This is a genomic window from Pseudomonas sp. BP11-1-1 (genome assembly GCF_052112105.1).
Classification (GTDB): Bacteria; Pseudomonadota; Gammaproteobacteria; order Pseudomonadales; family Pseudomonadaceae; genus Aquipseudomonas; species Aquipseudomonas alvandae.
In genome coordinates this window covers 345721-433651 of the sequence record NZ_JAUTYU010000005.1, presented here as the reverse complement: position 1 = coordinate 433651, position 87931 = coordinate 345721, and the positions used below count along the sequence as shown (strand labels likewise).

At 60.9% G+C, this 87931-nt stretch carries 73 protein-coding genes and 1 pseudogene (1 of these 74 cut by a window edge); 41 read left to right on the top strand and 33 right to left on the bottom strand.

The features are described from left to right. The 8 genes and pseudogenes from Q7C33_RS14270 to tssB all read right to left on the bottom strand — a co-directional run. Positions 1 to 1169: type VI secretion system Vgr family protein (locus Q7C33_RS14270; RefSeq protein ID WP_407683594.1), on the bottom strand; the 1169-nt coding region annotated here is incomplete at its 3' end. Further along, a complete protein-coding gene (tssH, locus tag Q7C33_RS14265; RefSeq protein ID WP_407683593.1) occupies positions 1166 to 3829 on the bottom strand; it encodes a type VI secretion system ATPase TssH in 2664 nt (887 codons plus the stop codon). The genes Q7C33_RS14270 and tssH, both read right to left, overlap by 4 nt. A gap of 145 nt (positions 3830 to 3974) precedes the next feature. Beyond that, complete coding sequence (locus Q7C33_RS14260) at positions 3975 to 4466, bottom strand: Hcp family type VI secretion system effector (RefSeq protein WP_030138671.1); 492 nt, start codon at positions 4464 to 4466, stop codon at positions 3975 to 3977. A 171-nt stretch (positions 4467 to 4637) separates the two neighbouring features. Next, positions 4638 to 4913: pseudogene (locus Q7C33_RS14255) on the bottom strand (OmpA family protein); the annotation flags it as partial. A 1298-nt stretch (positions 4914 to 6211) separates the two neighbouring features. Further along, positions 6212 to 6880: a type VI secretion system protein TssL, short form gene (gene tssL / locus Q7C33_RS14250; protein ID WP_198796939.1), complete on the bottom strand. Its 669-nt coding sequence runs from the start codon at positions 6878 to 6880 to the stop codon at positions 6212 to 6214. Further along, positions 6877 to 8229, bottom strand: a complete 1353-nt coding sequence (gene tssK, locus Q7C33_RS14245) for a type VI secretion system baseplate subunit TssK (RefSeq protein ID WP_407683592.1) — start codon at positions 8227 to 8229, stop codon at positions 6877 to 6879. The genes tssL and tssK overlap by 4 nt, the downstream gene beginning before the upstream one ends. A 23-nt stretch (positions 8230 to 8252) precedes the next feature. After that, positions 8253 to 9788, bottom strand: a complete 1536-nt coding sequence (tssC, locus tag Q7C33_RS14240) for a type VI secretion system contractile sheath large subunit (protein WP_030138667.1) — start codon at positions 9786 to 9788, stop codon at positions 8253 to 8255. A gap of 35 nt (positions 9789 to 9823) precedes the next feature. Next, on the bottom strand, positions 9824 to 10327 hold the full coding sequence (gene tssB / locus Q7C33_RS14235; protein WP_407683591.1) for a type VI secretion system contractile sheath small subunit: 504 nt from the start codon (positions 10325 to 10327) through the stop codon (positions 9824 to 9826). A 546-nt stretch (positions 10328 to 10873) separates the two neighbouring features. Between tssB and Q7C33_RS14230 the strand changes: the two genes are divergently transcribed. The 7 genes from Q7C33_RS14230 (at position 10874) to Q7C33_RS14200 (ending at position 22373) form a co-directional block, all read left to right on the top strand. Next, positions 10874 to 11635, top strand: coding sequence for a substrate-binding periplasmic protein (locus tag Q7C33_RS14230; protein ID WP_407683590.1), 762 nt, complete (start codon positions 10874 to 10876; stop codon positions 11633 to 11635). A 189-nt stretch (positions 11636 to 11824) separates the two neighbouring features. Beyond that, entirely contained in the window at positions 11825 to 13078 is a 1254-nt protein-coding gene (gene mexE, locus Q7C33_RS14225; RefSeq protein ID WP_407683589.1) for a multidrug efflux RND transporter periplasmic adaptor subunit MexE, read from the top strand. Positions 13079 to 13093: 15 nt separating this feature from the next. Then, positions 13094 to 16273: an efflux RND transporter permease subunit gene (locus Q7C33_RS14220; protein ID WP_030138663.1), complete on the top strand. Its 3180-nt coding sequence runs from the start codon at positions 13094 to 13096 to the stop codon at positions 16271 to 16273. Continuing rightward, the gene (locus Q7C33_RS14215) at positions 16270 to 17694 is read left to right on the top strand and encodes an efflux transporter outer membrane subunit (protein ID WP_030138662.1); all 1425 of its coding nucleotides are present in this window, start codon (positions 16270 to 16272) and stop codon (positions 17692 to 17694) included. Before Q7C33_RS14220 ends, Q7C33_RS14215 begins: the two co-directional genes overlap by 4 nt. 300 nt (positions 17695 to 17994) lie before the next feature. After that, entirely contained in the window at positions 17995 to 19050 is a 1056-nt protein-coding gene (locus Q7C33_RS14210) for a tetratricopeptide repeat protein (protein WP_030138661.1), read from the top strand. A 153-nt stretch (positions 19051 to 19203) separates the two neighbouring features. Then, the gene (locus Q7C33_RS14205; protein WP_030138660.1) at positions 19204 to 20706 is read left to right on the top strand and encodes an ATPase domain-containing protein; all 1503 of its coding nucleotides are present in this window, start codon (positions 19204 to 19206) and stop codon (positions 20704 to 20706) included. After that, on the top strand, positions 20703 to 22373 hold the full coding sequence (locus Q7C33_RS14200; RefSeq protein WP_258650823.1) for a response regulator: 1671 nt from the start codon (positions 20703 to 20705) through the stop codon (positions 22371 to 22373). Before Q7C33_RS14205 ends, Q7C33_RS14200 begins: the two co-directional genes overlap by 4 nt. Before the next feature lie 441 nt (positions 22374 to 22814). On the opposite strand, the gene Q7C33_RS14195 is transcribed toward Q7C33_RS14200, so the two are convergent. The 5 genes from Q7C33_RS14195 to Q7C33_RS14175 are packed head-to-tail and all read right to left on the bottom strand — an operon-like array spanning position 22815 to position 29340. Further along, positions 22815 to 23192 (bottom strand): response regulator, encoded by a 378-nt coding sequence (locus tag Q7C33_RS14195; RefSeq protein WP_030142671.1) that lies wholly within the window; start codon positions 23190 to 23192, stop codon positions 22815 to 22817. Continuing rightward, on the bottom strand, positions 23185 to 24450 hold the full coding sequence (locus Q7C33_RS14190) for a hybrid sensor histidine kinase/response regulator (protein WP_407683588.1): 1266 nt from the start codon (positions 24448 to 24450) through the stop codon (positions 23185 to 23187). Before Q7C33_RS14190 ends, Q7C33_RS14195 begins: the two co-directional genes overlap by 8 nt. Before the next feature lie 5 nt (positions 24451 to 24455). Then, positions 24456 to 25043: a chemotaxis protein CheB gene (locus Q7C33_RS14185; protein WP_407683587.1), complete on the bottom strand. Its 588-nt coding sequence runs from the start codon at positions 25041 to 25043 to the stop codon at positions 24456 to 24458. Further along, entirely contained in the window at positions 25040 to 25855 is an 816-nt protein-coding gene (locus Q7C33_RS14180; RefSeq protein ID WP_030142674.1) for a CheR family methyltransferase, read from the bottom strand. Before Q7C33_RS14180 ends, Q7C33_RS14185 begins: the two co-directional genes overlap by 4 nt. Further along, positions 25855 to 29340, bottom strand: a complete 3486-nt coding sequence (locus Q7C33_RS14175; RefSeq protein WP_407683586.1) for a response regulator — start codon at positions 29338 to 29340, stop codon at positions 25855 to 25857. The genes Q7C33_RS14180 and Q7C33_RS14175 overlap by 1 nt, the downstream gene beginning before the upstream one ends. Positions 29341 to 29599: 259 nt before the next feature. Here Q7C33_RS14175 and Q7C33_RS14170 point away from each other — a divergent pair, with 259 nt between their 5' ends. From Q7C33_RS14170 to Q7C33_RS14125, 10 genes are all read left to right on the top strand, one after another. Continuing rightward, positions 29600 to 29971 carry a response regulator gene (locus Q7C33_RS14170; protein ID WP_030142676.1) on the top strand — a complete coding sequence of 124 codons (372 nt, stop codon included), beginning with the start codon at positions 29600 to 29602 and terminating at the stop codon, positions 29969 to 29971. Positions 29972 to 30046: 75 nt separating this feature from the next. Then, positions 30047 to 31336 (top strand): glycosyltransferase family 4 protein, encoded by a 1290-nt coding sequence (locus Q7C33_RS14165; RefSeq protein ID WP_407683585.1) that lies wholly within the window; start codon positions 30047 to 30049, stop codon positions 31334 to 31336. Positions 31337 to 31419: 83 nt separating this feature from the next. Then, positions 31420 to 32325, top strand: coding sequence for an AraC family transcriptional regulator (locus Q7C33_RS14160; protein ID WP_030142678.1), 906 nt, complete (start codon positions 31420 to 31422; stop codon positions 32323 to 32325). Positions 32326 to 32657: 332 nt separating this feature from the next. Continuing rightward, positions 32658 to 33968: an ABC transporter substrate-binding protein gene (locus tag Q7C33_RS14155; RefSeq protein WP_030142679.1), complete on the top strand. Its 1311-nt coding sequence runs from the start codon at positions 32658 to 32660 to the stop codon at positions 33966 to 33968. Positions 33969 to 34113: 145 nt separating this feature from the next. Next, positions 34114 to 35046 (top strand): carbohydrate ABC transporter permease, encoded by a 933-nt coding sequence (locus Q7C33_RS14150; RefSeq protein WP_030142680.1) that lies wholly within the window; start codon positions 34114 to 34116, stop codon positions 35044 to 35046. Positions 35047 to 35056: 10 nt separating this feature from the next. After that, positions 35057 to 35887 (top strand): carbohydrate ABC transporter permease, encoded by an 831-nt coding sequence (locus Q7C33_RS14145; RefSeq protein WP_030142681.1) that lies wholly within the window; start codon positions 35057 to 35059, stop codon positions 35885 to 35887. A 39-nt stretch (positions 35888 to 35926) separates the two neighbouring features. Beyond that, positions 35927 to 37030 carry an ABC transporter ATP-binding protein gene (locus tag Q7C33_RS14140; RefSeq protein ID WP_198796947.1) on the top strand — a complete coding sequence of 368 codons (1104 nt, stop codon included), beginning with the start codon at positions 35927 to 35929 and terminating at the stop codon, positions 37028 to 37030. A gap of 18 nt (positions 37031 to 37048) precedes the next feature. Continuing rightward, positions 37049 to 38530: a mannitol dehydrogenase family protein gene (locus tag Q7C33_RS14135; RefSeq protein ID WP_217861881.1), complete on the top strand. Its 1482-nt coding sequence runs from the start codon at positions 37049 to 37051 to the stop codon at positions 38528 to 38530. A gap of 99 nt (positions 38531 to 38629) precedes the next feature. Further along, entirely contained in the window at positions 38630 to 40117 is a 1488-nt protein-coding gene (xylB, locus tag Q7C33_RS14130) for a xylulokinase (protein WP_198796949.1), read from the top strand. A 12-nt stretch (positions 40118 to 40129) separates the two neighbouring features. Then, positions 40130 to 41068 carry a carbohydrate kinase family protein gene (locus tag Q7C33_RS14125; protein WP_217861879.1) on the top strand — a complete coding sequence of 313 codons (939 nt, stop codon included), beginning with the start codon at positions 40130 to 40132 and terminating at the stop codon, positions 41066 to 41068. A gap of 67 nt (positions 41069 to 41135) precedes the next feature. Here Q7C33_RS14125 and Q7C33_RS14120 read toward each other — a convergent pair whose 3' ends face one another. The 4 genes from Q7C33_RS14120 to Q7C33_RS14105 form a co-directional block, all read right to left on the bottom strand. Continuing rightward, positions 41136 to 41414 (bottom strand): DUF1652 domain-containing protein, encoded by a 279-nt coding sequence (locus Q7C33_RS14120; protein ID WP_030142686.1) that lies wholly within the window; start codon positions 41412 to 41414, stop codon positions 41136 to 41138. Positions 41415 to 41795: 381 nt separating this feature from the next. Beyond that, positions 41796 to 42803 (bottom strand): threonine ammonia-lyase, biosynthetic, encoded by a 1008-nt coding sequence (gene ilvA / locus Q7C33_RS14115; RefSeq protein ID WP_407683584.1) that lies wholly within the window; start codon positions 42801 to 42803, stop codon positions 41796 to 41798. Between the two features lie 301 nt (positions 42804 to 43104). Then, positions 43105 to 44253, bottom strand: a complete 1149-nt coding sequence (locus Q7C33_RS14110) for a PQQ-dependent sugar dehydrogenase (protein WP_407683583.1) — start codon at positions 44251 to 44253, stop codon at positions 43105 to 43107. A 41-nt stretch (positions 44254 to 44294) separates the two neighbouring features. Beyond that, entirely contained in the window at positions 44295 to 44636 is a 342-nt protein-coding gene (locus tag Q7C33_RS14105; RefSeq protein WP_030142689.1) for a hypothetical protein, read from the bottom strand. Between the two features lie 223 nt (positions 44637 to 44859). Between Q7C33_RS14105 and ku the strand changes: the two genes are divergently transcribed. Both ku and ligD read left to right on the top strand, forming a co-directional pair. Further along, entirely contained in the window at positions 44860 to 45750 is an 891-nt protein-coding gene (ku, locus tag Q7C33_RS14100) for a non-homologous end joining protein Ku (RefSeq protein WP_198796951.1), read from the top strand. Between the two features lie 33 nt (positions 45751 to 45783). Beyond that, the gene (gene ligD / locus Q7C33_RS14095; RefSeq protein WP_407683582.1) at positions 45784 to 47766 is read left to right on the top strand and encodes a DNA ligase D; all 1983 of its coding nucleotides are present in this window, start codon (positions 45784 to 45786) and stop codon (positions 47764 to 47766) included. Positions 47767 to 47771: 5 nt separating this feature from the next. Here the strand turns inward: ligD and lpxO are convergent, their stop codons facing one another. Next, positions 47772 to 48671, bottom strand: a complete 900-nt coding sequence (gene lpxO, locus Q7C33_RS14090) for a lipid A hydroxylase LpxO (protein ID WP_198796952.1) — start codon at positions 48669 to 48671, stop codon at positions 47772 to 47774. A gap of 403 nt (positions 48672 to 49074) precedes the next feature. Between lpxO and Q7C33_RS14085 the strand changes: the two genes are divergently transcribed. Beyond that, positions 49075 to 50661, top strand: a complete 1587-nt coding sequence (locus tag Q7C33_RS14085; RefSeq protein WP_030142693.1) for an ABC-F family ATPase — start codon at positions 49075 to 49077, stop codon at positions 50659 to 50661. 199 nt (positions 50662 to 50860) lie between these two features. Then, positions 50861 to 52054 (top strand): MFS transporter, encoded by a 1194-nt coding sequence (locus tag Q7C33_RS14080; protein WP_030142694.1) that lies wholly within the window; start codon positions 50861 to 50863, stop codon positions 52052 to 52054. Here Q7C33_RS14080 and Q7C33_RS14075 read toward each other — a convergent pair. Together Q7C33_RS14075 and Q7C33_RS14070 are read right to left on the bottom strand one after the other, a co-directional pair. Continuing rightward, positions 52048 to 53085 carry an alpha/beta hydrolase family protein gene (locus Q7C33_RS14075; protein ID WP_030142695.1) on the bottom strand — a complete coding sequence of 346 codons (1038 nt, stop codon included), beginning with the start codon at positions 53083 to 53085 and terminating at the stop codon, positions 52048 to 52050. The genes Q7C33_RS14080 and Q7C33_RS14075 overlap by 7 nt on opposite strands. 182 nt (positions 53086 to 53267) lie before the next feature. Further along, positions 53268 to 53876, bottom strand: coding sequence for an FMN-dependent NADH-azoreductase (locus Q7C33_RS14070; protein ID WP_407683581.1), 609 nt, complete (start codon positions 53874 to 53876; stop codon positions 53268 to 53270). A 130-nt stretch (positions 53877 to 54006) separates the two neighbouring features. Between Q7C33_RS14070 and Q7C33_RS14065 the strand changes: the two genes are divergently transcribed. Next, positions 54007 to 54915 (top strand): LysR substrate-binding domain-containing protein, encoded by a 909-nt coding sequence (locus tag Q7C33_RS14065; RefSeq protein WP_407683580.1) that lies wholly within the window; start codon positions 54007 to 54009, stop codon positions 54913 to 54915. Further along, positions 54912 to 55262: an MmcQ/YjbR family DNA-binding protein gene (locus Q7C33_RS14060; protein WP_407683579.1), complete on the top strand. Its 351-nt coding sequence runs from the start codon at positions 54912 to 54914 to the stop codon at positions 55260 to 55262. The genes Q7C33_RS14065 and Q7C33_RS14060 overlap by 4 nt, the downstream gene beginning before the upstream one ends. A gap of 133 nt (positions 55263 to 55395) precedes the next feature. On the opposite strand, the gene Q7C33_RS14055 is transcribed toward Q7C33_RS14060, so the two are convergent. Together Q7C33_RS14055 and Q7C33_RS14050 are read right to left on the bottom strand one after the other, a co-directional pair. Then, entirely contained in the window at positions 55396 to 55818 is a 423-nt protein-coding gene (locus tag Q7C33_RS14055) for a DUF1294 domain-containing protein (RefSeq protein ID WP_407683578.1), read from the bottom strand. Next, the gene (locus Q7C33_RS14050; protein WP_407683577.1) at positions 55815 to 56645 is read right to left on the bottom strand and encodes an undecaprenyl-diphosphate phosphatase; all 831 of its coding nucleotides are present in this window, start codon (positions 56643 to 56645) and stop codon (positions 55815 to 55817) included. Before Q7C33_RS14050 ends, Q7C33_RS14055 begins: the two co-directional genes overlap by 4 nt. Positions 56646 to 56915: 270 nt before the next feature. Here Q7C33_RS14050 and Q7C33_RS14045 point away from each other — a divergent pair, with 270 nt between their 5' ends. The 9 genes from Q7C33_RS14045 (at position 56916) to Q7C33_RS14005 (ending at position 65316) form a co-directional block, all read left to right on the top strand. Then, positions 56916 to 58550: a methyl-accepting chemotaxis protein gene (locus Q7C33_RS14045; RefSeq protein WP_030142701.1), complete on the top strand. Its 1635-nt coding sequence runs from the start codon at positions 56916 to 56918 to the stop codon at positions 58548 to 58550. A gap of 259 nt (positions 58551 to 58809) precedes the next feature. Next, the gene (pnuC, locus tag Q7C33_RS14040) at positions 58810 to 59373 is read left to right on the top strand and encodes a nicotinamide riboside transporter PnuC (RefSeq protein WP_198796955.1); all 564 of its coding nucleotides are present in this window, start codon (positions 58810 to 58812) and stop codon (positions 59371 to 59373) included. Further along, entirely contained in the window at positions 59370 to 59894 is a 525-nt protein-coding gene (locus Q7C33_RS14035) for an AAA family ATPase (protein ID WP_198796999.1), read from the top strand. Before pnuC ends, Q7C33_RS14035 begins: the two co-directional genes overlap by 4 nt. Before the next feature lie 310 nt (positions 59895 to 60204). Beyond that, positions 60205 to 60651 carry a hypothetical protein gene (locus Q7C33_RS14030; RefSeq protein ID WP_030142704.1) on the top strand — a complete coding sequence of 149 codons (447 nt, stop codon included), beginning with the start codon at positions 60205 to 60207 and terminating at the stop codon, positions 60649 to 60651. Position 60652: 1 nt separating this feature from the next. Beyond that, positions 60653 to 61231: a hypothetical protein gene (locus Q7C33_RS14025; RefSeq protein WP_030142705.1), complete on the top strand. Its 579-nt coding sequence runs from the start codon at positions 60653 to 60655 to the stop codon at positions 61229 to 61231. A gap of 73 nt (positions 61232 to 61304) precedes the next feature. Continuing rightward, entirely contained in the window at positions 61305 to 62267 is a 963-nt protein-coding gene (locus Q7C33_RS14020) for a heme utilization protein (protein ID WP_198796957.1), read from the top strand. Positions 62268 to 62502: 235 nt separating this feature from the next. Continuing rightward, on the top strand, positions 62503 to 63183 hold the full coding sequence (locus tag Q7C33_RS14015; protein WP_407683576.1) for a C39 family peptidase: 681 nt from the start codon (positions 62503 to 62505) through the stop codon (positions 63181 to 63183). 56 nt (positions 63184 to 63239) lie between these two features. Beyond that, complete coding sequence (locus tag Q7C33_RS14010) at positions 63240 to 63986, top strand: hypothetical protein (protein WP_198796959.1); 747 nt, start codon at positions 63240 to 63242, stop codon at positions 63984 to 63986. Positions 63987 to 64032: 46 nt separating this feature from the next. After that, a complete protein-coding gene (locus Q7C33_RS14005) occupies positions 64033 to 65316 on the top strand; it encodes a hypothetical protein (RefSeq protein ID WP_407683575.1) in 1284 nt (427 codons plus the stop codon). Between the two features lie 120 nt (positions 65317 to 65436). On the opposite strand, the gene Q7C33_RS14000 is transcribed toward Q7C33_RS14005, so the two are convergent. Beyond that, the gene (locus tag Q7C33_RS14000) at positions 65437 to 66762 is read right to left on the bottom strand and encodes a sigma-54 dependent transcriptional regulator (protein WP_030142710.1); all 1326 of its coding nucleotides are present in this window, start codon (positions 66760 to 66762) and stop codon (positions 65437 to 65439) included. Positions 66763 to 67104: 342 nt separating this feature from the next. On the opposite strand from Q7C33_RS14000, the gene Q7C33_RS13995 reads away from it, so the two are divergent. From Q7C33_RS13995 to nhaB, 3 genes are all read left to right on the top strand, one after another. Further along, entirely contained in the window at positions 67105 to 67371 is a 267-nt protein-coding gene (locus tag Q7C33_RS13995) for a hypothetical protein (RefSeq protein ID WP_030142711.1), read from the top strand. Between the two features lie 188 nt (positions 67372 to 67559). Then, entirely contained in the window at positions 67560 to 68849 is a 1290-nt protein-coding gene (locus tag Q7C33_RS13990; protein WP_407683574.1) for a hypothetical protein, read from the top strand. 95 nt (positions 68850 to 68944) lie between these two features. Further along, positions 68945 to 70447 (top strand): sodium/proton antiporter NhaB, encoded by a 1503-nt coding sequence (nhaB, locus tag Q7C33_RS13985; protein WP_030142713.1) that lies wholly within the window; start codon positions 68945 to 68947, stop codon positions 70445 to 70447. Positions 70448 to 70620: 173 nt separating this feature from the next. On the opposite strand, the gene Q7C33_RS13980 is transcribed toward nhaB, so the two are convergent. Genes Q7C33_RS13980 through gnd form a run of 3 tightly spaced genes read right to left on the bottom strand, consistent with a single transcriptional unit; the run spans position 70621 to position 73960 of the window. Next, a complete protein-coding gene (locus tag Q7C33_RS13980; RefSeq protein ID WP_407683573.1) occupies positions 70621 to 71442 on the bottom strand; it encodes an HAD family hydrolase in 822 nt (273 codons plus the stop codon). Beyond that, positions 71439 to 72959 (bottom strand): glucose-6-phosphate dehydrogenase, encoded by a 1521-nt coding sequence (zwf, locus tag Q7C33_RS13975; RefSeq protein ID WP_030142715.1) that lies wholly within the window; start codon positions 72957 to 72959, stop codon positions 71439 to 71441. Before zwf ends, Q7C33_RS13980 begins: the two co-directional genes overlap by 4 nt. Continuing rightward, positions 72956 to 73960: a phosphogluconate dehydrogenase (NAD(+)-dependent, decarboxylating) gene (gene gnd / locus Q7C33_RS13970; protein WP_261978333.1), complete on the bottom strand. Its 1005-nt coding sequence runs from the start codon at positions 73958 to 73960 to the stop codon at positions 72956 to 72958. Before gnd ends, zwf begins: the two co-directional genes overlap by 4 nt. A gap of 250 nt (positions 73961 to 74210) precedes the next feature. On the opposite strand from gnd, the gene Q7C33_RS13965 reads away from it, so the two are divergent. Together Q7C33_RS13965 and Q7C33_RS13960 are read left to right on the top strand one after the other, a co-directional pair. Then, on the top strand, positions 74211 to 74384 hold the full coding sequence (locus Q7C33_RS13965) for a DUF6026 family protein (protein ID WP_187293371.1): 174 nt from the start codon (positions 74211 to 74213) through the stop codon (positions 74382 to 74384). A 211-nt stretch (positions 74385 to 74595) separates the two neighbouring features. Further along, positions 74596 to 76335, top strand: coding sequence for a phosphoethanolamine transferase CptA (locus Q7C33_RS13960; protein WP_407683572.1), 1740 nt, complete (start codon positions 74596 to 74598; stop codon positions 76333 to 76335). Between the two features lie 23 nt (positions 76336 to 76358). Here Q7C33_RS13960 and Q7C33_RS13955 read toward each other — a convergent pair whose 3' ends face one another. The 4 genes from Q7C33_RS13955 to Q7C33_RS13940 form a co-directional block, all read right to left on the bottom strand. Beyond that, positions 76359 to 76853 (bottom strand): GNAT family N-acetyltransferase, encoded by a 495-nt coding sequence (locus Q7C33_RS13955; RefSeq protein ID WP_407683571.1) that lies wholly within the window; start codon positions 76851 to 76853, stop codon positions 76359 to 76361. Positions 76854 to 76909: 56 nt separating this feature from the next. Then, complete coding sequence (gene zapE, locus Q7C33_RS13950; RefSeq protein WP_407683570.1) at positions 76910 to 78031, bottom strand: cell division protein ZapE; 1122 nt, start codon at positions 78029 to 78031, stop codon at positions 76910 to 76912. A gap of 200 nt (positions 78032 to 78231) precedes the next feature. Then, positions 78232 to 78573, bottom strand: coding sequence for a nuclear transport factor 2 family protein (locus Q7C33_RS13945; RefSeq protein WP_030142720.1), 342 nt, complete (start codon positions 78571 to 78573; stop codon positions 78232 to 78234). A 51-nt stretch (positions 78574 to 78624) separates the two neighbouring features. Next, a complete protein-coding gene (locus tag Q7C33_RS13940) occupies positions 78625 to 79341 on the bottom strand; it encodes a helix-turn-helix transcriptional regulator (protein WP_030142721.1) in 717 nt (238 codons plus the stop codon). A gap of 142 nt (positions 79342 to 79483) precedes the next feature. On the opposite strand from Q7C33_RS13940, the gene Q7C33_RS13935 reads away from it, so the two are divergent. Then, positions 79484 to 79954, top strand: coding sequence for an LEA type 2 family protein (locus tag Q7C33_RS13935; RefSeq protein ID WP_030142722.1), 471 nt, complete (start codon positions 79484 to 79486; stop codon positions 79952 to 79954). Here Q7C33_RS13935 and Q7C33_RS13930 read toward each other — a convergent pair whose 3' ends face one another. Further along, on the bottom strand, positions 79955 to 80878 hold the full coding sequence (locus Q7C33_RS13930) for a carbon-nitrogen hydrolase family protein (protein WP_030142723.1): 924 nt from the start codon (positions 80876 to 80878) through the stop codon (positions 79955 to 79957). It lies immediately after the preceding gene. 84 nt (positions 80879 to 80962) lie between these two features. Between Q7C33_RS13930 and Q7C33_RS13925 the strand changes: the two genes are divergently transcribed. Beyond that, complete coding sequence (locus Q7C33_RS13925; protein WP_258650816.1) at positions 80963 to 81871, top strand: LysR substrate-binding domain-containing protein; 909 nt, start codon at positions 80963 to 80965, stop codon at positions 81869 to 81871. A gap of 4 nt (positions 81872 to 81875) precedes the next feature. Here the strand turns inward: Q7C33_RS13925 and Q7C33_RS13920 are convergent, their stop codons facing one another. Then, entirely contained in the window at positions 81876 to 82130 is a 255-nt protein-coding gene (locus tag Q7C33_RS13920) for a hypothetical protein (RefSeq protein WP_030142725.1), read from the bottom strand. Between the two features lie 162 nt (positions 82131 to 82292). Here Q7C33_RS13920 and Q7C33_RS13915 point away from each other — a divergent pair, with 162 nt between their 5' ends. Continuing rightward, on the top strand, positions 82293 to 82610 hold the full coding sequence (locus Q7C33_RS13915) for a DUF883 family protein (RefSeq protein WP_030142726.1): 318 nt from the start codon (positions 82293 to 82295) through the stop codon (positions 82608 to 82610). Between the two features lie 55 nt (positions 82611 to 82665). On the opposite strand, the gene Q7C33_RS13910 is transcribed toward Q7C33_RS13915, so the two are convergent. Continuing rightward, positions 82666 to 83697, bottom strand: a complete 1032-nt coding sequence (locus Q7C33_RS13910; RefSeq protein ID WP_407683569.1) for an Ldh family oxidoreductase — start codon at positions 83695 to 83697, stop codon at positions 82666 to 82668. A gap of 243 nt (positions 83698 to 83940) precedes the next feature. Between Q7C33_RS13910 and Q7C33_RS13905 the strand changes: the two genes are divergently transcribed. Further along, a protein-coding gene (locus Q7C33_RS13905) for a dermonecrotic toxin domain-containing protein (RefSeq protein ID WP_407683568.1) crosses the window boundary here: on the top strand, positions 83941 to 87931 show its 5' portion. The gene runs 812 nt beyond the window's last position; the window shows 3991 of its 4803 coding nt (coding positions 1–3991); its start codon is at positions 83941 to 83943; its stop codon lies beyond the right edge, outside the window.

Sequence of the window (87931 nt, the reverse complement as noted above, 5' to 3'; positions counted from 1 at the left end):
ATGCGCGGCTTGGGCAGCAGCGCGGGGCGAAAGCACACGGTTTCCGAGTAGGGAATGGCTTGGAAGTGGGCGACGAAGCTGCGGTCGCGGGCCGCTTCGGTGCGCAGGCTGACGATCACCGCGCCGGTCCCGAAGGCCTTCGGCGCGCCGCCGCTGATGTCGAGGCGCTGCGCCGGGGCCAGGATGGCGCTGCTGGTGGTGCCGCTGAGGCGGGTCTGGTCGTTGAGGTAGAGCTCGTGGCGCAGGCGGGCGTAGAAGAAGCCGCTTTCGCTTTGCAGGTCCTCGTCCAGGGCGTAGCGCTCGCCCAGCACCGTGTAGGGTTCGCCGTAGTGATAGGCCTCGCCGTAGGTGCCCTTGGCGCCTCGGGTGTGGTCGACTTCGCCGTCCAGGAAGGCGTGGGCCTCGCGGTGATGGTAGGCGCGAAAGTTGATGCTTTGCTCGACCATCCGGTGGGCGGTCTGCAGGTTCCAGACGGCATCCTGGCCATCGGCGGACAAGCCCGACGGCGGGCGACACGGCAACGTGACGCCGCGCTGGTAGTGCCGCTGGTCGTCGTGAAATTCCACCACGTCGATGTTCAGGCGATCGTCGCTGGTGACGCGGTACCAGATGCCGACCTCGGCCAGCAGGCGATCGACGAAGGCCAGGTCGCTCTCGTCGTATTGCATGACCTGTTCGCGCCGGGGGTACTGGCGCACCAGGTTGAAATAGAACTCCTCGCCACGAAAATCGTGGCGCGTGCGCAGGATGTGCTCGACGATCTCGGGCACCGACTGCTGCTGGTAGATGCGAAACTGTTTGCCGCGCCCAAGCCGCGCGAAACGCGGTTGCAAGGTGATTTCATAGCGGGCTTCGTCGTTGGAGCCGGACAGGCGCTTGAAGCCTGAGATCACCCCATGAAAGGCGCGCAGCGGCTTGATCACCGGCGGCGTGAAACCCTTGGGCGTCGGCGGTGGCGGCACGGCGTACAGGTTGAAATAACCCCACCGGTTGAGCACGTCGGTGGCCGCCAGGTCGCGCTCGGTGCAGGTGAATTCGATGCGGTAGAGGTAGGGACGACTCAGGTGTTCCTCGCCAACGAACGCCAGGACGTCGAGGTGAGTGTCGACGCCGGAGATGCGCAGGGTGTGGCGGCTGTGGTCGAAGAAGGTCGGCATGGGCATGTTCATTCCGCGGGCTCCTTGACGACAGTCTCGGCGGCGTCCGCGCCATCGACGAAGCGCAGGGTAATTCCCTCCTCCTGGCAATAACCCAGGTGCACCCCGCGTGTGCGCAACTGCGCGGCCCGACGTTGCAGTAATTGTTGGCTCAGCACCGGCAGGATCTGTTCGTTGAGCAGGCTGTCGATGTTGCGCGCCCCGGTGTCGGGCAGCAGGCAAGCCGCAACCAAGGCCTCGTTCAGGGCGTCATCGATGTCACAGTCCAAGCCGTAGTGTCGCTGCAAACGCTTGGCCACCTGATCGAGCTTGATGGCGACGATGCACTGCAGGGCGTCGACGTGCAGCGGGCGATAGATGAGCGTCTGGAAGCGTGCCAGCAGGGCCGGCTGGAAGTGTTCGCGCAGGATCGGCCGCATGAGCTCATGCAGCGTGCTGTCCGGTGCGTCGGGTTGCCCCTGCAGACAGGCTTGCAGTGCGTCGCTGCCCAGGTTGGAGGTCATGAGGATGACGGTGTTGCGAAAGTCGATCTCGCGCCCTTCCCCGTCACGCATGAAACCGCGATCGAACACCTGGTAGAACAGGTTGAGCACGTCGTGGTGGGCTTTTTCCACCTCGTCGAGCAGCACGACGCTGTAAGGCCGTTGGCGCACGGCTTCGGTCAGCACACCACCCTGCCCATACCCCACGTAACCGGGCGGCGAGCCTTTGAGCTGGCTGACGGTGTGGGCTTCCTGATATTCGGAAAGGTTGAGCGTGATGAGCGCTTTTTCCCCGCCGAACAGGCTGTCGGCCAGGGCCAGGGCGGTTTCGGTCTTGCCGACGCCGCTGGTGCCCACCAACAGGAAGACGCCCAGGGGCCCCTTGTCATCGGTGAGCCCTGTCTTCGCCGCCCGCAGGCGCTGGGCCAGCGCATTGAGTGCCGGGGCTTGGCCGATGACACGCTCGGCCAATTGTTGTTCCAGCTCCAGCAGGTTGGTTTGTTCATCCTTGAGCAGGCTGCCCAGGGGCACACCGGTCCAATCAGCGATGACTTCAGCCACGCTGCGGGCATCGACGTCGAGGAACAACAAGGGTTGCTTGCCCTGGATTGCAGCCAGTTGCCGCTGCAAGCGCGCGCACTCAGCCCGTTGCATGGGCTCGGCCTCGCGAGCGTCGAGCAACTGTTGGGACAACTTAAGCACTTGGCTGTATTGGCGCTCCAGCTCGACCCGAGCGTGTTCCAACTCGGCGTGTTGCGCAGCGATTTGCATCAGCCGTTCGGTGTCGACGCTACCGCCCAGGCCTTGGTCCGCGTCCAGGGCCTGGCGCTCCAGTTCGAGGGCGACTTGTCGCGCCTTGATCCGGACCAGCGCCTGGGGTTCGCAATCGACACTCATGCGCACCCGTGCGCTGGCAGTGTCCAGCAGGTCGACGGCTTTGTCCGGCAACTGGCGCCCCGTGAGGTAGCGCCGCGACAGGCTGACGGCAGCCTGCACCGCCGCATCCTGGATGTGCACACCGTGGTGGCTGGCATACCGGGCCTTGAGCCCGCGCAACATCAGGCAGGCATTGGCGTCATCCGGCTCGTCGACCTTGACCTGCTGGAAGCGTCGCTCCAATGCCGCATCCCGTTCGAAGTATTGTTTGTATTCACTCCAGGTGGTGGCGGCGATGGTGCGTAACTCGCCACGGGCCAAGGCGGGCTTGAGCAGGTTTGCCGCATCCGCGCCCCCCGCCTGGTTGCCGGCGCCGATCAGCGTATGGGCCTCATCGATAAACAGCAGGATCGGGGTTTCAGAGTGCTGCACCGCATTGATCACGCTCTTGAGGCGCTGTTCGAATTCACCTTTGACCCCGGCGCCGGCCTGCAACAAGCCCAAGTCCAGCGCCCGCACGCTGACCGACTTGAGGCTGTCAGGCACGTCGCCTTGGGCGATGCGCAGCGCCAGCCCTTCGACCAGCGCGGTTTTGCCCACGCCCGGCTCGCCGACCAGGATCGGATTGTTCTTGCGTCGGCGACTCAAGATGTCGATGACCTGGCGTATTTCATCGTCGCGACCGAACACCGGATCGATCTGCCCTTCCCCGGCCCGGGCAGTGAGGTCCTGGGTGAATCTGTCCAACAGCGCCCGCCGTGCATCGGGCATCGCGGTTGCGCCGGCGGCAGACTCGCTCAGCATCCCCTCCGTCCCGCCGACGACGAGCGCTTGCGCATCGGGACGCTCTTCGGAGATGTGATCCAGCAACCCGGACAACCGCTGCAACTGCGGCTCGCCAAGGCTGAGCAAGGGCCAGGCCGCTTCGCAGGCCAGCAGGCCGGGCGCGTCCATCAACGCCCCCAGCAGATGGGCGGAACGCAGCCGCTCGTTGTCATCATCCAGCGAGGCGCGCAGCCAGGCATTCTTGATCAACTGTTGCAACGGCTCCGACAGCTGCGGCTTGGCCTGGACGCTGCGCGGCAGGTTATCGAGGTGGCTGAGCAAGCCACACCAAAGCGCCTCCAGGTCCAATTCATGACGGCGCGCGATGACGGTCAGGTCGCCCTCGCCCTGCCCCAGCAGCTTGAGCAGCCAATGCTCGATGGTGATGTGCGCATGGGCCCGGCTCTGGCACAGCGACGCCGCGTCGCTCAGGGCTTGGGCGCAATAGGGATTCAGACGGCGAAGCAGACGCGTGGGGCTCTGTACCATGGGTGGCATCCTTGTGCGGGTTTCGGTTGTGATCGGGCAAGCGATGGGCGAAAAACGGATGTGCTTGGCTGAGCGCCCGCGAACGGACGCTCAACCCAGCACACCGGAAATCGACAGGCGCAGGCGGCCTGTCGATGCCCGCGCGTCAGGCGCTTTGGCGCTCGCTCCAGGAATCGGAGTGGATGATGTTGCCGTCCTTGTAGGTCCAGGTGACCTTCTCGTAGCGCAACTCAATCTGTTCCAGGTGGTTGTGTTTCTCCTTGGTCGGGTCCTTGACGTCGTGCATTTTTGGCGCGACCTTCACCACCTTGACGTTCTCCAGCTTGGTGATGAAATACTCGACTTCCTGCCCGGCATCATCGATGCGGTACCACTTGAACTCGGCGCTCTTGAGGGTCTGGCCGGTGGTCACGGCCTTGTAGAGGTAGGGACTGGAAGCGTCGATTTCCTTGGAAAACAGGAACGGCGTGTGAACCCGCGCGCCCGTCAGCTTGCCGGTGCTGTTGTCGGTCGGGATGTACAGGCTGTGGTCCTGGGCGATGACTTCAATGCTGCCCTCGCGCTTTTGCACATCCACCGAACCCTTGATCTCTGCGCCGCCGTCATCTTGCAGCCAGAGGTAAACGGGAATTGCCATGTGAAGCTCCTTTTCATAGATCGTCGCGGGATGCGACGGGGGGTGACTGTCCGGCCCTGTCGTGGGGAATACGCAAGCGCCCACCTCAGGTACCAGACGGATATCGACGCGACGGTTGGCTGCGCGCCCCGCCTCGGTATCATTGCCGGCAATCGGTTGGCTGGCGCCGAACCCCTGCACGGCAAAACAGCTGTCGGGAATACCGCCCACCTGCAGCATCCATTCATGCACGGCGGCAGCACGTTCGCGGGACAACCGCAGGTTCTGCGCGGCATCGCCCGTGGCATCGGTGTGCCCAGCGATGACGATCAACCAGCCGGGCTGGGCCTTGATCCCGACCAGCGCATTGACCAGCACCTTGGTGGAGTCAGGCTTGAGCCGCGCGCTGCCCGGACTGAACAGCGACAAACTGTCCAGTCTCACCGGCTGGGAAGCTGGCAAAGTCATGGACCCGGACGACACCCGGCGATGGGAAAGAACCGCCAGCAACGGCTCACGCAGAGGGGCACCGCGATACAGCCCCAGGCCCAACGACAGGGGCTCGCCATGTCGGTGATAAGTGTCCAGGCGATGCGCGGCTTCACCGAGGATGGCCTCGGCTTCCTGTCGCCGGGGGGAGGTTCGTTGCAGTTGCGACTCGACCGCCAGGAGCGGCGCATAACGACGCAGGTCATCAGTCACTTGACGCACCAGCAAGGTGTTCTGCCATGCCGAATTGACCAGGGCGACCGCGCCAGCGATTCCGAACATCCACATCGCAAGGATGCTGGCGTGCTGTCGAGACGTACGCTGGGCACGCATTGGAATCAGGCTCAGCACAGGATCCGGAAACGGCAACACCGCCTTCGTGATGGCTCGCCTGGGGTCGACCAGCGCCACCTTGTCGCGTAGCCGCTGCGCCCAGAGATTCCCTTCCACACCCCCAGTCGATGCGGGTACCGGCCTGATGACCCAGCACACCGCCGAGCCTCGATCAGCCCCGACGGCACGTGCATTGAAGTGCGGCAGCACACTCTCGTGCAGCCATTGCACTGCGTTGTTCAACTGCACGCCGACCTGCATCCGCATCGCCCGCAAGGCTGAGTCGGTGGGCTGCCGGAGCCAATCGGCCAGGTCGACGCTGGCTCCGGCATCAAGAACGCGAAGACTCGGCTGGCCACCCGTCCAACAGAACCACGGAGCCTCGCCCCGCGGTGCATGGAAATAGCTCACCATCGTCAGCGGCATTGACGCCCCCTGACCCGCCAGCGTGACTTGATGACGAAACGTCCGTATCCGCCCCGCCAGTTCAGCTTCATCGCTGTGTGCCGCGGGGTTGATGATGAACATGACGCTGAGCTGAGCGCCCCATCCCGGACGCAACGCCAGGATGCTCTCGGTCACATTGGGGAGCTGATCGAGCGCTGGTACACGTACATAGCAACCTTGATGGGTCACCCGTACGACCAACTCCAGTTCGGGGATACTGCCGAACAAACCGTCCAGGCCATCGCCGCAGACCAGCACCACAGGCCGACGAAACGAGGCTGGGGGCACGGACACGTTGGCGGCGAGTTTCACCGATTCACGCAAACGCGCGACACGCCGGTTGGCCACGACCCAACCCACCGCCGTGACACTCACCATGCCCAGCATGACGACCACGCGTATCCATGTGGCAAGCGGGAGCATGAGCAGCAATGCCAGGACAAGGATCCCGGCCCATAGCCAAAGGACTCGTTGCAACTGGATTGTCATAAGGCGCCTCACGCCTGGCCGGGCATGAGGGAAGCAACCACGCCGGTCAGCCAGCGGTCCATCGTCCACCAGACGCCGGCGAGCAGTAGCGCCACCGCCATGCCGTGCATCCAGGGGGATCGGTACCGGGCCAGGCGACCGCCCTTTCGGGTCACCAGGTTTGCGCTGATTTTCAGCGAGGTGACCCGTGCTTCGAGGGCCTCCAATACTTGCTCGCGCCCAGGGTCGGCAAGGTCCGCGTAACGACCTTTGAAACCCAGCATCAGGACTCGATGAAACACCGTCAGCACCCGCGGATCCGGTGACAATTCGCACAACACCAGACGAATCTCCTCGTAGAGGGACTCACCGGCCTGATGCCGGTTGAACAACTTGGCCTGCAGCGGTTCACAGGTCCATTCAGTCCGTACCTCGCCCTTGGTACAGAGGAGCACCGCCTCATCCAGCAGTGCGCATTGGGCGTGGTTGATGTGCTCGATGTCGCGCGGGTCCATGGCGATCTGTTCAAGCTGCTCCCGGACCTGCTCGACCTGGTCCAGGCAGAGTTGTTGCAGGGCCTTGGTGTCTGGCACCGACAGGCCCTGGCGTAGCTGGACCACCAGCAGATAGCTGTCCTGGAGCAAGGCGTCGATATCCGTCGTCAGTGCGCCTGGTTTTTTCGAGAAATTCAGAGTCATGTGCGTAGCACCGCAAACAGTTCAAGTTGGACTTGCGACAAGGTGCTGGGCACGTAGCAAGCGAAAGTCCCCGAAGTCAGCATGGCTTGCCCCTTGGGATGGCCAAGGTCGAGGGCGAAGTATTGGTTTTCCAGGCGCAGCGGGATGGCCGCCGGCACATGGTTGAGGGGTTTCAGCGGGACGCCATCGAGCGCCGCGTTGATCAGTTCGTCGACATCCGCTGGCGCGCCGATTTTGCATAGGCGAGGAAACTGATCCTGAAGCTGTGCCGCAGGTAACTGGCAGCGCACCGACAGGTAGAAGTCAGCCCCGTCGGGCTCACGAAGCCGAGCATCGTTGAGCGTCACTTGCCAGCGATTGGCGCTGTGCTCCAGCGCCAGGGCGATGACGCGCGACGGCAGGCTCGCTTCCAACAACGTAGCGATACAGCGCATCAGCGGCGGGAACACCGTTTCCAGGTGTTCATGGCGATAGGCTGGAATCTTGTCGATGTCGTGTTCCAGCGAAAACGTCAGCAGGCTGCCGGCCAGCTTGGCCAGTTCCAGGTAGACCTGCTCGGGGTGGCGTTGCGGATATGCCTTGAGATCGGCCAGTATCGGCTGGTAGGTGTTCAAGGCATTGAGCAACCAGAACAACGACACATCGGCGACGGCGAAATCGGCCATGCGCTGGTTGCTTTCCCGACGCATGCCCATGAGGCGCTGTCGCTTGGCGGACAACTGCGTCAACAGATTGTCCAGCTGGACCAGGAGCCCCGGATGCGCGGCAAAACTGAGCAGCGGCGGCACATAGGTCGGATCAAGACTCCACCTGCCCTGCCCTTCACGCACCAGGCGCGCGATGGGACAGGTCAGGTAGTCGCCGTTGTCGTCCGTATCCAGGCGCAGCGTCAGCGCATGTTCCAGCACGGCGATCGACTGGACTTCGTCTGCATACAGATCCTGGACCGGTCGCCAGTCCTGGCGATAGCGGGTTGGCCGGTCAGCCCGGCCCTCCTGCATCAGGCAGTTGTTGCCGTTGGCCTGTTCCAAGGGCAAGGCCAGCAGCACGAGCGCCTGCCCGGCGTCGTCGCTCATTAACCGCGACAACTCCAGCCCCGGCGGCAGGCGATCCACCCGTTCACTGTCGAGCAGGCTGCCGTCGGGCATGCGCACGCTCAGGCGGGTAGCCTTGAGCTTGCCCAGGCGCAATGCATCGGTGTCGAACTCAACAGCCTTCACGCCCCAAGGGTGGGCCAAGGCCAGGCTGGCGAGCTGCTCGTTGACCCACGCTTCCCAGCGCGCTTGTTGCTGAAACTGTTGCGCAGACAATAGGGTGCCGGACGTCCACAAGGGACGATCGATTTTCATGGCGTCGTTTCCTCGGGATTAAGTCAGGCTTTCGCCTTGGGCATTTGCGAAACCAGCGACAGGTTGACGTCCATGCCCTCCACCTGAAAGTGCGGCACGGCGTACAACTTGACCCGGAAGAAACCGGGGTTGTCCTCGATGTCTTCCACCGTCACCTTGGCATCACGCAGGGGGTGCGAGGCCTGCAGGGCATCGCCGGGATCGGTCATTTCGGTCACCAGCCCGCCGATCCATTTATTGAGTTCCAACTCCAGCAAGCGACGGTCCTTGGTGGTCCCGATGTTTTCGCGCTGGATCAATTTCAGGTAATGGGCAATGCGCGAGAGCAAGAAGATATAAGGCAGGCGCGCATTGATGCGGCTGTTGGCGGTGGCATCCGGCGTGTCGTACAACGCAGGCTTCTGGGCTGAACTGGCGGAGAAGAAACAGGCGTAGTCGCGGTTCTTGTAATACGACAGGGGAATGAAGCCGAGATTGGCGAATTCGAACTCGCGGGTTTCCGGGATCATCACCTCCGAAGGAATCTTGACCTGGTTGCCGGTACCCAGGTCATACAAGTGGATCGGCAGGTCCGTGACCGCGCCCCCCGACTGAGGCCCACGAATCTGCACGCACCAACCATTGGCGATAAAGCTCTTGACCATGTTGGCGGCAAACGCGAAGGACGCGTTGGTCCACAAATACTTGTCGTGATCAGGGCCCTTGACGCTTTCGACGTAGTTGAAGCTGCGCACGGGAATCGTATCCGGCCCATAGGGCAGGCGCCCCAGGACCCGCGGCATGGTCAGGCCGACGTAACGCGCATCGTCACTGTCACGGAAGGCCTTCCACTTGATGTACTCGGCTCGATCGAAGTAATTGCCGATGTCCTTGATGGCGGCCACCTCCTCCATGGATTGCTTGCCAAAGAATGCCGGCCCCACCGAACCGATAAAGGGCATGTGCGCCGCCGCGGCCACTTTCGAAATATTGCGCAGCAAGGCAATGTCCTGCGGGCTGCGATCGAATTCGTAATTGGAAATGGCGGCCGCGATTGGCTCCCCGCCTGGCGTGTCGTATTCGCGGGTGTAGGTGTGCAGGTACAAACCGCTCTGGGCGATTTCGGGGGCGTCTTCAAAATCCCGCACCAGGTCAGTCTTGCTGATATCCAGCAATTCGATGCGCACGTTCTGGCGAAAATCCGTCTGGTCGATCAAGGACTTGACGCCGCGCCAGGTTGATTCGACGCGTTGGAAGTCCGGGTGATGCATGACCGCATCGAGTTGACGACTGATCTGCGTGTCCAGCGAAGCGATATGCTCGTCGAGGAGCACTTTGTCCAATCGCTCCACTTTTTGCGGTGATTCCTTGAGCAACTTCAGGAACACACTGACAGCGGCAGTGACCCGTTCATCAACCGATGCCTCGGACAACGCCTCGGCGTGCTGGAAAGTTTCGATACTTCCCAGCTCAGCGACAGGGTTCAAATTTATCTTGCTGAACAGCGCCGCATAAACGCCCTTATCTTCAGCCAACACTGTAGCGCCGCGCGATTGCACGTTAGAACTTTCAGTAGACATATATAGTTACTCTTATGGCCTGCCGGCGAAATGAATTAGCGGACTTCTTTTGGCGCCAATGCCGCCAGTTCAGTTCGGAGTTCATCACTGAGGGCATCATCCTGGAGGATGCGCTCCAATTCGTGACGGAAGGTCATGTTGTCCAGCAAGTTCGACTTCAGGTCGCGCAACAGGTTGCGCATGGCCAACAGCGCCCGTAACTGCGGAATCTGGCGGGCCACCTGCTCCGGCTCAAAATCCTTCATCCGTTGAAAACTCAGTTCAACGGACATATCCGCCCCTTCATCCGTCAGCGTGTTGCGCGCAGCGAATGCCAGGCGGGGGGAGAATTCCTCAAGGACGTTGTCGACGTTGTGTTTATCGATATTGACCTTGCCCCTTTCCGATAACGGGCGCTGCTCCTTGCCGTTACTGTAGTCCCCCATCACCATCAGCTTCAGCGGCAATTCAACTTTTTTCTGTGCGCCCCCGGTGTGTAGATCGAGTTTGATATTGACCCTGCTTTTGGGCACTTCATTTTGAAAACTGTACGATGCCATACTTGCTCCTTTGAAATGTTGGCAGGCAATGATTGAACATCTTCGTTGCTCTTCACCCTGCATCCCGCATCCTGCATTCACGCTTTTCGCTGTCTTAATGTAGCGACGAAATACAACGCCGGATAGCTTAAATCCACCCCTTTGAACAAAAAGGAATAGGCTCACAAAAAGGCGGACGGGGCCCTACAGAAAAAACTTACAAAAAACGCGAAATGAACGCGAAATGAACGCGCAATACTCCAACAAACAACTTATGTAGGAAAAGAATTACAGACGCGAGATTAGGAACAACGCGACTTTAAACATTCTTCGAGGTCTCCATTTTGAAAGACCGATCACAAAGGCCCAGGCTTTTGTCGCCCAAATGATCTATACCTTTCATAGACACGCAGTCAGGCCGACGTAACAGATGACGTGTCCGGACGAAACGAACGCGGCGAACCACTTTTGGGTGTGCTGCATCACATAACATAGGCCTGAAGCACCTGTTTACGGCGCCGCCCCGTAGAATGGGCACATTATTTTTCAATGCCTGAAGTCCCCATCATGACCCCAAGCAAGCGCGTTTCGAATCTGCCCATCAAAGCGCTATGCGGGCTTTGTCTATTGATGCCGCTGTTGGTCATGACTCATGCGGGCGGTGAGCCGTTGGAGCTGGAGCTGCATATCCCCGATGCGCCTCCGCTGACATTCGTCGACGACCCCAGGGGCCACGGGATTGCTGGCGATGTTGCCGTGGCGGCCATGGCCAAGGCCGGCTACGCGGTCAAAATCCATGTATTGCCTTGGGCCCGGGCGCAAAAGCACGTCAGCGAGGAACATGACTACCTGATCACCCCTCTCTCGCGCATTCCCACGCGTGAGGATCGTTTTACCTGGATCGCTTCGATCATGCCCATGGAGCGCGCCTTCTTCAGCCTTGACCGGCGAGTGAACAGCTTCGCCCAAGCGAGAGAAACCTACCGTAAGATCGGGGTCGGCCTCGGCAGCGCTCAAGAGGATATCCTGCGTGCCGAGGGCTTCAGCGATGAGCAAATCTACCCCCTGGCCATTGGCGACAACCCCGCCCAACTGCTGCTGATGGGGCGTATCGATGCCTGGTTCAACGGTGTTCCCGAGAGCCGCTATATCTGGCCGAAAGTGTCCAAGCGCAAATTGCTGATGAGTTCGGTTGGCAGCAGCGCCGAGCTTTACCTCGCCTGTTCACGGCAGTGCTCGCCCAAAATCGTCGAAGACTTGCGGGGGGCCGTGGAGGCCCTTCGCAAAGAAGGCGAAATCAAGCGAATCCATGACATTTACTTGCAGTGACAAATGACAAGGCCAACCTGACGAGACATCAGCCAAATTGATAGCCTACTAACGAAAGCCCCGGACTAGAGGGCTCATCGATGGCTTATATCATTCCGAATGATAGTTACCTTTGTTTCATTCGATTCGTTCCTCTGCGCCTCGACACGCATCATCCGCCCATCTCAATACACTTGGCGGATGCTATCCATGGAACATTCACTTTCTAAATTGCGCTTTCCCCTCGCACTGTTAGCGGTGCTGGTGATCAGCGCTTGCGGCAAGCCCCCCGAAACGGCAGCTTCCATGCCGGCGGCCAAAGTCAGTGTGGCCAAGGTACTGGAGCAGCCCGTCAACGAATGGGATGAGTTCACCGGGCGCCTCGAAGCACCGGAAACCGTCGAGATTCGCCCACGTGTCTCGGGGCAGATCGATGAAGTCGCCTTCACCGAAGGCGCGCTGGTCAAGAAAGGCGACCTGCTGTTCCAGATCGATCCTCGCCCCTTCCAGGCTGAAGTGCGTCGTCTCGAAGCCCAACTGGCCCAGGCCCGCGCCACCGCGACTCGCAGCGAGAACGAAGCCCAGCGTGGCGAACGCCTGCGCTTGAGCAATGCGATTTCCGCTGAATTGGCGGATTCGCGCACCACCGCCGCCCAGGAAGCCCGCGCTGCCGTGGCGGGCATCCAGGCGCAGTTGGACCTGGCCAAGCTGAACCTGAGCTTTACCCGGGTCACCTCGCCCATCAACGGTCGTGTCAGCCGGGCGGAAATCACCGCTGGCAACCTGGTGACCGCCGATGTCACGCCGCTGACCAGCGTGGTGTCCACCGACAAGGTCTACGCCTATTTCGACGCCGACGAACGCGTGTTCCTCAAGTACACCCAACTCGCCCGCCAGGGCCAGCGCGGCCAGGCCACGCCGGTCTACATGGGCCTGTCCAACGAAGAGGGCAACCCGCACCTGGGCCAGATGAACTTCGTCGACAACCAGGTCAACCCGCAAACCGGCACCATCCGTGGTCGCGCGGTGTTCGACAACAAGGACGGCGCCTACACCCCTGGCCTCTACGCTCGGTTGAAACTGGTGGGCAGCGGCACCTACTCCGCCGTGCTGATCAACGACGAAGCCGTGGGCACCGACTTGGGCAAGAAATTCGTCCTGGTGATGGACGCCGAGAACAAGCCTGCCTACCGCGCCGTCGAGCTGGGTCCGAAGATCGAAGGCCTGCGCATCGTTCGCAACGGCTTGAACAAGGACGACACCATCATCGTCAAGGGGCTGCAACGGGCCCGTCCGGGTTCGCCGGTCACGCCTGAAACCGTGCCGATGGCCAGCGAGCAAACCCTCGCCGCCCTGGCACAACAACGTAAAGCGCTCGAAGCCAGCAACCTGCCACAAGTCGCGCCGTCCAAGGCAGCGTCCAGCTCGGCAGGCAAACTGGCCTCTGCGTCCCCACGCGGTTAAGGGACTGAATCCAAGATGAAATTTTCCCAGTTCTTCATTTCGCGGCCGATCTTCGCAGCGGTGCTCTCGCTGTTGATCCTGATCGCCGGCGCCATTTCGCTGTTCCAGTTGCCGATCAGCGAATACCCGGAAGTCGTGCCGCCGACCGTGGTCGTGCGCGCCAACTTCCCGGGCGCCAACCCCAAGGTCATCGGCGAAACCGTTGCCGCGCCCCTGGAACAAGCCATCACCGGCGTCGAGAACATGCTGTACATGTCCTCGCAGTCGACTGCTGACGGCAAGATCACCCTGACCATCACCTTTGCCCTGGGCACCGACCTGGACAACGCCCAGGTGCAAGTGCAGAACCGCGTCACCCGCACCGAGCCCAAGTTGCCGGAGGAAGTGACCCGCATCGGTATCACGGTGGACAAGGCATCGCCCGACCTGACCATGGTCGTGCACTTGACCTCGCCGGACAAACGCTACGACATGCTCTACCTGTCCAACTACGCCTTGCTCAATATCAAGGATGAGCTGGCGCGCCTGGGTGGCGTGGGTGATGTGCAGCTGTTCGGCATGGGCGATTACTCCCTGCGGGTCTGGCTTGATCCGAACAAGACCGCTTCGCGCAACCTGACCGCCACCGACGTGGTCACGGCGATCCGCGAGCAGAACCGCCAGGTTGCCGCCGGTGCCCTGGGTGCGCCGCCAGCCCCTAACGCCACGGCGTTCCAGCTGTCGGTCAACACCCAGGGTCGCCTGGTAAACGAAGAAGAGTTCGAGAACATCATCATTCGTTCCGGCGCCAACGGTGAGATCACCCGCCTGAAGGACATCGCACGGGTAGAGCTGGGCTCCAGCCAATACGCCCTGCGCTCGCTGCTCGATAATCAGCCGGCAGTGGCAATCCCGATCTTCCAGCGTCCAGGCTCCAACGCCATCCAGATTTCCAACGATGTGCGCGCGAAAATGGACGAGCTGAAGAAAGGCTTCCCGGCCGGCATGGACTACAGCATCGTCTATGACCCGACGATCTTCGTTCGTGGCTCCATCGAAGCGGTGGTCCACACCCTGTTCGAAGCGCTGATCCTCGTGGTGCTGGTGGTCATCCTGTTCCTGCAGACCTGGCGCGCCTCGATCATCCCGCTGGTCGCCGTACCGGTGTCGCTGATCGGTACATTCGCGGTCATGCACTTGTTCGGCTTCTCGTTGAACGCCTTGTCGCTGTTCGGCCTGGTACTGGCGATCGGTATCGTGGTGGACGACGCCATCGTGGTGGTGGAGAACGTCGAGCGAAATATCGAATTGGGACTCACCCCCGTGGAGGCGACCAAGCGCGCCATGGGCGAAGTGACCGGCCCGATCATCGCCACCGCCCTGGTGCTGTGCGCGGTCTTCGTTCCGGCGGCGTTCATCAGTGGCCTGACGGGTCAGTTCTATAAACAATTCGCCCTGACCATTGCCATCTCCACGGTGATCTCGGCAGTCAACTCCCTGACCCTGTCGCCGGCCCTGGCCGCGGTGTTGCTCAAAGGCCATGACGCGCCCAAGGACCGTTTCTCCAAGTTCCTGGACAAGATTTTTGGTGGCTGGCTGTTCCGTCCGTTCAACCGTTTCTTCGAACGGGCCAGCCATGGCTACGTGGGCACGGTCGCTCGAGTGATCCGCAGCAGCGGCATCGCCCTGGTGCTCTACGCTGGCCTGATGGTGCTGACCTTCTTCGGTTTCTCCACCACGCCGACCGGCTTCGTGCCCGGCCAGGACAAGCAATACCTGGTGGCCTTCGCCCAACTGCCGGACGCCGCGAGCCTGGACCGCACCGAAGACGTGATCAAGCGCATGTCGGACCTGGCCCTCAAGCAACCGGGTGTTGAAAGCGCGGTGGCCTTCCCCGGCCTGTCGATCAACGGTTTCACCAACAGCCCGAACGCCGGCATCGTGTTCGTCACCCTGAAGCCCTTTGACGAGCGCAAGGACCCGAGCATGTCGGCCGGCGCCATCGCCGGTGCGTTGAACGGCAAATATTCGGAAATCCAGGAAGCCTACATGGCGATCTTCCCGCCGCCGCCGGTACAAGGGCTGGGCACGATCGGTGGTTTCCGCCTGCAAATCGAAGACCGGGGCAACCTGGGCTACGACGAGCTGTACAAAGAAACCATGAACATCATCACCAAGAGCCGCAGCGTGCCGGAACTGGCCGGTTTGTTCACCAGCTACACCGTGAACGTGCCGCAGGTCGATGCCGCCATCGACCGTGAAAAAGCCAAGACCCACGGCGTGGCCGTCAGCGACATCTTCGACACCCTGCAGATCTACCTGGGTTCGCTGTATGCCAACGACTTCAACCGCTTTGGCCGCACCTATCAGGTCAACGTCCAGGCCGAGCAACAGTTCCGCCTCGAATCGGACCAGATCGGCCAGCTCAAGGTGCGCAACAACCGTGGCGAGATGATCCCGCTGGCGACCTTCATCAAGGTCAGCGACACCTCGGGCCCGGACCGCGTGATGCACTACAACGGCTTCATCACCGCTGAAATCAACGGTGCCGCCGCCCCGGGCTACAGCTCCGGCCAGGCCGAGAAAGCCATCGAGAAACTGCTCAAGGACGAACTGCCCAACGGCATGACCTATGAGTGGACCGACCTGACCTACCAGCAGATTCTCTCGGGCAACACCGCGCTGTTCGTGTTCCCACTTTGCGTATTGCTGGCGTTCCTGGTGCTCGCGGCGCAATACGAAAGCTGGAGCCTGCCATTGGCGGTGATCCTGATCGTGCCGATGACCCTGTTGTCGGCGATCACCGGGGTGATTCTGTCCGGTGGCGACAACAACATCTTTACCCAGATCGGCTTGATCGTACTGGTGGGACTTGCCTGCAAGAACGCGATCCTCATCGTCGAGTTCGCCAAGGACAAGCAGCTTGAAGGCCTGAACCCGCTGGCAGCCGTATTGGAAGCTTGCCGCCTGCGTCTGCGGCCGATCCTGATGACGTCGTTCGCCTTCATCATGGGCGTGGTGCCCTTGGTGTTCTCCAGCGGCGCCGGTGCCGAAATGCGCCATGCCATGGGTGTTGCGGTGTTCTCCGGGATGCTTGGCGTAACCTTCTTCGGCCTGCTGCTCACCCCAGTGTTCTACGTCTTGATCCGTAACTTCGTCGAGCGCAGCGAGGCCCGCAAGGCGGCCCGTGCCTTGAAACTGGAGGCGCAACAATGAGTGTGAAAGCGTTCCTGCCGAGCTTGCTGGTGTTGGCGTTAAGCGCCTGTGCCGTGGGCCCGGACTACAAGGCGCCACAAACGGAGGCGGCGAACGTCACCACCGCTACCGACGGCGCCGCCGGCCAGAAGAACTTCGACCGCGCCCGCTTCGAAGGCGTCTGGTGGCAGCAATTCGACGACCCGACCCTCAATGCGCTGGTGACCCGTTCGCTGGAAGGCAACCGCGAGTTGCGCGTGGCCTTCGCCCGTCTGCGGGCCGCCCGGGCGATTCGCGACGACGCCAGCAACGATGTCATGCCGACCATTACCAGCCGCGCCAGCAGCAACATCGGCAAAGGCCAGAACCCGATGGGACAGACGGACGACCGGGTCAACTCCGAGCGTTACGACCTGGGCCTGGACATGGCCTGGGAACTGGACTTGTTCGGACGCATCCGGCGCAACCTGGAAGCGACCGATGCCGACCAGCAAGCCGCCGAGGCCGATCTCTACCAACTGCAGGTGACCATGATCGCCGAGCTGGTGGACGCCTACGGCCAACTGCGCGGCGCGCAACTGCGGGAGAAAATCGCCCTGGCGAACCTGCAGAACCAGCAGGAGTCGCGCAAGATCACCGAAAGCCTGCGCGAAGCCGGCGTCGGCGATCAGCTCGACGTGGTGCGCGCCGATGCCCGCCTGGCCGCGGTGGAAGCCAGCGTGCCGCAATTGCAGGCCGAACAGGCCCGTCAACGCAACCGCATCGCGACCTTGCTGGGCGAGCGCCCGGACAAGTTGACGGTGGATTTGAGCCCTAGACAGCTGCCGGCCATTGCCAAGGCTCTGCCCATTGGCGATCCGGGACAATTGTTGCAACGCCGTCCCGACATTCTCAGTGCCGAGCGTCAACTGGCTGCGGCCACGGCGCGCATCGGCGTGGCCAAGGCCGACCTGTTCCCGCGGGTCAGCCTGAGCGGTTTCCTCGGTTTTACCGCCGGACGCGGCTCGCAGATCGGCTCATCCGCGGCCAACGCCTGGGCACTGGGCCCGAGCATTACCTGGGCCGCTTTTGACCTGGGCAGCGTGCGCGCTCGCTTGCGTGGTGCCAACGCCGAAGCGGATGGCGCCCTGGCGAACTATGAACAGCAAGTGTTGCTGGCCCTGGAAGAATCGGAAAACGCCTTCAGCGACTACGGCAAACGTCAGCAACGCTTGATCTCGCTGATCCGCCAGAGCGAATCGAGCCGCGCCGCCGCAGACCTGGCCGAGATTCGCTACCGCGAAGGCACCGAGGACTTCCTCGTGCTGCTCGACGCCCAACGTGAACGCCTGGCCGCCGAAGACAGCCAGGCCCAGGCCGAGGTGGACCTGTATCGCGGCATCGTCGCGATCTACAAGGCCCTGGGCGGTGGCTGGCAACCGGAAACCGTCGCCAGCAACTGATAACCCCCTTCCCAACCGAGCTCCTTTGGTTGGCCGCAACCAACCAATTGTTTGCCCCGCGTCTCATTCGGACGCGGGGCTTTTTTTGTTTATCGCCCAAGGCCCGCTGTGGAAACGCCCTTTGTGGGAGCGAGCTTGCTCGCGATAGCAGTGTGTCAGTCAATATCTACCTCACTGATCCGACGCCATCGCGAGCAAGCTCGCTCCCACAGGTTCATGACTGCTGTTACAAGGTTTGACTCAAGCCGCCGCCTGACCGAAGCTTGCGACATTTCGCGCTTCTGGTTATGGATTACCTGCATGCCTTCGTCTCGCCGCTATGTGCTTTTCAGTCTTGCCGTTGTATTGGCGATCGGTCTCGTCGCGATATGGCTGCGCAGCACCACACCGCAGATCCCCGAGGCCATCAAGCGCGGCTACAGCGAAGCCCTGGAACACGCCCGCAATGGCCAGCCTGGTGCCGCGCGAATGTTGTATCAGCAATTGGGACGGCCGGACTTGTCGCCCAAGCGCCGTGTCCGGCTGCACGCGGAACTGTCCAACTACCCAAGCCCCCAGGCGTTGAAACTGGCCCAGGCGGATCTGCAAAGCGAATCGCCGGACGTGCGCCGCGCGGCCATCGGCAGCATCGTCGGACTGGTGCCAAACGCCCAGCGCAGCCTGTTGCTAGGCCCGCTCCTGGATGACAACGAGCCGGACGTCCGATTCGCCGCCGTGAACGCATTGCTGGGCCTGTCGCCCGACGAACTGGGCCTGTATTTCGGAGCGATGCAGATCGCCGTCGATACTTGGAAGCAGGTATTGAACGACGATCCACCCTCCCCCGAATCCCTCTATCAGCTCGCCCGGCTGTATGCGCACAACGCCGAGCTGAAAAAAGCCCAGCAGGCGCTGGAACAGGTGCTGAAGTTACAACCGGGCAACCTGCCGGCGCTGGTCATGCAGGTCGACGTGCTGGACAAACAAGGCCAGGGGGAAGCTGCACGTCGATTGCTCGCCCGGGAGTTGCAAACCCAACCCGCATCGGCTTACCTGCAACATGCGCTGGGGATGTGGCTGCTGCAGCACGGCCAGAGTGAATATGCAGTGCTAGGCTTGGCGAAGGCCGTGGAACTGGAACCTGACAACAGGCAATATCGCTACGACTTGGCGACCACCCTGCACGCCGAGCAGGAAGTGGAAGCCGCGCAGAAACAACTGCAGGAAATCGTCCAGCGCAACCCCGCCGACCGCAACGCGCGGGTGTTGCTGATCAATTATTGGAAGGAAACCGGTCAGTTGCAGCACGTCCAGGTCCTGTTGGCCCAGCTGGAACAATTGAACCCTGATGACCCGGCGATACAGCAGGGTTTATAGCCAAGGAAGCGCGCTCGGAAAGTTGTGCAGCAGTACACGTTCTGTCAAAGAAAGCGGAACCGCCATCACTGTCAAAGGTCAAGTGTTCAGGCAGTTTCATTTCAGGCGCTCCCCCGCCTGCTGCCCACTTCCCTAGTCATGAGAGGGTTATTTTTGACTACATCTAACGAGTTGATCAGCGCAAAAGCCGCCACCGGTATCGAAGGACTGGACGATGTTCTTTCCGGTGGTTTGTCCCGAGGCCACGTGTTCCTCCTTGAGGGAGAACCGGGCACTGGCAAGACCACGGTCGCGTTGCACTTCCTGCTGGCCGGCGCCGAAGCCGGCGAGCGCTCGTTGTACATCACGCTGTCGGAAACCGAGCGTGAATTGCGCCAGGGCGCAGCCTCCCACGGTTGGACGTTGGATGAAAATATCCACATTTTCGAGCTGACCCCACCCGAGAGCCTGCTCAACGCCGAACACCAGCAAAGCCTGCTGTACTCCTCGGACCTGGAGCTGGGAGAAGCGACCCGGCAGATCTTCGAAGTGGTCGAGCGATTCAAGCCGACTCGAGTCGTGCTGGACAGCCTCTCGGAGATCCGTCTCCTGGCGCAAAGCTCCCTGCGCTATCGCCGACAGATCCTCGCGATCAAGCATTACTTCGTGCGCTACGACGCTACCGTGCTCCTGCTCGATGACCTGACCACCGAGTCCCTCGACAAGACCGTGCACAGCGTGGCTCACGGTGTCATCCGCCTCGAAGAACTGACCCCGAACTACGGTGCCGAACGACGCCGACTCCGGGTGGTGAAATACCGCGGGCAGAAATACCGGGGCGGCTACCATGACTTCACGATCATGGGCGACGGCGTGCATGTCTTCCCTCGCCTGGTGGCCGCCGAACATCGAGGCCAATACGTTCGCCAACAACTCTCCAGCGGCATCGCGGAAATGGACGCCCTCTTGGGTGGCGGTATCGAGACCGGCTCAAGCACGCTGATCCTGGGCCCGGCCGGTACCGGCAAATCATTGATTTCCCTTATCTTCGCGGCGGCGGCAGTACATCGCGGCGAAAAAGCCGCGCTGTTCATTTTCGATGAAGAGCTGGGTTTGCTGTTCGAGCGGATGAAGAATATCGGCATCGACCTGCTGGAGCTGCAAAAGACCGGCAACTTGCTGATCGAGCAAGTCGACGCCGCCGAGCTGTCTCCCGGTGAGTTCTCCCATCGGGTACGGCGTTGCGTCAATGACGCGAACATCAAGACCGTCGTCATCGACAGCATCAACGGCTACCAGGCCGCCATGCCGGAAGAAAACGCCCTGGTCCTGCACATGCATGAGCTGCTGCTTTACCTGAACCGCAAGGGCGCGGCGACGTTCATGACGGTTGCGCAGCACGGGTTGGTAGGCGACATGCAGGCGCCGGTGGATATCACCTACCTGGCCGACACCGTCATCCTGTTGCGCTACTTCGAGGCGCTGGGCAAGGTTCGCCGAGCGGTTTCCATCATCAAGAAACGGACCGGCAGCCATGAATCGACGATTCGTGAATACCGCATCAGCAAGCTGGGGATGACCATTGGCGAGCCGCTGGAAGCATTCCAGGGTGTATTGCGTGGAGTACCGACTTATATGGGAGCGGATAATCCGCTGCTCGAGGATGATTCCCAGTGACGTCGGCCGAACCCTTGTTCGAGCGGGCGCTGATTCTCGCGCCGCTGGGACGGGACAGCCAGATTGCCCTGATGATTCTCAAGGAAGCCGGTTTCAGCGGCCTTGTCTGCAGTCACTTGGGGCATTTGTGTGAGGAATTGGAGCACGGCGCAGGCCTGCTGGTGATTTCCTCGGAGGCCCTGGTCGGGCCGGACCTGGAAACCCTGTTCCAGTACATCGAACAGCAACCGGCCTGGTCCGATCTGCCCATCGTCCTGCTGACGCATCATGGCGGACCGGAGCAAAACCCGGTGGCACGCATCGGCACCCAGTTGGGCAACGTGACGTTCCTGGAACGGCCCTTCCACCCGGTGACGCTGGTCAGCCTGGTCACCACGGCCTTGCGCGGGCGTCGAAGGCAATATGACGCACGGGACCGCCTGATCGACCTCAGCAACAGTGAGCTGCGCCTGCAGAACACCCTTGAAACCCTTGAGCAGCAAGTCGAGGAGCGCACCGCCCAATTGCGTCACAACGAGGAAGCCTTGCGCCAATCGCAGAAAATGGAAGCGGTCGGCCAGCTCACCGGCGGCATCGCCCATGACTTCAACAACATGCTCACCGGCATCATCGGCAGTCTCGAACTGCTGCGCCGACGCCTGGCCCGCGGTCGCACCGAAGACCTCGACAGCCTGATCGACCTGGGCGTGACGTCGGCGAATCGGGCGGCCGGCCTGACCCACCGACTGCTGGCATTCTCCCGGCGGCAATCGCTGGACTCCAAGGCCGTGCAGATGAATACCCTGGTGCTGTCCATGGGCGAGCTGCTGCAACGCAGCCTCAATGAGAGCATCGGCCTGGAAATGCGCCTGGACGAACAACTCTGGATCGCCGAAGCCGACCCCAACCAACTGGAAAGCGCCCTGCTCAACCTGGTCCTCAACGCCCGCGACGCCATGCCCGACGGCGGCAAACTGGTGGTGCAGACCTTCAATCAATACCTGGACACCGGCTTCACCGACGCCTATACCAACCTGGAGCCCGGTGACTACGTCGTGCTGAGCGTGCAGGACACCGGTTGCGGCATGCCCGAAGCGGTGATCAATCGTGCATTCGACCCGTTCTTCACCACCAAACCCATCGGCCAGGGCACCGGGCTGGGGCTGTCGATGATCTATGGTTTCAGCAAACAGTCACGCGGCCACGTGACCATCGACAGCGAGGTCGGTAAAGGCACGACCGTGAATCTCTACTTGCCGCGCTTCATTGGCGAAGAGATAGACGAACCGCTGGTCCACGCCCAACAGGCGCCTTATGCGCAAGATGGCGAAACCGTGCTGATCGTCGAAGACGATCCGGCGGTGCGTGTCCTGGTCAGCGCGGTGCTGAGCGAGTTGGGCTACGCCTTCGTCGAAGCCGGCGATGCCAACGGCGCGATGCCGATCCTGCAGTCTAGCCAGCGCATCGACCTGCTGATCAGCGACGTGGGCTTGCCTGGCATGAATGGCCGGCAACTGGCGGAAATCGGCCGCCAGATCCGCCCCGATCTCAAGGTGCTGTTCATCACCGGTTACGCTGAACACGCGGCGGTGCGCGGTGGCTTCCTGGATTCGGGCATGCAGATGATCACCAAGCCGTTTACGTTTGATCTGCTGACGGCGAAGGTGCGGGAGATGATCAAGGTTTGAGGCCGGCCGGGCTCTTTGATGATCGCGTCCCCCCCTGTGGGAGCGAGCCTGCTCGCGAAGGCGATGGAACAGTCGATAATGATGTTGGATATGCTGGCCTCTTCGCGAGCAAGCTCGCTCCCACAGGGAATCTGGTCCACATCAGTGCTGTGGCTGCTGGAAATCCAGTGTGGAAGCGGACTTGCTTTGCTTTTGATCTTGATCTTGATCTTGATCTTGATCTTGGCGCCCCGTAAAACCACGCTGGCCGGAGTGAGGGCATGCCGAGCCTAGGCGAGGCACCGAGTGGTGGGGCAAAGCCTTTTTGGTTACTTTTTTGGCGTCTGAAAAAAGTGACCCGCCGTAAGGGCGGAACCGCCAGCGGCCGTTACCGCAGAAACGGATATGTACTCAATCAGCTGTTACCGCAGAAATGGCTATACGCAACCCGCACCAAAAGAACTAAGACAACATCCCCTGCATAATGCCCTGCAACACATCCAAATCAAACGGCTTGTCCAAAATCGGCGCCTTGCGCGTAATCGGACTGTCAGTCTCACGCACTTCCTGCGCATAACCACTGATGAAAATAACCTTCAAGTCCGGACGCAACCTCACCGCAGGCTCAGCAATCTGCACCCCGGAAATGCCACCGGGCAAGCGGAAGTCAGTGATCATCATGTCCAGATGAGGCTTGCTCGCCAGGATCTCGAACGCCTGCTCACCGTTTTCGGCTTGCAACACCCGATAACCCTCGCCGGACAAGTAGGCCGACAGCACCATCAGGATCGATGGGTCATCCTCGACGATCAGTACAACGTCTTGCGCATCTTCACTCATGAGAAGCCTTTGTTGGATCAATAGCTGCTGATACGACCTTGGGGTCGCTCAGAGGTTGCGTCCGTTCGCCAGTTTTCTGAAAAGGCAGACAAACGCGGAATAACGCCCCTTCGTTGAGGCGACTATTGACCGTGATGATACCGCCGTGGGCGGTGACGATCTGCTCGGAGATGAACAGCCCCAACCCCAGGCCCGTCGCGGCAGCCTTGGAGGACACCCGTTCGAATTGCTGGAAAATGCGCGCCTGGTTCTCTTCGCTGATGCCGATGCCATGGTCCTGGACTTCGACGCAGGCATTATCGGGCGTCTGGTAGACCCGCACCTCGATCGGACTCTTGCTGCCATAGCGCAACGCGTTGGTCAAAAGGTTCGAAACCACCTGCTCGATGCGAAACTCATCCCAATGCCCTTCCACCGATGATTCGGCGGTACAGGTCACCGTGCATTCGGCGGCGGCGATCTGCGGCTGGAAGTTATGCAGCAGGTTCTGCACCAGCGCCGTCAAGTTGAAGCGAGTCGGACGGATGGACAGCTTGCCGGTGCGAATCCGCGACACGTCCAGCATGTCTTCGATCAAGCGGATCAGGCTCTTGATCTGGCGCTCGTCACGCTCGACCATCGCCTTCACCTTGTCCAGGGTGAACGCCGCGGCGTTGTCCCGGGCCAGGTGCATCTTGCGCAACTGCGTTTCCAGGATCAGCCCGTTGAGCGGCGTACGCACCTCATGGGCGACGATCGACATGAAGTCGTCACGCATGCGCACCGCCTGTTCGAGCTCGCTGCGGGTGACTTGCAGTTGCTGAAGCAGTTGCTCCTGCTCCCGACGGCTCTGCTCGAGGGCAATCACCTGCTCCTTCATCGCCTTGCGCTGGCGATAAAGCTCGACGAATACGTTGACCTTGCTTTTGACCGCATGGTTGTCCAGTGGCTTGTGCAGGAAATCCACCGCGCCATTCTCGTAGCCAGTGAAGGCGTAGTTGCGCTCGCGGCCGGCGGCGCTGACGAAGATGATCGGGATACTGCGGGTCTTTTCCGTGCCGCGCATCAGCTCGGCCAGTTCGAAACCGTTCATGCCCGGCATCTGTACGTCGATGATTGCCAGGGCAAAATCATGTTGCAACAGCAGGGACAATGCTTCGTCCGCCGACAACGCTTTATAGACCTGACGGTCGTCGCGTTTGATCAACGCTTCCAGGGCCAACAGATTCTCAGGCAGATCATCGACGATCAGCAGTTTGGCTTGAATATCTCTTGGCATGTGATTCATTCCAGGCCGGCCAGCAATTGGCCGATGCCCTGCAAAGTGAGGATGTGGTCGGGCTCGTGCAAGGTAAGTGCCGCTTCGGGCATGGTTGGGACCTGCGCCTCCTCCGGGTCCTGGACAACCGTGATGCCACCCAGCGCCTTCACCTTGGCCAGACCCCGTGCGCCATCGCTATTGGCACCGGTCAGCACGACTGCCAGCAAATGACGGCCATAGACATCGGCGGCCGACTCGAACAACACATCAATGGAGGGGCGAGAGTGGTGCACCGGTTCTTCCAGGCTCAAGGACAAGCTACGGTCAGCCTCGATCGACAGGTGATAACCGGGCGTCGCAACGTATAAGGTTCCGGGCACGATGTCCTGTTTATCCCGGGCTTCCTCCACCGGTACCGCGAGGCGATGACCGAACACCGGGGCAAGCTGGCTGTTGCGCTCGTCCGGCAGATGCAACACCACCAGGATTGGCAAGCTGAACCCTGGGCGCAATCGGCTGAACACTTTCAGCAGCGCTTCGACGCCGCCGGCAGACGCGCCGACGACAATGGCCTCGATCGCGGGCCTGGACCTGTCCGTCATTGATTTCATAACTTGCGATAGATCCGTTCCTGTTTGACCAACGGTTCAAATTGCTTGCCAAACACCGAAAAATCCAGCGTTTCCTTGCTGCCCAACACCAGGAAACCACGATGGCAGAGGGATTCGTGGAACAAGCCGAAGGCACGATCTTGCAGTTTTTTATTGAAATATATCAATACGTTACGACAGGAAATTAACTGTGTTTCCGAGAAAACGCTATCGGTCGCCAGGCTGTGGTCGGCAAACGTCACGTTCTGGCACAAGGTTTTATCGAACATGGCGTAATCGTAGGCGGCAGTGTAGTAATCGGCAAATGACTGCCGGCCTCCCGCCCGCTGATAGTTTTGCGTGTAGGCCCTGACGTTTTCCAAGGAGAAAATGCCTTGCTTGGCCTTTTCCAACGACCGCGGATTGATGTCCGTCGCGTAGATGAGCGTGCGCTCCAGCAGCCCCTCCTCGCGCAGCAGGATCGCCATGGAGTAGACCTCTTCCCCGGTGCTGCAGCCGGCGATCCAGATCTTGATCGAGGGATAGGTCTTGAGCAGCGGCACCACTTCCTCGCGGATCGCCAGGAAATGCGAGGGGTCGCGGAACATCTCGCTGACGGGGATCGTCAGCAATTGCAGCAATTGCATGAAGGCCCCCGGATCATGCAGCACCCGCTCCTGCAGCGCCGAGATGGTCTTGCAATCGAACTGGCTCAACGCATGCAGGACCCGGCGCTTGATGGAAGCGCCGGAGTAATCACGGAAGTCGTAGCTGTACTTCAGGTAGATCGCTTCGATCAACAGACGAAGTTCAATGTCAGTGTTACGTTCCACTAAATTCTTTCCATATTCGGCAACCACACGCGAATCAGTGAAAACAGGCGATCCAGGTCGATCGGCTTGGCCAGGTAATCGTTGGAGCCGGCCGCCAGGCACCGCTCCTGGTCATCTTTCATGGCCTTGGCCGTCACCGCGATGATGGGCAGTTTCTGCCAGCGTGGGTCCTTGCGGATCAGCGTGGTGGCTTCAAAGCCATCCATCTCGGGCATCATCACGTCCATCAGCACCAGGTCGATGTCCTCGACTTCATTCAGGCGTTCGATCGCCTCGTAGCCGTTACGACCGATGACCACGATCGCGCCTTTCGCCTCCAGGGCGCTGGTCAGGGCAAAGATGTTGCGCACATCGTCATCCACCAACAGCACCTTGCGGCCTTCGAAAACCTTGTCGCGGCTGCGGGCAGTCTGAAGCATCCGCTGCCGTTCATGTGACAGCCTGGATTCGACTTTGTGCAGAAAGAGTGTCACTTCGTCCAGCAGGCGCTCCGGCGAACGTGCGCCCTTGATGATGATCGAGCGCGAATACTTGCGCAGTTCGGCTTCTTCATCGCGCGTCAGGTTGCGCCCGGTGTAGACGATCACGGGCGGGAACGAACAGATCTCTTCGGTGGACATGCGCTTGAGCAGATCGTTACCGAGCATGTCTGGCAGCTTGAGGTCGATGATCATGCAGTCATAGACGTTGTCGCGCAGCAGATCCAGGGCTTGCTGGGCGAGGCCGACGGCGGTGATCTCGATGTCTTCGTCGCCGATCAGGCGAGTAATGCTGTCGCGCTGCAGGTCATCGTCTTCCACCAGCAGCACCCGCTTGACCTTCTGGGTCAGCTTGGCCTCCAGGCGCGCGAACACGTCCTTGAGCTCCTCGCGGGTGGTCGGCTTGACGGCGTAACCGATGGCGCCCATGTGCATCGCCGCTTCGACGCGGTCCTCGACGGAAATGACATGCACCGGGATGTGCCGGGTGGCAGCCTGTTCCTTGAGACGTTGCAGCACCGTCAGCCCGGAATGGTCCGGCAGGCGCATGTCCAGCAGGATCGCGTCGGGGCTGAGCCGTGAGGCCAGGTCAAACCCTTCGTCGGCACCGTGGGCCACCAGGCATTGATAGCCAAGTTCATGGGCCAGGTCGAACAGGATCCGGGCAAACTTGGGCTCGTCTTCGATGACCAGGATGCAACGGCTGTCGAAAGGCGCCTTCTCGCGGTCATCAGCGAATTGCGGGACAGGCGCCTCCACCTCGGCGACCAACGGCGCCAGCGCGAGTGCGGGCGCCTGGACCGGTGTCGGCGACGCTGCCGGCGGGCTGAACGTCATCGGCGCGATAGGGTTGTCCCCGGGTTCAACGTAGCGCCCAGGCATTGCCAGCGTGAACTCACTGCCCTGCCCTGGCGCACTGGTCACCGAGATGGAACCGCCCAGCAACGTCGCCAGGTCCCGGGAAATCGACAGCCCCAGCCCCGTGCCGCCGTAACGGCGATTGGTGGTGCCGTCGGCCTGGCGGAACGCCTCGAAGATGCTCTGCTGCTGGTCGGCGGCGATACCAATCCCCGAGTCGCGGACCATGAACGCGATGCCGCCACCCGGCTGGCCCGCCACGTTGAGCCGGACAGAGCCGTGTTCGGTGAACTTCACCGCATTCGACAACAGGTTCTTGAGCACCTGTTCCAGGCGCTGGCGATCGGTGTACAGCATCGCCGGCGCATCGGGCTGCACCTGCACGTCGAAGTCCAGGCCTTTCTCCCTCGCCAACGGCGTGAACAGATCGCGCAGCCCTTCCACCAGGCGCGCAACGCCGGTGTTTTCCGGGCGCACCTCCAGCTTTCCGGCCTCGACCTTGGAGATATCGAGAATGTCGTTGATCAGATTCAGCAGGTCATTGCCGGCGGAGTAGATCGACTCAGCGAACTTGACCTGCTCTTCGCTGAGGTTCTTGTGCGGGTTTTCCGCCAGCAACTTGGACAAGATCAACGAGCTGTTCAGCGGGGTGCGCAGTTCATGGGACATGTTGGCCAGGAACTCGGACTTGTACTTGCTCGAACGCTGCAGCTCTTCGGCGCGCTCCTGCAACTGGATCTGGGCCAGGTTCAGCTCGCTGTTCTTCTGATCCATGGCGTCGCGCTGTTCGGCCAACTGCTCGTTGGTCTGTTCCAACTCCTGTTGCTGGGCTTCCAGGTGCGCCTGGGATTCCTTGAGGATGCGCGACTGCTCTTCCAATTCCTCGTTCGCGGTCTTGAGCTCTTCCTGCTGCACTTGCAGCTCTTCGTTCAACTGCTGGGTCTCGGCCAATACTTCTTGCAGGCGCTGGCGATAACGAGCCGCTTCGATGGAGGTGCCAATGTTGCCGGCCACCAGCTCCAGCAATTCGATGTCCCGCTCGGTCAAGGGCCGCAGGAAACCCAACTCGACGACGCCGTTGATGCGGTCGTCGTCACGGGTCGGCACCACCAGCACGCAGTTGGGTCGTCCCTTGCCGAGCCCGGAACTGACTTTCAGGTAGTCGCCCGGGACATCATCAAGACGAATGACGCGGCCTTGCCGCACGGCCTGTCCGACGATGCCTTCGCCGTCGATGATGACCTGTTGCTGCTCGTCATCCTCCCGGGACATGCCGTAGGTAGCGACGCGCCGGAGGACGCCGTTTTCTTCTCGCGCATAAAGTGCCGCGACCACGGTGTCCAGGTATTGCGCGCAGAACTGCAGGATGTTGCGGCCGAGCAGGTTCAGGGTCAGTTGCCCCAGGACCTGCTCGGCCAACTGAGTCTGCCCGTTGCGCAGCCACGCTTGTTTTTCCAGGTGGGCGGCGCTCTGCTGCTGGACCTGGAGGGTCGCGCTATAGCTGCGCGACAGGTTCAACAGGTCCCGGCGACCAACGTAGGCCAATAGCCCACTGACGGCCACGACAAACAGCAAGTACAGCGAGATACTCCAGACCGTCGTGGTGCGCACTTGCTCGTTGCGCTGGGCGCGCAGTTGCTGTTCGGTTTCGACGACGTCCTCGAAGGTCTTGCGTATCTCGTCGGTCAATCGCTTGCCGCGCCCGGCCTTTACAGCGCCTCGGTAATCACCGCTGCTGCGTTGCAGATCGATCATGCTCTGGGCGTAGTTGCCCCATTCCACCTGGAGCGCCTGGATCTTGTGCAGACGGTCAGTCTGCACGGGATTGTCGGCTGTCAGTTCCAACAATGTATCCAGTGCCACCGCGATGCGCGGCTTGGCCACCTCGTAGGGATCGAGAAAGTGCTCGTCGCCGCTCAACAAATAGCCGCGCATGCCGGTTTCAAGGTCCACGCTCAGCTTCATGGCGTCGTTGACGTTGTTGAGGACCCGATCGGTGTGCCCGACCCACTGGATCACCGACAGCAGGTACGTGATCAACGCAATGAAAAACACGGCGCTGAGGGCGCCCATGCCCAGGGGCAGGCTGATATTGCGGCTCAGGAGCTTGCGAAAACTGTGCTCGTCGACCGAAGACGAAAGAGGCATTGGAAATGGCCCTGGTGAATAGTTGAAAACCGTGGAGTTTGCCCAAAAACACGGGTTGGATCCACACTTCCGACAAGTCCAGGACGCAAATCCCCAGGCCGTTAGCCTGGGTCTCAAGGATGCGACTATCCTTGTCAGCTCTTGTACTATAGATCCTTTCTTGTACAAGTTCGGGAACTTGTGCCGCCTCGCGACTTACTCAAGCATACGGCCGGTTCTTTACCATGCCCTCCCGATTCCATCTTCCGAGAAGTCTATTATGTCCGTCCCCGCTCCTGTCACCCCTCCCACCATTCTGGTAGTCGAAGACGACAGCATCGTGCGCATGTTGATTGTCGATGTGCTGGAAGAGCTGGAATACAAGGTGTTGGAGGCAGAAGGTTGCGAAGAGGCGCTGGCGCTGTTGAAAGATACGGACCGTTCCATCGATCTGATGATGACCGACGTCAACATGCCGATCATGGACGGTCGTGAACTTGCAAAAGAAGCACGCAGCGTACGCCCCGGCCTTCCTATCCTGTTCGCCAGCGGCTACGCCGAAAGCATCGACGTGCCGGAAGGCATGAACGTGATTGGCAAACCGTTCTCCATTGATCAATTGCGCGACAAGGTCAAAAGGATTCTTTCTTGAGCCCAGGCGCATTCTTGTTCACTATCGGCGCCCCGCGCGCCGACTGCGCCTGAACCGCTCCAAGGATTACCCGCCATGCCTCATCCCACCACCAAAGTCCTGGTTATCGGCTATGTCTGGCCCGAGCCACGCTCATCGGCGGCGGGTGGGCATGTCATGCAACTGCTGGAAGCCTTTGTCGGACAAGGCTGGGACATCACCTTCAGCAGCCCCGCCAAGCCCGGTGAAAACCGCGCCGACCTGATCGGCCTGGGCATCCGGGAAGTACCGATCGAACTCAATAACAGCAGTTTCGACGCGTTCATCACTGAACTGGTGCCGGATATCGTCCTGTTCGACCAATTCATGATGGAGGAGCAGTTTGGCTGGCGAGTCGAGAAACACTGCCCCGACGCCCTGCGCGTGCTGGAAACCTCGGATTTGCAAAGCCTGCGTCACGCACGGCATCAGCGGCTCAAAGATCGCTTGAAGGCTGATGAAGCCTCCCAGGACTTCAGCGACCTGTTCGCCCCGGCCCTGCGCGAAGAATTCGAGCTGATGGCCGACACCGACCTCGCCAAGCGGGAAGTTGCCGCCTTGTTCCGTTGCGACCTGAACCTGATGGTGTCTGAATTCGAAATCGAGCTGCTGGTGGAACATTTCAGGGTCCCCCGCGAGCTGCTGCTCTGGTGCCCGTTGATGCTGGATTTGCCCACCGAACCGTTCAGCCCCTTCGAAGCCCGCGCGCATTTCCTCAGCATCGGCAATTTCCGCCACGCACCGAACTGGGACGCCGTGCTCTGGATGAAGAACGCGGTGTGGCCGCTGATTCGCCAACGATTGCCCGGTGCCCAGCTGCACCTCTACGGCGCTTACACTCCGCCGAAGGCCGCAGCGCTGCACAACCCGACCCAGGGCTTTCATATCATGAACTGGGCCGAGGATGCCTTGCAGGTCATGTCCGCGGCGCGTATCTGCCTGGCGCCGCTGCGTTTCGGCGCCGGCATCAAGGGCAAGCTGATCGAAGCCATGCTCTGCGGCACACCCAGCGTCACCACGCCCATCGGCGCCGAAGCCATGCACGGCGCAATGCCCTGGCCCGGTGAGATCGCACAGAGCGCCGAGGACATCGCCAACGCCGCCGTGCAGTTGTATACCGACCCGGCCCGCTGGGCCCATGCCCAAGAGGCGGGGCTGGCCTTGCTGGCGGAGCGTTTCCGTCGGCAGGTCCACGCTCCTGCGCTGATCGACAGCCTCAACGCCTGCCGCGCCGACCTGGCACGACGCCGCCGGGACAACTTCATCGGCAGCATGCTGCGCCACCACCAGCACAAGAGTACCCAGTACATGTCCCAATGGATCGAGGAAAAGAACCGCAACAGCTGAGCCAGCCTTCGTTCGCCAGGGCTGGAACCCGGACGGCGAAGGGGGCATTATCCAGCGGCGATAACAACAAAAGCGCCAGGTACATGACCCGCACAGCCAGAGTCACCGACCCTTCCTACGAGTTGATGGACGATCATAACGGCCTGTCCATCATCTACCGCCAGCACGGTTTCCCCTGCCCGCTGGTGCGCTGGCATTTCCACAAGGAATACGAGCTGCACCTGATCGTCGCGAGTTCGGGCAAGGTCTTCATCGGCGATTACATCGGCAACTTTTCCCCGCAGTCGCTGTTCCTCACCGGCCCCAACCTGCCCCACAACTGGATCAGCCAGGTGGAGGAGGATGAAGTGGTGCCCAAGCGTGACATGCTGGTGAATTTCACCGATGAGCTGTTCGAAAGCGGCAACCAGGTATTTGCCGAACTCAAGACCCTGGCGCCGCTGCTGGAACGGGCTCAATACGGCATCGAGTTCCGCTGCAAGCGCACCGTCCGCCAGGCGATGATACTCATGCAGCGCATTGCCGATTCCCAAGGCATGAGCCGACTGGGTTATTTTTTCATCCTCATGGAATTGCTGGCGAGCTGCGACGACTACCAACTGCTTTCAGGCGCCACCTCCACGCAAGCGGCGGACGAGCACAGCATTGACCGTACCAACCGTGCGGTGGATTACATTTTCGCCCACTACGCCCGCGAATTGCCCCTGGAGGAAGTGGCCGAGCATCTGGGCATGAAACCCACCTATTTCAGCCGGGTTTTCAAGCAAGCCACCGGGCGCTGCTTCATCGAATTCGTCAATCGCCTGCGCATCAGCAAATCCTGCGAGCTGCTGGCCGATGGCGACAAACCGGTGACGGACGTGTGCTTTGAATCGGGTTTCAACAATATTTCCAATTTCAACCGGCGCTTCCAGCAACTCAAGGGCATGACCCCTTCTCATTACCGGCGGCTGGCGGTGCAACGGTTGACCGAGCAGAACCAGGGCTGAACACCCTGGGACAGCTCCCGTGGCGAGGGGATTTAGCGAAACGTCGCACCGCCCCGCTGGGCTGCGCAGCAGCCCCATGTATGTCTGCCAGTGCGTTGTATCAGACAGGACTCGGGGGCCGCTTCGCGCCCCAGCGGGGATAAATCCCCTCGCCACAATTCCCATCACCACAAAACTATCCAGTGCAAAAAAGTATCAGTAAAAGTGTGACGGATGATTTGTCACACCGTTCATTGAGGGCTGTAATCAGCGCACATTCTTCCACTCATCCGGAAGACACAAAAACAATAACTGTCCTTCTGCAGCCCGTGGGCGCGGAAAAGGAGTGCGCGATGAAACCTTCGGTAAAAGCTCTGCTTGTCTCCACCTGCATGACCCTCAGCAGCGTCAGTTTCGGCGCACAAACCCTGACCATTGCCACCGTCAACAACAGCGACATGATCCGCATGCAAAAGCTCTCGAAGACCTTCGAGGCCGAGCACCCGGACATCAAGCTGAACTGGGTGGTGCTCGAAGAAAACGTCCTGCGCCAGCGCCTGACCACCGACATCGCCACCCAGGGCGGGCAATTCGACGTGCTGACCATTGGCATGTACGAAGCTGCACTCTGGGGCGCCAAGGGCTGGTTGGAACCCATGAAAGACCTGCCGGCTTCCTACGACCTGGAGGACGTCTTCCCTTCCGTGCGCGATGGTTTGTCGGTCAAGGGCTCGCTGTACGCCCTGCCGTTCTATGCCGAGAGTTCGATCACCTATTACCGCACGGACCTGTTCAAGGATGCCGGGCTGACCATGCCCGAACACCCGACCTGGACCCAGATTGGCGAGTTCGCGGAAAAACTCACCGACAAATCCAAGGAACAATATGGCCTGTGCCTGCGGGGCAAGGCCGGTTGGGGCGAGAACATGGCGCTGATCACCACCCTCGCCAACGGCTTTGGTGCGCGCTGGTTCGATGAGAAGTGGCAGCCGCAGTTCAATGGACCCGAGTGGAAGGATGCGCTGAACTTCTACGTCGACAACATGAAGAAATCCGGCCCGCCGGGCGCGTCCAGCAACGGTTTCAACGAGAACTTGGCGCTGTTCAACAGCGGCAAGTGCGCGGTCTGGGTCGATGCCAGCGTCGCCGGTTCGTTCGTGACCGACAAGACCCAGAGCAAGGTGGCCGATCACGTTGGGTTCACCTTCGCGCCCCACGAGAAAACCGACAAGGGCACCTCGTGGATGTACTCCTGGTCCCTGGCGATTCCGACCAGCTCCAAAGCCAAGGATGCGGCCAAGGTCTTCACCACTTGGGCAACGTCCAAGGAGTACGGTCAGTTGGTCGCCAAGACCGACGGCATTGCCAACGTCCCACCGGGTACCCGCACCTCGACCTACAGCGACGAATACATGAAGGCCGCACCGTTTGCCAAGGTGACGCTGGAATCGTTGAAAGTTGCTGACCCGAAAGCCCCGACCCTCAAGCCCGTGCCCTACATCGGCATCCAGTTGGTGACCATCCCCGAGTTCCAGGCCATCGGCACCCAGGTGGGCAAATTCTTCTCGGGCGCGCTGACCGGCCAGCAGACCGTGGACCAGGCCTTGACCGCCGCGCAGTCCACCACTGAACGCGAGATGAAGCGCGCTGGGTATCCCAAGTAATCCGCTTTTCGCCTTTATGTGGGAGCGAGCTTGCTCGCGATGAGTTCGGCACAATCAACATTTTTGTTGCCTGACGCTCCGCCATCGCGAGCAAGCTCGCTCCCACAGTGGATTTTCGTAGGCCTGTCTAAATCGGTTCAATGCCATGAATACTTCAACAACGACAGTCAAAGCCCCCATCGAAATAGCCCCGCCAGCCCGCAAGATCCGCCTGGCCAACCCCGGCTGGTTCCTGGTCAGCCCTTCGGTCGCCTTGTTGCTGCTGTGGATGATCGTGCCGCTGGGCATGACCGTCTATTTCTCGATGATCCGCTACAACCTGCTCTATCCCGGCGAAAACGAATTCGTCGGGCTGGAGAACTTCACTTATTTCCTGACCGACTCGGGTTTCATGCCCGGTGCCACCAATACGTTGCTTTTGGTAGGCAGCGTGCTGTTGATCAGCATCGTCCTCGGGGTGTTGATCAGCGCGCTGCTGGAAGCCAGTGAGTTTTTTGGCCGCGGCATCGTCCGGGTGTTGCTGATCTCGCCGTTCTTCATCATGCCCACCGTCGGCGCGCTGATCTGGAAAAACCTGATCTTCCACCCGGTCTCGGGCATCCTCGCCTCGGTGTGGAAGCTATTCGGGGCCCAGCCGGTGGACTGGCTGGCCCATTACCCGCTGCTGTCGATCATTATCATCGTGTCGTGGCAATGGCTGCCCTTCGCGATCCTGATCCTGATGACCGCCATGCAGTCCCTCGACCAGGAACAGAAAGAAGCCGCCCGCCTCGACGGTGCCGGCCCCATAGCGATCTTCTGGCACCTGACCCTGCCGCACCTGGCCCGCCCGATTGCCGTGGTGGTGATGATCGAGACCATTTTCCTGCTGTCGGTGTTCGCCGAAATCTTCACCACCACCAACGGCGGCCCCGGCTACGCCTCCACTAACCTCGCCTACTTGATCTACAACCAGGCGCTGGTGCAGTTCGACGTCGGCATGGCGTCGGCCGGTGGCCTGATCGCCGTGGTGATCGCCAACATCGCTGCCATCATCCTGGTCCGGATGATCGGCAAAAACCTCACCGACAAGCATTGAGGCCGTCGCCATGACTCTTCAACAATCCCGTCGCCTGCAAAGCCTGCTGTTGGGCACGCTGGCTTGGGCCATCGCGATCGTGATCTTCTTTCCGATCTTCTGGATGGTGCTGACCAGTTTCAAGACCGAAATCGACGCCTTCGCCACGCCGCCGCAGTTCATTTTCGCGCCGACGCTGGAGAACTACCTGCACATCAACGAGCGCAGCAACTACTTCAGCTTCGCCTGGAACTCGGTGGTGATTTCCTTCAGCGCCACCGCCCTTTGCCTGCTGATCGCGGTGCCGGCGGCCTACTCCATGGCGTTCTATGAAACCCAGCGCACCAAAGGCACCCTGCTGTGGATGCTCTCCACCAAGATGCTGCCACCGGTGGGCGTGCTGATGCCGATCTACTTGCTCGCCAAGCAGTTTGGCCTGCTGGACACCCGGATTGCGCTGATCATCATCTACACGCTGATCAACCTGCCGATCGTGGTCTGGATGATTTACACCTACTTCAAGGACATCCCGCGCGACATCCTCGAAGCTGCGCGCCTGGACGGTGCCACCCTGTGGCAGGAAATGGTCCGCGTGCTGCTGCCGATTGCCAAGGGCGGCCTGGCCTCCACCGTGTTGCTTTCGCTGATCCTGTGCTGGAACGAGGCGTTCTGGTCGCTGAACCTCACCTCCTCCAAGGCCGCGCCGCTGACGGCGTTGATCGCCTCGTATTCCAGCCCGGAAGGTTTGTTCTGGGCCAAGTTGTCCGCCGTCTCGACCCTGGCCTGCGCGCCGATCCTGATTTTCGGCTGGATCAGCCAGAAACAGCTGGTGCGCGGTTTGTCCTTCGGCGCGGTGAAGTAACGCGCCCTATACCATTATCAGAAGTGGAGGCCCATCATCATGGCCAACCTGAAAATCAAGAATCTGCAAAAAGGCTTCGAAGGATTTTCCATCATCAAGGGCATCGACCTTGAGGTGAACGACCGTGAATTCGTGGTCTTTGTCGGCCCATCGGGCTGCGGCAAGTCCACGTTGCTGCGGCTGATTGCCGGCCTGGAAGAGGTCAGCGACGGCACCATCGAACTGGACGGCCGCGACATCACCGAAGTCAGCCCGGCCAAGCGCGACCTGGCGATGGTGTTCCAGACCTACGCCTTGTACCCGCACATGAGCGTGCGCAAGAACATGTCCTTCGCCCTCGATCTGGCCGGCGTGCCCAAGGCCGACGTCGAGAAGAAGGTCAACGAAGCGGCGCGCATCCTCGAACTGGGGCCGATGCTGGAGCGCAAGCCCAAGCAACTGTCAGGTGGTCAGCGCCAGCGCGTGGCGATCGGCCGGGCCATCGTGCGCAATCCGAAGATTTTCCTGTTCGACGAGCCGTTGTCCAACCTCGACGCCGCCCTGCGGGTGCAGATGCGCCTGGAACTGGCGCGCCTGCACAAGGAACTGCAAGCGACGATGATCTACGTGACCCACGACCAGGTCGAAGCCATGACCCTGGCCGACAAGGTAGTGGTGCTCAACGGAGGGCGCATCGAACAGGTCGGCTCGCCGCTGGAGCTGTACCACCAGCCCGCCAATCTGTTCGTCGCCGGGTTCCTCGGCACGCCGAAGATGGGTTTTCTCAAAGGCAAGGTCACTGCTCTGGACAGCCAGGGTTGTGAAGTGCTGCTGGATGCCGGCACGCGCATCAACCTGCCGCGCAGTGGCGCCAACCTGAGCGTTGGCGGTGCCGTGACCCTCGGCATCCGCCCTGAACACCTGAACCTGGCCCAGCCGGGCGACTGCACGCTACGCGTCACCGCCGATGTCAGCGAGCGCCTGGGCAGCGACACCTTCTGCCACGTCGTCACCGCGTCCGGCGAAGCCTTGACCATGCGGGTGCGTGGCGACCTGGCGAGCCGTTTCGGCGAGCAACTGGACCTGCACCTGGACGCCGAACACTGCCACTTATTCGATGCCGAGGGCGTTGCGGTTTCCCGCGCGCTGCGCGCCGCCGCCTGATTGCCGAGATTTTTTGCGATGAAACTCAACCGACAGAACCTGCACAACCTCAACGCCGAGGTCGTCCTGCCCGCCTACAACCTGGGCGACCGTCGCCAAGGCATCGCCCACATCGGCGTCGGCGGTTTCCACCGGGCGCACCAGGCGTACTACACCGATGCGCTGATGAACACTGGAGAAGGTCTCGACTGGGCCATTTGCGGCGTAGGCCTGCGCGCCGAAGATCGCCGCGCCCGGGATGACCTGGCCGGCCAGGACTACCTGTTCACCCTGTATGAATTGGGCGACACCGACGACACCGAAGTCCGCGTGATCGGCGCCATCACCGACATGCTGCTGGCCGAAGACGGCGCCCAGGCGCTGATCGACAAACTGGCCGACCCGCAGATTCGCATCGTCTCGCTGACCATCACCGAGGGTGGCTATTGCATCGACGACAGCAACGGCGAGTTCATGGCCCATCTGCCGCAGATCCAGCACGACCTGAGCCACCCCGACGAACCGAAAACCGTGTTCGGCTTTCTTTGCGCCGCCCTGGCCAAGCGTCGCGCGGCGGGCATCCCGGCGTTCACCCTGATGTCTTGCGACAACCTGCCCCACAACGGCGCCGTCGCGCGCAAGGCACTGCTCGCCTTTGCCGCGTTGCGCGACCCCGACCTGGGGCAATGGATCGGCCAGAACGTGGGTTTTCCCAACGCCATGGTCGATCGCATCACCCCGATGACCAGCAGCGCCCATCGTCTGCAATTGCATGACGAGCACGGCGTCGATGACGCTTGGCCGGTGGTCTGCGAACCGTTCGTGCAGTGGGTATTGGAAGACAAGTTCGTCAACGGTCGCCCGGCCTGGGAGAAAGTCGGCGTGCAGTTCACCGACGACGTATCGCCCTATGAAGAGATGAAGATCAAGCTGCTCAACGGCAGCCACCTCGCCCTGACCTACCTGGGCTTCCTCAAGGGCTATCGCTTCGTCCACGAAACCATGAATGACCCGCTGTTCGTGCGCTATATCCGCGCCTACATGGACCTGGATGTGACGCCGCAACTGGCGCCCGTGCCCGGCATCGACCTGACGGAATACAAGGACACCCTGGTGGAGCGCTTCTCGAACCAGGCCATCGCCGACCAGCTGGAACGGGTCTGTTCGGACGGTTCGTCGAAATTCCCGAAATTCACCGTACCGACGATCAATCGGCTGATTGCCGACGGGGGCGAGACCCGCCGTGCCGCACTGGTCGTCGCGGCCTGGGCCGTGTACCTGAAGGGCGTGGATGAAAATGGCACAACCTATTCGATTCCCGACCCACGGGCGGCGTTCTGCCAGGCGCTGGTGGCCGACGATGTGCTGGTGACCCAGCGGATGCTGGACGTGGAAGAAATTTTTGGCACGGCGATTCCCCGTTCACCCGAATTCGTGGCAGCCTTCGAGTGGTGCTGCAACAGCTTGCGCGAGCATGGGGTGACGAGAACGCTTGAGCGAGTGCTGGCTGACCAAGGCTAGGTACGATCCGCTTTTGTGGCGAGGGAGCTTGCTCCCTCGCCACAGGTAAAGCCGTTAACCGCAGGTTCTGTGTTTTGCTCTTTTGACCCGAGGATTTCCATGGCAAACCAACAATTGTTCCTGGGTATCGACTGCGGCACCCAAGGCACCAAGGCGCTGATCCTCGATGCGATCAGCGGCGAGGTACTCGGCCAGGGCGCCGCTGGCCACAGCATGATCAGCGGTGCCAACGGTCGCCGTGAACAGGACACCCAGCAGTGGCTCGACGCTTTCACCCAGGCGACTCATCAGGCCTTGAATGCCGCCGGGGTCGATGGAAACGCGATCCTTGGCATCGGGGTGTCCGGCCAACAGCACGGGCTGGTGCTGCTGGATGACCAAGGCGAGGTGCTGCGCCCGGCCAAGTTGTGGTGCGACACCGAGACCACGGCGGAAAACGACCGTCTGTTGGCGCACCTCGGCGGCGAAGGCGGCGCCCTTGAACGCCTCGGCGTGGTCATCGCGCCCGGCTACACCGTGTCCAAACTGCTGTGGACCCAAGAGCAGCATCCGCAAATTTTCGACCGTATCGCCAGCGTCCTGTTGCCCCACGATTACCTCAATTACTGGCTCACCGGCCGCCATTGCAGCGAATACGGCGACGCCTCGGGCACCGGCTATTTCAACGTGCGCACCCGCCAATGGGACATGGAACTGCTACGGCATATCGACCCCAGCGGCCGGCTGCAATCGGCGCTGCCCGAACTGATCGAGGCTCACCAGCCTGTCGGCAGGATCCTGCCCGAAATCGCCACGCACCTGGGCCTCAACCCCGAAGCCGTGGTGTCCAGCGGTGGCGGTGACAACATGATGGGCGCCATCGGCACCGGCAACATCCAGCCCGGCGTCATCACCATGAGCCTCGGCTCCTCCGGCACCGTGTATGCCTATGCAGCGGATCCCACCGTCAGCCCGCAAGCGTCGGTGGCAACGTTCTGTTCTTCGAGCGGCGGCTGGTTGCCGCTGATCTGCACCATGAACCTGACCAATGCCACCGGGGCCGTGCGCGAGCTGCTGGAATTGGATATCGATAGCTTCAACACCCTGGTGACCCAGGCACCGATCGGCGCCGAGGGCGTCTGCATGCTGCCATTTCTCAATGGCGAGCGCGTCCCCGCCCTGCCCCATGCCACCGGCAGCCTCCTGGGCCTGACGACCACCAACCTGACCCGGGCCAATCTGTGCCGCGCAGTCGTCGAGGGCACGACCTTCGGCCTGCGCTATGGCCTCGACCTGCTACGCGCCAACGGGCTCAAGGCCGAGAGCATCCGCCTGATCGGCGGTGGCTCGAAGAGTGCGGTATGGCGGCAGATCGTCGCCGACATCATGGACACCACGGTCATCTGCACCGAGCAGAGCGAGGCGGCCGCCCTCGGCGGCGCGATCCAGGCGGCGTGGTGTCATGGCAATGCGCAAGAATCCCTGGCTGAGTTGTGCCAGCGCTGCGTCAAGCTCGATCCGGCCAGCGAAACCCGGCCCGTCACCGAACATGTCACGGCGTCGCAACACGCCTACGAACGTTACCGGCAACACGTCGCAACCCTTTGAGAGCAGGCAATTATGTATTTGGTGTGTGGTGAGGCGCTGTTTGATTTTTTCAGCGCAAACGATGCTGGAGCGCCAGCGTCGCAAGTGAATTACAAGGCGATCGCGGGTGGCTCGCCGTTCAACGTGGCGGTGGGGTTGCGTCGGCTGGGGGTCGAGTCGGCGCTATTTACCGGGCTTTCCACGGACTATCTGGGGCGTCGCTTGCAGCAAGTGCTCGTCAATGAAGGCGTCAACACACAATTTGCCCACGATTTCGACGCGCCAACGACCTTGGCCATGGTCGCCGTCGGGGCCAATGGTTCGCCGCACTACAGCTTTCGTGGCGAAGGCTGCGCCGACCGACAACTGAGCCTGGCACATCTGCCGGTGCTGGGTCCCGAGGTACGCGGCCTGCATGTCGGCTCGTTTTCCCTGGTGGTGCAACCGGTGGCCGACACGCTGCTGGCGCTCGTGCAACGGGAAAGCGGCAAGCGCCTGATCAGCCTGGACCCCAACGTGCGGCTCAACCCGCAACCGGATATCGAGCTGTGGCGCTCGCGGATCGCGACGTTGGTGCGCTACGCCGACCTGATCAAAGTCAGTGACGAAGACCTGAACCTGCTGTATCCAGACCGGGACCCGCAGGAGGTGATCGATGGATGGCTGGAGCACCGTTGCCAGTTGGTGTTCCTGACCCGTGGCGGCCAGGGCGCGACGGCGTTCAGCCGTCAGCATGGCGTATGGTCCCTGCCCGCCTGCCCAGTGACCATCGCCGATACGGTGGGCGCGGGAGATACCTTCCAGGCGGCGTTGATCGCCTGGCTCACGGAGCACAATCTGGATTCAGTGGAAGCAGTGAATTCGCTGGAACGGGAACACATCGACAGCATGCTGGCGTTCGCCATGGGTGCCGCGGCGTTGACGTGTGGGAGGAATGGGCCTGACCTGCCCTATCGCGAACAATTGAACTAAGCGGATCGAAACCGGACGCTGGGCTCGAACTCATCGATCCCGGCGTCAGGTTCAGGAAGGAACGTAATTAACGGCCGCTCATCCGGTGCTGTTGCTGGAAGTAGTTGCCGCCGCTATTGCCATGGTCCAGCTCTGTACGCAGCTCGGCAATCAGATCGTTGATGGCCCGGCAGCCTGTCAGCTTGGTGGCATCGATATCACTTTTGATCAGCGCTACGCGGTCGGTTTCGTGATCGTCGTAAATCTTGATCGTCATGGAAAGATCCGGGGACAACGTGCATTGCGAGCGCTTGGGCAGCAAGCTGCTTTCAATGATGTTTCGCATTTCGAGGGCAGATAAAAACATGGCAACTCTCTCCTGTTGAGGCAGCCAACTTATGTTCACGACGGCGGAATTTTCGTCCGATTCTTCCCTGCGGACAGGACTACGAATGCCGTGCCGTTCGTTCATCTTGGCGTTGTTGTGTTGTTAAAGCTCGTTATTCGAACTCTCGAATCAACTCGCAAAAAATATGCCCTTACCTCGATACATCGACACTGTTGCAAATCAATTACTTAGCAAAAACATCAAGCGAGACGGTCATGCAATTTGCACGCAAGCGGCGTTTTATCCATGCAAAGTGCAACTGGCCCGGCCTGCCTGATTGCTCAGACTAGCCACTATTTCGATTGCACACCTGTGCGTTCGTCGCCTGCTTCAAAAAAATCACGATGCCCCGGCACATTCTCAAGAAACCGCCACGCCAGCACGCTCCACCACGTGGCGCAGCGTGTCGAAATTGATGTTGGCGCCCGAGTTGATACCCACCAGCGTCTCGCCTGACGCTGCGCTTTGCGCCACGTATTGCTTGATCCCCGCCACCGCCAACGCGCCTGATGGCTCGGTGATCGAGCGGGTGTCGTCATAGATGTCCCTGATCGCCGCGCAAAGCTCGTCATCGCTGACCGTCATGACCTCATCGACACAGAAACGACAGATATCGAAGCCATATTCGCCGATCTGCGCCACCGCCACGCCATCGGCGAAGGTGCCCACGCTCGGCAGCGTCACCCGCTTACCGGCTGCCATCGCCGCCTGCAGGCAGGCGGAATGTTCGGACTCGACGCCGATGATGCGGATTTCCGGACGCAGATATTTGATATACGCCGCCACTCCCGCGATCAGCCCGCCGCCGCCCACCGGCACGAAAACAGCGTCCAACTGGCCTGGATGCTGGCGCAGGATCTCCATCGCGACGGTTCCCTGGCCGGCGATGACATCCGGATCGTCAAACGGCGAGATGAATTCACGCCCAGTCTGTCGAGCCAGGTCCAACGCAAACGCCAGGGCGAACGGGAAGCTCTCTCCGTGCAGCAACGCTTCGGCGCCTCGACTGCGCACGCCCGATACCTTCAGTTGCGGTGTGGTCCGGGGCATGACGATGCTGGCCGAGATGCCCAATTCCCGTGCGGCCAACGCCACGCCCTGGGCATGATTGCCCGCCGACGCGGTGATAACGCCTCGGGCACGCTGTTCTGGCGTCAGTTGCACCAGCTTGTTGTAGGCCCCGCGAATCTTGAAGGAGAACGTTGGCTGCAGGTCTTCCCGCTTGAGCAGGATCCGGTTGCCCAAGGCTTGGGACAACGCCGGGGCTGCCTGCAATGGCGTGGGGATCGCCAGTTCGTAGACCGGAGCGGCGAGTATCTTCTTGACGTAGTGCTCCAGCAGGGTTTGCTCGGCGCTGGTGGGGGTCATAGTGGTCTCCTGGTTCGGATCAGGCCCAGGAGACAGAAAGAAAAAACCCGCCTCTAGGGCGGGTTGGGTGCACTCGTGAGCTAGCCCGCCAAATAAGGAATGGCGGTAATAATGCTTGGCTGGCTGCGCAGTACGGTGGAAGTCATGGCTGGAAATTAAACCGGGCGTAGCGCCACGTCAACAACTGTGGGAGCGAGCTTGCTCGCGATAGCTGTGGGCCAGCCAAGATTGATATCAACTGACACACCGCTATCGCGAGCAAGCTCGCTCCCACATTTTGTGGCCGATGAAGTCTTGGAGGTTATTTCAGCCCGACCTTGTACAGCGCGCCATCGTCCTCGTCGGTCAACACATAGAGGAAACCATCCGGTCCCTGGCGGACATCGCGGATACGTTCCTTGAGCCCGCCCAGCAGGCGCTCTTGGTGGACGACCTTGTCGCCATCGAACTCCAGCCGAATCAGGTCCTGCGACACCAACGCACCGATGAACGCATTGCGTTGCCAAGGCTTGAATCGATCACTGTCGTAGAACGCCATGCCGCTGAGCCCCGGCGACACCTGCCAGACATGGTGCGGCCCGACGGTGCCTTCGACGGTCTTGCCCTGGGCCTCGGGAATCGGCGCGCCGGAATAGTTGTCGCCGTGGGTCGCCAGCGGCCAGCCATAGTTCTTGCCGCGTTCGATGATGTTCAGCTCGTCGCCGCCCTTGGGCCCATGCTCGTTTTCCCAGAGTGTTCCGTTCCACGGGTTGAGCGCAGCGCCCTGAGGGTTGCGCAAGCCGTACGACCAGATCTCCGGGCGGACATTTTTCTGGCCGACAAAGGGGTTGTCGTCCGGCACCTTGCCGTCGGGGTAGATCCGCGCGATCTTGCCCTGCAGCTTGTCCAGGTCCTGGGCGGTCGGCCGGTCGTTGTTTTCCCCCAGGGTGATGAAGAGGTAGCCGTCGCGGTCGAATACCAGGCGGGAACCGAAGTGGTTGCCCGTCGAAAGCTTGGGTTGCTGGCGGAAGATCACGTCGAAGTTGTCCAGGCGCTTCAGGTCCTTGGATAACTGCCCCCGGCCAACGGCAGTGCCGGCCTTGCCGTCCTCACCGGCCTCGGCATAGGACAAATACACCGTGCGGTCCTGCTTGAAGTCCGGCGACAGCACCACGTCCAGCAAGCCGCCCTGCCCCTTGGCCCAGACCTCGGGAACGCCGCTCAACGGCGCGGACAACTTCCCTTCGGCGCTAACCCAACGCAGGTTGCCGGGGCGCTCCGTCACCAGCATGCCCTGTTGCTCCGGCAGGAACGCAGCCGACCAGGGATGCTCCAGCCCCCTGACAACGGTGGTGACCTCGACGGTGCCTTCCTCACTCTTGAATGTCTGGACCTGCGCGGCCGAAGCCGCTGTGGCGAAGGCCAGTACAGCGCTTGCACAAAGGGTGGTCATCAGGGTTTTACGCAACATGCACACTTCCTTCTGTGGTGATGGGTAGATCAGACGGCGCCTCAGCGATTGCCATTGTTCGGGTTCCTGGGCGGCGTCGGTGATTCGAGGGTGGGGCGCGGCGAGCCCGGTGGCGGGCCGGAGCGCGGATAGCCATTGCCGATGCCGCCATTTTCCAAGGTGGGTGGCCGAGGAACGGGCACGGTCGGGTTGTCACGTAGCGTCGGCACGTTGGGCTGGGTGCCCTGCATGCTGTTGGGATTGGCCCGGCGAATCGGGCTGTTGTAGGGATTGTTGTTGCCCGGCAAGTTCTGCGCCAGGAGCACGGGACCGTGACCAGGCGTAGTTGCCTGGACGGCGGTACTCATCAATAACCCTGCGATGGCGAACATCAGCCTGTTCATGGGACACCTCCCGGATTCACGGATACGGCACCGATATATCGAAAGCACGCTACGCCGCAGGTTCGCTGTTGTCAGGCGAAATGTCCGGACGAAGATGTAACCAAGCGTCTCGGATTTTGGACAAACCCAGGCGCCAACCGCAGCCAACCGGCGCCGGATGGAAACTTTTCCAAATCTCCCAGTGTCACCAGAGAGACCATTCACCGGTAAGGAAATCTGCACCATGGCACGGGCAATCTGGAAAGGCGCAATCAGTTTCGGACTGGTCCACATCCCCGTGGCGCTGGTGTCGGCCACGGCCTCCCAAGGGGTGGATTTCGACTGGTTGGACAAACGCACCATGGACCCGGTGGGCTATAAGCGCGTCAACAAGACCACGGGCAAGGAAGTGACCAAGGACGACATCGTCAAGGGCGTCGAATACCAGAAAGGCCAGTATGTGTTGATCAGCGAGGAGGAAATTCGCGCCGCCCACCCCAAGTCCACCCAGACCATCGACATTTTCTCTTTCGTCGACAGCGAAAAAATTCCCCTGCAGAACATCGACAAACCTTACTTCCTGGCGCCTGACAAGCGTGGCGGCAAGGTCTATGCGCTGCTGCGCGAGACGCTGCTCAAGACCAACAAGGTCGCCCTGGCAAATGTAGTGTTGCATACCCGCCAGCACCTGGCGGCGCTCATGCCGCTGGAATCGGCCCTGGTGCTGGTGATGCTGCGCTGGCCCGCCGAGGTGCGCGAGCTCGACGTCCTGGAACTGGGCGACGAAGTCACCAGCCCGACGCTGGCCAAGGGCGAGCTGGACATGGCCAAGCGCCTGGTGGAAGACATGAGTGGCGACTGGGAGCCGCAGGAATATCGCGACAGCTTCCAGGAAAAGATCATGGAACTGGTGGAGAAAAAGGCCACCGAAGGCCGGCTCGAAGCAGTGGAAACCGACCCCGGCGAAGAACAACGCAAGACCGCCGACGTCATCGACCTTACCGAGCTGCTCAAGCGCAGCCTGGGAGGCAAAGGCAAGGCGCCCGACAAGTCCGCCGAAAAACCCGCGGCAAAATCGACGAAAACACGCAAATCCGCTCCAGCTAAAAAAGCCACCAAGGCCTCCCGGGGCTGAACCCCGGGCGCCTGTCACACAAGGGAATCTGTCATGGCCAAGGCCGAGAGTGAATCTGCCCGTCTGTCCGCCGTGGAAGCGGACGCCACAACGACTCGCAGCCGCGCCCGACGGGGTAAGCAGGCAGCCACGAGCCAGCTCCCGGAGCGCCTGTCACCGCAGCTGGCCACGCCGGTGGAACAACCACCCGCCGGGGAATGGCGCTATGAAGTGCAATTTCACGGTTATCGGCTTCTGGCGCGCATCGAAAAAGGTGAGGTCCGGCTGTTCAACCGCCACCACACGGACTGGACCGACCGCCTCAAGCTGCATGCCGAGGCCCTGACGCAGCTGGACCTGGGCGACAGCTGGCTCGATGGCGAACTGGTCCTGCTCGACGACACCGGTCATTCCGACTTCCCCGCCCTGCGCCAGGCCTTCGAGATCGGTCGTAGCGTCGACATGGTGTACTTCCTCTTCGACGCGCCATTTCTCAACGGTGTCGATCTGCGTGAAAAACCTTTGGAAGAACGCCGCGCCGCGCTGAAAAATGCGTTGAAGAACAACGCCAGCAAACGCCTGCGGTTTTCCGAAGCGTTTTCCGCCAGCCAACATGACATCTTCGAAAGCGCTTCAGCCCTCTCCCTCGACAGCGTGGTCGGCAAACGCCTGGGCAGCCCGTATGTCTCGGGACGCAACCCCGATTGGGTCAAGCTCAAGTGTCGGTTGCGCCAATGCTTCGTCATCGTTGGGTTCACACGCCCGCAGGGCAAGCGCAACGGTTTCGGTGCGCTGTTGCTGGCGGTCAACGGGCCGTCGGGGCTGGCGTATGCCGGCCGGGTTGGCACGGGTTTCAGCCAGGCCCAGCTCAAGCAACTGCATGAACAACTGTGTGCCCAGGAACGCCAGACCTCACCACTGGACCAGCCGCTCAAAGGCGCACAGGGGCGCGGTGTGCACTGGGTCGAGCCGACGCAGGTGTGCGACGTCGAATTCGCCGAGTGGGCCGGCGACGGCCTGATACGCCAGGCGGTGTTCCTCGATCTGCCGGGTGACAGCCAGGCCAATCGCGTGGTCCGCGAGCAACCCATGCCGATAAAAGCTGCGGCGCCTAAACCCAAGCGACGTACCAAGGGCGACACCGCCAAAGTCGACGGTGTAGTCATCACCCACCCCGACCGCGTGGTCGATAGCGTCAGTGGCGTGCAGAAAGCCGAGCTGGCGCAATATTACCTGGAGATCGCTCCGTGGATCCTGCCGCACCTCAAGTTGCGGCCCGTTGCGCTGGTGCGGGCACCGGAGGGAATCGGCGAGGAGCTGTTTTTCCAGAAGCATGCCGATCGCCTGGAAATCCCCCATATCAAACAGCTGGATCCGCGCCTGGACCCGGGCCATGCGCCGCTGATGGAAATCGACAGTATCCATGCCCTGGTCGGCGCGGCGCAGATGGGCGCGGTGGAGTTGCACACCTGGACGGCGACCCATGACCGGATCGAAGCGCCCGATCTGTTTGTCCTGGACCTGGACCCGGATCCGTCACTGCCCTGGAGCGCCATGCTGGAGGCGACGCGCATGACCTTGTCGGTCCTCGACGAGCTGGGTTTGCAAGGATTTCTCAAGACCAGCGGTGGCAAAGGCATGCACATCATCGTGCCGCTGGCCCGCAGCGAGGGATGGGACACCACCAAGGCCTTCGCCAAGGCCATATCGCAATTCCTGACCCGGCAGATGCCACAACGAATCACCGCGACCATGGGGCCGAAAAACCGCGTGGGCAAGGTGTTCGTCGACTACCTGCGCAACGCCCGCGGCGCCAGTACAGTGGCCGCGTATTCGGTGCGCGCAAGGCCCGGGCTACCGGTGTCGGTGCCGATCGCCCGGGATGAGCTCGCAGACCTGCGCAATGCCCAGCAATGGGATATCCAGACTGCACTGGAACGGGCCAAGGGCCTGGGCGCCGATCCGTGGGAAGGCTATAGCCATCGCCAGCGGATCACCGCCAGGATGTGGGACCAGCTGGAGGCTGAAAAACCCTGAATCCGTCAGATCCAGACGAAAATCGCCAGCAGCGCGCCAAAGAACGCCCATTTCTGCAAGTAATACAGCTTGCGATTGCGTTTCTTCAGCGCCTTGCCTTGCAGGCGAATCTTGTACAGCCGGGAAAATGCCCGGTTCAGGCCGCCAGTCTTGTCGCCGGCATCATTCGGCGCGCCGGCGGCGGCCATGACGGTGCGGCTAAACCAGCGGTTGAACGCCGTGGCCCAACGGTATTTCATCGGCCGCTCCACGTCGCAGAACAAGATGATGCGGTTCTGCGGCGTGGTGTTTTCGGCGTAGTGAATGAACGTCTCGTCGAACACCACCGCTTCGCCATCACGCCAGTGATAGGTCTCGCCGTCGACATTGATGTAGCACCCGGCATCGTTGGGCGTCTGCAGGCCGAGGTGGTAGCGATAGGACCCGGCATACGGATCGCGATGGCGCACCAGTTTCGAGCCGGACGGCAATTCGGCGAACATCGCCGCCTTGATCGATCCGATGCCTTGTACCAGTTCGGTCGTGCGCGGGCACAGCTTCATGGCCGACGGATGGCTGTCGCCGTACCACTTGAGGTAGAAGCGCTTCCAGCCGGTCTTGAAGAACGAGTTGAAACCCACATCGTCATATTGGTCGGAACGCTTGATCGCCCCCGCCTGCAGCAGGCTCTGGCCTTCGGCGCGGATTTCTTCCCAATGCGCCTGCAGCGGGCTCAAGTCCGGGAATTGCTCGGGATTCAAAAACGGCTTGTTCGGCCATTTGGAACACAAGTACAGCAGGCAATTGATCGGCGCGAGGAAGGACGAGTGGTCGCTCAGTTGACGGCCGAGCTTGTGCCGCACGCGTCCGCGCAGATGCACATAGCCAATGGAGAGGAGATAGATCGCAACGATGATGAGCTTCACGGAATCGGTTGGGTCCAGAAGTGAAGAGGCTACTTCTCCAGGCCAGCCAAGCGGCAAGGGAGAGGCGTCGAGTGAGATGGCATTTTAGCCACAGTTTGTAACCTGAAGTTATCCCTCAGTTGTGAAAAACTGTCTAGCCAGGGCAACACCCTATCGTTAACGCGCCCAGATCAGTACAATCGCCGCCAAATATCACGCGCCCCCTTTGGCCGATGCCGGAAATCCCGACTTCGGCGCATATGCACTCGGGCCAGGCGCTCCGTATGCTGCTGTCCTCTTATGCCGGATGGACCCTTGCGCTTGCGACCGCGAAGCCTCTAGCGCGGTGCGGATCGGCGCAAACAGGTACTGAACAGGTACTGCCGCACCCTTAGCTACTCTGAATGTTCCGCAGGATAAACCTTTGATCTCTACAGCTAACATCACGATGCAGTTTGGCGCCAAGCCACTGTTCGAAAACGTCTCTGTCAAGTTTGGCGCGGGTAACCGCTACGGCCTGATCGGCGCCAACGGTTGCGGCAAGTCGACCTTCATGAAAATCCTCGGCGGTGACCTCGAACCGTCCGGCGGCCAGGTGATGCTGGAGCCGAACGTACGGTTGGGTAAATTGCGCCAGGACCAGTTCGCCTACGAGCAATTCACCGTGATCGACACCGTGATCATGGGCCATGAAGAGCTGTGGAAGGTCAAGGCCGAGCGCGACCGCATCTATTCGCTGCCGGAAATGACCGAAGAAGACGGCATGGCCGTGGCCGAGCTGGAAACCGAGTTCGCCGAAATGGACGGCTATACCGCCGAATCCCGCGCCGGTGAGCTGCTGCTGGGCCTGGGCATTCCCCTGGAACAGCATTTCGGTCCGATGACCGAAGTCGCGCCAGGCTGGAAGCTACGTGTGTTGCTCGCCCAGGCCTTGTTCTCCAATCCGGAAGTGCTGTTGCTCGACGAACCGACCAACCACCTGGACATCAACACCATCCGTTGGCTGGAAAACATCCTCACGGCGCGTAACAGCACCATGATCATCATTTCCCACGACCGGCACTTCCTGAACAGCGTCTGCACCCACATGGCCGACCTGGACTACGGTGAGCTGCGCCTGTTCCCGGGCAACTACGACGAGTACATGATCGCGGCCACCCAGTCCCGCGAGCAACTGCTGTCGGACAACGCCAAGAAGAAAGCCCAGATCGCCGAACTGCAGACGTTCGTCAGCCGCTTCTCGGCCAACGCCTCGAAAGCCAAGCAGGCCACCTCCCGCGCCAAGCAGATCGACAAGATCCAGCTGGCCGAGGTCAAGCCATCGAGCCGCGTCAGCCCGTTCATCCGCTTCGAACAGACCAAGAAGCTGCACCGCCAGGCCGTGACCATCGAGCGCATGTCCAAGGGCTTCGACGGCAAGACCCTGTTCAAGAACTTCAGCTTCACCGTCGAAGCCGGCGAGCGCGTGGCAATCATCGGCCCGAACGGCATCGGCAAGACCACCCTGCTGCGCACCTTGATGGGCGAGCTGACGCCAGATGCTGGCTCGGTCAAGTGGACCGAAAGCGCGGAGCTGGGCTACTACGCCCAGGACCACGCCCACGACTTCGAAGACGATGTCAGCCTGTTCGACTGGATGGGCCAGTGGACCCAGGGCGAACAGATCATCCGCGGCACCCTGGGCCGCATGCTGTTTTCCAACGACGAGATCCTCAAGTCGGTCAAGGTCATCTCCGGTGGTGAACAGGGCCGCATGCTGTTCGGCAAGCTGATCCTGCAAAAGCCGAACGTGCTGGTGATGGACGAACCGACCAACCACTTGGACATGGAATCCATCGAAGCGCTGAACCTGGCGCTGGAGAACTACCCGGGCACGCTGATCTTCGTCAGCCACGACCGCGAGTTCGTGTCGTCCCTGGCAACCCGCATCATCGAGCTGAGCGCCGACGGCGTGGTCGACTTCAGCGGCACCTATGACGACTACCTGCGCAGCCAGGGTGTGATGTTCTAAGAGCAGCCGCGAGTTGTAAGCTTCGAGCTGCAAGTGAAAGCCCCGTCCATGTGACGGGGCTTTTTCATTCCTACAGCACAGAATCCATGGATACCCCTGTGGCGAGGGCCATGACACAAGCAAACCGTTAGCCAGCTTCCTTTTCTTCCCGTCACACGCCATGATGAAACACTCCTGCCGCTGCCCGCGAACGAGTCCCATGCCAACAGCCCAGCCCGCTCCCAGTTCCTTGTCGATCACCTTGCAGATCGTCTCCATCGTTTTCTACACCTTCATTGCCTTCCTCTGCATCGGCCTGCCGATTGCGGTGTTGCCCGGGTATGTCCACGAGCAATTGGGCTTCAGTGCGGTCATCGCCGGGCTGACCATCGGTTCCCAGTACCTCGCCACCCTGCTCAGCCGGCCCATGGCCGGGCGGTTGTCGGACAGCGTCGGCACCAAGCGGGCCATCGTCTATGGCTTGCTGGGGATTCTGCTCAGCGGCGTGCTGACATTGATCTCGACACTGCTGCAGGATTTCGCACTGCCAAGCCTGCTGATCCTGATCGCCGGTCGTCTGTTGCTCGGGGTAGCCCAGGGCCTGATCGGCGTAGGGACGATCAGTTGGTGCATGGGCCAGGTCGGCGTGGAGCACACGGCCCGGTCGATTTCCTGGAACGGCATCGCTTCCTACGGGGCCATCGCCATCGGTGCGCCGCTGGGGGTGGTGATGGTCGGCAGCCTCGGCTTCGCCAGCCTGGGCATCGCCTTGTCATTGTTGGCCGGCATGGCGCTGCTGCTGATTCGCAACAAACCCTCGGTGCCGGTCGTGCGCGGCGAGCGCCTGCCGTTCTGGGCGGTGTTCGGACGCATCTCACCGTTCGGCACGAGCCTGTGCCTGGCCTCGATCGGCTACGGCACGCTCACCACCTTCATTACGCTGTTCTATGTCAGCCGCGGCTGGACCGGCGCGGCGTGGTGCCTGACGGTCTTCGGCATTTGCTTCATCCTGTCGCGGCTGTTGTTCATTTCCAGCATCGCCCGCTTTGGCGGTTTCAGCTCGGCGATTGTCTGCATGAGCATCGAAACCCTGGGCTTGGTGTTGCTGTGGCTGGCGCCGTCCACCGCGTTCGCCTTGATCGGCGCGGGACTGGCGGGTTTCGGGCTGTCGCTGGTCTACCCGGCGCTGGGGGTGGAGGCTATCAAGCAGGTACCCAACAGCAGCCGGGGTGCCGGATTGAGCGCCTACGCGGTGTTTTTCGACTTGGCATTGGCGATTGCCGGGCCACTGATGGGCGCGGTGGCGTCGAACCTGGGGTACCCCGCGATTTTCTTTTTTGCGGCACTGCTTTCGGTCGTCGGCCTGGGACTGGCCTTGTTGCTGAGGCGTCGGGCCGAAAAAGCCGATTATTGATCTGCCGTCCTCAAGCCGGCCCGCGTCGGCTTGCCGAGGGCGTCGCTGAAAAAGCGAGTGGCTTCGGTGATCATGGTGCGATGGATGTCCTTGCGGTCGACGCCATCGGCATCGGTGCACAGCGCCGGCATCGCCGCGATCTGCTCGTCGGTGCAGGGCGCCAGGAATACGAAGTGCCCTGCCCCGGCCAAGGTCTTGAAATCCGGCGCCGTGGGGAGCTTGCGAGCCAGCGCGGCGGCATTCTTGTCAAACGCCACCAGCTTGTCGCCGTCACCGCTATACAACAGCACAGGCACATGCACATCCGCCAGGGTGTGACGCCCGAACTTCAAGCTCAGCGGCGCCATCAGCAGTAATGCACGAACCCGGGGATCCGCCACCGGGGACAGGTCATCACGATCGGCAACCAGTTCACCTTGGGTATTGCACGCGTCGCGGTCGTCCGGTCGTTCCTGGCAGTAGCGGCGCAGGCGATTGAGGTCTGGCGTGGCGCCGGACAGGATCAAGGCGGTTTCGCCACCCGCCGAATAACCGATGACGCCGACTTGGCCGGCATTCACGAAGGGAGAAAGCATCGGGTCATTCAATGTCGCGGTGATCGCCTCGGAAATCTGGATCGGCCGACCGTACAAGTTGCTCAAGGTACCGAGCCGGCTGTGATCCTGGGCGTTGTCACCGGGATGAATCACCGCCACCACGACGAACCCCTTGCGAGCCAGTGACGTGGCCAGGTCATGCAGGGCCAGCGGCGTGCCCGTGTTGCCGTGGGACAGCATCAACAGCGGAAACCGCCCGATGGCGATCTGGGCCTCCGGCGCCGCGTCGATCTGATAGCCCCCCAGCGAGCTGGATTGCTCCCGGGCAGTCGAGGGGTAAAACGCGATGGCGTGCATCGGCTGTTGATCCAGCGGATCGAGGAAGCTCAGCTCATGAAAACCGGCGCTCCAATGCGGATGCGGCGCCGGCGCGGCGTGCACCGAACCGAGACTGGTAGCCAGACAAAGCAGCAACGCTGCACCAAGACGTTTCATTTGAATCTTCCACCTTCACCAGCGCGCGGGAAGGCCCCGCTGCTCGCACATTGGCCGTGCATAACCTGCGCCAGAAACCGACGCCAAATGCAGGAAAACCCTGCATCCCGGCCATCCAATGACGACGAGAATACAGGGTTTTGCGAAGGTTGCCCGTAATGCTTGGGGCTTTTACGCAAGCCTTACGCAGCGGCGAACTGCTGGCCAATCTGCAACTGGGCCTCATGCATGGCTTTGGCGCGCATGTCATCACCGTAGGCCAGGCCCTCGGCGCGGACGAATTCGATGTCGGTGATGCCGAGGAAACCGAAGACCAGCTTGAGGTATTCCTCATGGCCGATGCCACTCGGCTGGCCGGCGTGCAAGCCGCCGGAGGTGGAAACAATCAGCAGCTTCTTGCCACCACACATTCCTTCAGGACCGGCTTCGGTGTAGCGGAACGTCTTGCCCGCGACGGCGATGCGGTCGATCCAGGCCTTGAGTTGCGTTGGGATGCTGAAGTTGTACATCGGCGCTGCGATCACTACGGCGTCCGCCGCGAGGAATTCGGCCATGGTCGACTCACTGAGCTCGGCTTCGTGCTTGAGGGCGGCGTCACGCAGCTCGGCGCTGGTGCCAGCGGCAACCAGTGTCTGGGAGGAGAAGTGGCTGATGGCGTCGGCGGCCAGGTCACGGTAGGTGACGGAAATGTCCGGCTCGGCGGCTATCCACGCTTGAACCAGCTCACGGCTCAATTGGCGCGAAGCGGAATTGTCGCCGAGGATGCTCGAATCGATGTGCAACAGTTTCATGTGAGTGCTCTCCAAGTGAGGATCGCGGCTGGGCGATCAATTGAGAACAATCCTATCGATGAAACCAATGGTCGATAAGTCAGCAATAATGCGATAGTTCGTTCCACTGACAGGACAATCGAGCCCGGACATGCAAGACCTCAACGATCTGTATTACTTTGCCAAGGTGGTCGAAGCCGATGGCTTCGCGGCTGCCGGGCGCTTGCTGGGTATCCCGAAGTCCCGGCTGTCGCGGCGCATCGCCGAGTTGGAGGAACGCCTCGGTGCCCGCCTGCTGCAACGCACGACGCGCCAGTTGAAGCTCACCGCCGTCGGCGAACGCTACCTGCGTCATTGCCAGGCGATGTTGCTCGAAGCGGAAATGGCCGACGAGGCAGTGGCGAGCATGTCCAGCGAACCCCGCGGGCGGTTGCGGGTGTCGAGCCCCGTGGGGCTGGCGCATCAGTTCTTGCCGTCGATCATCGAAACCTTCCTGGCGAAGTTTCCCCAGGTGCAATTGGAGATGACCCTGCTGAACCGGCGGGTGGATTTGATCGGCGAAGGCATCGACGTGGCCTTGCGCGTGCGCGATCTTGGCGACGAAGACCCGTTGCTGATGACGCGACGCTTGCGCCAGGCCCGGCTGATGATGGTCGCCAGCCCGGCCTTCACCCAGGGACGGCGGATCGAAACCCCGGACGACCTGAGGCAACTGCCGGTGTTGGGCGCGCTGGAGGCCGATCGGCTGGTCCATCTGCGCCTGCTCGACAGCACGGGGCAAAATGTCGAGCTGGCCCTGGAAGCGCGCCTGGGCATCGACGATTTCATCGTGCGCCGCGCCTGCGCCCTCGCCGGCCTGGGCTTCACGTTGCTGCCCAGCATGTATTGCGAAGAAGAACTGCAGGACGGCAGGTTGGTGGAGCTGCTGCCCGGCTGGTCATCGCCCGATGGCTGGTTGCAGGCGGTTTATCCTCACCGGCGCGGTATGCTGCCGGCGGTGCGCGCCTGGATCGATCACCTGGTGGCGGCGTTCGAACAATGTGGAGACAAAACGATATGAGCTTGAGCGAAGAGGATGTCGCACAGTTTTGCCTGGGCTTGCCAGGGGCCAGGGAGGATTACAAATGGGGTGGCGTGCGGGTGTTTTCCATCGCCGGAAACAAGATGTTCGCCCTGCAGGGGCTGCGCAGCGATTCGTTGGCGTTCAAGGTCGACAAGGACCTGTTCCTCGGCCATTGCGACCGGCCAGGTATCCATCCGGCGCCTTATCTGGCCAGGGCACAGTGGATCATCATGAACGTGCCCTACCCGCTGGGGAATGATGAATTGCGCGGGTTGCTGCAGCGCTCCCATCAACTGGTGGTGAGCAAATTGCCGAAGCGGACGCAGGTTGGGTTGTTGCTGTAGCGGTGGCTGGCGGGTACAACCGACCCACTGTGGGAGCGAGCTTGCTCGCGATGAGGTCAGCCCAACCAGTATCAATATTGGATTTAAGACCGCTATCGCGAGCAAGCTCGCTCCCACAAGGGATGCGTGGCGGCTAGAACAACGCCAACAGATGCCCGCCCAGGAACAACTGGTCGATCCAGAATCCCTGGTGCAACAGCACGATGAACCAGAACACCACCTGGAACGACACCTTGCGGGTCTTGTGGCGAAACACCTGTTGCGCCAGCAACGCGCCGGGCCAGCCGCCGGCCAGTTCGACGGCGTGCAATACATTTTCCGGCGTGCGCCAGGCGTCCGCCCGCGCCTTGCGCTTGTCGCTCCAGTAGAGCAGGAATGCCACCAGGCTGACGCTGCCATAGGCGACCATCGGCACCCAGGACTCGCCTTGCAGCCCGAGCAAAAGCGACCCCGTCAACGGCAACGCGCACAGCAGCGCGAAAACTGCCAATTTGAACCGCAGGTTCTGCACGGCTCCGCCGGTTTTATGCGCGGCGCGCCTGGCCGATTCGGTCATGGCTTGGCCGCTGACCAGTCCACCCAGCCAAACTGCCAGGTCGCCAGGATCAACAGGCCAAACGCGATCCGATACCAGGCAAATACCGCATAGCTGTGGCTGGCGATAAACCGCAACAAGCCTTTGACGGCGATCATGGCGAAGATGAACGCGGTGATGAAGCCAATGGCAAACACCGGGAAATCCGCCGGAACGAACAGTTCGCGGTATTTGTAGCCCGAGTAGACTGCCGCACCGACCATGGTCGGCATCGCCAGGAAGAACGAGAACTCGGTGGCGGTCTTGCGCGACAAGCCGAACAACAGGCCGCCGATGATAGTTGCCCCGGAGCGGGAGGTGCCGGGAATCATCGCGATGCACTGGGCCAGGCCGACTTTCAGGGCATCCTTCCACGTCATGTCATCCACGGTTTCGGCGTGGACCTGATGCTGGCGCCGTTCGGCCCAGAGCATCACGAACCCACCCAGCACCAGCGCGGTCGCGACGGTAATCGGGTTGAACAAGTAATGGTGGATCCAGTCGGCGAGCAGCACGCCCAAGATCACCGCCGGAAAGAAGGCAATCAGCAGGTTGCCGGTAAACCGACGGGCACCGGGTTGCGTCGGCAGGCCCAGCACCACATCGAAGATCTTGCGCCGAAACTCCCAGACCACCGCGAGGATCGCGCCGAGCTGGATGATGATGTTGAAAGCCATCGAACGCTCGCCCCCGAACTCGAGCAGGTCGGCAACGACGATCTGGTGCCCCGTGCTGGAAATCGGCAGGAACTCCGTCAGCCCCTCAACCACGCCAAGAATCAATGCCGAAAAGGCCGTCCACAAATCCATTCTTCCCCCAAAAACGCCTGTCTGTTCAGGCCTCATCACTATTTAAACGTCATGCAGGTGCACGCAGCGGCTGCACGATAACCGCGACCTTGCAAAAAAAACCAATGAAAAAGCAGAACCGACTCAGGTTTTGCGCTGCGGGGCCGAAATCCTATCAGACAAGCCCTGATAACGCTGCCGCGTCATGACCCAGGTCAATTCAGCAGGGCCGCCGAACGTTAAAGTGCCGGCCGTCGTATATGACAAGAATAAAAACCGGAGTGACAGCGTATGAATAGCTTGCGCAGTGTATCGATCAGCCGACGCTTGTGGCTCATCCTGATCGTGGCGGTCGTGATGTTGTTCACGCTCGGCGCGTTGATGCTCAAACAGATCCACAGCGATCTGTATCAGGCCAAGGTCCAGAAAACCCAGCACGTGGTGCAGACCGCCAGCGGCGTGCTCACCTACTACCATGGCCTGGAAACCGCCGGCACCCTGACCCGCGAGGCCGCGCAAAAGCAGGCCCTCAGCGCCGTTCGCGGCCTGCGCTACAACCAGACGGATTATTTCTGGATCAACGACCTGACGCCGGTCATGGTCATGCACCCGGCCAACCCGAAGCTCGAAGGCCAGAACCTCTCGGCCATCCGCGACCCCAACGGGTATGCGCTGTTCAATGAAATGGTCGCCATCGCCAAGGCCAAGGGCGCCGGCATGATCAACTACCTCTGGCCGAAACCGGGCGCCGAGGCGCCGGTGGGCAAGACCTCCTATGTCCAGCTGTTCGAACCCTGGGGCTGGATCATCGGTTCCGGCGTCTACATAGATGACGTCCAGGCCGAGTTCCAGGCCCAACTGATCAAGGCCTCGCTGGTCGGCCTGGTGATCACTTTGCTGATGGGCCTGTTGTTGACCCTGATCGTACGCAGCATCGTCCGCCCTCTGCAGGAGACCGTAAACGCCATGGCCAACATCGCCAGTGGCGAAAGCGACCTGACTCGAACCCTCGATACCCATGGCCAGGATGAAGTCACCCAATTGGCGCGGCACTTCAACGCGTTCACCGCGAAACTGCGGCAAGTCGTCGGCCAGTTGCAGGTCTCGGCCAGCGCATTGGGCCAATCGTCCAGCGAATTGGGCAACGACGCCGCCCAGGCCCAGCAGCGCAGCCAGCAGCAATCGCAGCAAATGGAGCTGGTGGCAACCGCCATCAACGAAGTGACCTACGGCGTGCAGGACGTGGCGAAAAACGCCGAACACGCGGCCAGCGAGATGCGCGACGCCGAGTCCCAGGCCCAGCAGGGCCAGGTCAATATCGACGGCAGCCTGCAACAGATCGACCGGCTGTCCCAGACCATCGACCAGGCCGTGGAGGTGATCCGCACCCTGGCCAGTGAAAGCACCCAGATTGGCAGCGTGCTGGAAGTGATCCGCTCTATCGCCGAGCAGACCAACCTGCTGGCGCTCAACGCGGCGATCGAAGCCGCCCGTGCTGGCGAACAGGGTCGCGGCTTTGCCGTGGTGGCCGATGAAGTGCGCCTGCTGGCCCAGCGCACGCAAAAATCCACCGCCGAAATCCAGGCCATGATCGAACGCCTGCAAAACCACTCCGAAGCGGCAGTAAAGGTCATCAGCGACAGCAGCCGCGCTTCGCAACTGACCATCGAGCAGGCCGGACTTGCAGGCGCCAGCCTCAATGCCATCGGCCAGGCGCTGCGCAATCTCAACAGCCTGAATGCCTCCATCGCCAGCGCCACCCTGCAGCAGGCCCACGTGGTGGAAGACATCAACCAGAACGTCACCCAGGCCGCCGGGCTCTCCCACAGCACCGCCGTGGCTGCCGAGCAATCGAGCCTGGCCAGCGCGCGCCTGAAGGACCTCAGCGAACAGCTGAACGGCTTGCTCAAGCAATTCCGGGTCTGAGAAGCACCTCTGGAAGAAACACCCTGTGGGAGCGAGCCTGCTCGCGAAGACGGTGGAACATTCAGCATGGAGGCAAGCTGAAGTTCCGCTTTCGCGAGCAGGCTCGCTCCCACATTGATTCGGCGCTGACTTCAGGTTCGTTGTCCACTTTCATCCCCCTTGCTCGCGATAGCGCCAGTGCATTCAGCATTGAAGTTGGAGCTCCGCGCCCCATAGCGTTTACAATCCCCGCCCTCCTCAACTCCTCCAAGGAACCGCCATGTCCGGGCTTGAACTGTTTGCCGCAGCCCTCGGCGTGATCGCTGTCTGGCTGACCGTCAAGCAGAACCCCTGGTGCTGGCCGATCGGCCTGGTCATGGTGCTGCTTTACACCTGGATTTTCTTCGACGTGAAGTTGTATTCCGACATGTTGCTGCAGGTCGTCTACGCCGTCCTGCAGCTATATGGCTGGTGGCAGTGGACCCGCGCCGGGCGCAACCACGACGGGCGACAGGTGACGCGCCTGGAAGGCCCGTCGGTGGTGCTCGGCCTGGCCATCGGTGCGGCTGGCAGCCTGGCGCTGGGCGCGGCAATGGCCCATTGGACCGACGCCGCGCAACCCTGGCTCGACGCCGCGCTCACCGGGTTCAGTCTGGTTGCCCAGTGGTGGATGGCACAGAAACGCGTGCAATGCTGGCCGTTGTGGATCGTCCTGGATGTGATTTTCGTGGGTTTGTTCATCTACAAAGGCCTGTACCTGACCGCCGCGCTCTATGCACTGTTTACCCTGCTGGCAGTGCAAGGCTGGCGGGAATGGCGCGCCGACCCGGCGTTGCGCGTATGAAGGTGGTGGTGCTGACCGGCCCGGAGTCCAGTGGCAAGAGCTGGTTGGCGGCGCAATTGCAGGCCCACTTTGGCGGCTTGCGAGTAGATGAATACGTGCGCGATTTCATGGAACAGACCCAGCGCGACACCTGCCTGGCCGACATCACCGACATCGCCACCGGGCAACTGGCCCGGGAAGACGCGGCCCGCGCCCGGCAGCCAGCGCTGCTGATTCTCGACACTCACCTGCTGAGCAATATTCTCTGGAGCCAGACCTTGTTTGGCGACTGCCCGAGCTGGCTCGAACCGGCCTTGCTGGCGCGTCATTACGACTTGCATCTGCTGCTCAGTCCCGAGCAGGTCGAATGGGTCAGTGATGGCTTGCGTTGTCAGCCAGCGCTAGCCGAACGCGTGGCTTTTTTCGAAGCCATCGAAGGCTGGCTGGTTCGCCAGCGGCAACCTTTCGTCAAGATCGAAGGTGATTGGGCCCAACGTCGTGATCAGGTGTTTGCGGCCGTTTCCCGGCTACTCCAGGCTTGAGTTGTTACATCGCTGAAACAGCAAGCACACGCGAAAGCCGGATCCAACGCCGCTTCACGTCATCACCGGCCTGACTGTCAAGTCACTGAAACACCCTCTTCCCAAGCCTGGATCCAGAGCCATACGACGGCGGGCGGCGTGTCGTGGGCCGCAAACCCAGTCTCAGGAATGAAACAGGTTGCGCGCCAGACATTTGCCATTACTTGCAAACGGTTGAATCCAAAGACTTTTCAAAACACGGCACAACACCTGCTCTTCCTCTTCGCAACGCTGACTAGGGCCAGCGTCCAGTGAAGAAGGAATCGATGTCATGGGGACATTCAACGGAAGGTTGATCTGTCTGTTGTTGATCGGCTGCGCCGCCAGCGCGACGCTCAGTGTGCCGGCGCAGGCCGAGGGCAACGGCGTCATCGTACTCAACCGTGACGTGCAACCCGTTCATATCGGTCGAAATGGCGGCAAAGACCCCTACCCGACCACCGTCAATGCCAATCCGTCCGATCGGATCAACCAGGCGACCGCCAGCACCGAGCTGAGCGACGGCGAATTCGCCAGCGTGGCCAGCGGCTCGACGATCCGTAACACGGTCAACCCGAACACCGGCGTCCAAGGCCTCAACGTCGTGACCAACCCCAACGGCATGCCCGGCATGGGTGCCGGCCACGGCGGCGGTAGCGGCGGCGCGATTTCCGGCACGATCAACCGCTCGCTGAGTTCCGGCCTGGCCCCATTGGGTCGGCTGGCGGGAGGCCAGTGAGATGAACCCGACCTGGCTCATGATCGCCCTGCTCGGCTCATCCGCCGCACTCGCCGATCCAGGCGTGGCAGTGAGCAGCCACGCCGACCTGCAGAATTCCGGCAGCCGCTACACCGGCAACTTCAACCTCAACCAGGCGGCTGGCGACCAGACCCAGCAGACCAACACCCGCGCGATCGCCATCGGCACCAACGCCCAGGCGACCACCGTCGTGCGCCAACGCCTCGACACACCGGCCAGCCCGGCGCTGAACGCCAGCGCGCGCATCGGCGGCAGCTCATTCACCAACGGTAACGGTGTGCTGGGCGTCAACCAGTCCGCCGGCGCCAATAACCAGATGGCCAATGTCATGCGCGTGGGCATCAGTGCCCGCCCGCAGAGCATGGATGACAGCGCCCTTTCCCAGCAGAACGTGGCGCTGGTACCGAACTCCGGAACAACTGACACCCCAACCGGCAGTCGCCAGGTCGCTACCAGCGACCAGGCCTTCACCGGCAGCCGAGGGGTGATCCAGGTGAACCAGAGTGCCGGGGTGGGGAACCGCATGGCTAACACCCTGAGCATCCGGGTCGCTGACTGACCCGGCGCAGCACATAAGCGCAGTACATAAGAAAGTACCAACACTTAACCAACGACACGCAAGGAGAAACACCATGAAACCTACAATGGCGCTCAAACCATTGGTTTTCGCTCTCGCCGCTGTCATGGCAATGGCTGCACAGGCTGGAGGAAACGACAACAACGGTCATGGCAATGGCCATGGCAACCATGGTCCCAAAGGGCCGACGCTGGAACAATTGCTCTCCATCAGTGCCGGCGCTGGGGCCACGGTGCTGGATGAGCAGAACAGCGACGGCAACGTAGTGACCAACCAGGCGACCCGCAATACCGCCGAAGCCACTGACTCGCTCAACGGCAGCAACGGCAACATGGGCGCCAACATCGCCGCTGGCGACGGCAACCAGCAAGACAACGCCGCCGCACTGGCCACCGCCGACGAGAGCTTCATCTTCGGTTCGGCTGTCGCCGCTTCCAGCGCCACGCAAGTTAATAACAACAACCATGTGAACAACAACTCCACGCAAAACAACGCCTCGCTGACCAGCGCGGGCAACAACGGCTCCGGCAACATCGGTATCAACGTGACCGCCGGCAACTTCAACCAGCAGAAAAACAACCTGGCCATTGCCGTGTCGGGTGGCCGTGTCGCCCAGGCCTCGGCTTCGGCTGACCAGTCCTCCACCGGTCTCGTCGTGGACAATAAAGGCGTGAAGAACTACAAGACCGACACCCTTACCAACACCTACGAAGCTTCGGGCTCCTTCAAGGCCAAAGGCACCATCAAAGAAGAAGGTGGCTGGGGTGACAAAGGTGGCTACGGCGGCGGCCATGATGGCGACAAGATCTCCGTCGCAGGCACGTTCGAACTGGCCGGTAGCAATACCCAGCAAGTGTTGACTCGCGACGGTTGGAAAAACCCTGTCTACAACAACGCCACCATGACCAACTCCATGAACGGCTTCTCCGGTAACGGCGGCGCCAACGTGTCGGCGGGCGTGGGCAACCAGCAAAGCAACTCGCTGTCGATTGCGGCCGGCTGCAAGGCTTGCATGTAGACGCGCATGAAACGAAGCCCCGGCAACAGTAATGCTGTTCCCCTAGGGTTTGGATGAATCTTGTGGTGAGGGAGCTTGCTCCCGCTCGGTTGCGCAGCAACCGCAAAATCTTGGAGCCGCTCCGCAGCCCAGCGGGAGCAAGCTCCCTCGCCACGGACTCATTTCAATGCTTTAGATGAAGGGTGCTGCTGGAAAAAGGGGCTTTTTTCCCGGATGTCCATCAGGCGTATCGATCATGCGTGCGACTGTCCTTTGCCTGCTCTTTTGCTTTGCCTGCGCGACCGAGGCCGCACAGATGCCCGTCGCCGCCCTGCCTGGCGGCATGCTCATCTACAAACCCGTGCAAAGCGTGCGCGAGCGCAAGTTCAGCGACATCGTCGAACAGAAAACCGATTTCAGTTGCGGCGCCGCCGCGCTGGCCACGGTGTTGCGCCAGGCCTATTGGCTTGACGTCGACGAAGAGCACGTCATCAAGGGCATGCTGGTCAACGCCGACCAGGACCTGGTTCGTACCCAGGGGTTTTCCATGCTGGACATGAAGCGCTACGTGGAAACCATCGGCATGCGCGCCCGTGGGTATCGGATACCGTCGGAAAAACTCGAAGCGGTGACGATCCCGGTCGTGGTCCTGATGGAAATCCGCGGCTACAAGCATTTTGTGGTCTTGCAGCGGGCTGACAAGCAATGGGTCTATGTCGCCGACCCGGTGCTTGGGCACAAGCGCTACGCCCATGATGAGTTCGCCAAAGGCTGGAACGGCATCGTCTTTGCCATCGTCGGCCCCGGCTACGACAAGACCAACGCCTTGCGCAGCCCGCCGCAACCGCTGACGGCACGAAACAAACTGGACGGTTTCAACCCGGTCAAGGACGCGGAATTGATGGATTTCGGCTTCATCCAGAGCGACTTTTTCTAAGCGCCGTACAACTGCCAATAAAATACAAAAGGAGCAGGATGCTCCGGGAGCAACACATGAAACGCTCATACTGGCTCACGCTGGCCTGCCTGGCCGCAACGACGTCGGGTCTCGCCCACGCCGGTTTCAAACCCATCGAAGTTAAGGACCAGGAGCTCGCCGAGCTGCGCGGTCGCTACGTCATGCCCGGAAGGGTCATCAGCTTTGGCATCGTCATGAGCAGCACCTGGCGCAACGCCAGTGGCGACGTGATCGGCGCGTCCAGTTCCATGCAGATCCAGTCCACAACGGTCAAACCGCAATTCTACGTCTCGACCATCAAGCAAACCGGTAACGGCAGCACCCCGGAACAGGGCAGCGGCACGATTACCGGCGGTGCCGGCCTTGGCTCAGGCCAAGGCGTGACCCAGAGCGTGCGAGCCGCGGGCGATGGCAACAGCGCCTACAACAACGTCAGTATCAACGTGAAGGAAAGCAGCCAGGCACCTGCCCTGGCGCCATCCCAAGGCCAATTGCTGACCAAGGGCCAGACCATCAGCGGCAGCAACGCCGCCGGCAGCGTCGCGGTCACCGCCACCGGCAGCGGCGTGCAAATGGCGATCCAGGCCAGCCACAACCAGGGCAGCACCTTGCAACAGGTGGCCCAGGGTGGCTTGTTGCAGAACACCCGCCTGCTGGGCAACAGCAACCTGGTCAACAACATGACCCAGCTCAACGTGGTGCTGAACAACAACGGCCCCAGCGCCGGGGCCTTGGACTGCAACCTGACGCAACTGCGCGGTCTTCGAAATCTCGGATATTGATCTACGCTGATCTCCGATCATTGGGCATATAGGGACGGCATATTTCATGTATCGATCCGTATCGTTGCGCGCTGTGATGTGTTTAAGCACGTTGTTCCCGGCGACCTTGCTGCAAGCAGCACCGGATGCCGACATCGAGGCCCTGAAGCAGGAACTTCTCGAGCTCAAGCAACGTTACGAGGTCCAGCAAAAAGCCTTGGCCGTACTCGAACAGCGAGTCCGCCAGGTAGAGGATCAACCCGCCGCCCCACAACCCAAGCGCCTGGCCAAATCGCCGGCCGACCTGAAAGGCAACCAGGGTGTGGCCGGCAGTGGTGCGACAGCGGCGGGAGGCAGCGGTTACGGGCAATCCCTGGCCGACGATTCGCAACCGGCGCAAAGCGTTTCCAACCTGTATGACGAGGCCAGCGGCTTTTTCGGCGGCGGCAAATTCAGCTTCGAAACCGGCGTGACCTATTCGCGCTACGACACGCGGCAACTGATCCTCAACGGTTTCCTGGCCCTGGATTCGATTTTCCTCGGCAACATCAACCTGGATCGGATCAAGGCCGACACCTGGACCTTGGACCTCACCGGTCGCTACAACTTTGACAATCGCTGGCAGTTCGACCTCAACGTGCCGGTGGTCTATCGCGAGTCCACCTATCAATCCGGCGGCGCCAACCAAGGCGCGGCCGGGGTCACCAGCGAAGAAACCGTGACCCGCGACCCGACCATCGGCGACGTCAATTTCGGCATCGCCTACAAGTTCATGGACGAATCGGTCAGCAGCCCGGACGCTGTCGTGACCCTGCGCGTCAAGGCGCCCACCGGCAAGGACCCGTTCGGCATCAAGCTGCGCCAATCCCAGGCCAACACCAACTTGTTCGTGCCGGAGGACCTGCCTACTGGCAACGGCGTCTGGTCGATCACGCCGGGGATTTCGCTGGTCAAGACCTACGATCCGGCGGTGCTGTTCGGCAGCCTGTCCTACACCCACAACTTCGAGGAGTCGTTTGACGACATCAGTTCCACGGTCAACCAGAAGGTACCGGGTAAGGTGCGGATCGGCGACAGCTTCCAGATCGGCGCGGGTATCGCCTTTGCCTTGAACGAAAAGATGAGCATGTCGTTCTCGGTGTCCGATCTGGTCCAGAAGAAAAGCAAGCTCAAGCAGGACGGCGGGGACTGGGAATCGGTGGTCTCCAGCGATGCCAATGCCGGCTACTTCAACATCGGCATGACGCTGGCTGCCAGCGACAACCTGACCATCGTGCCCAACCTGTCCATCGGGCTGACGGACGATGCGCCGGATTTCACGTTTAGCCTGAAATTCCCGTATTACTTCTGATGCCCCTCCCTTGTGGGAGCGAGCTTGCTCGCGATGAGGTCCTCTCAGCTAACTTTGATGTTGACTGGCAGGCCGCCATCGCGAGCAAGCTCGCTCCCACAGGTTTTGCGCCGCGTTGAATCAGCGAATCTGATGCTTGTGCAACAACCGATAGAAGGTCGGCCGCGACACGCCCAGCACCCGGGCGGCGACACTCAGGTTGTCGCTGTGGCGGTTGAGTACATCGCTCAGGGCCTGGCGCTCGGCGCGGGTCTTGTAGTCTTCCAGGGTGCCCATCGGTGCGGCGACGCCCTGGTGGCTCGCCAGGCCAAGATCCCGGGCTTCGATCTGCCGCCCCTCCGCCAGCACCAAGCCGCGACGAACGCGGTTGGCCAGTTCGCGGACGTTACCGGGCCAGTCATGCATCCCCATCGCCACCAAGGCGTCTTCACTGAAGCTGCGCGGCCGCCGGCCGGTTTCATGGCTATAGAAATGCGCGAAGTGACTGGCCAGCATCGACAAATCCCCGTGACGCTCTCGCAACGGAGCCATCACCACCTGCAAGACGTTCAAGCGGTAATAAAGGTCTTCGCGAAAACGCTTGTGTTCGATCGCCGCTTCCAGGTCCACATGGGTTGCCGCGAGCACTCGCACATCAACCGCAATCGGCTGGCTGCCACCCACGCGCTCGATGTGTTTTTCCTGGAGGAACCGCAGCAGGTTGGCCTGCAGCTCCAGCGGCAGGTCGCCGATTTCGTCGAGGAACAACGTGCCGCCGTGGGCCGCTTCGATCCGTCCGATCTTGCGTTGGTGGGCGCCGGTAAAGGCCCCCTTCTCATGGCCGAACAGCTCGGACTGGATCAAATGCTCGGGTATCGCGCCGCAATTGATCGCGATAAACGGCTTGTTGCGCCGTTGCGATTGGCAATGCAGGGTGCGCGCCACCAATTCCTTGCCGGTACCGCTCTCGCCACGGATCAGCACCGGTGACTCGGCGGGCGCCAGTTTGCTCAACAGTTTGCGCAGCTCGCGGATCGGTTTGCTGTCACCCAGCAATTCATGTTCCGGCTGGTCGATGTGAACCGAGCCCTGCCCCCTCAGCCGCGCCATGCCAAAGGCTCGGCCCAACGTCACTTGGACCCGGGAAACATCGAAGGGCAACGTGTGGAAGTCAAAAAACCATTCACAGACGAAATCGCCGACGTTTTTCAGGCGCAGCACTTCCTGGTTCAGCACGGCGATCCATTCCGCGCCGCTGCGGCTGATCAATTCCTTGACCGCTTCGGGGCGCTCCAGATGAAAAGGCTGCAACCGCAAGAGGCCAACGTCGCAGCTTCGGTCGCTGGCGTGCTCCAGGGAACAACTGTCGACATTCCAGCCGATGGCACGCAGCCCCGGCATCAGGCGATGACAATCATCGCAAGGATCGACCACGAGCAAACGACGCAACGCACTGGCTTCGATCATGACTGATCCTTGGCGCCAAAAATAAGGAAATATGATTAGAAACAGGCGTTTGGCGAACCTGCATGTAACAGTAGCAAGAAGTTGACACTTGCTTGTATCGATTAGTTATCAAGAAGATCGTGAAGCGGTTATAAGGCAGCGTTTCGTTAGTTCTTGGAACCTGGAATCTTTCACCACCCTTTCAAACAAAAGGCCAAAAGCCGGGTCTGAAAGAAAATCGAAATTTATTCATCAATTGTGTGACCTGCTCCCGGGTTCGGGACATCAGTACAAGTAACCCGCCGCACGGTCCGCCCAACCGACGGCACATCATTTGATTGGGCACCCTTGAGAGATAACGCCATGAACGCCCCGCTCCGTATCAACGAAGCTCTTTTGATTGCCGACCGCGCATTCCGTCCTTTCCAATGCGTGGCCTGGGCCCCACAAGACGGTAACGGCGAACTTAGCCTGACCGTCATCGACCGCACCAATACGCATATTGGCCGGACTCAGATTCCCAGCAGCGCTTATACCGATCCTGCTCAACTGGCCGACCTGTTGAAACAGGCCCGTGCCGAATTGAGCCAGGAAGGCTACAAACTGCAATCCTGGTCCATGCCTGAATAATGCCCTGACAAGCCGGTTGTTTATTTGCCGGCTTGGCATTGGATTGCAAAGCCATTGTTTAGGCACGAATAGTCTTCGTGCCTGTAGAACCTGACAGTTGTGCACTGTCTGTTTCAAGGATTGAATATTGCTCTCATGCAAACGCCGCCTCATTATCCAGGCCGGTCGATGCGCAAGGAGAGCCACGCATGCCCGTTCAATCCGCATTTGCACTCCCGATACGCCGGGCTCAGGCCGGGCACCTCGACACAGGCTTTGCCGACGGCGGTAAAGCCTGGGTTCGTTTTCCAGGAAATACCTCGACGCTCACCACCGGATTGGCCGTTGACCATGCCGGCCGCATTCTATTGGCGGCGCGGGTCATGACCGCCCAGGGCAGTCGCTTCGGTCTTGCCCGGCTTACCCCGAACGGCATGATCGACAGGGACTTTGGCATCAACGGCTACGTGGTCGACGCGTTTGCACCGGGTTGCGAAGCCACCGCAGGCAAGGTCACCGAGCTGCCCGACGGCAATATCCTGCTATCCGGCCTGCATTACGAAAGCGCCGACAATACCCTCCCTGCCCTGGCGCTGTTCGATCCCCACGGTCACGCCGTCCATGGTTTTGGCGATGCCGGGCGACAAGTCGTGCGACTTTGCGGCAACCTGTCCCAGGGCATGCGCGATCCTTGGCTACCGCCTGGCGTACCTGGGGTCGAAGCCTGTGACATGCGCGTGCAAGCCGATGGCAGGATATTCATCCTGGCCAACCATCACTTCCAGACGTCCGATCACGTTGGCGTGTTGATTCGATTATTGCCGGACGGCTCACTGGATGACTCGTTCAACCATCGTGGTTTCGTGATGGTTCGGCGACTGCTGAAAAACAGCTGGCTGAGCTGCCTGGCCCTGCAGGCCGACGGCCACATCGTCGTAGGCGGAGCCATCGATTGGCCCCAGCGCGGCCTGATGGCTCGCTACGACGCCTGCGGCCAACTCGACGAGCGCTTCGGCGACGGCGGTTTCCTGTCCTTCACGGCCCAGGGGCGCAGCGTGATGGTCAGCCAGGTCGTGCAAAACGCCGTCGGCGATCTGCATGCTTTTGGCGGCAGTCGCGACCCCATGCATTGCCTGTCAGCGTGCATTCCCAAGGACGGCCAGCCGACGCCGGACAACCACGACGGCCAATGCCGCCTCCTGGCAATCGGCAACCATGCCAGCCAGTGGACGGCCGCGCAGATGCAGGCAGATGGAAAAATCGTGACGGCCGGCGCAACCATCGGCGGCATCGAGGCCGATTTCATTCTGGCTCGACACCTGCCGGACGGTAATCTTGATCCGGCGTTCGGCCAGGGCCAGGGTTGGCTGCGCACTCGACTGGGCTACAGCCTCGATACCGCGACGGCCGTGGCCGTGCAGGCCGACGGAAAAATACTGGTGGGTGGACATTCGTTACAAGGCACCTCCAGGGCCGTGTTGACGCGGTACAGCGCCTGATTTCCGATCCTTTCGGCTAGCGGTAACAAGTCCTACGCTTGATATTCCTCATGGCTTACGGCAAGTTGCGCGCTTCTAATTAAAAGGAGCAGCCAATGTCCGGTCAAATGGCTCAAGCTTTTGCGCACAACTTCCTGGGGCATTCTCCACGCTGGTACAAAGCGTGCGTCATCGTTTTCCTGATTCTCAATGCGCTGGCGTTCTTTACGCTGGGCCCGGTCGTCGCCGGTTGGATGCTGGTCCTGGAGTTCATTTTCACGCTGGCCATGGCCTTGAAATGCTACCCGCTGATGCCTGGCGGGCTGTTGGTCCTGCAAGCCGTGGCGCTGGGCATGACCACGCCAAAAGCGCTATACGACGAACTGGTCCACAACTTCCCGGTCATCCTGTTGTTGATGTTCATGGTGGCCGGTATCTACTTCATGAAGGACCTGCTGCTGTTCCTGTTCTCGCGCCTGCTGTTGGGTGTGCGGTCCAAGGCGGTATTGGCCTTGATGTTCTGCTTCCTCTCGGCGTTCCTGTCGGCATTCCTCGATGCGCTGACCGTGACGGCGGTGATTATCAGCGCCGCGGTGGGTTTCTATGCGGTGTACCACCGCGTGGCCTCGGGCAATGACCCGCGCCAGGACAGCAGCGTCGATGAAGACCATGACCTGCCATCATTGCACCATCAGGACCTGGAACAGTTCCGGGCCTTCCTGCGCAGCCTGCTGATGCATGGCGCCGTGGGCACCGCGTTGGGCGGCGTATGCACCTTGGTGGGCGAGCCGCAGAACCTGCTGATCGGCCATGAAATGGGCTGGCACTTCGTCGACTTCTTCATCAAGGTCGCGCCAGTGTCGCTACCCGTGCTCGTCGCCGGGCTGGTGACCTGCGTGGCGCTGGAGAAACTGCGCTGGTTCGGCTACGGCACGCTGCTGCCAGATAATGTCCGGGCGGTATTGGCCGATTATGCCGAGGAAGACAACCGTGAGCGCACCGCACGCCAGCGTGCTGCCCTCATCGTCCAGGGTATCGCCGCGCTGATCTTGATCGTGGCCCTGGCCCTGCACCTGGCCGAAGTCGGGCTGATCGGCCTGACAGTGATCGTGCTGATCACCGCATTCACCGGTATCACCGACGAGCACCGGCTCGGTAGCGCGTTCAAGGACGCCATGCCCTTTACAGCGTTGCTGGTGGTGTTCTTCGCGGTGGTCGCGGTCATTCACGACCAACACCTGTTCTCGCCATTGATCCAATGGGTATTGGCCCTGCCGGCCGACCAGCAACCTGGCATGCTGTTCATCGCCAACGGCCTGTTGTCGGCCATCAGCGATAACGTCTTCGTCGCGACGATCTATATCACCGAAGTGAAGCAAGCCTTTGTCGCCGGCAACATGACCCAGGAACACTTCGAGACCCTGGCGGTCGCCATCAACACCGGCACCAACCTGCCCAGCGTCGCCACGCCCAACGGCCAGGCGGCTTTCCTGTTCCTGCTGACGTCGGCCATTGCCCCGCTGGTTCGCCTGTCCTATGGCCGCATGGTCTGGATGGCGATGCCTTATACCGTGGTGATGGGTGGCCTGGGTTGGTATGCGGTGACTTACTGGCTGTAACGCCATTCCTGAAGAGGCGTGACTCTCTGTGGCGAGGGGATTTATCCCCGCTGGGCCGCGTAGCGGCCCCCAAACCAGCCAACTCGGTATGTCAAAAAGATTGAGTTCACTGTTAGGGGCTGCTACGCAGCCCAGCGGGGATAAATCCCCTCGCCACAACAATATATGGCGGCCTACCGCGGCAAGATGTACCGCTCGATCGCCAATGCCGCACCGCCCTCGGTGTTGGCTGCGGTAACGACATCCGCCTGGCGCTTGATCGCCTCTTCCGCCTGTCCCATTGCAATCGACAGTCCCGCACGATGGAACATCGCCGGATCGTTGCCGCCATCCCCCATGGCGGCGGTCTGTTCCAGCGGCACGCCCAGGAACTCCGCCAGGGTCGACAACGCCTCGCCCTTGTTCGCCTTCATCGCCGTTACATCCAGGTAGATCGGTTGCGAACGCGACACCTGGGCCTGGCCCTTGAGCAGCGGATGCAGGCGCGCCTCAAGTTCCACCAGCAGATCCGTGTTGGCGCTGGTCGCAACGATCTTGTCGATGCGCTCAAGGTAAGGCTCGAAACTCTCCACTTCCACCGGCGGATACCCCAGGCCGCGGGTTTCAACCGGCACCATCGGACCGTTGGCGTCGCGCACCAGCCAGTCGCCGTCGGCAAACACCCACACTTCGATACCGGGCTGACCGGCGTACAGCGCCAACGTGGTCAGTGCCGCCTCGGGCGGTAAGTGGTGAACAGCCAGGAAGGTCCCGTCCGGGTGCACCAGCGTGCCGCCGTTGAACGCCGCCGTGGGCAGGTCGACACCCAGGGCTTCGATCTGCTGCAACATGGCTCGTGGGGGACGCCCGGTGGCAAGGCTGAACAGCACGCCAGCCTCGCGCAACGAACGAACGGCTTGGATGGTGCGCTGGTTGAGACTGTGATCGGGCAGCAGCAACGTACCGTCCATGTCACTGAGCAAAAAGCGGATGGGGCGTTTCACCTGATCACTCATCCGAGGCCATGCCAGACGCGACCATCGCGAGTCAGCAATTCGTCAGCGGCCGCCGGGCCATCCTCACCGGCCTGGTACGGCTGGACCGTTGCGTCTTCCCGCCAGGCATCGAGGAACGGCTGCACCGCGCGCCAGCCGTTTTCGATGTTGTCGGCACGCTGGAACAATGTCTGGTCGCCCGTCAGGCAATCGTAGATCAGGGTTTCGTAACCCGTTGACGGCTGCATTTCGAAGAAATCCTTATAGGCAAAGCCCAATTCAATGTTGGCCATGTCGAGGGCCGGCCCGGGCCGCTTGGCCAGCAGGTCGAACCACATGCCTTCGTTGGGCTGGATCTGGATTCTCAGGTACGTAGGTTGCAATTCGTCGACTTCGGTGTCGCGAAACTGCGCGTAAGGCGCCGGCTTGAAGCAGATGACGATTTCCGTGTCGCGCACGCTCATGCGCTTGCCGGTGCGCAGGTAGAACGGCACGCCGACCCACCGCCAGTTGTCGATCATGACCTTGAGGGCGACGTAGGTTTCGGTGCTGCTGTCGGCTGCGACGTTGGTCTCCTCGCGATAACCTTTGACCGCGTTGCCGCCGACTTCCCCCGCCGTGTACTGGCCACGAACCGAATTGGCGCGGGCCTGCTCCACTGACCAGGGGCGGATCGCCCCGACCACCTTGGCCTTCTCGCCACGCACCGCGTCAGCGCCAAACGCCGCCGGTGGTTCCATCGCCACCATCGCCAGCAGCTGGAACAAGTGGTTGGGCACCATGTCCCGCAGGGCCCCGGTGTGCTCATAAAAGCTGCCGCGGGTTTCCACGCCAACGGTTTCGGCGGCGGTAATCTGCACATGGTCGATGTAGTGATTGTTCCAGAACGCCTCGAACAGGCTGTTGGAGAAACGGCTGACCAGAATGTTCTGCACCGTCTCCTTGCCCAGGTAATGGTCGATCCGATAGATCTGTTTCTCGCTCATCACCTTGAGCAGGCAGGCGTTGAGCGCCTCGGCGGTTTGCAGGTCGGAGCCGAACGGCTTCTCGATCACCACGCGGCGGAAGGCGTCATCCTGCTCCTGAAGCAGCCCGGCCGCGCCAAGGCGGCGAACCACTTCACTGAAAAAGCGTGGCGCGGTCGCCAGGTAGAAGACCGCGTTGCCGGTGCCGCTGGCGGCGATTTTCGCCGCCAGCGTTTCATAGGTACTGTCGTCGAGAAAATCACCCTGAACGTAACCGATGCCCTGGGCCAATTTGGCCCACAGCGCGGGATCGAGCGCCCGATCAGGATCGCCGCCCTTGACCTGCGCCTCGTTACGGATGAAATCCTCGAGTTTTTTTGCAAAATCCACATCGCTGATAGCGTTGTGATCGACACCGATGATCTGCAGGCCATCTCCCAGCAGTCCGTCGCGACTGAGGTGGTAAAGGGCCGGCATGAGCAAGCGCTTGACCAGATCTCCATGGGCACCGAACAGGAACAGCGTGGTCGGTGGCGCGGGTTCTGCCTTGGATTTCCTGCCAATCGACGTCATTTTTTCGGCGTCTCCACGTGACCACCGAAGCCGAAGCGCATGGCCGACAACATCTTGTCGCCATACGTAGCCTGCTGACGGGAGCGGAACCGCGCGAACAGCGAACTGGACAGCACTGGCACCGGCACCGCTTGTTCGATGGCCGCTTCGATGGTCCAGCGCCCTTCCCCGCTGTCAGCGACTTCGCCGGAGAAACCATCCAGTTTCGGATCGCTGGCCAGCGCATCCGCGGTCAGGTCCAGCAGCCAGGACGAAACCACGCTGCCGCGTCGCCAGACTTCAGCGATATCGGCGACGTTCAAGTCGAAACGCTGCTCGGGCGGCAGGCTTTCGCTGGACTTGGTCTTGAGGATATCGAAGCCTTCGGCGAAGGCCTGCATCATGCCGTATTCGATGCCGTTATGGATCATCTTCACAAAATGCCCGGCACCGGCCGGACCGGCATGGATGTAGCCGCGCTCGGCGCGATCGTCGTCGGATTTGCGGTCGCGGGTGCGTGGGATATCGCCCATGCCCGGCGCCAGGCTGGCAAACAACGGATCCAGGCGCCGGACAACATCGGCATCCCCGCCGATCATCATGCAGTAACCGCGTTCAAGGCCCCAGACGCCGCCGGAGGTACCGACGTCGATGTAGCTCAGGCCTTTTTCCGACAGGGCCTGGGCCCGACGGATGTCGTCCTTGTAATACGTGTTTCCGCCATCAATGATCACGTCGCCCGGCTCGAGCAGCGCGCTCAACGCGTTGATGGTGTCTTCCGTAGGCGCGCCGGCTGGCAGCATGACCCAGACGGCCCGTGGCGTCTCCAGGCCGGCGACCAACGCCGGCAGGTCCGCGACGCCCGTTGCGCCTTCCTGGCTCAGGTTTTCGACGAAAGCGGCATTGCGGTCATACACGACGGTGGTGTGCCCATTGAGCATCAGGCGCCGCGCAATATTGCCGCCCATGCGGCCCAGTCCAATGATCCCGAGTTGCATGTGCTGATGCTCCCTACTACAAATAAAGGTATGTCAAAGGTTTAGCTCAAACGACTTGTGGAGGTTAGTCCAGAGCATTGCGGCATAGTTTCCGGGTAAATCGCCCGATCACAAAGGATAACGTTCAAAAACCGGCCGAAGACACGGCGACCATGAAAAATAAAAAAGTTCCATTCACGAGCAAAAGTATTCAGAATCGGCGCCGATAAAGAGGTGTCGACCAAAAAACTGGCGACATCTCTCTAGTTGATGTACGCCATTTGCGAGGTGAGCAATGGGCCCAGTCGTTACCGCACGTCCTCCCCAAACCCTTTACGTGACCATTCGTCGCGACGAATTACGCCTGCTGAAAGAAGAGCGTGATCTGCTGCTTGATGAAGTGACGCAGTTGCGCTTGCAGTTGCAACACGCACAGCTTCCCTACCAGGGCCAGGCTTTGGCTCGCTGAACCCACCTGTCACGGAGGCAAGGCAGTTGAAGTGACACCGGGCAAGCCGGTGTCACTTCAAAAAGCTCCTCGCCACAAGCAATTCGTAACCAAAAAACTCACAAAGTTTTCACATCCTCCCCTTAATACTCCCGCGCACTTAATTGTTTCGTCGAATGCATGAGCACCAATCCGGTGCCAGAAGCTTCGTCGATGAGGGCTGGAGCGCTTGATGAGTGTGTTCAAACGCAGCAAAACGACTGCGAAAGGTTTCGACTGGGCCGGGCTCGGCTGGCTGTTTCTATTCTTCTGGTATTTTTCCGGCATCACCCAATTACTCATCCTGCTAAGCGACACCTCCGGCTTCACCGGCTTTCGCCAGGCCTTCGTGATGAGTGCCCTGTGGCTGGCGCCGATGCTGCTCTTCCCTACCCGCACTCGCCTGCTCGCCGCACTGATCGGCGTAGTGCTGTGGGCGTGCTCCATGGCCAGCCTGGGCTATTTCTTCATTTATCAGCAGGAATTTTCCCAAAGCGTCATCTTCATCATGTTCGAATCGAACGTGGCCGAAGCGGGCGAATACATGACCCAGTATTTTGCCTGGTGGATGGTGCCGGCATTCCTCGCCCACACATTGGTGGGCTATTTCCTCTGGACCCGTTTGCGCCCGGTTTATCTGCCGCGAGGCCAGGCCATGGTCGCCGCCGCCGTGATCGTGGTCGCCGTGGTGGGTTATCCATTGATCAAGCAGACCCAGCGCACCGGCACCCTCGCCGGCGGCCTGGAGAAATTCGAGGATCGCATCGAGCCGGCAGTGCCGTGGCAGATGCTGGTGGCGTACCGTCGTTACACTGAGCAGTTGGAGAATATGCAAGGCATGCTTCACAGCGCCAGCACCATCGCGCCCCTGAGCAACCTCAAGGACACCATGGCCAACCAGCCCGCAACGCTGGTGCTGGTTATCGGTGAGTCCACCAACCGCCAGCGCATGAGCCTCTACGGCTACCCGAGGGAAACCACGCCGGAACTGGACAAGCTCAAGGACCAGCTCTCGGTGTTCGACAATGTCATCACCCCGCGCCCCTACACCATCGAAGCGCTGCAACAGGTGTTGACCTTCGCCGACGAAGAAAACCCGGACCTCTACCTGAGCACGCCGTCATTGGTGAGCATGATGAAACAGGCCGGCTACAAGACTTTCTGGATCACCAACCAGCAGACCATGACCAAGCGCAACACCATGCTCACGACCTTCTCCCAGCAGGCCGACGAGCAGGTGTACCTGAATAACAACCGCAACCAGAATGCCGCCCAATACGATGGCGACGTGATCGAACCGTTCAACAAGGCATTGGCCGATACCGCGCCGCGCAAGCTGATCGTGGTGCACCTGCTCGGCACGCACATGAGCTATCAGTACCGTTATCCGCCGACCTTCGACAAGTTCACCGATCGCCAAGGCGTACCGGCAGGCGTGCGTGACGACCAGGTCCCGACCTACAACAGCTACGATAACGCGGTGCTGTACAACGACTTCGTGGTGTCCAGCCTCATCAAGGACTATGCCAAGACCGACCCCAACGGTTTCCTGCTATACCTGTCGGATCACGGTGAAGACGTATTTGATTCGCCGGGGCATAAGACCCTGGGGCGCAACGAGGGCAAGCCAACGGCGCCGATGTATACCATTCCATTCATGGCCTGGGCCTCGCCGAAATGGCGCGAAGCCCATGACTGGAACCTCGCCGGCGACTTGGGACGCCCCTACAGCAGCTCGCACCTGATCCATACCTGGGCGGACATGGCCGGCTTGAGCTTCGACGAACTGGACCGCAGCAAAAGCCTGGTCAGCGATGCGTTCAAGGCCAGGCCACTGTTGATCGGCAATCCGTACCAGAACCAGCACAAGGCCTTGATCGACTTCAGCCTCATGAAACCCACGGGGCCAGCGGGACAGGTCGTACAGAAATAATCGGAGCTGGTTGAAGCCCGCTGTTACAGGGGTTTGATCCAGAACTGCATGAGGCCGTGGGCCGGATCGAACATGCCGGGGGCAAATCCGAACTTGGCGTAACTGGCCTGGGCCACGGCATTGCCTTCCAGCACCTCCAGGGTGATCTTGCAGCATCCGCGCTGGCGAGCGATGTCTTCGACTTTGCGCAGCATCTTCTGACTCAGGCCCAGCCCGCGAAACGCCGGCATCACGGCAACGTCATGGACATTCACCAAAGGCCGGCAGGCAAAGGTGGAAAAACCCTCGAAGCAGTTGACCAACCCCGCCGGTTCGCCATTGACGAACGCCAATACGCTGAAGGCATGGGCGCGCTTGGCCAGTTCTTCAGGCAAGTGCGCAAGCACCTCGGCCGGCAGCGAATGACCTCCCCCCATCGGGTCCTCGGCATAGCCGTTGAGCACATGACAGATCGCTTCCGCGTGGACCGGATTGGTGTAGCTGGCTTGGAGTACAAGGATGTCCTTGGCTTCTTCCATGATTGTTCCATCTCGTTTCGATAAGGCCGGCGGCGTGGTCGCCGGCAGGGTTCAGGTCAGGCGAACTGACCGAATCGTTGCAATTGCATTTCCTGGAGGCGACTGAGGGTACGGCGAAACGGGAATTGCAGATAGCCCTCGGTGTACAACTGGTCCATCGGCACCTCGGCCGACAGGTACAACGGCACCTTGCGGTCATAACATTCGTCGACCAGGGCGATGAACCGCCGCACGCCGTCGTCGTGAACCGACAGCTGCGGCAGTTCGCGATCACCGGCCACGACCCGCTCGATCCCGTCTTCGGTGCCTCGGGCAATGCGCCCTTCGCGCTGCTCGGCGCTCAGGTTGGGTACGTCGCTGAGCAGGATCGCCTTGAAACGGTCGCACAGCGCCATGAAATCCACCGCCGAAAACGGTTGCTCGCACAGGTCCGGGTAACGACTCCAGAGCACCGTGTCGCTGGCCTGGACTGGCACGACCAGGCGATGGCCCACCTCGACCGGCGCGCAGCTCGACGCCTGCCCCGCGCTCAACCGGGCAAACACATCCGCCAATGGATCGACCAGGCCGGGATCGCGCAGCCAATAGCGTTGTTGCAAGACACCCGGATGCTGGCGATGGTCCTGCCAGCCATTCACGGGAACGACTTGCATGTACTGCTTGATCGCGGCAATGGTCGGCAGGAACCGCTCACGGTTGTGGCCGTTGGCGTAGAGCTCGTCAGGCGGCAGGTTGGACGTGCTGACCACGACCATGCCCAACTCGAACATCACCTGGAAGAGACGACCCAGGATGATGGCGTCGCCGATATCGGTGACGAACAGTTCGTCGAAACACAGCACTCGCACCTCGCGACTCAACTCGCGGGCCAAGGCCTGTAACGGGTCAGGCGTGCCGGTGAGCTGGAATGAGCGCTGGTGGACCCAGGCCATGAAATGGTGGAAGTGTTGGCGACGGGCTGGAACCTCGAGGCTTTCGTAGAAGCGATCCATGAGCCAGGTCTTGCCGCGCCCTACCGGGCCCCAAAGATACACACCCTTGATCGACTTGCTGCCTTCGTGCAATGCCTTGTGACACTGCTCCAAGGCCATGATGGCCAGCTCCTGGGCTTCATCCTGGACGAAGCCGTGATGTTCGATGGCATGCTGCCAAGCGCTCAAGGGGGATTTGGAAATCATGCGACCCAGGTCCGGAAGGCGAAGGTGGCGAGTATGCCATGCGGCGCAACCCGGTGAGTGTTTCGCTGCCTATGGATCACCCCAAACCTTGTGGCGAGGGAGCTTGCTCCCGCTCGGTTGCGCAGCGACCGCAAGTTTTTTGGGACTGCTGCGCAGCCCAGCGGGAGCAAGCTCCCTCGCCACAGCTTCGCTCCTACTTCTCATACAGAAATATCCAGCCGGCTGATCTTCCCCTGCTCATCGAGCCGGAACGTGTAGCGCAACTCCAGCGGACTGCCGGGGAAGGTTCCCGAGATCAGGTTGTGGACCAGCACCCTCCCGGTGCGTTGCTGAACGTCGAGGACTTCGACCCGCGGCTGGTAACGTCGCGCGGTGTCCTCCATCCATTGGGCGATGGCCTGGGTACCGACCCGGTGATGGCCCTCATCGAAGACGTTGGCATTCTCGGCAAAGAAACGCGTCGCCGCCGAGCTGTCGCGGGCGTTGGCCGCGGCGATATAACCGGCAATGGCCGGAGCAAGGGAAGAGACGGGATTGGACATGTCAGGGCTCCTTGTTGTATCGATCCGCAGCCATGCTAAAACAGTGTCAAGTCAGTTTTTGTCAGGAGTGAAACGCCCCGCTTCATCCAGGTTCATCAGAGCAAACCAGGCTCGCAACAAGTCACTGCGCCGGCCCGGATAACGCTCACCCTGGGCCGTCGCGGCAGCAATCCGGTCGGTGCGAAAGGTCCGATAGGCACCGCGCAACTCACACCAGGCCACCACCACCCGGGCCTCGTTGAAAAATCCCAGGGCCAGGGGCCAGATCAAGCGTTGGCTCGGGTTCTTGTTCACGTCGGCGTAATCGATATGCAGCTTGGCCTGAGTGCGAATGGCCTGGCGGTAGACGTTCAGGTCGACGATGTTCTGGGGGTAGCCATAACCCGGGGGGCCCGGCAGTACCGTCGGGTTATGCAAGGCGTCCCGCAAACCGGGCGCCAGCACGGCATCGACCTTCGCCAAGGCGTCGGCGGCGGCCTTGCCCAGCACCTCATCGCCGCGCTGGTCGACGTAGCGCAAGCCCAGCACGATGGCTTCGATTTCATCGGCGGTGAACATCAAGGGTGGCAGGAACAGCCCGCTGCGCAACACATAGCCGATGCCCGCCTCGCCCTGGATCGGCGCGCCCATCGCCGTGAGTTCGGCGATATCGCGATACAGCGTGCGCTCGGACACCTTCAACTCGGTCGCCAATGTCGCGGCGGTGACCGGGCATCGCTTGCCCCGCAGGACTTGCAGCAACGTGAGCAGCCGAGTGGTTCGCGACACGATAGAAAAAGATCCGAAGGAAATTCGCAGCAGATTAGCAGAGGCTGGTGTCAGAAACTGTCAGGAGGACGGTACTCCGCCACGGATGATGGTTCCACCCAGTGTTATTGTTGTGCCCCACAGTCCCGATGAGAAAGTCTCCATGCGCAAAATCCTCGGTTTGTCTCTCATCCTGGCGGTACTCGGCCTGAACGCCTGCGCCCTCTTCCAGCATCGGGACCCATTGAATATCAACGTGGTCGGCATCGAACCATTGCCCAGCCAGGGCCTGGAGCTGCGTTTTGCGGTGAAGCTGCGCCTGCAGAACCCCAACGAGACCACCATCGACTACAACGGCGTAGCGCTGGACCTGGAGGTCAACGGTCATACATTGGCGACAGGCGTCAGCGACCAGACCGGCTCGATCCCGCGTTTTTCCGAAGGCATCCTGAGCGTACCGGTGAGCATTTCGGCTTTCTCGGTATTGCGCCAGACACTGGGCCTGAGCCAGACCCAAAGCCTCGACAACCTGCCTTATGTACTCAAGGGCAAACTCGCTGGCGGACTGTTTGGCACGATGCGCTTCGTCGACCGCGGAACCCTCGACTTGCCCGGATCCACGGCCACCTGGTGATCAACCGGTAAAACGCACGCCTGGCTTGGCGCGCTCATCCACCACCAACTCGAATACATCCGGTCGGGCGTAATGGCCAACCACGTCATAGTCATAGCGCGCCCGCACCAGCTCGTCGGTATCGACTTCAGCGGTCAACAACCCCGCAGTGCCCTTCAACGGTCCGGCCAGCACATCCCCCATCGGCCCGACAATCACGCTGCCGCCGGCGATCAGGGGCCGCTCCGCCGGCCAGTTCGCCACGTCGATGCCCAACGCCTGTGGCGACGCCTGGACCTGGCAGGCACTGACCACGAAACACCGTCCTTCGTGGGCGATATGACGCATGCTCACCTGCCACATCTCCCGTTCATCCACCGTCGGCGCACACCAGACGTCCACGCCTTTGGCGTACATGGCCGTGCGCAGCAGCGGCATCATGTTCTCCCAGCACACCGCCGCACCTACGCGCCCGACCTGGCTGTCGATCACCGGCAACGTCGAGCCGTCGCCCTTGCCCCAGATCAGTCGCTCAGTGCCGGTGGGCATCAACTTGCGGTGCTTGGCCACCAGGCCTGCGTCCGGTTCGAAATACAGCGCGGTGCAGTACAAGGTATTGCCAGCACGCTCAATGACACCCAGTACCAGGCTGGCCCCGGTGCGCGCGGACAAGCCGGCCAACGCCTCCGTCTCGACGCCCGGCACGTCGATGGCGTTGGCGAAGTAGCGCGCAAACGCCTCGCGCCCTTCCGGCAACCGATAACCCAACTGGGTTCCGAAACCCTCGCCCTTGGGATAGCCGCCCAACAGCGCCTCGGGCATCACCACCAAACGAGCGCCAGCTTCACGAATGGCCTCTTCGTAGGAAAGAATCTGCGCCAATGTTTCGGCTTTGCCCCCCGGCAACGAGCCGATCTGCAAGGCAGCGACGATGGATTTAGGCATGGTCTTGAACTCCGTGATTTCAGGTGTTGCCGATTCTCCAGTGTCGACGGATCATGAATAAAGCCCAGCACGCTGCTAAAAGATATGAACCAAATGAATATCGCTGACGTAGACCTGAACCTGCTGAAAACCTTCGAAGCGTTGCACGACGAATCCAGCGCCAGCCGCGCGGCCCTGCGCCTGGGCGTGACTCAGTCGGCTATCAGCGCCGCGCTGCGCAGGCTTCGAGGGCTGTACGACGATCAACTGTTCGTGCGCACGGGCCGCGGCCTGGCCCCGACGCTGCGGGCCAATCAGTTGAAGCCGGTGATCAGCGATGCGCTGGACAAATGCCGGCAAAGCCTGGCGATGGTCGATCCGGGCGCCAGCCACTATGAGGGCCGCTCCGTCATCGTCGGGTTATCCGATGATTTCGAGATCGCCCATGGGCGGCGCCTGATCGAGGAAGTGGCGCGGCGAGCGCCGGGCCTGCGCTTGATTTTTCGCCAGACCCACAGCCAGATAGTCGGGCGCGCCTTGATGGAGCGCAGCCTCGACCTGGCAATCACGGCGGGAGGGTTTACCGAACGGCTGCTCAGTCGCCAGGTCTTGGGAGAAGGTGACTACGCCTGCCTGGTGGATCCGGCCAGCCTCGAGGAAGGTGAGCAGGGCCTGAGCCTGGAGGCCTTCGTGGCCCGTGAACACCTGCTGGTGTCGTCCGGCGGCTTCATCGGCATCACCGACGAAGGGCTGGCCGGGCTCGGCCTGCGTCGGCGTGTCTGTGCCTCGACCACTCACTTCGCGGCGCTGCCGTTCCTGCTCAAGGGCAGCCAGGCCGTGGCGACGATCCCGGGCCATGCCGCCAAGGCCATCGCGGCCCTCAGCGGCCTGGCATTGCTGCCCTGCCCGCTCGCCTTGCCCCGCTACCCCATCGAACTGGGATGGCGAACCCACACGCCGATGGACCCGGCCGCCAGCAAAGTGCGCGAAGCGATCGTCGCCACCTTCGCTTGAATGTTTATTTATTGGCGGCCATCAGCCGGTTGACCTCGCTGCGCACCATGTTGGCGTACTCCGGAGGCGACATGCCGTCCAATTCCGCACGCACCCATTCGGCCCATTTGCCCTTGCGCTTGGAACGCTCGCCAAACAACCGGGCAGCGTCGCCCTTGGCCTTGCCCAGGTTGTTTTGCCACAACTCGAAGAGCCGGGATTTTTCGTCCTCCAGCGCCGCACGCTCGGCCAGGGACTTGTCAGCCAGATTGAAACTCATGGGGGATTACCTGTTGCGTAAATAGGCGCCATCTTACACCTTGAGCGGAAACGTCTTAACCACGATTTTAACTGCGCCAGCATGACGCACGCCCAATGCTGCAACTTTCAAGCAAGCGCAACACTCCACTGTTCACTGCCATCATCCTCAAGGAGTACCTCAATGGCTCGTAGAAGCGTCGCGCAACCGAACGGAGAGCAAATCAAGGATCAAGCCTTCAGCGAACTGAAAGCGTTGATCGAGGAGTCGGAGAAGTTACTCAAGAGCAGTGCCGCCCTGGTGGGTGAAGATGCCGAGGACCTGCGCGGCCAGATCGCCCAGAAGCTGCAACAGGCACTGGACGCAGTCGCCAGCGCTCGGGAGCGCACGCGACCGATGGTGGATGCGACGGAAGTCTACATCGGCGGCCATCCGTGGCAGACCGTCGCGATTTCCGCAGGCTTCGGGCTGGTGGTGGGGTTGTTGCTCGGGCGTCGCTGAGCGCCGGTCCATGGCGAGGGAGCGTACTCTCTCGCCAAAAACAATCGTTTGCGGTTTACAGTCCGGCCAATTCGCGCAACTGCGCCAGCGTCTGCTCGTCCAGCGTGATCCCCTGCTCATTGGATTTGCTGCGCTCACGGTGCCGACGATCACCTGGCAAGCGGCGCAATCCCACACCGTGCATCTGCCTGACCAGTTCCTGGCTACGCTCGGCGAAACCTTGCCCGGCGGCCTTGCTTGGATCGATCACGATCAGCAGTTGCCCAGTCCATGGCGTCTTGGCGCCCGGGTGATTGTGCCAATCGAATTCGAAAGAAAAATTCCCGCCGGTCAACGCCGCTGCCAGCAACTCGACCATCATCGACAGCGCCGAGCCCTTGTGCCCGCCAAACGGCAGGAGCGCGCCACCCTCCAGGATTGCCTTCGGGTCACAGGTCGGCTGGCCAAGGCTGTCGACGCCCATGCCGGGTGGCAAGCGCTCGCCTTTGCGCGCGGCGATCTGTACATCACCGTGGGCAATGGCGCTGGTGGCCAGGTCGAAGACGATCGGCTCGCCCCCGGCGCGTGGCGCGGCGAAGGCGATGGGGTTGGTGCCGAACAGCGGGCGGTCCGCGCCATGGGGCACCACGCAGGTCATGCTGTTGACCACGCTCAGCGCCACCAGTCCCTCATAGGCAAACGGCTCGACATCCGGCCAAAGCGCCGCGAAGTGATGGGAGTTGCGTATCGCCAGCACCGCAATTCCGGCGCTGCGGGCTTTTTCCACCAGCAGTGGCCGGGCAGCTTCCAGGGCGGGCTGGGCAAAACCGTTGCAGGCGTCCACCCGGACGAACCCGGAGGCGACGTCTTCGACCACCGGCACCGCCTGGCCATCGACCCAACCGCTGTTCAGCGTCGAGACATAGCCGGGTATGCGGAACACGCCATGGCTGTGGGCACCGTCACGCTCGGCGGCGGCACAGTTCAGGGCCAGGGTGCGGGCGACATCGGCCGAGGTGCCATGGCGTTTGAAAACCAGCTCCAGCAGATCCGCCAAAGCGTCGAAGGATAAAGTGCAAGAACCGGCATGATCGGGTAGCGCGGACATCTGAAGCTCCTGATGGATTTATTGGAGGTAGCAACAGCGCAAGAGAAAGACCAGGTGATTAAACACCGCTGCACGAGCGCGCTGTCAACCGTTGTGGAAGTCCTTCGAAACCCCACGAGGCTGACAGGCCTTCCAATCCTACGTGCGGTAACTATGTACCGCCTCTGCTCATTCATCGTTCCCTAGTCTGGCCGCTTCATAGACCTGGGCGCCGCCCTGCGACGCCACGAGCGAGAAGCGACGATGAGTACAGAAACCACGCCACTCCTGTTCCCCGAGGTACTGGCCGCCAGAAACCTGGAAGACTTGAAGGCAGGCCATGGATTGACGCAGGCAGAGCTCGACTGGCTGCAAAATGCATCCCTGTCCAGCCACACGCTGCGCCAAGCCCAAACGCCGCAGATGATCGCCGAAACGATTCTATTGTCAGGCGACTCAAAACCGCCCATTCCGCTGGCCGGCTGCTTCGCCCTGCGCAGGCCTGCACAAGACGACGGTTCGCAAGGCGACCCCGCTTTTCTGTATACGCCTTGGGATGGAATCAAAAGGTTCGACGACCCCAAATCACTCGAGGACAACATTGCCCAAGCACTGAGAAAGCCGTTGGAGCGCGACAAGCTGTTCAGTCTCCTGTCGATGGTCCAACGCAGCGAATTGAATGGCGCGATCGCTATCCAGCAGAGCCGAAGAACCATTGATGGCGATATCTTCAAAACCCAAATCGAATCCATCGAAGATGCCCAGGACCTTAACGCCTCGTCCATGGTGAAAGAGCTGATCTCACAGCCCTCGCTTGCCTCGATGGTGGACCAGGCATTGAAGGAAGTCCTGCCGAACCTTGACCCCAGGCAAATTCGCATCGCGCTTACGAAGACTGATCAACCGCAAGCGGTGAAGCCGGTCAAGGTCACCGAGAGCATTGCGCTGAGCGATGCTGTACTGGTCTATTTTCACAACCGAGGATGGCCTGCCGGGCACGATATTGATCTGACTCATCCCGGCTCCCCTGCCTCCAGCTACACCGCGCAAGCGTGGGAAACCAAAATTCGGGAAACGGCTACGAAACTCATTCCGAAACTGACCGACTGTATTACTGAGTTCTGGGATGCCCTCGGCCCGCTCTACATCACTCGCCGTAAATTTCTTTCCCAAGTCATTCATGACCGCCTGTTGGCGACTATTTTCGTCGAACGGGAAAAAGAGGACCTGACCGACGCGCAAAGCGGGGAATTGCTTCGGCTGCTGAGGCCGTCTCGCCGGGATGAACCTCTGCTGTCCATCGAAACAGTACGTCTTTGGGAATATGAACCGAACTACGTGGAACTGGCCGGCAGCTTGAAGATCAGCGGCAAGGAAAACTATCTGGTTACGCCTCACCAAGGCCTACTGAAAGTAAACAGTTATCTCGACTTTAAAGAGACGCTGTTTGATACCGACGAGCAAAAAAATGCGATCTATGAACTCCTGAGCCTGGATGAGCGCAACCGGTTCCTGCAATTTGACCAGCCGCAGATTTCAGGCAAGCCCATAAACTTGCCGGTCGCCGAGTCCCTGGCCAACACAATCATTGATAAGCAGCGTGTGAACCTGCGGTATGCGCTGGAAATGTCCCGCCAGGCCGAAGTGGATATCCATGCGCTCGTTGATAAAGCGCTCGACATACGCGCCTTTATCCATAAAGACCTGCTGAAGCAGACAGTCACCGGACATTGGGGCACCCAACCTACGTTCTACGGAAAACTGCGGCCTTCAACGTACATGGCCGACCAAATGCAACGAAAGGCGACGACGTATGAGGAGATCGAAAGCGGCGTCGACGAGCTTCTCACTCGGATGCCCATCACCAAGGTGACTGATCTGAGTGTTGAGCTCGACAAACTGCGTACGAAACTCACCAGTGCCTTTTCATTTGGCATCCGTGCAGAAGCCGAACTTAGAGCGTCCAATGCAACCCTGCCATCGATTGTAAATGAACTGATCGAAACGGTTTTTGAGTTCGACAATGATTATCCGCAGCGCGAGGACCGCAAAGGAGTCCGGGGATTTCGACCCGACGTCTATTCGTTGAGACTGTCCTGCAAATCAAACGATGTGACTGTTTTCCAGTCGCTCGCCAATTGCTTCCTATTGACCGAACGAGGAGGACTGGACACACCTCATTCGGGCATGGCGATTCTCTGGACACCCGCTGACGGACTGCAGGCTTTCAGCTCGGTCGAGGTCGCTACACAACAATTGAATCGGCAACTGCTCGACTCCCAGAGGCGTTTTGGCTTGCTTGTCAATTTGAAGCCAGCCGAACGCAAGCCCCATCGACATTACCAGCTTGAAGACTTTGAACTGGTCACCGGTAATGTACTTCTGAATCGAATGAACTCGTTCATTAGCCACTTGGTGGCTGAATATGGTTATCTCAGCACATTGAAGATCGGGAACAGCGAACTGACACCGTCGGAGTTAAACGACGGTCTTAAAGCGCTCTTGAAGAATGGGGCACCCACCAATCTGAAACGCGCCCTGTCCATTGCCAGGGCATACGAGCGGCAGCAGAAGCTTCCCGCCTGGCTGGGCACGGCCCCCCTTGAAGAGCAACGCCTGCATATCGAAATACTCGAGCAATACAAGAACAGCACCGCCGAAGGCAAGGACTACCTGGAGGGGGTCGAGTCTCTGCGCAGTTATGTGCAGAAAAGACTGAAGACGTTAATGGACGCGCGCTTCCCGGGAAAAAAACTGAACCCGGAGACCATTCAAATCACGCCAAGGCTTGCGATTGTCGGGCCAGCCTGCTCCTTGACGGATTTTGCGCTGCAACACAAAGAGGTGACCGAAAAAGACTTCACGGTTTCGTCGACATCGACCGAGAAACTGCCGAGCGGTTTTAACGAGGCATCCGTCAGGGCTCTTCTGTCATCGCTGGATATTTCAACCACCTATAAAACAAGCGTTAGCCGGGTACTCACTGGCGACGCGGGGAACGTCCAGCCCAACAGTCGACGCTTTGCCCAGCAGTTACCTTGGCAACTGCTTCAATATGCCCATGCGAGGTATCTACAACAATACCTGTCCCCGGCAGCCTTCGACCTTGTCCGCCAAGTACTTGACATGCCGGACGCGATCGCGCGCCGGGCGGTAAAAGGCACCCAAGCGCTTATTCGGCCCCTGGAATTGATCACGACCCAGGGAGCCACGGCGGTGAAGGCATTGGGGCTTTATTTGATCAGTTCAAGCACCGCGCCAACCGGCTCCCATATCCTTTACTCCCCCTACTACGAAGGTCATCAGCTCACCGAGTTCAAGGATGAGGCGAGTGTCGTCGCGGCCTTCAATCAGCCCGGTTTGCTGCAGAACCTGCTGATTCGCCGCCTGCCCGAGGCGCAGCAAGCCACCTTCAAGAATCTTTTTGCCGCTACCCTGGGGCAAACATCGGAAATCACCCTGGCTTCGAATCCGATCAACACTAATACGCTTGACGAAATCTACAGCGATAACGCGAAGCTGATCTCGAACTTGTTCACCTCACAAAACCAGGACAATGGCTCGTTCGACTGGTCGACGGTCGTGCACCTGCTCAGTTCTGGCGCAAAGCTGATAAGAAAAGACTTGCCTGCCAAACTCAACTTCCTGGAAACGCTTCGGGAGAGTTACGAAGATTTCAAGGCCTCATCCGAAGCCTTGCAAGAACATGACTATAAAGCGGGCCTGTACGACTTTATTGCCGGCGCGGCAGAGATGGTGTCATTGGGTTTCTTGAATCGCGACGATACGTTTGGCCTTCTGGACCCCATCGAGCCCAGCACCAGTAACCCGGCATCGTCGGCCTGGAAAGATATCGCGAGCACCTCAGCGAATCGCACCGATCTGCAGGTGTTCGAAGCCACCAACATAAGCCTCGCGAACCTGAAGAAAAACGCTGTGGATGGCACCTTCAGGTCACTGGCAACCAGCAGACTTTATGTCCCCCTCGCCGGCAAAGTCTATCAGGTCGCCAAATACAACCAAACCTGGCGCATCGTTCGCGGTGAGTCCCAGGGACCATTGCTCAAGCGCTCCTCTGACGGTAAGACCTGGGTAATCGATACCGAGCGCCAGACCATCCACTTCGGCAAGGCGGGGTCAAAGCTGTCCGTCGTCTACAGCGACATGAGAGCCAAGGGAGAACTGAATATCGAAGCCAGGGGAATGGCTGAAATACAGAGGAAGTACCCAAGCCGCGCCAAGATGATTATGCAAG

Bases quoted from the DNA above. Each gene is read 5' to 3' on its own strand.
- Q7C33_RS14230 (WP_407683590.1), top strand. From the start codon at position 10,874: ATGACCCCAAGCAAGCGCGTTTCGAATCTGCCCATCAAAGCGCTATGC.
- Q7C33_RS14030 (WP_030142704.1), top strand. From the start codon at position 60,205: ATGGGGACATTCAACGGAAGGTTGATCTGTCTGTTGTTGATCGGCTGC.
- Q7C33_RS13925 (WP_258650816.1), top strand. From the start codon at position 80,963: ATGAACCAAATGAATATCGCTGACGTAGACCTGAACCTGCTGAAAACC.
- Q7C33_RS14185 (WP_407683587.1), bottom strand. From the start codon at position 25,043: ATGAAATCAATGACGGACAGGTCCAGGCCCGCGATCGAGGCCATTGTC.
- Q7C33_RS14160 (WP_030142678.1), top strand. From the start codon at position 31,420: ATGACCCGCACAGCCAGAGTCACCGACCCTTCCTACGAGTTGATGGAC.
- xylB (WP_198796949.1), top strand. From the start codon at position 38,630: ATGGCAAACCAACAATTGTTCCTGGGTATCGACTGCGGCACCCAAGGC.
- Q7C33_RS14055 (WP_407683578.1), bottom strand. From the start codon at position 55,818: ATGACCGAATCGGCCAGGCGCGCCGCGCATAAAACCGGCGGAGCCGTG.
- Q7C33_RS13960 (WP_407683572.1), top strand. From the start codon at position 74,596: ATGAGTGTGTTCAAACGCAGCAAAACGACTGCGAAAGGTTTCGACTGG.
- Q7C33_RS14175 (WP_407683586.1), bottom strand. From the start codon at position 29,340: ATGCCTCTTTCGTCTTCGGTCGACGAGCACAGTTTTCGCAAGCTCCTG.
- Q7C33_RS14045 (WP_030142701.1), top strand. From the start codon at position 56,916: ATGAATAGCTTGCGCAGTGTATCGATCAGCCGACGCTTGTGGCTCATC.
- Q7C33_RS14070 (WP_407683581.1), bottom strand. From the start codon at position 53,876: ATGAAACTGTTGCACATCGATTCGAGCATCCTCGGCGACAATTCCGCT.
- Q7C33_RS14210 (WP_030138661.1), top strand. From the start codon at position 17,995: ATGCCTTCGTCTCGCCGCTATGTGCTTTTCAGTCTTGCCGTTGTATTG.
- Q7C33_RS14195 (WP_030142671.1), bottom strand. From the start codon at position 23,192: ATGAGTGAAGATGCGCAAGACGTTGTACTGATCGTCGAGGATGACCCA.
- tssH (WP_407683593.1), bottom strand. From the start codon at position 3,829: ATGGTACAGAGCCCCACGCGTCTGCTTCGCCGTCTGAATCCCTATTGC.
- ku (WP_198796951.1), top strand. From the start codon at position 44,860: ATGGCACGGGCAATCTGGAAAGGCGCAATCAGTTTCGGACTGGTCCAC.
- Q7C33_RS14155 (WP_030142679.1), top strand. From the start codon at position 32,658: ATGAAACCTTCGGTAAAAGCTCTGCTTGTCTCCACCTGCATGACCCTC.
- Q7C33_RS14065 (WP_407683580.1), top strand. From the start codon at position 54,007: ATGCAAGACCTCAACGATCTGTATTACTTTGCCAAGGTGGTCGAAGCC.
- Q7C33_RS14035 (WP_198796999.1), top strand. From the start codon at position 59,370: ATGAAGGTGGTGGTGCTGACCGGCCCGGAGTCCAGTGGCAAGAGCTGG.
- Q7C33_RS13990 (WP_407683574.1), top strand. From the start codon at position 67,560: ATGCCCGTTCAATCCGCATTTGCACTCCCGATACGCCGGGCTCAGGCC.
- Q7C33_RS14170 (WP_030142676.1), top strand. From the start codon at position 29,600: ATGTCCGTCCCCGCTCCTGTCACCCCTCCCACCATTCTGGTAGTCGAA.
- Q7C33_RS14050 (WP_407683577.1), bottom strand. From the start codon at position 56,645: ATGGATTTGTGGACGGCCTTTTCGGCATTGATTCTTGGCGTGGTTGAG.
- Q7C33_RS13945 (WP_030142720.1), bottom strand. From the start codon at position 78,573: ATGTCCAATCCCGTCTCTTCCCTTGCTCCGGCCATTGCCGGTTATATC.
- Q7C33_RS14025 (WP_030142705.1), top strand. From the start codon at position 60,653: ATGAACCCGACCTGGCTCATGATCGCCCTGCTCGGCTCATCCGCCGCA.
- Q7C33_RS13995 (WP_030142711.1), top strand. From the start codon at position 67,105: ATGAACGCCCCGCTCCGTATCAACGAAGCTCTTTTGATTGCCGACCGC.
- Q7C33_RS13930 (WP_030142723.1), bottom strand. From the start codon at position 80,878: ATGCCTAAATCCATCGTCGCTGCCTTGCAGATCGGCTCGTTGCCGGGG.
- Q7C33_RS14145 (WP_030142681.1), top strand. From the start codon at position 35,057: ATGACTCTTCAACAATCCCGTCGCCTGCAAAGCCTGCTGTTGGGCACG.
- Q7C33_RS13935 (WP_030142722.1), top strand. From the start codon at position 79,484: ATGCGCAAAATCCTCGGTTTGTCTCTCATCCTGGCGGTACTCGGCCTG.
- zapE (WP_407683570.1), bottom strand. From the start codon at position 78,031: ATGATTTCCAAATCCCCCTTGAGCGCTTGGCAGCATGCCATCGAACAT.
- Q7C33_RS13910 (WP_407683569.1), bottom strand. From the start codon at position 83,697: ATGTCCGCGCTACCCGATCATGCCGGTTCTTGCACTTTATCCTTCGAC.
- Q7C33_RS14150 (WP_030142680.1), top strand. From the start codon at position 34,114: ATGAATACTTCAACAACGACAGTCAAAGCCCCCATCGAAATAGCCCCG.
- ligD (WP_407683582.1), top strand. From the start codon at position 45,784: ATGGCCAAGGCCGAGAGTGAATCTGCCCGTCTGTCCGCCGTGGAAGCG.
- Q7C33_RS14015 (WP_407683576.1), top strand. From the start codon at position 62,503: ATGCGTGCGACTGTCCTTTGCCTGCTCTTTTGCTTTGCCTGCGCGACC.
- Q7C33_RS14120 (WP_030142686.1), bottom strand. From the start codon at position 41,414: ATGTTTTTATCTGCCCTCGAAATGCGAAACATCATTGAAAGCAGCTTG.
- Q7C33_RS14260 (WP_030138671.1), bottom strand. From the start codon at position 4,466: ATGGCAATTCCCGTTTACCTCTGGCTGCAAGATGACGGCGGCGCAGAG.
- Q7C33_RS14060 (WP_407683579.1), top strand. From the start codon at position 54,912: ATGAGCTTGAGCGAAGAGGATGTCGCACAGTTTTGCCTGGGCTTGCCA.
- Q7C33_RS13955 (WP_407683571.1), bottom strand. From the start codon at position 76,853: ATGGAAGAAGCCAAGGACATCCTTGTACTCCAAGCCAGCTACACCAAT.
- nhaB (WP_030142713.1), top strand. From the start codon at position 68,945: ATGTCCGGTCAAATGGCTCAAGCTTTTGCGCACAACTTCCTGGGGCAT.
- Q7C33_RS14110 (WP_407683583.1), bottom strand. From the start codon at position 44,253: ATGTTGCGTAAAACCCTGATGACCACCCTTTGTGCAAGCGCTGTACTG.
- Q7C33_RS14075 (WP_030142695.1), bottom strand. From the start codon at position 53,085: ATGAAACGTCTTGGTGCAGCGTTGCTGCTTTGTCTGGCTACCAGTCTC.
- ilvA (WP_407683584.1), bottom strand. From the start codon at position 42,803: ATGACCCCCACCAGCGCCGAGCAAACCCTGCTGGAGCACTACGTCAAG.
- Q7C33_RS14080 (WP_030142694.1), top strand. From the start codon at position 50,861: ATGCCAACAGCCCAGCCCGCTCCCAGTTCCTTGTCGATCACCTTGCAG.
- Q7C33_RS13915 (WP_030142726.1), top strand. From the start codon at position 82,293: ATGGCTCGTAGAAGCGTCGCGCAACCGAACGGAGAGCAAATCAAGGAT.
- Q7C33_RS14010 (WP_198796959.1), top strand. From the start codon at position 63,240: ATGAAACGCTCATACTGGCTCACGCTGGCCTGCCTGGCCGCAACGACG.
- pnuC (WP_198796955.1), top strand. From the start codon at position 58,810: ATGTCCGGGCTTGAACTGTTTGCCGCAGCCCTCGGCGTGATCGCTGTC.
- Q7C33_RS14165 (WP_407683585.1), top strand. From the start codon at position 30,047: ATGCCTCATCCCACCACCAAAGTCCTGGTTATCGGCTATGTCTGGCCC.
- tssK (WP_407683592.1), bottom strand. From the start codon at position 8,229: ATGAAAATCGATCGTCCCTTGTGGACGTCCGGCACCCTATTGTCTGCG.
- Q7C33_RS14105 (WP_030142689.1), bottom strand. From the start codon at position 44,636: ATGAACAGGCTGATGTTCGCCATCGCAGGGTTATTGATGAGTACCGCC.
- Q7C33_RS13965 (WP_187293371.1), top strand. From the start codon at position 74,211: ATGGGCCCAGTCGTTACCGCACGTCCTCCCCAAACCCTTTACGTGACC.
- mexE (WP_407683589.1), top strand. From the start codon at position 11,825: ATGGAACATTCACTTTCTAAATTGCGCTTTCCCCTCGCACTGTTAGCG.
- zwf (WP_030142715.1), bottom strand. From the start codon at position 72,959: ATGACGTCGATTGGCAGGAAATCCAAGGCAGAACCCGCGCCACCGACC.
- Q7C33_RS14215 (WP_030138662.1), top strand. From the start codon at position 16,270: ATGAGTGTGAAAGCGTTCCTGCCGAGCTTGCTGGTGTTGGCGTTAAGC.
- tssL (WP_198796939.1), bottom strand. From the start codon at position 6,880: ATGACTCTGAATTTCTCGAAAAAACCAGGCGCACTGACGACGGATATC.
- Q7C33_RS14135 (WP_217861881.1), top strand. From the start codon at position 37,049: ATGAAACTCAACCGACAGAACCTGCACAACCTCAACGCCGAGGTCGTC.
- tssC (WP_030138667.1), bottom strand. From the start codon at position 9,788: ATGTCTACTGAAAGTTCTAACGTGCAATCGCGCGGCGCTACAGTGTTG.
- Q7C33_RS14140 (WP_198796947.1), top strand. From the start codon at position 35,927: ATGGCCAACCTGAAAATCAAGAATCTGCAAAAAGGCTTCGAAGGATTT.
- Q7C33_RS13920 (WP_030142725.1), bottom strand. From the start codon at position 82,130: ATGAGTTTCAATCTGGCTGACAAGTCCCTGGCCGAGCGTGCGGCGCTG.
- Q7C33_RS14190 (WP_407683588.1), bottom strand. From the start codon at position 24,450: ATGCCAAGAGATATTCAAGCCAAACTGCTGATCGTCGATGATCTGCCT.
- Q7C33_RS13980 (WP_407683573.1), bottom strand. From the start codon at position 71,442: ATGAGTGATCAGGTGAAACGCCCCATCCGCTTTTTGCTCAGTGACATG.
- Q7C33_RS14005 (WP_407683575.1), top strand. From the start codon at position 64,033: ATGTATCGATCCGTATCGTTGCGCGCTGTGATGTGTTTAAGCACGTTG.
- tssB (WP_407683591.1), bottom strand. From the start codon at position 10,327: ATGGCATCGTACAGTTTTCAAAATGAAGTGCCCAAAAGCAGGGTCAAT.
- Q7C33_RS14020 (WP_198796957.1), top strand. From the start codon at position 61,305: ATGAAACCTACAATGGCGCTCAAACCATTGGTTTTCGCTCTCGCCGCT.
- Q7C33_RS14125 (WP_217861879.1), top strand. From the start codon at position 40,130: ATGTATTTGGTGTGTGGTGAGGCGCTGTTTGATTTTTTCAGCGCAAAC.
- Q7C33_RS14000 (WP_030142710.1), bottom strand. From the start codon at position 66,762: ATGATCGAAGCCAGTGCGTTGCGTCGTTTGCTCGTGGTCGATCCTTGC.
- Q7C33_RS14220 (WP_030138663.1), top strand. From the start codon at position 13,094: ATGAAATTTTCCCAGTTCTTCATTTCGCGGCCGATCTTCGCAGCGGTG.